Below are 115,343 nucleotides of genomic sequence, written 5' to 3'. Positions count from 1 at the left end.
CTTAGCCTGTTTAGCACCTTCAACTTTAAAAGCACAATGTGTCAGCGCGGCGATTATTTGCGTTACCAACTCTTTGCCTTGCTGTTCAGTTGTATTTGGCATCAACACCATAAAACAGTCACCTGCATAGCGACACACAACATCACTCAAGCGACAGTTCATTAACACCAGCTCGCTTACTTCGCTCAATAAGCGATCGCCTTCCATAAAGCCAAATTCAGCGTTAAAGTTTGAAAAGTCTCGAATATCAATTGCCGCCAACTGCAAGGGTTGTGGCACGGTTAATTGATCTTTCAGTACGCTTTGCAAATAATTGGCTTTGTAAAGCCCTGTTATCGAGCACACTAACTCATGCTCGCGATGCATTGCTTCACGACGTTTTAGTTGGCGATTTAATACATATTGCTCTTTGTGCCATTGATAGAGACCAATGCTTGTAAAAATCATCCCTACAGGGGCAGGTAAAGATTCGATCCAAGTAAGCCAAGTATTAGTGGGCTGATGCAGCCATTCATCAAATAAATCGAGAGAAGCTGAAAACATAAAAAGCCCAAGCCCCAAAACTAAAAAACTGGTGACTTTACTGGGAGGCCTTGAAATAAGCAGTGCTGCAATCCATGTCAGTGTCATCAACACAATGCCACCTTCACCTAAAATATCTAACCATGCAATGTCGGCAAGTGGTTTTAACTCCCCTGCTTGTGCGCTTAGCAAAAATGCAATTACAAACAGGGCAATCACAACATTGGTTAACAATCGATGATGAGTAAAAGGGTTAAATCGCATTTTCTATACCTAACAATAAATCACACTGCCATGCTAACCCGTTAGCATTTAAAGCAGCAGGGTCATATTAGCTCAATGATGTGACAGCAAAACGACAGTGCTCCCTTTTTAAATCCTTTCAGCGCTGTATTTACTTTAATTTAGTAGGGTGATTGCAGCTCAAAATGCTTTTAAAACACCTCCAATTGCTTGTTTTTACTGGTTGTTAGCGGTTTTTTGTCACATTTGCGTCATTTAAGCTGGGTAGTTTGCTCTCCAAACCAAGGACAATCAGGAGCAACCCCATGAAACAATTTAAAACGAAGGCGTTAGTCAGCGCTCTCGCCTTATGCCAATTCGGTGCCTATGCACAAGATGCACAAACGGCAGATGAAAAAAAAGTAAAAGTCTCAGAAGAGCTTGTTGTGTATGGTGAAATTGGTTATCGCAACCGTTCACAAGAACTTGCCCCCACACTTGAGTATTCGCAAGAATACTTCCAGCGTTTTGAGCCACTTACCGCAGGTGACGCATTGAAGCGTGTACCAAGTGTGACGTTTTTGTCTGACGTTTTAGAATCAGATGGAGCACGTATGCGAGGCTTGAGCCCTGCTTATACTAAGGTGCTTATTAATGGCGAAGAAGTGCCAGGCGCAGGTGCAGACCGCTCATTTTTTGTTGACCGCATTCCTGCAGAGCTCATTGAGCGTGTAGAAATTATTCGTGCATCAAGTGCAAACCGCTCAGCCGATGCCATTGCAGGTACACTAAACATCGTTCTTCGTGATGGCTACAGTTTAGATGGTGGTTATTTGCGTGCGGGTGGCCTACGTTATGATGATGGCGAATTAAAAGAAAGCTTTGCAGGCGTTTACGGTACTGAATTTGCAGGTGGTCGCTTATTACTTGGCGCAAACTTACAAGGCCGTTATAACCCAAAACAAAAATCAAGCCGACGCTATGGCGACAGCCCTGAAAATAACGCCAATTATCAAACGGAAGAGTTTGATAACCGCGAAGATCAAACCGACACCCGCGACGGTGACGATACCTCACTCAATGCCAGCTACGAAATCGCCTTTGATAATGGCAGTAAATTCGATATAAGCGCTATTTGGGTTGATACAGACCGAACAGAAGATGAACGTTCATTTGAATACGACGACCCAACCGCCACCAGCAATTCGATTGTTGAAGGGGGGAATCTTGAAACCGACAATGCCAATGTATCTTACATTGATCAAACCAACTACAACATTAACTCAGGCTATGAGCTACCACTTTTTGGTGGCACCAGTAAATTCAAATTAGGGTTTGCACGCTTTGAAGAGTCTGTGTACGAACAAGAAGTAGAAATTGATACCTCTGAACTTCCTATGGTATTCGAAGAAGAGGAAGAAACCGTTGATATCGACGATAAAGAGTGGTCATTGCAATGGCAACACAGCCTATTTGCGGGTGAAAATAAAACCATTCAATTTGGTGCGTTTTTACAAGGTAAAGAACGTGATACGGCGGTTTATCAAGCCGAAGGGGAAAGCGAACAAAACTTTGCAAGCTGGGATCAGTTCAGCAAAACCCCACTGTCGCTGGCAGGCTTTAACAACGAGTTTGAAGCAGCCGCTGGCGGTGTAAATACACTTGAAGAAGACCGCCTAGATGTGTTTGCACTGGTAAAACACGAAGATCAAGATTTCTCGTGGGAAATGGGTGTGCGTTATGAGTCAACCGACTCAAACATTACCGATAAAACTGAAGGTGTAACAGCAGACAATGACTACGACTTTTTCTTACCGTCAGCCCATTTACGCTACAACGTTTCTGAAAACGGCCGTGTAAGTGCCTCAGTTGCACGCAGCCTGCGCCGCCCAGATTTTGATTACATCACCCCAGCTCTACTTGAAAAAGAATTAGGTGATAACGACTTTTTAGGTAACCCAGACCTTCAGCCAGAATCATCGTGGGGTATGGACCTTGGTTATGAGTATCGCTTAGGCAAAAGCGGCGTAGTAGGTATCAATGTATTCTACCGTGATGTTTCTGACCTGATTGAAATTGCTAATACTGGCGTAGAAGGTTCAGAAGGCGAAGGCACCTATATATTGCAACCACGTAACACAGGTGATGGTACTGTGAAAGGGGTTGAACTTGACTTATCAACGCCTCTTTCGGCCCTTAGCATGCCAAACACAGGGGTGTTTTTTAACTACTCATGGCTTGATTCAGAAGTAGATGACGCCTTTGGTAGCCGTAAATTTAACGACCAATCTGACTATGTTTTTAACGTTGGTTTTATTCAAGATCTACCTGATTTAGGCGCTTCATTCGGTGCAACTTACCGTAAACAAGGAGATGCTTATGGCCGTATTGTGGGTGAAGAAGTGACTACACACTACGGTGCAGACCTTGAAGTATTCGTAGAAAAACGCTGGCAAGACGTCACGCTTCGTTTAGTGGGTTCAAACCTACTAGATGCAAGCAAAGACGAGAGCTTTAACAAGTTCGACACTGTTGATGATCAAATCAACCGCGACTTTGACGAATACGAACTGGAATCTGAAGAAGCAGGCCCAGTCATTCAGTTAATGCTGCGCTACGCGTTTTAATACACAAAGAGTGATTAAGGCAGCTCACTGCTGCCTTATTTTATAGTTGGGGATCCCATGAATTTTACAAAACCACTAAACCTTGTTGCCAGTGCAATATTACTAAGCACCCTCGCAGCCTGTAGCCAAACAACAGCAACCGAGGCACCAAGTAAAAACCAATTAACTGCCTTTGGCGCAACCGAAAATATGCAAGGCTCACAAGCAGCAGCCCTTGCTGATGACGCTTGGCTATTAAGTTCACAAAGCCAAGGCTTACAACTGATAGATGCGAAAGGCGCTACGCATATTCTTAAAAAAGGGAATTTTGAAGCCTTATCTGTTAAATCAATCAATAATAATAACTACCTCGTTGCAAGTATTGATAACGAAGCCGACCAAGCGGTTATTTTTAGCTTACAAAAAACACCGAAATGGCAGTTAACTGAAATTAGCCGTATTACACCACCAAAAGCAAAACCAGAGGCAGTGTGCTTATTTGCAAACCCAACGACTCAAGCTGTGTCGGCGTTTGTAGCAGATGCTCGCGGACTTATTCGCGAAACCTTAGTGTTTGATATTGAAAATAAGCGCTCATTAAATATTGAATTGCGCGAATTTGCAGGGGTTAGTGAAACATCAGGCTGTGCAGTTGATGATAACAGTAAAACCCTTTATGTAAGTGAAGGCGAAGTAGGTATTTGGCAAATTAACGCTGATGCCGAATCTCGTGCCGATAAAAAACCCCTTGCTATGATGGCACCATTTGGCACTTTAGCCCCAGAGGTCGGCGGTTTAACAACAACAAGTGACGGTAGCTTATGGTTCACGACCTCAGAAAATAACCAATTGCACCGTCTTGAGAGCAAAACAAAGCGCTTTAACAGTTGGCAATTTGCAGATGAATTTGCAATCGAATCTGCTGCAATACGCTTTAACAGCAATCAAGCCGATATCGTGCTTTACGATGATGAATCTGGTCATTACCTTAAAGGGCAAATCGACGCCCTGCCTGAGCAGCAAAATAAGGCTAAAACAACGGCTATTAGTTATATTCATGCACAGGCACAAACCGATGCAGTGCGTGCTTTTGGTGATGCCGCCGATGATCCTGCAATTTGGGTTAACCCTAATAATGCAGAAAAAAGTCTGATCTTAGGCACCGATAAACGTCGTGGCTTGATGGTATACGACCTTGCAGGCAAAGAACTACAAGCATTGGAAACAGGCCGATTAAATAATGTAGATGTACGCCAACATTCAAGTATTGATAACTCTACAAATACGTGGATAGCAGGCAGTAATCGTACTTATAACAGCATTAGTGTGTATACCGTCGATACCAACAATCGGGTGCAACACCTTGCTGAACTGCCTACCTCACTCACTGAAATCTACGGTATGTGTATGTATTCATCAAACACAGGCAACTATGTGTTTATGAATGATAAATCGGGGCTTTTTCAACAATATAAACTAACTGGTAATAATGAGGGTGTATCAGCACAACTAGTACGTGAATTTAGTGTTCCAAGCCAACCTGAGGGTTGTAGTGCTGATGATAAAACCGCACAGTTATTTTTAGGCGAAGAAGACGAAGGTATTTGGTTTATTGGTGCTGAGCCAACAGCAGGAAATAAACCTGTCATGCTACAAACTGTGAACGATATGCTGGTGGATGATATCGAAGGAATGGAAATTTACCACGCTAAAGATGCACGTTATTTAGTGGTTTCTAGCCAAGGCGACTATACATATGTGCTTTATAAAATAATTGATGGCAATACACCAAGCCTTGAATTTTCAGGTAAATTTGCAATAAGCAATAACCTTGCACAAGCCATTGACGGTGTATCAGAAACTGATGGCTTAACCGTTACATCTGCCTCTTTACCTGGTTACCCTGAAGGTGTACTCATAGTGCAAGATGGGTATAACCGAATGCCACAAGCGCCGCAAAACTTTAAAATTATTGACTGGCGTGAAGTAAAAAAAGCACTTAAATAATGAAGTTGCAGAACTTAGGAAGGTGCTGAGGTAACTCAGCACCTTTTTTATTTCTATAATTTACAGCAAATCAAGCGGTAGGGATTAAATCAGTGTACTTAACCACCAAAGCAACAAGACCAGAATAGAGATACCTACCAACGCTTTGGTTTTATGCTTTTGAATAATACGTTCAGCTTGATTACCCGCATAATATACTACGACAGCTAAAGCAAAATACCGTATTGAGCGGGCAATAACCGTCGCTAATAAAAACAATACAATGGAGTATTTCGTGGCGCCAGCAGCGAGCATCGCAATCTGAAACGGAATGGGCACAATACCTAACGTTAAAACAAACCAAAAACCTTGTGACTGCATTTTTTGCTTCACTTGTTCGAACTGCTCTGGATTCGAAAAGGTATTTATGACCCAATCGCCAACAATATCAAACAAATAATAACCCAAGGCATAGCCAAATACTGCACCAATAATACAACCAACAGTCGCCATTAGCGCAATAAGCCAGAGTTTTTCACGGCGCGCTTGCATTAAAGGAACAAGCACCGCTTCTAACGGGATGGGCACTATGGTTGACTCTAAAAAGGATGCCACCGTAATCGATTTAAGCATATGTTTAGAATCAACAAACTGCCGTGTTTTTTGCTTAAGCTTTTTTCCTATTGCCATCATCTATCCTTAAGAGTCGTGTTCGTTTTAGCGTACAGCAAAAATCCTTAACCGTCCCTTACAAAGAGTGGCTATAGCGTCCTCGCCCTGCATTTTTAGCCTTATACAACGCTTGGTCGGCACGCTTCATCGTACAGCCAAAAGTCTCTGCATGACGCTTTGTCGCGGAGCCTACACTCACGCTTAATACTTTATTAGACGTAACCATTACATTATTTGCTAAGCACACTAATTGTTCACATATTTGCTTTAGCTGTAACACATCATCTGTAGGTATAAAAAGGGCAAACTCCTCACCTCCGATACGGGCAAATAAAATCGCAGGGTCTAGCTTCTGCTGGCATCTATCAACAAAATCAATTAACACTTGATCGCCCACGTCATGCCCATATTGATCGTTGATTGCTTTAAAGTGGTCAATGTCCACTATTGCCAGACTATGCTTTTTTATTTGGTTTTGCTGCATGAAATGATAGAAATAGCGGCGGTTATAAGCCTTGGTTAGTACATCTGTTTTGAGTTCGTCAGCTAACTTTTTATATGCTTTAGAGAGATCTGATAGCGCCAAAAAAAGCCCTGCTCCCGTAATAAGCATACCGATTGTTCTAAACATGTCTTCAACGTAAATGCCTATCCACTTAGGCTGATAAACAAACTCATCTAAAAAATCAAACGTTAAGCCGATACTCCATAGAAATATACCACTACTGAGAAATAGATAACTGACTTTGACAACTGCCGAGGTTTGCACAAACGAAAAGATAAAAATCAGAATTAGTAAGTTGATAACATCAGAGAGTACACCATTTATGTAAATGTCTGCTTCGAGGTGATGGTAAATCGACAAATAACCAACAACAATACCCAACAGAGTAATAATGAATAGGCTAATAAAGCATTGTTTTAATCGTTTTGAAGCCGGTGGTGAATTAACACCGCCCTCTACTGGTATCATTGTTTTTTTCATCAAGCACAACCACCATGACGGCAAGTGAGTAAAACAGTAACAAAGAGCAAAAATAAGTACAGAAAATTGCAATAATCTTCAGATAAAAACAGTATTTGGAATGGAGTAATTAATCTAAAAGCAATCCTTCAGGATGATTTAAATTACCTAAAGTAGAACCAATGAGCTTAAAGGGATCTGCTTAGCGCTTGTAGGATATTACTTGTGGCACAGTTGTCTTGAATGCTCGGTTTCTAACGAACATAATCTCATTGTTATTGATAAACAATGCTGCTAATTTGTTTAAGCGGGTAAATAAAGTAAGTGCTAGTTTTTGTCATCCATCCAATCGAATTTTGCTCTAGCGGGAGTTGGCACTTTTAAGCTTCATGGATACAGGAAGATCTATATGAGAACAATGGAAAACATTATAATTGAGCGTGGTGATCTTGAGAAAATATACCGCTCGGATCATGACCTTACACTCTGGCGCGGATTACATATTGATGAGGTTAACATCAAGACAAACCCACTGTATCCAGACCTTGCTCGAAAAAGACTTCAAAATGGTAAGATTCGAGAGCCTGATGTTGAGGTTTACAACTCAGAGGTTAATGGAAAACAGTATGTCAAATCTGAGGAAGGTAAAGGTACTTCAGTTGTAAATACTGATGGTATGTTTGGCTACAAAAAATGGGAGTATTTTATAATCCCCGCAGGAACCCCTATCAGAAATAGGCTTATCATCACAAAAGACCATGTTATCCCCAGAAAAAAGACAAAGGATAATGGACCTGTATGGCATTATTCAATTTCCCCAAATTACGATATGCCAGTAACAGAGTTTTTAGACGCGCTAGATGAATTAGCGAGAGATGCCGGAATTAGAATACAGGTTAGAAAACATGCAAACTCCTGATCACCGAATGATGTCTGTGTGCATTCAAGCATTACAAGATGCTATCAAATACTATGAATTTTTATCGCAATCAGAAACTGTCGATCTTGATGATTATCAAGAATGTATTTTTATGTATGAAAGGCAACTATGTCAATTGGTTAAACTATACAAAAAAGCAGAAGCAGAAGGAAACGTCAATATCCCTTTAGAAGAACTACTATCCCCACCCTACGATGAGTTAAAAAGCTAGTCAAAATGAATGCGTTAACAGCTCTTTCCCCCGCACCAGTGTCTGTATCAGAGTTTTGTCTTCGTCCTGAAAACATTGATCTAAAGGGGCTTTGTAAATGAAGGTTTTTTTTCAAAATACATTAAAAGTGTTTTACGCATTTGTAGAGCAATTTGTATTTTATATTGCGGCTATAATTGCATTCCTATGTTGGGTATCTTTTGAAAATATATACTTAGCAATTTCACTTTTTATTTTAATTTGTTTACTTTTTTGGGCAATCCCGTCTGTTGTGAAGCGAAATAAGTAGAGCTTAAATGTTTATCATCAGGACATTTTTCGCTTTACTCTGGTTTGCGGTTAGTTCACCACTTTACCGCAAACGTCATTAAGTGAAAAACACCTGTAAAAACAATTTTAAGCATTTTTTTTAACATAATTATAGATAGTCTATAGTTATTGTAACTCACAGCACATACCTAGCTTTCAGACTCCAACAGCCCAAGTTAAGCCTTATTCTGTTTAAAATATCGCATTTACGTGATTATTTTTTTATGATGCCAAGCATATTTAATAACACGCTATTTAGTAATGACGAACGCTCGCTTTATTCCTTTTCGTAAATACGACATCATCACCCTGTGCCAAGCCTACCTAAATGAAGAGGATCATCAGTCATTCGCTGAATTTTCGACTATTTTGCAAAGTGTTATTCATTACCAATACCATGACTTATTAGAGTCATTAAAAAATAACTATGCCCCGTTTGATCCCAATGCAGACACACGTTTGTTAAACCCGATTGACGATAAAACACGTAAAGCACACCAAGCTAAATTCGCGCAACAGTTTGCCACAGTGCTTAACGCAGCAAATTATGAAACCATCACCAACCAAGACTTACAAGAAGCACTTAATGAAGAATCGCTTTTTAAAGTACGTTTAGCTGTGGAGTTTGCTGACTTTGCCGAAGTGGTGTTCTATCGCCGTGGAGAATCTCAAAAAACAGAAACGCTACGTACTTGGTGGGGCTTAAGAAAAAAGCAAGTTAAATTTACTAATTACGATCGTGTTGCCATATTCATTCGCTTTAAAGATGAACAATATTTTTTAGAGAAAGGCAAAAAGCCTATGGGTTTTGAGCCTAGCTCAACCATTGTTAAGCTATTTCAGAATGTTCCAAAAGCTGACTTAGAAATGCTATTTCCAAATAGCGAAGTGAAAATGCGCCCTATCGATAAACTTATTATTGGCTCTTCAGCTTTGGTAGGCGGAACTGTGGTATTGGTTACTAAATTAGGTGCATCTATTTTACTGTTAATTGCCATGATTGCTTTTTGGGGAGGCTGGCGCAGCGAAGAAGTGCACATGAGCCAACAGCACTTTATTACTTTTGCCATTGGTATGGGTGTATTTGGCAGCTTTATTTTTAAGGAATGGAGCAAGTTTAAAAACCGTAAAATTCGCTTTATGAAAGCCTTGGCAGATAACTTATATTTTAAAAATCTCGATAACAATGCGGGCGTTTTTCATACCTTAGTAGATGCAGCCGAAGAGGAAGATGTAAAAGAAGCCCTGCTCGCTTATACGTTTTTACTCAAAGCAGATGAAGCAATTAGCTCAGTCCAATTAGATCAGCGCATTGAAGCATGGTTTTACAGCACTCAGCAATGCCAACTCGACTTTGAAATTGACGATGCACTTAGCAAACTCGTCAAGCTCAACCTTGTTGAAGAAACTCACGGTTTATATCAAGCGGTTGATTTAAAAACAGCAAAGCAACGTTTAGATGCGCGCTGGGATGGATTTTTCACCTTTGCTTAATGCTACTTTATCTCATTGAGCTTGCGTGAATAAAGGTCTACTTCTAGGATGAAATTTTCCAAATAAAAAAGACCATACCATGCAATTTAAAAAAACAATGATAATCGGGGTCAGCTTGCTATGTGCTGCGAATACGGCCCATGTTTATGCAAACGACAAGTTTGTTTCTGAGGATATCTTTCAATTAGAGTACGCTGGCGACCCACAAATTAGTCCTGACGGGAAAAAAATTGTCTACGTACGCAGCGGCTACGACATCATGAAAGATGGTAATAAACGTAGCTTTTGGCTATACGATCTAAAATCAGGTCAGCACACTCCTCTTTTCGCTGATGAACACAGTTACAGCCAACCGACTTGGTCACCGGATAGCAAAAAAATTGCTTTTACCAGCAATGTAAGTGGTTCTAATCAATTACATGTTTATTGGTTAGCGCAAGACAAACAAGCTCTCTTAACTCAGCTTCCAAAATCAGTTGGCAATTTAACTTGGTCTCATGACTCAGAGCAAATCGCCTTTACGATGAACATCCCTGAAGGCAAAACAGCCTTTGCTAAATCGGTCAAACTCCCTAAAAAACCAAAAGGCGCAGACTGGTCAAAACCTGTAAAAGTAATCGAGAAAGCACGTTATCAAGCGGATGGTGCAGGTATGCTTGAGCCTGCCTACCGTCATGTATTTGTTATCCCTGTATCGGGCGGCACACCTCGTCAATTAACCTCTGGCGACTATCAACATCGAGGTCCACTCGCATGGAGCCCTGATAATACAAAACTCGCGTTTTCTGCAGATCGAAATAGTGAATGGGAATACCGCACCACCGAGTCTGATCTTTACGAAATTAATATCAAAACAGCTGAACTAACTCAGCTAACCGACCAACCAGGGCGAGAAACCAATCCTCATTATAGTGAAGATGGCGACGAGCTTGCATTTATCGCTCGCGACAATGCCCCTGTGCCTTACATTAACTCAACCCTTTCAATGCTTGATTTAGACGATAAGTCTGTTAATCATATTACCAAAGAGCTAGACCGCTCAGTTGCAGACTATAAGTGGTCTGGAGATGGCGATTTTGTCATTCAGTATGATGACTTTGGTAAGCGTAAATTGGCTAAGGTTTCTACTCGCGGCAAAGTCACTGACTTAACAGACACGCTCTCGGGTACATCAATTGGCCGCCCATATATTAGTGGTAGTTTTAGCATGGCAAATAATGGGGCCGTTGCTTTTACAACAGGCAGTGAATACCGCCCTGCTGATCTAGGTTACCTTTACAAAGGTAAAAGCAAAACTCTTACGTCATTAAATGAAGATGTATTAGGCCATAAAAAGCTCGGTAAAGTACACGAGTTGAATGTTAAGTCTCAGTTCGATGGCCAAGCAATCCAAGGTTGGTATATCACCCCTCCTGATTTTGATGAAAACAAACAATACCCACTAATGGTTGAAATTCACGGCGGCCCACACCTTGCGTATGGCCCAAGTTTTACTGCTGAGTTACAACGCTATGCCGCAGAAGGTTACGTAGTTGTGTATGTAAACTACCGTGGCTCAACAAGTTATGGTAAAGACTTTGCGCTATTACTTGATGGTAAATACAGCTCAGAGGAAGACTTTGCCGATCATAACTCAGCGGTTGATGCGATGATTGAAAAGGGCTTTATTGATAAAAATAACCTGTTTATTGCTGGTGGTTCAGCGGGTGGTATTGCAACGGCTTATGCAGTTGGTTTAACAAACCGCTTTAATGCTGCGGCGATTACTAAACCGGTGATCAACTGGTTAAGTAAAACCCTGACTGCCGACAGCTATATTGGCCAAATTCGCAACCAATTTCCGGGTATGCCTTGGGACAATGTTGAGCACTATTGGAAACGTTCACCGCTTTCATTAGTGGGTAACGTGACCACGCCATCACTTATCATGACAGGTGAAGAAGACCGCCGCACACCTATTTCAGAATCAGAGCAATTCTATCAAGCACTAAAACTGCAAAAAGTAGATACCGTGCTTATTCGTGTACCTGGTTCACCTCACGGGATTGCAGGTCGCCCTTCACGTATGATCTCAAAAATTGAATACACACTTGCGTGGTTCAAGCAGTATCAGAAGTAATTTCTTAAGAGCAGGCGCGTTGCTCTCGCGCCTGCTTAAAAATAATTACGACTAAGCGCAAGTTGAACGCTGCCAATCGACTGCGCTTTTTCGCATTGTACTTTATGAGTAGAAAATGTGAAAATTAGCTCCTTTATAACTACCTAAAAGTAAGTATGAAACCGCTCAAGCCGCACTTTCGACATTCCTCTAAACTTTATATTCATACCCTGTCCTCTCATTTTAGTTTTTTTTTAGTTAAGTATATTTGTTTCTTTTGTGGCTGCTTTTTAAGCTTTATATTGCACGACAAGTTTAACGTACCGATTGTTGTTGCAGCGGCGGGGACTGGTTTACTAGGTACCTTTATTCCTTTTCCAAGGTATTTTAAGTCACACCCTTACTCAGCTATTTATGCGGGTAGTTTCGCGGGTATGTGCTCTTCAAGCTTAATTGCGAATTATTGGGAGCTTGGGCTTATTTCATTTTTAGGTGCATGCTTATACATTTTAACCATGAACCTATTTGCTGGCTTTGGTGGGCGATTAGGCAGTATCGCGTTTGCCAGTGTTGCACTTTACATGTTAGCTAAAGGGGTTGTTGCATGAACTCAGTCATCATATCACTTGTTGTGCTGGCAGCATTTGCAACCTACTTGTTAGCTCATCATAATCGCTTTGACGGTATTAGAGCGTCTGCATCATTATCAATTATTGCATATTGTGTACTGTACTTTATTACGCCAGATGTTGAGCTGTACAGCGTTGCCTTTTTTGGCGGTACGTTTATTGGTATGAGTGCCCCAAAACGCTTTGGAATTTTTACACTCGCTATCTCGGCATTGCTTTTTTCAATATTATTTGAGTATTTAGTGCCGCTATTAAATGGCTATGGCGGCGCATTAGGGTTAAGTGCATTTTTGTCCGTATGTATTTGTCACATTGGAATTTTACTTGGCGCACCGCGCAGCAAAGCCTCAGCGGAAGAGTAGTGTTTAATACCCGACACTAAATGACTGCCGACCAAGGTCGCATATTATTTAATCAAAAAGCGCCCTATATTTTTAACATGTTGTAAACATCTCTCACTAAAAATATAGGAGCCTCATCATGGCGGGCGAATATAAACAACACTATACACAATTTCAGCGCGACCCAGGTCAGTTTTGGCTTGAGCAAAGTAAACGGATCCCATGGTTTAATGCACCCACTGAACCGTATCAATATGACAAAAACGATTTTTATCACTGGTTTGCCGATGGCAAGTTGAATACCTGCTACTTAGCCCTAGACCAGCACGTCGAGGCAGGATTTGCTGAGCAAACTGCGCTTATTTACGACTCCCCAGTTACCAACACTAAACAACAATACAGTTATGGCGAGCTACAAACTCAAGTGGCTCAATTTGCGGGGCTCATGCAATCCCTTGGTGTGACAAAAGGCGATCGAGTCGTTATTTATATGCCCATGATCCCACAGGCAGTGATTGGTATGCTAGCGTGTGCACGCCTTGGTGCAATACATTCCGTGGTGTTTGGCGGCTTTGCTCCACATGAACTTGCTGTACGTATTGACGACGCGAAGCCAAAGCTGGTGCTGACTGCCTCTTGCGGCGTTGAAATTAATCACGTTATTGAATACAAACCTCTGCTCGATGAAGCATTAGACAATGCAAAACACCCAGTCGAACACTGCATTGTGTTTCAACGTGAACAAGCTATTGCGACAATGCAAGATGGCCGTGATATTGATTGGCAATCGGCAAGTGAAAATGCACCACAAGCGCAGCCTGTTGCAGTGAATGGGGACGATCCCCTTTATATTCTTTATACCTCTGGCACAACAGGTACACCCAAAGGCGTTGTTAGAGAAAATGGCGGTCATGCGGTAGCTATGCATTACAGCATGGAAACTGTGTATGGCATGAAGCCTGGTGAGGTTTTTTGGGCTGCATCAGATATCGGCTGGGTAGTCGGTCATTCATATATAGTCTATGCCCCATTAATTTATCGCTGTACAACCGTGTTGTACGAAGGTAAACCCATTAGAACACCTGACGCCAGTGCCTTTTGGCGAGTTGTTGCCGAATATAATGTCACAGCACTTTTTAGTGCCCCAACAGCATTTAGAGCAATAAAAAAAGAAGATCCTAACGCAGAAGGCTTTAAAAAGTACGACACGTCGTCATTGAAGCGTTTATTTCTAGCGGGTGAACGGCTAGATCCACCCACCTACGAATGGCTTCAAGAACACACCGGATTACCAGTACTTGATCACTGGTGGCAAACTGAAACGGGCTGGGCTATTGCTTGCAACCCTATTGGTATAGAACAGCTTACTACAAAGCCTGGGAGCTCGACGGTGCCTACCCCAGGCTTTGATGTACAAATTTTAGATATGAATGGCGAGCGTTGTGCACCAAACGAAAACGGAGCTGTGGTAGTGAAACTGCCTTTGCCGCCAGGTTGCTTACCCACTATTTGGCAAAATAATGAGCGCTTTAAAGCGGGTTATTTAAGTGAGTACCCAGGCTTTTACTTATCTGGTGATGGCGGCTACATTGATGATGACGGTTACTTATTCATTATGGGACGCACAGACGATGTTATTAACGTGGCAGGACATCGCTTATCCACCGGCGAAATGGAAGAGATTGTTGCAGCTCACCCTGCTGTAGCTGAGTGTGCCGTTTTTGGCGTTAACGATACATTAAAAGGCCAACTGCCAATGGCAATGATTGTGCTAAAAGATGACTACCTTGGCGACAGTAAAGAGGTGGAGCAAGCGCTTATTCATTCGGTTAGGCATCAAATAGGAGCGATTGCTTGTTTAAAGAATATTTTGCACGTTGAACGCCTACCGAAAACCCGCTCAGGTAAAATACTTAGAAAGAACTTGCGCCAATTGGTCGATGGTGAAGAGTTGCAAATTCCCTCAACCATCGATGATGCAAGCATTTTTGATGAAATCAACCAACAACTACACAATCGCTGATTTGCTTTTGTAATGTTACCCAAAGGCCTTGTTGTGAAAGGCCTTTCTTCCTTGTGCTATTCTAAACATATTATACTTTATGTTGCTGTTTCATTTTATACATCATCGTATCTGCATGCTGAAGCAAAGTTTTAATACTATTACCATTAATTGGATATAGCGAAATACCATAACTTACACTCACAGGGTAAGACGTGTGATATTTTTTAGCTGCGCGTTTAACGGCCTCTGTGCAGCGCATAGCGACTTCATTACATGGCTTCAAAGATGAGAGTGATGGCAGTAAAACCACAAACTCATCTCCGCCAATACGGGCTAAAATATCCTGTTCTCGCAGCTGAAGTAATAGCTGCTCACTAATTGTAATTAGTAAATTGTCGCCTTGTTCGTGACCATACGTATCATTAATCAGTTTAAAATTATCCAAATCAATATAGATAATTGCAAAGTGCTGTGTGCCTTGCTTATCTTGCATAAAAGCATGTAACTGAATATCTAAGCCTCGCCGGTTCAACAATTTTGTCAGTGGATCTTGATTTACAAGTTCTGTCAAAAACTGACGTTTTTCGACGACCGAAGAAATATCATCAAACGCACCAATATAATGACTAACACAGCCCGCTTCATCGTATAGTGCATCAATCGACAACATTTCAGGAAACACCTCGCCCGATTTACGCTTGTTCCATACTTCTCCTTGCCAACGGCCTGACAATAGCAACTCTTTCCACATAGCTGCATAAAACTCTGCGGGTTGTTGTTTTGCTGAAAGAATTGCGGGGCTTTTACCAATAACATCTTCTTTTTTATAACCCGTTATACGCTCAAATGCAGGGTTTACATCAACAATTTTAGGCGCGGGAGTGGTAATTAAAATACCCCGACTCGTGGTCGAAAAAACCGCCGTAAGTAACTTTATTTTTTCATAATCATCACTGAATGTCATAGCATGCCTTGTTATCTGGCTAGCACGAAAAAGCAAGCCTTATTTATTATTTTAGATAACAAAGGTTAAAAACTCTAAAAATGAAGATTGAATGTTTGATTTAGCGCAAATCAAGGGTTAAATAGGCCAATCAACCACATCGGTATTATCAATAGTCGGTGTAGTTTGCCTTTCTCCGTCCCATTTACGAATGTAACGTCCCGTCGGGTCATATAAGGCTGTTTGCTTATTTATGTGGAAATGGCGACCGCCCCGAGGGTCAACACCCACACCTGCAATATATTGCCAATTCCCCCAATTCGCAGCTACATCGTAATCAATAAGCTGTTGCTCAAAATAGGCAGCCCCATACCGCCAGTCCACTGCAAACTCATTAACTAAGCAACTAGCTGCAATTTGCCGTGCACGATTAGAAATATAGCCTGTTGCATTGAGTTCGTTCATGATTGCATTCACTAGTGGAAATGGCGTCCTGCCTTGGCACCAAGCTAAAAATCGGTGACTGTTAAATGTATGTAAGGGAGGTGACTTTTTTTGCCCTTTAAAACGAAACAGCTTTGCACCAAACAACTTCGCATACCATTTAAAATACTCACGCCAAAGTAGCTCAAACTTAATCCAATAGGTTGACTCATTAGCACCATTTTCTTGTTCGTATTTGGCAACCTCGTGGTAAAGTTGCTTAACACTTATTGTACCGCTGGCAAGCCAAACACTGAATTTTGTACTATTACTAAAGCCGTCTAACTCGTTACGTGTTTCTTTATAACTACTGGGTGCTTTAGATGAGAAGTAGTCATTGCAATGCTGCTGGGCTGCAACTAAACCACCATCAAAACGCCCCGATTGAGCTGAACTTTCAGGGATCACATCTTCTGGACATAGCTGTACAGGATGTGGCAGTTGAGATACTGCCTCAAGCGGAGCCGCAACGAATGTTGGCTCAGACTCTACTTTTTTGCGAAAGGCGGTAAAGTTTTTAGGCAAATTATGAAGCTGAAATGGTAAGTCTCGTTCTGTAAATAAGGTATCTTGCTGATAGGTTTTTACGGTAACATCTGGGCATAACTCGCTGATTTTACTTAGCTGCTTTTGCTCGTAGTAACCGACTTGCTCTGTACAAACTAATTTGCTGATAGCGTATTGTTTTAACCGCTGACTAATAATGGTTTCTGGCTCACCAGTAATAACATGTAAGGTTTGCCCTATTGTTTCCAGTGCATCCGCAAAAGCATGCAGACTCTCAAGTAAAAACCGATACTTTTGCTCGCCATAGGGTTTTAATTGATAATTACTCTGCTTGAACCAACGCGGCTCGACAACAAACACTAAATCAAGTTCGCCTTGAAACGCCGCTAAGTCAGACAAGATGACATTATCAATCAGCCGTAAATCATTTTGTAGCCAGTATAAAACACGCTCTTTCATGGTTTCGCTCACATTATTTTAATAATGATACGCGTAAATGAGCTATTTAGTTTTATCTGCCAGAAAGTTTAAGCATCTTGCTCTTTACTCATCAACTCACTCATGCGTTGCATAAGCTCTTGCTCAGTAAGATCTTCTTTGTGTGTGCCTATAGTCCAAATATGACCGAACGGGTCTTCTAACGTCCCTGATCTGTCGCCATAGAATTGGTCGTGCACAGGGCGCAGCTCTTTTGCGCCTAGCGACAAGGCTTTTGCGAATACCGCATCAACATCTTCAACATACAGCATAAGACTCACTGGAGAGCCCCCTAATTGCTGTGGAGACTTAAATTCTATATCAGGGCAGTTATCAGATAGCATGATATGAGAATCAGCAATTTTTATTTCGCCGTGAGCGACTCCGCCATCTGGTAAAGGCATTTGCATTATAAGTTCGGCATCAAATGCTTGTTTGTAAAACTCTATCGCCTTAGTGGCACCGTCTATAACCAGATACGGGGTTACCGCATGGAAACCTTTAGGAATTGCAGAAACAGCCATGTTACACCTCAACGTTAAATGTGTGACTTATAAAGGTAGCAGCTGTTGTGCAATTTCACGTTATAAATTTACTTTGCTAATGGCTTTGCAAAATTGGGCCTCGGCAGCTTTTCGAGTATGGCGTATAAATATAGGCTAGACACCGCCATTATCTGTAATCATTTCATTTGATTTTAAGCTCATACAAACGAATTAAGTATTATTAACAAGCTTTAATTTAAATCATAACTACTCTAAAAAACACCAATCTAAATAAAAATTATTATTGATTGTATTCGCCATTTCTGTACCATACGCACGTCCAACAAATGGATAACTTATAAAAAGAACTGGAACCTACAATGAAATCAATCAAACCAAGCTTATTAACACTGGCTATTGCAGCTCAGTTTTCAGCGTTTGCTGACGATGCTAAGCCTAAGCAAGATATGGAACACTTAGTCATCACTGCAACGGGCTTCGAACAGAAAGTAACTGAAGCGCCCGCAAGTATCTCTATCATCACTAACGAAGATATAAAATCTCATGCATTTACATCAGTGCTAGATGCTGTGCAGTACTTAGAAGGTATCGACATTGGCACGACACGAGATAAAACGGGCCAAGGCAGTGTGAGTATGCGTGGTTTAACAGGCGAGTACACCCTGTTATTGATTGATGGTAAACGCCAAAATAACCATGGTGATATTTACCCAAACAATTTTGGTGGCAACGCGTTTAACCACGTACCACCGGTCGATGCCATTGAACGTGTTGAAGTTATTCGCGGGCCTGCATCAACGCTTTATGGTGCTGATGCACTTGGCGGTGTAATTAATATCATCACTAAAAAGCACACTGATAGCTGGAGCGGTGCTGTTTCATTTAGCCGTTCATTACAGCAAAACGATGATTTTGGTGATGACATTACCACTGACTTTAGTGTGATGGGTCCGCTTATCAAAGACGTATTAAGCTTAGGTGTGCGCGGCAGTGTATATGAACAACAAGCATCATCGCCAACATTCGAACCAGCAACGGATCCGAATGGTGTTGTACATGTTCGCTCACTTGGCTTTGGTAGTGGTGGTCGTACAGTCGATAACACAAACGAGCAGTATGGTTTTACTTTAACTTATACCCCGTTTGAGTCTCATCATCTACGTTTTGATTATGATAACTCAAGCCAAGTGTATGACAACACGCCTAGCTACGACATTGAATCGGGCACGATTACTTACCCACTTGGTACAAAAGACAATATTGAATCAATTTGGCAAGACCGCCGTGGTCAAGTTAACCCGCGCGCTGGTTATGCAGCTGATCAAGAGTTTGATCGTGAATGGTGGTCACTCAGTTACGATGGCGAGCTTGAATGGGCGACCGTTAAGGCCTCTGTTTCTTATGTTGATACACAAAATAACGGCCGTACTTTACCACTTAGTGTAAGCGAGCGTTTAGAGCTGCAAGCTATGTACGATGGTACTGGCGAATACGAAGGGTTAGATGAGCAGGCACGTAAAGACTTAGCAGAAGAAACCTTCTTACCACGCCCTGCCCGTCCACTGGAAAGCAGTCAATACACCTATGACTTACGTTTTGATATTCCTATCACAGGTAGCTTTGGTAGCCATAACCTAGCGATGGGTGGCCAACTTATCGACGGCGAGTTAAAAGACGGCGTATTTGGCCTTGAAAGTGACCAAGCAGGTCAAGTACAAGAGCAAAACATGTACTCGGTATTTGCCGAAGATAACTGGATGGCAACAGACAACTTTACCTTCACATTAGGTGCTCGTTACGATGACCATGATGTATTTGGCAGCCAAGTATCACCTCGCGTTTACGGTGTGTACAACTTATCAGATACTTGGACGTTAAAAGGGGGTGTGAGTACAGGTTATAAAACACCACAAACAACCGATCTTTACGACGGTATCACCGGGTTTGGTGGCCAAGGTACAAGCCCATTTGCGGGTAACCCAGATCTAGAGCCAGAAACCAGTGTGAACTCAGAAATCGCACTTTACTGGAACTCTTTAGACGGCGATCACAATATCAATGTGACTTACTACAACACCAAGTTTGAAGACAAAATAGCCCGCGGCGATACTATTTTAAGCTGTGAGCAAACGAACAATGTTCGCCCTTGTGTAAACTTAGGTCAGTACGATCAACTTGGCTACGATAGCTACAGCCAAAAAATCAATATCGATGAAGTAGACCTACAAGGTGTTGAAATTGCAGGCCAATATACTATCACTAAAACGGTATCGATTAACGGTAACTATACGTGGACTGATAGCGAGCAAAAAAGCGGTCCAGAAGAAGGTCAGCCATTAACTAACTCAGCTGAGCACATGGCAAACCTTACCCTAAACTGGGAAGCCACTGACTTTATGAACCTGTACCTTCAAGGTGTATATCGTTCAGATCGTTACCGCGGTTGGGATAACGTACACGACAAAGCTCTTTACTATAAAAACTACAATCTACTTAACTTAGGTGCGCAGTTCTATGTAAATGAGTACGTGCAAATTAATGCCCGTGTAAACAACCTATTAGACGAAGACTTCACGTCTTATAGCACAAGCTATACCGACTTAAATGGTGATGGTGAATATGAGTACCTAACAGGTCGCGGTGTAGTTAGTGAAGTAACATTCACAGACGACTACAACGTGAAAGATAAAGGTCGTAACTTCTGGATTGGCGTTACCGCTTACTTCTAAGTTTTAACTCTCTGAAAATAGACAGCATGCAGTCATGTGCTGTCTATTTCTCTTACTGACTCTATTCTTATCACTGTCACTAAACTGCCAACTTCACACACTAAGCTAATGATACCTGCGTAAGCTTATTTGTCAGTCTATGGAACATATCCTTACAGCCAGCGGCATATCTATTAGTTATCAAGATGAAGGCAATAAACATGCGCCTGTTATTATCTTGATCATTGGTTTAGGGGCGCAATACACGGTGTGGCCAGACAGTCTTTATTATGGACTCGTTGAAAAAGGTTTTAGGGTCATCCGTTTTGATAATCGTGATGCGGGGTTGTCATCAAAACTAGATGAGTTTGGTAACCCGAGCTTGCTAAAACATTGGCTAAGTCGACGCTTTCCTATTCGCGCTAATTTACCTTACTCGTTAGATGACATGGCTCGCGATGTAAAACAATTCATGAACGCTTTAGGCATAAAAAAAGCCCATTTAGTGGGGGCTTCTATGGGTGGTATGATTGCACAAATAGCTGCGGCAAAATATAAAAAACGCGTGCTGAGCTTAACCTCTATTATGTCGAGCAGCTCGCCTTTGTCGTTTTCAAGTTCCAATATCAACCTACTAGTAAAGCTTGCCAAAATAAGACCTCGCAGCAGCAATAAACAAGCCGCTATTGAATATAATGTTCGGCTAAATCAACTCATTGGCAGCCCTGCTTACCCGCAAGATGAACACATTTTGTATGCCAACGCCGAACGCTATATTACACGCGCTGACAATAACCAAAAGGGGTTTAAACGTCAGCTTGCGGCCATTGCCGCAACGCCGTATCGGGAGCAACTTTTAAAGAAAATTAAAGCCCCTACTTTAGTGATCCATGGCAGTGCAGATCCTGTTATGCCACTGTCTGCGGGTATCAACACCGCACTGTTAATAAAGCGCAGCAAATTAAGAGTCGTGCCCGGTATGGGTCACGATTTTCCGCCTGCTTTAATGAAAAAGATAACCAAATGGATTAGCAAACACGCCTATAAAGCGTCACAAAAAAGTATACCTAAAGCAAAGCATGCCCATAGCCACTTTAAAAAATGACTATGAGAGCGAATAACTTAAGCACTAAATTGATGCCAAGGACCTCTAATAGCGAGTGTTTTTGAAGGTGAGTAAACATTCACAAACAAAGTACTACCATCTGGTGAAAAACAGGCACCAGCAAGCTCTGTTTGTGCAACTAAGCGGGCAAAATTATAAACTTGACCTTGTGGTGTTACACCACGCAAGTGATTATCAACCACATCGGTATATTGGTCTTCACACACAATTAAATGGCCATTAGGTGACACAGTTAAGTTATCGCCAAAGTTATAAAGGGTTTTGCTGCTACTTTCGACAAACAAGGAGATTTTACCAGGTCGCTCACCTTCTTTATCCGTGCCTTCAAACTCTGATGGCTGATATTTCATAACCTGACCCAGTTGTTTTTTACCGCCGTTGGTACAACAAAAGTACAGCTCTTTATCGCCCCAATGAATACCTTCACCACGGGCAAATAATGCTGCTCCTTGTTTATATCCACGCAGGCGTAAGTCGTCTTTTGGGCTTTCAGGGTTATCCAGATTTACCCACTCAACCTCAAATTCTTGATGTAACCCCATGGCTTTTTTATTCCAATTACGGCTATCGAATTGTGGTTTATTCTTCACAACCATGGCTTGTAATTGCCCGCCTTTATGCAGCTTGCCATATTCATTCGGAATAAAACGATAAAATACACTGTCGCCTTTGTCTTCCGTTAAATAAACAATGCCCGTACGCGGGTCAACTGCGGCAGCTTCATGGTTGAATCGCCCCATTGCTGTTAATGGCTCTGGTTTAATTAGGCCTTTACTATTTGCTGGTACTTCAAAAATATAACCATGATCTTGATTGAATCCATCAGCTTTAGTATCGGTGGTTTCTTCGCAGGTTAGCCATGTGCCCCATGGGGTAATTCCTCCAGAACAATTCCGAATAGTTCCCACTAACGACAAATACTCTTGCTCTTTTTGGTGTGTTTTTAAGTTATAAATGATGTGGCTAGTTCCACCTGGTAATGCAACACCGTCACTGTTGGTATCGAATGCGAGGGGGGTTTTATGGTTTGCAATACTTACTTCAGCTTTTGCTAAATCTTTTGGCTTTAGCTCATGATTACGCACTAAAGCAACGTGGTCATTACCAAGTGCGATGCAGCCCATACCATCGGCTTTATCAGGGACCGTAAATCCATCAGACATTTTTTCACCTAGGCTTGAAATAACTTGATAACTGAACCCTGCGGGTAAATCTAATAATTTGTTAGGATCTGGAAGTAATGGACCAAAACCACTAATTGTTGCTTTAAGATCACTGAATGAAACATTCCCCATGGCACTTTTAGACAACCCTAAAAAAGCTAAAGTACCTGCCCCGACTAAAAACTCTCGACGTGAAACCATGTTAACTCCAAGCTGAAAGCAGCTTTATCATACAAATAAAAAAAGCATTATAAAGCAATAAAGCAGCAAAAAGTTACATTATCACAATATTCACAAAAATGTCATGAACCACTGTCGTAGCTACTCTTCAATAATCGCAAGCGACTGATTAGGAAGAACTAAAACTAAATAACCACGACTCTCTAAACTGCAAAAGTCATACTCATACCCAATAATTTGCAAATCAGTGCCACAATCAGTAATAGGCAAGTAGCTCGTAGCAATTTCCTCTAAGAGTAAGCTCGTACCACGCTTGTAGGTATAATTCATATCACCTGCAAAGCTTACAAGTCGAACCATGGGATCACCGGTAATATCAATAGCGTTCGTTCGGGCTAAAAAGCCAAGTTTTAGCTGTGAATTTGCCTCATATACTATTAAATAATTTTCTGTATCATTGGCAATCCATTTCTGTCTTTGCGCTTTGATTTCATCATCATAAAAAGCTGCAAAACCAACATTACCAAGGGTTGAGCGTTTAAAGCTGAGCTTGGTAAAACCATTATATGCATCCACAGATTGTTGATAATTATGCTGTTTATAAATTGCGTCAGCTGAGGTGCTATTTCTTAGATTCATCATATAAAAATCAATTGGGTACTCGCTGAAGTTATACACATAATAATCACTCGAGAAAAAAGGCTCATATAAATCATCTTCATTGAATACCTCATCCTCTGCGCTATTACAGCCAGCAAGCAAACAAAAGATAAGAATTGTACTTAACAGTTTCATTTATATCCCTTACTTTTCAAAACGATAATTTACAAAAACGGCCAACTGCTGCTTAGCACTGTCTGCAACTAATGGGCTTTTTTTAATTGTTGAGTCTAACGTTTCAATTCGGTAAGTCGCTTGGATGGACCAATGTTCGTTATAAATATAAGCAAGATTCAAGGCAGTAAATGGATTAATAGCAGAGCGAGTTTGATAAGCATATCGACCGTATTCTGGGGCAATGTTCTTCTTAGAGATGCCATAGAGGTATTGGGTGTACTTTTCATCTTGCCAGTAGAGACCAAGATCAGCACTAAGCTGTAAACCCAAACCTTTACCGTAAATAGGTAGACGATACTGCGCAAGTAAGGTAAGTCCCTGTGAGTGGTTAGAAACATCTTGCGCTAAACGTAAAAACAACTGTTTATACTGTAACTGAGTTCTAAAAGTAAGCTCGCCCTTGCCATCTTTATAATTTGTAAATACCTCATCGTCTGACAACTCATCACTAAAAATTAAGCTACTATCATAGGTCTCATCACGAAAACTAAGCCCCATGGTAGCTTCAAATTCTGCACCATATAAAAAAGCATATTGCACTAAGCCGTATTTAGGACCAATACGCCACGCACCTTTACGCGCATTAAAGTATGGAAGCGACATCGTTTGTATATCATAGCCATGCCAAGGAGTATCGATTGCAAGCTGCCCTGCTCCCACATCCATTTGCCATTTATCTGTTTGCTCTTTTGCTTGAGCACCATTGATAAATAATGATGCAAAGCAATAAGCAAGGATGAACGGATAAGAAAATAGACTATTTCGCAGAATTTCATGTTTGGTCATGATAATGTCCCTATATTGATGTTTAATAACAATATAACGCTCATCTGATGGGCAAACATGCTGCAAATGTCACAACTTTAAACGTGACATTTGTCATATACATAAACAGATAAATGCGGATTAGAATAAAGACATGAACAAATTTTTACGTCTTTTTGTACAGCGCAGCGACTTTCTGCTTTCAACAGTCACTTGGCTATTTGTGTTTATTTACACCTTGCATGCATGGTCGCTCAGCACGCCTCCACCACTTGATTACACACCGATGCATGTTGTATTGATCAGCTGTTTATTTACTAGCTTTTTCGCATTTTTAATTTACTTTGAGTTTTTTAGACGCCACTTTAAGGTTTATCAAACTGTTATTTTAAACGTCACTGTCACCAATGTATTACTATTAATGTGGTTATTTAATATTGGCTTTGTCGCTATTTTATTGATCATTTTTTTAGTTAAGTTCAGTGATTACGAGCCAAGAAAATCAATACTTTATCTCCTTATATGCTTGCCCTTTTGTATGGCGTTAGTTCTTCATTATGGTTTCAATAGAGAGTTTGTTTTGTTAAATGGCCTAGCATTTACCTTGTACAATAGCTTTGCATATCGTTTTGCAACACGGCTTATTTCTGAACGCAAAGCAAAAGAGCAAGCTGCGCATTTATTACGTGAATTAAAAGCAACGCAATCACTTTTAAACGACACTGCCACTCGCGATGAGCGTATTCGCATAGCCCGTGATTTACATGACACCCTTGGTCACCATTTAACAGGGCTGAGTATTCATTTAGAAGTAGCGAGTCACTGCGCAAGCGTCCAAGCACCTAAGCATATTGCTAAAGCCCAGCAGATAACGCGCTTATTACTCAGTGATGTGCGTGATTCAGTGTCATCTATGCGTGAAAACCAAACTATCGACTTATACGCATCACTGCACTCTTTATGCAGTGATGTTGCAGGCTTAAATGTTATGCTTGAATATGATCCGGCGATCAAAATAAGCGATGCACTCTTAGCACAAACCCTATTTCATGCAATTCAAGAAGCGATAACAAATAGTATAAAGCATAGTGATGCCGATGAGCTTAACGTTACTTTACGGCTCGAAAATCAAACTGTGCAATTACATATAAAAGATAATGGCAATAAAAGTACTGAACTTAATTTAGGTAACGGTTTAAAAGGTATGCAAGAGCGACTGGCTCTAGTCAAAGGAGCCATTGAGTTCAAGCACTGTGATAACGGCTTTGCTATTAATGCAACCCTTCCCCATAAACTTAACCCACATACATTGGCGTAACATTATGATTAATGTGCTATTAGTTGATGACCAAACTTTACTAAGAGAAGGGCTCAAAAGCTTATTGGCGTTAAAAGACAACATCCACGTTGTCGCTGAAGCAGATAATGGTCGCACTGCTTTAGAAATACTTAATCGATGTGCTGTGGATGTTGTGCTTTTAGATATTCGCATGCCTATTTTAGATGGTATTGGCGTACTCAAAACAATGCAGAAACAGGGATTCACTCACCCAGTATTAGTGCTTACAACTTTCGATGATAGTGAGCAAGTACTTGAATGTATTCGCTATGGTGCAAAAGGTTATGCATTAAAGGATATTAATTTAGAACGACTAGTGTCTGCCATCGAAACACTGGCTAGTGGCGGCTCTGCACTTTCACCGGCAATTACGCAGAGAATACTTAACAATCCAATTAAGTCTCACAGTGAGCCAACCTTATTGCCTGATAAGTTAAGCAACAGTGAGCTGAGGGTACTTAATTTAATTGCTGCGGGCTACTCGAATTCAGAAATAGCCCAAGCATTATATAAATCAGAAGGTACAATACGTAATCAAGTATCGTTTATTTTACGAAAGCTAGATGTGCGCGATAGAACACGAGCCGCTCTAAAAGCGATTGATTTAGGTTTAATTTAAAGCGAGTTACCTAGTGCTAAGCCTCGGCCAAATCACCATAGCTCGTTACTAAATTACGGCCATCATGCTTAGAGCGGTAAAGGGCATCATCCGCACGCTTTAAAACATCCTCCCAAGAGGTTTCTTGATTTTTTGATATCGCAACACCCACACTAATGGTTAAGTGCACTGCTTCACCTTCAATATTTAAAGGTGTTCTTGCGACTTTTTTACGAATACGTTGTGCAAGCAATTCAACATCTTGAGGCTTTAAGTGGCTGACCAAAACAGCAAACTCTTCGCCGCCTAAGCGAAAATTATGATCATACCCCCTTAACTGTTGCTTTGCTATCTTGGTGACATGTTTCAAGGCTTTATCACCTTGTATATGACCAAACCTATCATTCACTGATTTAAAATAATCAATATCAAACACGATGAATGCGAGGCGAAAATTATTTCTGGAGCAGCGTTTAATTTCATTACTAGCGACCTTTTCAAGCGCTTTTCTGTTATACCAACCTGTTAAATGGTCAGTAAAAGAGTATTCTCTAAGGGCTAGCTCTTTTCGCCATGTTACGACGACTGAAAATGAAATGGTTAATAAAAATACAAATGCGATAACAGCCAAACTACCAATATCTAATAAAAGACCTTTATCTAACCACGGATAATTTTCTACACCCGCCAATAAAAAATAACCTCGTATTAAAAGTTGAGCAGCGAATATAAATAAAATACCTATTAATAAATAATATCCCCTGCCGACTTCTTCTTTGCGGTGTTTCCAAAGTGCCATAGTTGCTGAAATATCAAGCGCCGCAATTACTGGATACAAGGCTACGATTCTTAACTCAACAGACTCAACCAAAGGAGGAACCAGATTAAGCAAGTAAATACCCACAAATACTATAACGACCAACCCCCAAGTGGAGCGACCATATAAGCAACGTGATACACCACTAAATAAGGCTGCATGTGCACCAAGGTAACAAGCATTAGCAAAAGAAGGATGGAAAATCCAGGAAAGAGAAACTTGAGTCGCAACAATTCCGACTAAGTTAGATACAAAAAATAACACTCCACAAACAAGCCAATCAAGCAAGTATTTTTCATTACGACTAACGATGAAAAGCGCTGCCATTGTAAGCATCATAATAAAGCTTACTAGGGCGGTGCAAATGAGCAATGTGTGAAGATCCATTCTTATTATTGTCCCTGCATGTGAAATTTTAGGCGTGGATAATAAACCAACAAAAATTATTAGTCCAACTACCAACATCAGAACATAAGCACCATAAATATTATTATATTTAATGGTATACGTCTTTAATCGGGACATTCTGTCAACACAAGAATTAACTTTAGCTTAACAGAGGTAATTTTATTATTTGTATTTCTGTTATTTATATTAATTTGAGATTCATTTTTTATTTATATGAAAAAACTAAAACTAAATAACTTTATAAAATAACAATAGTAATCATTTTAACCTATTAAGCTCGTTCATCTTTTGGCGAATCCATAACCACATGTGAAGTAATTGTTCTCACCTGAGGGATTGAGCCCAGTACATCAGCGTGAAACGATTTATAGGCTTTAAGGTCTGTTGTTTCGACTCTTAGCAAGTATTCGTACGAGCCTGTCACATTATGGCACTCTTTAACCTCAGCAATAAATTCAAGGGCTTGCTCAAATGCTAGCTGCGATCGTGTTGAGTGCTCATTCAGGCCAACCCCCACATAGGCTATAAACCCTAGACCCACTGCTTGGTTATTAATAACAGCTCGATAACCTGAAATAACGCCTGAGCGTTCAAGTTCCTGTACTCTGCGTAGGCAGGCTGATGGTGATAATCCAACTTTCTCTGCAAGCTCAGCATTAGCCATACGGCCATTGCGGTTTAGCTCATGCAATATTCTGTTATTTATATTGTCTTTTTTCATTCATTATTGCTTTAAATTAACCATGCAAACAACATTAAGCGATAAAATTGCATCAACATCAAGCTATAATTGCATTTCTAAAAATATGGAGAAGTGATAATGACTTTTGAGATCCTTACTGCACTGGCGCTATTTGCCTTAGTTTCATCAATTACACCTGGTCCTAATAATTTGATGTTAATGAGCTCTGGCGCGAATTTTGGTTTTCGTAGAACAATGCCACACTTACTTGGCGTAACACTTGGATTCATGTTAATGCTAATACTTGTTGGACTAGGTGTTATGCAAGTGTTTGACTTATTTCCATCAAGCTACCTGATTCTCAAAGTATTTTGTGTTGCTTACCTGTTCTATCTTGCGTTTAAGATTGCCACTAGCAATGGGCAACAAGCCTCTAATAACAAGAGTGAGCCCTTTACTTTTACCCAAGCTGCATTATTTCAATGGGTTAATCCAAAAGCGTGGGCAATGGCACTAAGTGCTATTGGTCTTTACGCACCTGATAAAAATCTACTCTCTGTTTTTATTGTTAGTATCGTTTTTGGCGTCGTTAACTTACCATGCGTGTGCTCTTGGACCTTGCTCGGACAAAAGCTTCAACACTACCTCAGAAATCCAGTACGATTAAAAGGATTTAATTACATTATGGCAGGGCTATTAATCGTTTCTGTATTGTTTAGCTTATTTTGAACTTGTCGCAGCACAAAAAGGCCAGCACAACAACAGAGTAGATTTTAGTGTAAAAATCTTTCTATGCTAAGCTTTTAACTATTGCTCGTTTTTCTATGTGAGTTATGGCTATAAACCTCGAAAGTTATTTTTATCACGGCTTCTTTGTTTTTTTGCTGATCACTGTAATAACCTGCTCGGTCATTGCAACCGGATTAATGATTAGCCGTTTTAAAAGTAAGTCAATTGTCTTCTTTAACTTATTTTTCTATCTAGGTGTTGCTGGCTTTGCTTGGCTGTGGATACAAAATATTTTCGGGCTTCCCAGTGATTTTCGGCCCAGTGTTATTATTTATATTCTGTCAATGGTACTACTTCAGCTCTCGATTTATAACCACGATGAAAAGTGCCGCTTTAATCGATTAATGATTGGCCACGGTGCTATTTTTTCAGTTTGCGTATTATTCACAAACAGTATTAACCAACTTGCTTTAGTAGAGGCATGTTTTACTCTAACCGTGTTACCTGCCCTTATTTACTTTACTTTTACCCGAGCACTATACAAGAGCAATATAGGTAATACTGTGCTCTTAGCAGCACAATGTATTTTACTTTTAGTGCCTATTACTCAGTTAACTATTATCACTCATTCACATAACCTACTGACACTTTACTCATTAACCGTGGTTGCTCATGCCACGGTATTTGTCATGACAGGGCTTGGGCTTATCACCACCCTTCTAATCGATGAAAAACGGCGCTATGCTGAACTATCACTCAAGGATCCACTCACAAATTTATATAACCGTCGAGGTCTTCAGTATGTTTTAGACAAACGGCAGTTATTGACTAATCAGCATGCGACTTTCCTTTATGCAAGCGCTTTAGACATCGACTTTTTTAAAAGCATAAATGATAACTACGGGCATGAAGCAGGAGACCTAGTGCTGGAAGTGTTAGCAGAGCTTTTACAACGTCACCTACACCGAGAAGATCTATGCTGCCGTTTAGGGGGCGAGGAATTTCTCATTCTCAGTATCGAAAAATCCCCAGAGCAAGCCTACCAAAAACTTGAAAAGCTTCGCCAGACCATAGAAACAAGTCAAATTGAATATAAACAACAAATCATTTCACTCACAGCCAGCTTTGGCCTTACTCATTGGCAACAAGCAGACACATTTGACGACTTAATTAACCGAGCAGATAAAGCCCTCTATTCGGCTAAAAACAATGGTCGAAACCGAATTGAAACCACATTTTAATCATTTGAACAGTTTAATTTTAATTCCTTATCATTAAAAAAATTAAGTAATTAATCATAAACTTTGATCTAGGTGAAGTGCACTCAATCATATTCAGGCTACACTGATACCAACATGATTAAATTACTAGGACTTTACCATGACACACCTTGTTTCAGACTTGATGACGCCCGATCCGCTGGCTATCACCGCAGCAAACTCATTGCATGATGCTCATAACTTAATGAAAGAAAAAAATATTCGACACATTCCTGTCATTAATGAGCATGGTGGTTTAGTTGGCATGCTGACTCAAAAGATCATGATCGCTCAAGTAATGAGTATTATGGCGAACTTCAGTGCCAGTGCACTTGAACGCAAAGAAAAGCAAACTAAAGTGCAAGATATTATGGCCACTGATTTCACAAGTATTTCACCTAATCAACCATTGCATGAAGTAGCAAAGTTTTTTGTTGAAAACCGTCACGGCTGTATGCCCGTTGTCGATGATGATAATAACTTAGTTGGCATTTTAACCTCTTCTGACTTTGTTCGTTTAGCAGCGGCCCTGCTCTCTTAACGATTTATGTTCCTAGCTTCTGCACACTGAATTTTTTACATAGAGTGTGCAGACTTTTCATATTCATTCAGTATCTTGTTGAGCACCCTCAAAATAAAAATAAAAATAAAACATTAAAAATCATAAACTTAAAAAATTTCAGATATCGGCATAACGATTGCTTCTACTCTAATAACTTCGCTTTTTAAGTAACGACTAGGTAACTTAAAAGCTTTATGGAAATACAATTTTAGAGAATCTCGGAGGAGTAATGAGTAATACATCATCAAAAGTCGCTGAATTCACGGCCCCAGGCGTTAATAACGAATCAGCAGCCGATACAATTGCTATTTTAGACAAGCGCATGGTCGCTTTAATCGATTTACATCTTACTCTTAAGCATATCCACTGGAATGTTGTCGGTCCAAACTTTATCGGTGTGCATGAAATGCTTGATCCACAAGTAAGTGCCGTTCAAGAAATGACCGACACTATTGCCGAGCGTATTGCAACTATGGGCGGTGTTCCTGTTGGCACACCACAGTCAATCGTTGATCGCCGCGAGTGGAAAGATTACTCACTAGGCAAAGGGCTAGTATCTGATCACTTAACTGCTCTTGATAAAGTTTATAACGGCGTCAATAAAGATCACCGTAAGGCGCTTGAGCAACTTGCTGAATTAGACCCTGTTTCTGAGGATATGATCACAGGCCAACTTGCAGAGCTTGAACAGTTCCAATGGTTTGTTCGTGCACATATCGAATCGTCTACAGGCGAATTAAAAGGTTAACACTTCTATCCGAAGACCCCTTGCCCAGCTAGCGCTGGGCTTTTTTATGCCTTTACAGCCAACCTTTATGTTTAAAAAATAAATAAGGCGCGAAGCCGGACAGTAGCATAATGGCAATAGCAAATGGGTAGCCCCAAGCCCACTCAAGCTCTGGCATGCTATTAAAATTCATACCGTAAATACTTGCAACCACTGTGGGAGGCAAAAAAACCACCGATGCAATCGAGAAAGTTTTAATGATTTGGTTTTGCTCAATATTGATAAAACCCTGAGTTGAATCCATCAAGAAATTAACTTTATCAAACAAAAAAGTACAGTGAGACATCAGGGTATCGATATCAAGTACAATCTCGCGAAGTGACTCACGGTCTTCAGTAGGTGCGCCAAGGTAACGCAGTAAAAACGAAATATTGCGGCGAGTATCCATCAAGCATAAGCGTACTTTACCGTTGTTGTCCTCAAGCCGTGCAATCCGACTTACCGCTTGCTCTAAGTCTGAGCCATCCTCTTCAAGTACATAAGCACTGAGATTTTCTAGCTGATGGTGCATGTCTTCAAGCATATCCGCATGATTTTCGACCTTTTGATCAAATAAAGTTACGAGTAATTGTTTAGGGTTATCACACGCCACCTGCCCTTTACGAGCACGGAGTCTTAATAAACGAAAATCAGCTAATTCATCATCACGAATCGTCAATAAACAATTATCTTGCAGTAAACACGCAACTGTCACCGTATTAAAACGTCCTTCATTTGGCGACATAAACAGAGCATGTACATGAAGCCCTTCATGATCAATAAAGCAACGCGACGACGCTTCAATTTCTTCAACATCATCAGCCGCAGGCAAAGTAATATTTAGGGTACTCGCGAGGGCGCGACGCTCTTCGCCTGTTGGGTTAATCGTGTCAATCCAATGGGCATTTTTAATGGATGTGGCTAATGGCGTGTCGGGGGCTGGTTCGATTTGTGTTATTACACCTTGGTCAATTGAAAAAAATCTTAACATATGCCCCACTCTTTTTTACCTAAGTGACAAAATAGTACCAGCAACTATCAAGCTAAATACACCTTTTTAGCAAAATAAATGCATTGCTCTTTCTCCAAAGCTTGATAACTATCAGCAGTACGAATTGTACTTATTCAACTCACCAAAAAACGAGAAGTACTGTTTAACCTTTCTAATGCCAACTACAAACCTAGCAGAAGTTTATAAAGGCACAAAACTAACCACAGGCTTACTTTTATTTGAATTGGCTAGATCGGAAAATGCCAACAAAATGCGCTCTATCATGCTTGGTAACATAATACTTATTTAATTTTGTTTCTAAAAACTCTACTCTCAGTAGTAGATGATAAGGAGATAATAATGAAAGACTTGCAAAAACTAGTAGGTAATTTAAATAAATCGGGTGCGCTCAGTGGCTTGCTAGGTGGTGTGGCTGGTAGTGGACTGACAAGCTTAATGGGAAGCAAAAGCAAGAAAACGGGGAAAAAAGTAGTAAAGTATGGTGCGCTTGCTGCCATTGGTGGCCTTGCTTGGAAAGCATATAAGCAATATTCAGAGCAAAAACCAACAACAGCTCAAGCTACTTCTTCTCGCACTTTTGACTTTACTCCAGCAGCAATGCCAGAGCAGTCATTTAATGAAGTCATTGATGATAACCACACCGACGGGCAACTCTTATTAATGCGAGCAATGATCGCTGCCGCCTATGCAGATGGCCATATTGACGACACAGAGAGACAAAAGATTTTTGCACAAGTCGATACCCTAGAACTGAGTGCACAAGAAAAAGCGATGTTATTCGATGAGCTAAGAAAACCCATGCAACTATCAGCGCTTATTAATGCTGTACCTAACGCTCAAATGGGTATTGAAGTGTATGTTGCAAGTGCCAGTGCCATCGACTTAAACCAGAGTATCTCTAAACATTATTTAGAAGCGTTAGCAAATCAGTTATGTATTCCAAATGAACTGGTTGATAACATCCACCAACAACTCTCTCAGTAAGGCTTTGACAATCGACTGTGCTCCTTAGTAACTGGAGCACGCTAAGCAATCCTAAAATAGCCAGGTACTCTCCATCAACTCGAAGTCGGCAGTATTGCTCACACACCAACCGACAACGATGGCACAGCAGTGCATTGGCAATTTGACAACTTTAAAGCGTCAGTTGATTAGCCACACAACAAGCCTAAACTAAGGCGCAGTATTGCGATGAGTATCCACGCAAAGATATAAACAAAACAGCCGCACTTTTAATGAGTGCGGCCATTTTTATAATGTAAAGTCGTTTAGTACTTGTACTAATTCATTCTTACTGTATTTGTACTGTTTCGCTGGATATCACGAATACCTTCTTTACTTTCCTTTTCCATCGCAGCAATTTGCTCAGGAGTACGGCATACACGTGTTGGTATGTTACTGCCGGTTGGTTTTTCCCTTTTACAAATTAAGCCATCATTGCTTGCTTGCTCGTCGCTTGAACTTGCACAGCCACTCATTAAAACGGCTAATAAAATAACACTTAAAAATTTCATAGACTTCCCTTTTTTTATATTGATTCAGTGTTTATTAAGAACATACTATTATATTGCAGCCCTAAAATAAAATTTTTTAGGTACAAAATAGTACTTAATGCGGTTTTTTAGTGCCGTATCTCACCATATCTTTACCATTTTCATAAACGTCACTACTCACATAACGTCCTAATAAAAGCTGATGATTATCATCCAGCACAGCGACAAATGGACGACCATCACTGTTATTTGTAGCAAGCGCAACACCCGCAACATTTTCTAGCCCCAAGCCACCATTTTCAACAAGGCGCAAAAACGTTTCTAATTCGTCTAAAGTTTCGATTACATCATTATCGTTAATCATCTTAAATACTCAGTGATTGCTAATCGGCCTAGCATAACAGGATTAAAATTTTGGTGCGAACTAGGTAAACCGAATTTCCCCATATAAACGTCGTTTTTTTGCAATCCTCGACTTTGCAATCGGCCTAAACTGAATACTCATTTAATTTTAAAAGGCTAACTTACGATGAAACGTGGTGACTATTACAACCTTCAACCTGCATTAATCAAACACCTTGTTGAGCAAGAACAATTAATTAAAAAAGCGGTTGAAACAAGTTTTGGTCTAACAATATGGGAGCTGATTAAACTAAGAGTATCACAAATAAATCAATGTGCTTTTTGCATTGCAATGCATACCAAACAAGCAAGGGAATACGGTGAAACGACCAACCGTATTATTGGTTTAAGTGCATGGCAAGACATGCCAATTTATACAAAACAAGAACGTATGGCTTTAAAATTATGCGAAAAGTTGACACTTGCCCAACCTATTGATGATACTTTCTATCAATCTCTTAGTGATACATTTTCTGAACAGGGGTTAGTTACACTGACGATTGCTATTAACGCAATCAACAGCTGGAACCGCATTGTGAAAATGTTTAAACCTGACGTTGAGTTTAATGAGTAACCATTTAACTTTAGAACTAAAAACACCTGAGGGTGATATAGCTAATTATATTCAAGCTATCTGGTATGCGACGGCGCATTCACACGGTGAGCAATGGCTTGCTTGCGATGGTGCGACTGGGGTTATTTTTCCTCTTGCAGGGGCGCTTTTACTTGATGATAAAGCGCTTTCTCCACCTTATGCATTTCAAGAAACGTCTACTCACGCAGCAAAGATCACATTTTCAGAAAATGCACAATTTTGTGGTATTCGCTTTAACCCAACTGTTTTAGCTGAGTTCAAACACCACAACCACCCACTTATTTGTGAGCAATCATTAATGGCTATTGCCAAAGGCCTTCAAAAAAACGCCAATCTGCAGGCTTTTGAGGCGCTCATAAGCACGCATTTTAACTACCAACCTAGTATTGGTCACACATATGCAAAGCAATTAATTAGTAAACTGATTGAGTTAACGCCACTGCAAACCGCTTATCAACTGGCTCCATTAAGTAAGAGGCAGCTTGAACGGCAAATAAAAAGCCAGTGTGGCGTTACACCTAAGTATTTTGAACGAATTTACCGCGTAAAAATGGCCAAACAAACAATAAAAGATAACCCGACGATGGGCTTTGCAGATATTGCTCAACAGTGTGGCTTTACTGACCAGCCGCATTTCATTAAAGAATTCAAAGCGATAATGCATATTACACCAGCAAGATACCGGAAACTATTGAATAACACGCATACTAAAAAAACCAAACTCATTATGCGTTGAAATCGGTATATTAAATTCATCAAATAAAAGTTCTATATCGATTATCAAACTCACTTAAATAGCATGAACTTACTTGCCAACGGGCGATTTTATTTGCGATCAGCTTTTATCCATAGGATAGTTAACAAAAGCCTAAAAACTTGCTGTTACACAATAGGATAATCATGAAAAAAGTTTTACTTGCCACCAGCTTAATCGCTTTCTCATTTACGGCATTTGCAGCCAATTTAACCGTTGAAGAACTGCGTATTGAAAAAGCGACAAAGGCAATGCCAAAGGTCTTAAACGCTTACAGTGATGACATAAGTCATTTTAAAAATGCTTGGCAAGCAACCACAAGCTACCAGCAAGCAAGTGATCTTATTGATGACTACTCAAAACAATTATGGCGTGATGCAAAAGCACGGATCAAAAAAACCAACAGCTACGACGACCGTGAACTTTATTGGGCACGCTTACTTTCAAGTAAAGTTATTCGTACCAGCAAGCCCCAGTTTGCAATCACTGACAGCGAGCAAGCTGCGCTGTTAACTATGCTAGAAAATGGTAGCCGTGGTCGTACCGACCTTGATTTCAGTAAAAAAACCGACAAACGTATATTAATTACCGGCTTTGATCCTTTTTTACTTGATAGAAATATCAACCAAAGTAATCCATCTGGCGTGGCCGCATTATTACTCGACGGGCAAGTAATTAGCTATCAGGGTATTACTGCGGAGATCAACACAGTGATGGTGCCTGTGCGCTATGAAGACTTTGATCAAGGTATTATTGAATCATTACTTGCACCGTATTATGCACTAAACAACGTAGATATGATTGCTACCATCAGTATGGGTAGTAAAGACTTTGACTTAGAACGCTTCCCTGGTAAACGTCGCAGCGTAACGGCACCCGATAACGCCAATATTGTTTATGGTGGAACAGAAACTAACCCAAAAATATCAAGCTTGCACAACCGTCCCTTACCAGGTAATGAGTTTGTGACGTTTAGCCTACCCGTAGAGCAAATGCAAAAAGCGAAAGGCCCCTTCCCAATTAACGATAACCACAAGGTCGTTACACTTGAAAAGGCTTTTGAGCCAACATCACTCAAAGAACTTGAAGGTGCCATCGCAGTAAAAGGTGGTGGCGGTGGTTACTTATCAAACGAAATTTCGTACCGTAGTATTCGCCTGCGTGATGAACTTAACTCAGATATTCCAACAGGGCATATTCATACCCCTCGTATTGCGCAATTTGAGCCAGAGACAGAAGCAAAAATCGTTAAACAAATCAAAGCTATGCTCGAACACAGCCTTGTAGCACTCTAGTTAACTAGCTCAGCGAGTGTTTAATGCATTCGCTGAGCAATAAAACCTACAACCTATTGCGGGCCCGTTCCTCCATCTACTTGGCTCCCCAAAGTATTTGCACTCTCTAATCTATACGGGTAAAGCTGCACATCACTAAACACTGTTGCACCATTATCACGGTATTGATCTGTCGCTGAGCGCCCTGTGTAAATGTTTCCTGATGCACTGAAGTAACCCGAGCCTTGATTCCAATGTGGCTTTGCTGAGTTTTCAAAATAGTTATTCTCGACTAATACTTCTGCACCATCACTGGCACTAATTGCAAAATAAGTAATGTTTTTCCAGTAATTATTAAACATATGAACCCGTGAGTTGTAACCATCTATTTTTGGATTACGCCCTGCTGCAGTATCCCAAAAGTTATGATGTGCTGTTACTTGCGAGTTTTTGAATAAATGCGTGTACCAATGCTGATTAGCGCAAACTTGGGTGTTATAACCATAGAAACGATTCCAACTGAGGGTCACATTCTGACTATTATCAATATCGATATAACCGTCACTTATCTTATTAAAGGCCATATGATCGACCCAAATATGGCTACTATCATCAATTGAAATGCCATCGCCCGCTTCGACGAGTGCAGGGTTAATATTTTCCAGCATGACATTTTTAATAATAATATTACGTTGCTTGCTAATAACTAAGCTAGCACCAACAATTTTTGAGTTTTTACCTAAGCCTAGTAACGTTTTGTTGGACTTTACAATAATACGGCGCTCATTACGTGTTACATTAACTGGTGAATTGGAAGAGCTGCCCAGCTCACTACAGCTTTGATTCCCTACAGGCACTCGGTACCATGTTTTACCGTAATCATTCCATTGGCCACAATCTAAAGGACATGCTTGCACCGTTCTATTGTTAGTGAGACAGTTAATCGTCGTATTATCAGGTATGTGGATCACTTTAGCAGAAGGCGAGCTTAAAGCGTCACTTAAAGCACTGCAGCTTGTAACCCTAACAGGTGTTGCATTACCGCCACCGATTGTTGTCGTTAGGCCATCTTGACCTGGTTGTGCAGCAAAACCAACTAAATCACTTGGTGTTGGCTGAGTGCCTCCGTCACTACCACACGTTGTATCGACAGGGTTTATAAACCACCTTTGAGAGCTTATACCTGCGTCATCATTTTGATACACATTAGCCGCATTGTTTGAGCCTGCAACAGTCAATGATTTATTGGTTAACTTATTCGTTATATTAAAACCACCTGATGACGATGCTTTAAGTTGCCAACGTTGATTGGCTCCTTGCCAATCATCATAAACGATAATATTAGCACCATTTGACTGCGATGAATCAAGTACATCTAACACCTTATTATTGTACTTAGATCGGATAATCCAATATCCATCGCTTTCTTTAATAAACTGAAACTTTTGATTATTTCCTCCCCAATAGTCATAAGTTATGACATTAGGCGCTGCACTTGTATCACTTGTATTAATATCTAACGCTAAGCCAGACCCACGGTTAATAACAAAATACAACTGACCTGATTCAGGCATTGCAGTGCAATTTTCCGCTTGTACTGGTAAACAGCTCAGAAATAGACTAGCCAAGCCAATTTGTTTAATGACGTTTATTGTTTTCAAAACTATCCCTCTCAAATTTGTAATATAAAAATACTTAAGAGGTAAAGTCTAAACCATTCGTTCCCAAAATAAAGTGTTTTGTTTATTTTATGTAAACAAATTTAACTTTAAGAAAACAAAACAGGATACAGAAATAAAAAAGCCACCTAGAGGTGGCCTGAATTGAAGCTAACATTAATTAATACAATTCGAATAATGGTCGGCCATTTTCGTCATATTTTATTTCCATTATGCGGGCATGTCGGTTTGGATCGTAAAGCGGATCTTTTACAATTTCCTCAAGTGGACGTGTATCCGTTTTTGGCACCACACTTGGCTCACCGACGGCATGCTCATAGTCACGGGCATGGTAAATACATAATGGTGTTTCGCCATCTTCAGCAACGGTAAAACAGTTATGACCAGGGCCGAAAATTTTCTTTTCAACACTTGTTTCAAGCACTGGCATGCGTGTTTTAGTCCACGAATTTCGATCAAGTAAATCGCTGTTTTCATCTGCTTCCATATAGCCCATGCAGTAACATGCACCTGTTGCGCTGGCAGAAAAAGCGATAAAGATTTTGCCGTTATTTTTAAGTACCGCAGGGCCTTCGTTTACCCAAAAGTCCACACGCTCCCAATCGTAATCAGGCGTAGTTAGCATAAATTGTGCTGTTTTTAACTTAATTGGTGATTCCATCTCAGCTAAATACAGGTTTGATGCAGCAAATTGGCCGCCGGTTTTCTCTGCCCAACAGAAATAACGTTTGCCATAGTTCTCAAAAATCGTCGCATCCAGTGAGAAGTCTGTGAACGACTTTTCATCACCCTCAGCCGCTTGCATCATACCCAGCTCAACCCATTCATCATTTAATGGATCTTGGCCTTTACATTCCAATACATACGGGCGTAATGCCCATATATCGTCTTCTTGGCTGGCTGCAAAGTAGATGTACCATTTACCATCCAGATAATGAATTTCAGGTGCCCAAATATGGCGACTCATTGGGCCATTGTCATGCTTAAACCAAATATCAAAGGTCTCAGCGTCTTTTAAGCCTTCTAATGTCGCAGATTTACGCAGTTCAATGCGATCATACGTTGGTACAGAACCTGTAAAATAATAAAAACCATCGCTGTGCTTATGCACAAACGGGTCGGCCCGCTGTTCGACTAACGGGCTGTTTGTTTGTAATGTCATGTTTAAACCTGATCGTAAATTTAATTTGTATTATTTTATTACTTATAGCTAAGAACACAAATATAACATCATTTTTATCAGACAGTGAGCATAAATGTAAATCGAGTGGTTGATCTAATCGTCATCAATTAGACAGCTGTTACTGTGCTAAAAAAAGTAGTAAGCCACGTTCATATCGGCTCAAGTATTTTGTTTTTCTGGGTAACTTAAGTTGTTGTCTTGTACGTACCTGTGTGGCTTCACTTTCTTTACATAAATCAATCAGCGCAGGATGAACATAAGAATTACGGGCTATCGTTGGTGTGTTACCCAAATGGCTCGATACCGTTTCTAGCATATCGCACAAAGGGAGCTTTTTCTTAGCATTATAAAAAGCTTCGAATGCTAAAACACTGGCGCGCCATGTTCTAAAGTGTTTAGCACTAAACTCCTCTCCCATCACTTGCTGAATAAACTGATTAACCTCACGGGAGGTCACGGGAATACATTCCCCACCTTCTTTATATTGAAATAGATTTTGCCCTGGTAAATCTTGCAACTCTTTAATAATGCTGCTTAAAACACGATCTGTAAGATTAACCTCTCTCACTTTGCCAGATTTAGCTTTATATTCTAAGCGAATATTTTTACCCGTTAATTTGGCATGGCGATTACGTAACGTTGTTGCACCAAAACTGTTATTTTTTTTCGCGTTTCGTTTAGAGCCTACACGTAATGAACCTAAGTCCATTAACCGGACAACCGCAGCTAATGTTCGTTGATAATCCAGCTCATGACCTTGTAAGTATTCAGATAATTTAGCTCGCAATAAAGGAAGTTTGGTGCCAAAAAGCTCACAGGCCTCGAACTTTTTTAGCTCCTGCTGCTCTCTAAAATCTGGATGATAAAGATATTGTTTTCTGCCTTTTGTATCATACCCTGTTGCTAAAATATGCCCATTTTCTTCAGGACAAAGCCAAACATCTTTGTATGCAGGGGGGAATGCCAGCGCATTTAAACGCTTAATTTCTTTTTTTGCTGTAATTCGTTTGCCAGCGGGGTCGTAGTAAAACCAGCATTTTGAATGTCGTTTTCGAGTAATTCCTGGCAAATTATCATCAACATAAATCAGTTTCATTACATTTCCTCACTACCTTAAGTAATACAGCCTTTCGAGGCGAGCTAAGCCCGCCTTGAGGTGTGCTTCTATCGTTTCCAATAGCGAAGATTTTTTAATCTATTCAAAAACTCATCTACCTGACAGGTGCCTAAATCAATGACGCCATCATCTTGGTTTTCAGCAAGCCCAACCGCTTTTAGCAGCTCAACTGAATCCTTGCTATAACCAATAAATTTGTTATGCGAAAACGCATCTGAAACAAAGTCTTTTGCCTCAGGAATATGACTCAGTTTTTCGGCCCCTTCTTTTGTTGTCAGTAGCGCCACCGCATCATATAAAACCGAAGGGCCACCATTAATAACTTGATCGGCACTTAGATGCTCACCAGTCGAGCTTTTCGCGCCACCCACTTGAGCAGCAATAACTTCAAAATTTGCACCTTGCTCTTTAAGCGCACAACGCAATGAATCAAATAGCTGAGCATCAAAGCCATCACTCACAAGAATACCCAGCTTACGGCCTTTGAATGTATTTAGCGCACTCTTTTGAATGCTCAGGGCATCAGACACTGGAAGGTCTTGGCGTGTTTCGAGTGCAGCTTCGGCAGGTTCTGGCATTGTTTGTAAGCCCAAACCAGAGGCCACTAATTTAGCTAATTCGCTATCAATATTAAGTAAATGAGACACGACACGCTCCCTTATCGCTAAATGCTCAACTTTTGAAAGCTCAAAAACCAGCGCATCTTGAATATGTGATTGTTCTACTTGAGTTTGGCTTAAATAAAACTGCCTTGCTTGACTGTAATGGTCGCTAAAGGTTTCTGAGCGGTATCTCAGCTTGCCACCTTGTGTGTCTTCGTCTGTACTTTTGAAACCATGTGCAGGGCATGCGCGAGGGTTGTTTTCATCACCTTGCCACGAGTTGGGTTCGTAATTTACTCGCCCTTTAGGATTATGCATCGCCATATGACCATCTTGATGAAAGTGGTGCATTGGGCATTTAGGTGCATTAACAGGAATATGAGTAAAGTTTGGCCCGCCTAACCGTTTAGTTTGCGTATCCAAGTAGGAAAAGTTACGACCTTGCAATAGTGGATCAGGGGTAAAATCAATGCCTGGCACTATGTTTTGAGTACAAAAAGCAACTTGCTCTGTCTCTGCAAAAAAGTTATCGACAACTCTATCGAGCACCATGCGGCCAATAATTTTTACTGGCACCTGTTCTTCAGGTATAAGTTTTGTAGCATCAAAAACATCAAATTCAAACTCATCTGCAAAAGCTTGGTCAAATACTTGTACACCGAGCTCCCATTCTGGAAAGTCGCCATTTTGAATTGATTCCCACATATCGCGACGATGAAAATCAGGATCTGCACCATTAAGTTTTAATGCTTCATTCCACACCACAGACTGCATTCCTGCTTTTGGCTTCCAGTGAAATTTAACGTACTTCTGCTCACCCTTTGCATTAACAAACTTAAATGTATGCACACCAAAGCCTTCCATAAAACGTAATGACCGTGGAATGGCTCTGTCTGACATTGCCCACATAACCATGTGCATAGACTCAGGCGATAAACTAATAAAATCCCAAAAGTTATCATGCGCCGTTTGTGCTTGCGGAAAACCACGATCAGGCTCGGCTTTGGCGCTGTGGATCAAATCTGGAAATTTCATTGCGTCTTGAATAAAAAAAACAGGGATATTATTGCCGACTAAATCCCAATTACCTTCTTTGGTATAAAATTTTACTGCAAATCCACGCACATCTCGTGCTAAATCGGGTGAACCTTTGCTACCTGCCACAGTCGAAAAACGTGTGAAAACAGGTGTTTTTTCTCCCTTGCGCTGAAAAATATCCGCGCACGTAAGATCCTCAAGTGTATCGTATGTTTCAAAGTAACCATGTGCACCATAGCCTCTTGCGTGCACAACTCGCTCTGGAATACGTTCATGATCAAAATGAAACATCTTTTCACGAAAGACGTGATCTTCCATTAATGTTGGGCCGCGCTTGCCTGCTGTTAAGGAGTTTTGATTATCACTAACAGGACAACCTTGTGCTGTTGTCATGGTAGGATGTTGATTGTTCGCAGTTTGGTGAAGCTCGCCACCATGCCCTTTTTGACCTGAATATTTAAATGACTCTGCCATGAGTTTCCCTTTCTTATTTACTGGTTTATATAACATCACGTGGGTACACGTGAAAAACTAGTGAGCAAAAAAGAGACCAATAAAAAATAGCCTTACAAACAATAAGTTAATAAAAAGCGTTACAACATAAAGTAAATAGGTTACATAACGTTTGTAATCTTTTCTGATTTGGTTTTAATGTGTTAAAACCAAATCAGAATCTTACATTTTTGTATTAGCGCTTATTTAATAGCTCATGCGCAGATGTTAGTTCATTAGTTGTTTGTGATAATCCGACAGCCTTTGCGCCGCCTATTAGCCAAATTTGATTATTTAAAGTAACAGCACCCAATCCATGGCGAGGGGCTAACCACGTGGTCACTTTATGCCATTGCTTTTTAAGTACATCATATTTAAAGATTTCACTATCAACAGCTTGATTATGCTCCCCTCCAAAAATGTAGATCATGTTGTCGATTGCTGCCGCAGCGTGCCCTGCCCTACCTTTTGGCAGGGCCGGATGAGTTAGCCACTGATCTTGCTCTGGCACGTATTCAAGTACATCTTTTAAAGGTTCACCACCAACGGTTCTGCCGCCAAGCACAACCCAGCGGCCATTCACCTGCACACTTGCCGCACTATTACGTGCAAAGGGTAACGGTGCTGCTTTAGCAAACTCATAGTTATTTGGGTTGAACACAAGGTGTTCTGCTTTATCTAAACTATGTTGCCACTGCCCATTTTGTTCATTACTTGGACTGCGGCCACCGACTAAATGCACCTTTCCATTAAGCACTGCACCTACTGTTTCACTTAACGCAAAAGGTAAACGCGCCACCTTTTGCCATGCTTTGGCGCCCTTACCTAGCATTAATACATCACGGCTATTGGTCCACTGACCTTGGGTATTAACAAAACCACCAAAGGCAAATAATTTGTTTTCTACTGCAATTAAATAGGTGTGGTGGCGTCCTTCAGGCAAGCTTGGAGCTGATTGCCAAGTTGCATAATCAGGTGACCAAAAGTGCACTTTTTCCGTCATTTTACCCGTTGATGCTGGCAGCTCAGTAGAGATACCGCCAGCAACCCAAATTTGCTTATTCATTACTGTGGGGTAAATTTCTTGTATAGCCTCAGGAAGCTCAGGTGCGAACTCCTCACTTGCCGATAAAGTGTAAGGCAAACAAGTAATAAAAAGCGGTAAAAACAGTTTGGTTAAGCGCATACAAATCCTTATTAAGCAGTCGATTATAAAGCTTAAGTGAGCTGTACCTATAAGTACACTGCCAAATAGTCTAACGAGATCAGGTATAGCTATTTCTAAATGACACAAAGTTGATATATTATAACAAAACATTTAGTGTTATTTTATTTAATCTACTTAAGGGTCACTAACATGAGCAAACTCCCCGTCACCGTGCTCTCTGGTTTTTTGGGTGCAGGTAAAACCACCGTACTCAGCCATATTTTGAATAACCGTCAAGACAAAAAAGTAGCTGTCATCGTCAATGATATGAGCGAAATAAACATCGATGCGGCGACAGTTAAAAACGATGTGTCACTTAATCGCGGCGAAGAAAAACTGGTTGAAATGAGTAATGGCTGCATCTGTTGCACTCTGCGTGAAGACCTACTCATAGAAGTACGCGCTTTAGCAGAGACGGGGCAATTTGATTATCTGGTTATCGAGTCAACCGGTATTTCAGAACCCCTTCCGGTCGCCGAAACATTTACCTTTGCCGATGAAGACGGCGTATCACTTTCAGATGTTGCTAGGCTTGATACCATGGTCACAGTAGTTGATGCTGTAAACTTTCTAAAAGACTTTAACGAAGCCAAGTTTTTGCAAGAAACCGGTGAACACTTAGGTGACGAAGATGAGCGCAGCGTTGCCGACTTACTGATCGATCAAGTTGAATTTGCTGATGTGATTTTAATTAGTAAAACCAATTTAATTAACGCAGATGAGCTTGAAAGTTTAAAAGCCATTTTAAGCTCATTAAATACCTCCGCAGAGCTTATTGCCATTGAAAATGGTCAAATTGATATCAATAAAATTTTAGGCACAGGCTTGTTTAACTTTGAAAAAGCGCAACAAGCACCAGGCTGGTTAAAAGAGCTGCGCGGTGAGCATATCCCAGAAACCGAAGAATACGGTATTAGTAGCTTTACCTATGAGGCTAGGCGTCCTTTTCACCCCGAGAAATTTTATAACTTTATCCATAATAATCAACGCGAAGGCAAACTACTCCGCTCAAAAGGCTATTTCTGGCTAGCCTCTCGACCACAGTTTGCTTGTCAATGGAACCAAGCTGGCGGTATTGCACGTTATGGTTTTGGCGGGATATTTTGGAAGGCCTTACCAAAAGATCAGTGGCCAACCGATAACGATTACTTAAATTCAATTAACCAAGTTTGGCAAGAACCCTTTGGCGATATGCGTCAAGAGCTGGTTTTTATTGGTCAAAACCTCAATCAAGCAGAAATCACACGCGCACTCGACAACTGCTTACTTAGCGATGATGAACTGCTAGCAGGAAAAGAGCTTTGGCAAACACTACCCGATCCATTTCCAATTTGGGAGGAAGCATAAATGACAGCCCACGCATTTGAACATGATACTGATAACCTACCAGCAGAGGCAGCAATAGCATTAAGCCCAGTGGTATTTTCACAAATCTATAAACCCGAGCATAACATCGCAATTTGGCAGCGTAGCTTATCAGAGCAGCTGCAAACTGAAGTAACCGAGACTGTTGCAGCCTTTGCAGATCTCAGTATTAACGCTGTGATCAATCAAAACGCGATTGCGGCAGACATTGATAAAGCACTCGAAAAACGACCTCAAGCAAAAGCGCTTAAAGCCGATCTTGCTCAGCTTGTTGATATGTTTTGCTATTTATTTGAGCTTAAGCGTGTGGGTTTAAGACTAAAAGTACTTGAGCGGGCTATGTGCCCACGCTTTCATGTTGATCGTGTTCCTTGTCGATTAGTGAGCACCTATAGCGGTAGTGGCTCTGAATGGCTACAGAATAGCGGACTCGACCGCAATAAACTGGGTGCAGGAAACCAAGGTTTAAGTGATCAGGAATCTGGTTTAATTGCCCCACACACTAAAGTGCAGTCATTAACTGTCGGTGATGTTGCCTTATTAAAAGGAGAAACATGGCAAGGCAATGAAGGTTTAGGCCTTGTACATCGCTCACCACAGGTTGCAACTGGGGAAAAGCGCTTACTACTCACATTAGATTTTATTGCCTAATTAAACCTCAAACTAAACACAATAATGCGCCTGTATTTATATGGGCGCCAAAAATAGTGACTTTAACTCCAAACATAAAAAGTTAATTAAACGCTTTTCAAGCCGCTTACCATTCACATTAAATTCACATCAACACATATAACTTAACGCTGAACTTTGTACCTAATAATGGTTCAAAGTTCAGTTTAATCAACTAAACGCACGTATGCTTTTAGTAGGAAAGTAACTTTTTATGAAAGGAATTAAACAACATGATTAGAATAACCCAAAACCTGTTTACAATGACTGCAATAAGCGTATCTGTACTCTCAATACTTCCAGCAAATGCAAATGATGGTAACCTAATGGTCAATCAACAAAGTGGCGTTATTGTAGGCTACTGGCATAATTGGTGTGATGGTGCAGGCTATAAAGGCGGGAAGGCACCTTGTGTTAGTTTAAAACAAGTTAATAGCCAATATAACGTGGTTAATGTCTCATTTATGAAAGTATTTGATGTAGCAGAAGGCCGCATTCCCACTTTTCGCTTAGATCCAAACATAGGTTTATCAGAACAAGCGTTTATCAACGAAATTAGTGAACTAAACCGCCAAGGGCGTAGCGTATTACTCGCTTTAGGGGGTGCCGATGCCCATATAGAGTTACAACAGGGCGATGAACACGCTTTTGCCGACGAAATAATTCGCCTTACCGATAAATTTGGCTTTGATGGACTCGATATTGATCTTGAACAAGCAGCCGTGACAGCAGCTGATAATCAAACCGTGATACCTGCCGCACTTCGTTTGGTAAAAGATCATTACAAAGCGCAAGGTAAAAACTTTTTAATTACCATGGCTCCAGAATTTCCTTACCTTAGACAAGGTGGTAAGTACATTCCTTATATTACCGCACTTGCAGGGTATTATGATTGGATAAACCCGCAGTTTTATAATCAGGGTGGTGACGGTGTTTTTGTTGATGGTGTAGGTTGGGTTGCCCAAACAAATGAATCTCTAAAGCAAGAGTTCATCTACTATATGGCTGACTCTTTAGCAAATGGTACTCGCGGCTTTCATAAAATCCCGAATGATAAACTCGTGTTTGGTATTCCTGCCAATATGGATGCAGCGGCATCTGGGTTTATTCAAAATCCTGAAACGCTTTACAGTGCCTTTAATCAATTAACTCAGCAAGGACAGCCTCTTAAAGGCGTGATGACTTGGTCTATCAATTGGGACATGGGGACGAATGCCGCAGGTGCAATGTATAACAACACTTTTATAAAAAACTATGGTCCCTTTATTCATGGTCAAATTATTGAACCTCCAAAAAATGCACCTGTACTAAGTGGTATAACTGACGCAAGAGTTCGCCAAGGAGCCTCATTTGACGAGCTAGCAAATGTAAGCGCCATCGATAAAGAAGACAATAACCTCACCAGTAGTATTATCGTCACGGGCCGTGTCGATACATCAACTCTCGGACAATATATTCTCGTTTATACTGTTAAAGACTCTGCTGGTAACGAAAGTAAAGAAAGCCGCAAAGTCGAGGTGTTTAGTGATAAGCCTTTATTCAGCGGGGTTAATAACGTGAAGCTTGCCCTAGGTAGTACTTTTGAACCAATGGCAGGTGTCACAGCAAATGACACTGAGGACGGTGATTTAACAGCTAACGTCTCGGTTTCAGGTCGTGTTGATAACTCAAGAGTTGGTCAATACACCCTAACCTATTCAGTATCTGACAGTGCTTCACAAACCTCAACAGTGGTTAGAACTATTACAATTTCAGACAGCACACTATGTGCAAGCCAATGGGATAAAGACACAGTCTACCTAGCAAACCAACTAGTAAACTATGAAGGAAATATTTATAGAGCCGGTTGGTGGACTAAAGGTGAACAACCGACTACCTCAGACCAATGGGGCGTTTGGAAACTTGCTAATGATGCTTGCCAATTAACAAACTAATACGATTATTAAAGCTCACAGAACGTCTGTAATGTGAGCTTTAACATACACCCTATTTCAAATTAAAAAAAAGCATACTAAGTGAACTCGCAATTGCCGAAAGAGCAAACATGCGAAGCAGTAAAATTGAAACATTGCCTGCCCCACCGGCTAGAGTCCCTCTAAAACTCAGCGGGTAATCATGGAATACCATTAAGTATAAAACGTTAAATAGCCCTACCCGCATCCCGTCAATTTCAAGCGTATCGCCATTTTTTAAGTGGATTTCACAAACATGCAAACTTGGTAGCCTCCTATGTGCTTCACCAAACTTCCGCCTGTACTTAAGATCCATTGTATAATTAAATATCACCTCTGCAATGTCGTCTCTAGCAATTGTAACTGTACGATTTGTGTGCTTTTTAAACGTCAATTTATCAATTTTAAGCTCATTCTTACTTATGCTCATTGCCCATTTAAAGCCAAAGCCATACTTTTTGTAAGTCATGATACGTTTTGTGATAAACACAGCTAAAAAACTGCCAAGACAAATCAAAAAAGCCAACCAAGGGAGCACTGCATCTTTTAAATAAAAGGCCGAAAGAGAAATAGCGAATACCATAAATGCAAACAGAACTTCTGCCTTGCCAGATAAAACCGCAAGGCTTGGTAATGTCTCTAACTCAGTTATTGAATCCTCGGTTAATGACGACTTCCCTTTAAAAGCGGCGTATCGAAACCAGTTCTTGTCATTTAAATCTAATTCAAGTGAATGCTTGGCCATCGACCCCATAAAAATTCCTTTTTATATTAAAATTTGTAATAAGTAACTTATTGCTATTTAAAGATTTTATACCTGAACCAGCACTATGAGTAAATATAAAACGAACCTCGCTCAAAACTAAAATGCCATCAAATAAAAAATCTATGGTAAATTGCACGCAATCATTAGAAGTGGCTACTTTTAATGATTTAAATTTTGTTGATGAATACAAGGCACCCAATGAAAACACTCTCGAAAGTACAACAAAAGCAACAGGCACTGGTTCTTAACGTTGCCGACGCCCTTGAAGAGCAAGGCCGCGCTGAGCTCGAAGGTATGCTGCAATGCTGGTTTGATGTTGAATATCACTTATTCCCAGGCTCTTTACTTTTGTGCTTTCAGTTTGAAAACCAGCAAACATTAGATGCAGCAAACCCTGAGCTGTTGAAATGGCAGAAACGCTTGAGTGCAGCAATGCTGAAAAAAGGCGTGATTCTAAAAGACATGCGCAGGCACTTAGTGTTTACCTTAAAAGGCCCTGATGATTAACTTTGTCTATCGACAAGTAGCGGTTTTAATACCATAAATGGTATAACTTGAGCCTATAATTAAAAAGGTGTGAACTTAAGTAAAGTTCACACCTTTAAATAAACGATTTAACCACACCAGTTGATAAAATTTTATTTTTAATACGCCATTTCATTTATCAACAGTGTTAAACCCTTTTTATTACAACATCAGCTAGTTAAAACTAGCTTAGAAATAAAATTCCTTGTTAAATATATTACGAAAAAACAATACTAAATAAGACTTAAGGCTTCACCTGTATTAATTTGAATCGCACATAAAATATATAGAATAAAATAATTATCAAACACAAAACCGAACGAAAGAATAAAACAAGTAAAAAACAAACTTAACTAAAAATATACTATAAATAGTACAAAGAAAAACACAGCGCATTAATTATTCTATTTTTATAAATAAACTACCAATACTTGCTTAGTTAAACAGTAAAGACATAACACTGTTTAGTACAACCTATCATCTTTCAAGATTGTGTATCTTCACGTGCTCAACTAGCTCTGGAAAAAATGCTAAAAAAACGGCATCTAACTCATGGTAGTGACGGGTAATATCCTCAGCAGCCCCTGAAAAGTTATTACTAAAACGAATACGCCTTGCGATATTATCAAGCGCAAGCCCTACTCCAGCCACTGTTTCATATTCTTTGAACCAGTCATTATTGGTCATACTCGTGACAACTTGTTGCATACGTGAGGGCATCAAGGCTTGGCGTGTATTTAACAGCCCATAACTTTGGTGTTTAAAATCTGCTAATGGCTGGTCGTTAAAACGATGCCAATGCTGAATTAAGAAGTGATCAAATACCACATCAATTGCAACACTGGCAAAACGCTTACGCTGTGGAGAAAAGAAGTGTTTAGCTTCTTTTACTAAAGGATGTGCATCGGTAAATCGGTCTACTAAATAGTGATTCTCAAGCGCATTTTTGACTGTAACAGGCAAGCCGTTTACATGCCTACGCCCGCCAAAATCCCCTAGCAAATTACCAAAATGTGAATCAGCTGTCGGTTTTGCACAATAAAGGTGAGCTAAGTAGTTCAACACATACTCTAAATTAAGTCGTTTTATAGATTGTAATAGAAATTGGCTGTTAATGAAAAACAGAGCAAAGCGTACTTTAGGAGGAAAGGTGTCCCCTTTCCTCTATTACTGGATTAAGATTGTCAGAAGCTATATTTTAAGCTCAACTTATAATTAACCGGCTCACCTGGTTGTGTCCAAATTGCAGAATAAGAATTAGCGTAGTAAGTTTTATTTAGTAAGTTATTTACATTAAACTGTATAGTGACATCATTATTAACAGCGTAATTTGCAAACAAGTTTACCAAGGTGTAAGAAGGTAAGTAATAGTCTAGATCTATCGTTTCGCCCAAACGCTCACCAACATACTGCACCGCAACGCCAACTGTTGCATCGAAGTCCACTAAGCCGTTTAAGTCTCTTTTGATTTGAGCATTAGCGCTATGTTTAGGGATATTCAACAAAGGACTGCCTTTGGGTAACTTGACCCACCAATCAGTATTAACTGTATCATTGGCTGTTTTTGCATCTGTATAAGTATAGGCAAAATCAAAAGATGTACTGTCTGAGATGTAACCATGTAAATCAAGCTCGACCCCTTCACTGCTTACCTCTCCAAGCGCCGTTGATATACCTGCTTGCAAATCAGTAGTCAGCATATTAGTCTTTTTTGCACTAAATACTGTGACGCTACCATTGACACTATTTGAACTGAATTTAACACCCACTTCGAAAGAGCTTGTTTCTTCAGGTTCAAATGCATCACCATTTTTATCGTAGCCGCTATTTGGTCTAAAGCCTTCAGAGTAACTAGTATAATATTGAATCTCATCAGAGTATGCGTACACAATACCCACACGAGGACTGAACGTAGTTTGGTCGCTCTTTAAGCTTTGTTTGTTCATGTGATTATCTATTTGTTGATCAAACCAATCAAATCGACCACCTACCTGCACTTTCCATTGTTCAGTCAGATCAATTTGATCTTGAATGTAAACCCCATAACTATGCTGAACCTCCGAACTGTCAAATAACAGAGCTCCCTCTGGGGCTGTTTTTCCATACTCAGGTTCGTACATATTGATTGCATATCGAGTGTCATCAATCGTTGGACGGTATCGGTGCCATCGTTTATCAAAATCAAATTTACTGGCATCAGCACCTATTAGTAAATGATGAGTGAAACCCACAGTATCAATGCTACCACTGAGCTCTAGTCGAGTAGAGAAGTACTTGGTTTGAAAGTCACGTTGGTTATGTTGTCTGCTTAATGTTACACCATCCATAAAATAGATTTGCCTAGCAGGTGCTAGTTCGGCATCGCTCGACTCACTAATAAACTTCGAATCACTATAACTAAAACCATTTAAAAGTGACCACTGCCCAAGTTGATGCTCAAATGTAAGCTGATGAGAAATCGTATCAACTTCTGTCGGCTTATCGTTTGGCTCACCTAAAAATGATTCAATAGGTAATGCATCAATATCACCATCAATTGCAACAATACCGCGGTCAAAGGTTGTGCTTTGATCAACATATTCAAGTTCATAATTTAACTTCGTGTGTTCTGAAATAAGCCAAAGAATTGAAGGGGTTACAACTGTTTTTTGAGCTTCATGATAATCTCTAAAACTTTCACTATCTTCCACCGCCCCATTAACTCTAAAAGCAATCTGCTCTGAAAGTGCATTGGTGTAATCTACCTCAGCACGGTAGTTTTGCCAGCTCCCCGCAGTTACTTTTACATAGCCTTGCTCTTCAAACTGTGGTTTTTTCGTCATGATGTTAATCGTTCCACCAGGTTCTGAGCGCCCATAAAGTGCAGAACCTGGCCCCTTCATAACTTCAACATAATCAATATTGCTTGCATCGCGGATACCACTAAAGCTTCTGCCCGATGAATAGCCATTAATTAAAAAGCCTGATGGAATATTCTCATCACCCACTAAGCCACGAATCGCGAAACTCTCCCATAGACCACCAAAATCATTTTGCTCTGTGATACTTGGCGTTAGATCAAAAATGTCGTTTAGCTCAGTTACACCAGCATATTCAAGACTATTGGCTGAAATAAATTCAATACTTTGAGGCTGCTGATTCATAGGTACATCACCGCGAAAAGCCTGTCTTACTCCAGATACAGATATCTTCTCTATATCTGATGATGTTACAGCGACTACCGGTGGTGAAAAAAGTGCACTAATAGCAAGCGAAAGAACTGACACGTTAAATAGGTTTGATTTATTCATTTTAACTCTTAAGTAAAACTTAATCGATTAAGTTTTCACTCACATAACTCCCTTCTACTGGCAAGGTGAAAACTCAATCGCTAACAAAAATTATTATCATTTGTAATATTATAAATAAATAGAAATAAAAGAGCTAGATGTCGATTGAAAAATCTTGCACTATTATGATCGTGCTAATGGGTATTCATCCCCAATAAAAAAGCTCTTGTAGAGCGCTTTAATTGTGGTTATCTAGCGCTAGGCTCAGTAGCCAATTTGTGAAAATGTAAGGTAATCTTGTTCTGTAAATTTTAAACACTGAGAACTCACCTATTTGAAATTACTCAAAAGGCCTACGTTAAAACGATGCCAAGACTAAAAAACAGTATTGGAAATACTTATAACAAGGTGGCCAAAAATGGTTAACCACTACAGTGACTTCTTTCAAGTATCTGCCAAAGCGGATGTAACACTTTTTACAAGCAAAACTTGTATGATCTATGCCGATATCTACTGTTAATCTCACTATTAACGCCAAGTTTTATGTTATAAATTACCAGCAAACTGACTTTTAAAAATGGTATTTAATCTTGAACCTTCAAAACATCCTTTCTTATTACCGAGATTGCTATAAAGAAGATAGCGCGGATCTTAATTTATGGAATCTCAATAAGTTAAAAAAGGAAGATAGTTTCGTTCTCGAAGGAAAAGATGAGCTGGGCTCAGGCTTTTTACCTCGGCTTCCATTGCCTAGCGAATTTGCCGAGCAAATGGTTAAACGTGTTGAAATATATCAACGCGAGCGGGTTTTGCTTTATGTCAGGTTTATTCTCGTTGGTAAATTAGACATAAAAGGTGAAATGAAATCGGTTGTTTCCCCTATTTTATTCAACGAAGCAAGCATAGAAAAAGACGGTGAAGATTATTACTTTTCAACTAATAACCCAGTACCTGAAGTCAATGAACCGTTGATTCAACTACTGATGCCTGAGGAAGACTCAGTTCATCACATTACAAACTCTGTAGATATTCAATCACCTCATTATTGGACTTCACGACTCAAAGGCAGCCCTGTTGAGCTTAACCTACTTGAGTTACTTAACTATCCCGAGCTTACAGATGCAAGCGCCATTCAGCGTGCTCTAAAAAGAAAAACAGCCTCGTTATTACCGGTATCTATGCTTACCTTTGTTGAGCGCTCAAGAAGCTCTCGCGGTATACTCCATGAGTTAGAAGAAATTACAGCTTCAAACACATTGCCTGCCCCACTGGCTAGTCTGTTTAGCCATACAAATACAACTGGTAACGCAGCACAACTAAAATTTAATTACTTGCCAGGATTGCTCTCCTCTTCGCAGAAAAAGGTGATTGAAATTGCTGCTAATAGCTCATTAGGGTGTGTATCTGGCCCGCCAGGAACAGGTAAAAGCTACACTATAGCCGCTGTTGCTGCTGAGCACATAGCAAGGGGTCAGTCAGTGCTTGTTGTCGCAAATAATGATGCGGCTTTAGACGTCATTGCCAGTAAACTCGATGAAAACTTCAACTTAAGTGATATCTCTATAAGAGCGGGTCAAAACGCATTTTTATCGAAGCTAAAAGATTATTTAGAATCTTTACTAGCAGGCTATTTTTCAAATGAATTAAATAAAGAGCCCAATGAATGTGAGCAAGAGCTTACACTGCTCAACAGCCAATTAAATACGCTAGAGCTACGCTTCCTAAAGTTTTGTGAAAAAGCGATTATTAGAGGACAACGGTTAAAAAATATTGAAGACAAATCGCCTCAATGGCTAAAGCGCCTTTACTTAACTTTAGTGAAAAGCAAAATTCAACAACTAACAAAGCAGTGGTCAGCCTTAGATAAAATAAACACGCAACATATGCAAAGAGAGTTACTCGCGAGTAACTATTTAAATGCACTGAAACTCAAAAACCTTAAAACACTTGTAGAAACACAGCGCCAGTCTCTGCAAGCCTTTAATAAAGCAATACGTAGCCGCACATCAAAACGACAGTTCGAGTTATTTGATAATATTGAGTACAGTGCGCTTTTGTCTGCATTTCCAGTGTGGTTAGTGAGCTTAAATACCTTACACCGTGTTCTGCCACTAAAAGCAGAAATGTTTGATCTTGTTATTATTGATGAAGCAACTCAATGTAATATTAGTAGTTGTGTTCCTGCCCTTTATCGCGCTAAAAGAGCACTCATCGTAGGCGATACTAAACAATTAAGACACTACTCTTTTTTGGCAAAACATAAAGAAGCACATTTTAAAACACAACATAACTTATCCCATAATAGCCAAGGTGTAGTAAGTTATCGTGATAACTCAATTTTAGATTTAGCACTGAACTCAATTAATAGCCAAGCAGACATTGCATTTCTTGATGAACACTTTAGAAGTAAGCCAGAGCTTATTCACTTTAGTAACCAGCACTTTTATCAAAATAAATTAAAAGTAATGCAACATAAGCCCTGTACCAGCAGTGGCTATTTACATGTAAAACGCATTAACGGCATAAGAAATAAAACAGGGGTAAATCATCGAGAAACCTTGAGTGTTATAGAGTTTATAAAAACACAAATACAGGAAGATGAAAAAACGGGGGTTAACCATAGCATAGGGGTAATTTCACCGTTTAGGCAACAAGCCGACGACATAGCTAAAGAAATAGCCACAACCTTTAGTGAATCGGAGATAACAAAACATAAAATACGTGCCGCTACCCCGTTTGGCTTTCAGGGCGAAGAAAGAGATATAATGTTGATCTCTTTTTCACTCGACAATGAATCTAAACGAGCCGCAGCCTATTTAAATAAAGCGGATGTTTTTAACGTCACAATCACCCGAGCACGCCAACTACAAGTGCTATTTTTATCGGTTGATGTAACCCAACTTCCCAAACAAAACCTATTACAAAAGTACCTTACAAGCATCAGTGAATTTGAAGCTAAACACTCTGTTCAAAACCAACTTGATCAATTTCAGCATGAGGTAATCAATGAACTGAATAAACGAGCTATTGAAACATGGCCAGGTTACACAATTGCTGGCACAGAAGTTGATATTTTATGTCGTTACAATGGCCGCTACTTAGCAGTTGATCTGATTGGTTTTCCTGGCCCTTGGGCCACTTTTTTTGAGCTAAACACCTACAAACGATTCAAACGTGCTGGCATTGAAATGCTACCCATAAGTTACGGACTGTGGGTTGTAGACAAACACGCATGTATTGAAAAAATAGTAACCACAATGACAGAAATACCCGTTTTGGCGAATAACGAATAAATCCATTACCAGCGTATTCATACTCGCTAAATAATTCCCTAAAGCGGCTATCAATAATCCCTAAAAAGTAGGAGGTTGCACTACAACCTCCAACCCATTGCATATTGCTTGACCTTTATTCTCCTGCAAACTTTAACATTCGTGTTTGATCGGTAAGTTCAATATCCACCAACTCAAATGGTGCTTTGGCAGCTTTAGTCACAGAAAACGGCATCATAAAGTTATCTTGACCATTAATCTGCTTTGCGACCTCAACCGTTGCAAGCTTTACACGTTTACCTTTATCGCCCATGCCTGTTAACGTTGCACGAATCGCGTAGCGGCCAGCATCGGTTACTTGCACAGGTACCTGAGCTTGGTATTGATTATTACCAAGTGCTGTCACTTTCGCGTTATCCATAGTGATGGTTTGCGAACTGTGCACAAACGGCATTTTTATAGAGCGTTTAACTATTTGCCCATTTACCACCGCTTTAACACTTGCCTCAAGTTCATAGTAACCATTTACGGCACCTAGGGTTTCAAGTGGGTATTTAAGCACCGCTTCACCATTTTCATAACGCACATCAAGCTGCTCGCCTTTAGGGCTGTATAAACTTAGTTTTACCTGCTTATCTTTAAAGCGCTTTTGACCCATACTTAACTGTATGCCTAAACGTTGCTGCTGATCTTCCACTTTAAACTGTGTTTTAGCATGTAAGGCATTACGTGAGCCTTTTTCAATTACATGTACTAAATAAGTATCGCTGTCGTTTAGGGCTTGGCTTGTTTTCAACATTGCCTTAGCACCTACCTGACCAAGCCTAAGCCCTACACTACCATCATTAAATCCAGCATTTTGCATTTTTTGTTGTGACGCAACAGCTTGTACTGATAACAGCTGCGAGTTTGCATCTCTGATTGATAACTTATCGAGCTGTAAATCATCAGGCTTAAACACTTCACCACTATCAAAACGTGCTTTTGGCGCGATACGAATAAAATTATCTACTTGGTTTACATACAGTGGCACACCGCGCTTAAGCTCTTTGCCCGAAACCTTCTGCCAATATTCAACGCTATCTTTTTCAAGCATGTGTAACTGCACCGCAGATGAAGATTGCACCTGAGGAAATTGATAAACCGTTTGCTCATTAGCATACGTCGCCGTGCTTACAAGCATCATTGCAGCACAAAGTGTGGTTAACTTATTAATCATGGCTTAGCTCCTAAATTCGATTTTTAAGTATGTTTGGTAAGCCAAAACAATTGCGACGACTTTGCTGATGGCTCAAAGGTTCGCTACCTTGAGTTCGTGATTTATCGGTAAACCACACCACCCCAGCTAACGACTGAGAACTGCAATTTAAAAAACCATCTGAGCAGCTGTCTAACCAGTTTTGTGTTACTTCAAGACCCACTTGATTTTGATAGCCGCCACAATAACTGTCGCTGTCCCATACAGCTGATTCAACGTCACTACCTACCACAGTTTCAAATCGAGACGGTAAGCTCGGGCGGTTCGGTGTGCCGTATAGCCACTGTGCGTTATACGACGCCATCCAAGACACCTGTTGTTGCTTAACCGCATCGTTGCCATAACCTAACAGCCAACCCAAGCTTTGCTCAAACGAATTACCTGCAATAACCGCATCAGCCAAAGGCGTACCACCACTTGAAGGAGCCAGGGCAATAGTACGCGTGACTTTGCTAATAATATTTGGATAACGGCTATCCCATGTTGGGTTAGATAAAATCCAACGCACCACATTACCGCCGTTAGAATGAGTGATCAGGGTTAAATCGGTGATGTTTTTATTATTGATAAATGTAGTAAGCTGCCCCGCTAAACAACCAGATGCCGCATCTGCCCACATATACTGCTCAAAATCACAATTAATGACGGTGTAATTACTGCTATTGGGTAAACCTTGACGAACCGTGTCGACAAAGCTACCAGTCCAATAGTCATTATACGCATCGCTTTGCTGGCCTGTACCGTGCACAAATGCGACTCCTTGCGCAGCAAAAGCACTGTGGCTGATACCCGCTGCCAACACTAAAGCTGGCACTAGTGAGAGTGTTTTTATTTTCATGTGTGTTCCTGTTGATTGTAATTTTATCTATCAGGTTGGAGGAGTGACCTCCGACCAAAAACATAGACCAAACAGGTACGAAAGCAAGAAAAATTTACATAAATTTAACTTTAATGTTTTTTTTAAGTACAAATTATTAGGTTTTTCATTGCTAAAAACTGCCAAATGAATATGAGAGACTTGCCTGCTTGGTAGGTTTTAAAGCTAATCATTAGGCGAAAGCCCTCAGATTTAACTTTTATCTATAAACCTTCTTAATCCATATCTCTAAATTGACACACAGGATCTTTTACTGATTTATTTGTAAGGGTAATTTGGCAATCTAAGTAATAGCTAAATAGATCTAAAGTCACTGTGAAAGCACTTTCAGAAAAGACTGGCGATAAATAGTCAACTCCAGCAACATCAGCTCTTACATCAACAATATTCCCTTGTTGATCGGTAAAAATACATAGCTGCTTTTGTTTATCCACACTATCCAATTTTAGTGTAATACAAGGTTGTACCTCAGTGTTATAGCGCAAATAAGTAACAGCTTCGTTATTCAACTGACCCTTAATTACCTGAATCGGTTGATTATTACCAATTTTCTCTAAACTCGACTCCTGAGAACAAGCTAAACAGCTAAAAATAGCAAGGGATAGTGCCAATGTTTTAGAATTCATGGAGAAACCTTCATTATCGATTTTTTGGCGATAAAGTACTTGCGAACTTACTTCTCATAGCAGACTTTTTATAAGGCACTGAACTTTAATCAGCTGCTAGTTTGTTTAAGTAAAAATAAAAGCCCCAAAAAGATAGGGCTTTATTAAAAACAAATTGTCTTTTTAAATTAACATATTAAGAGTCACTAATTTTTTAATTTCTTTCAAAAATTCATGATCTTCTCGTAGCATGAAGCATCTAGCTAAGTGCAAATCTACCTCATGTTTTGTTTTTATTTTTGGAGTGTAACCTTTGACCAATAGCGCAACCTGTTGGAATTTGTCAGCAGAATAACGACTCTTTTCTACGATTCCACCAGATATTGTTTGAATATCTTTAGTTGGAATTTCATTTGCTTTGAAATACCAAAACAAGCAATTTGCGATAGCAAACTCCAGCAACGCATCACTTTCCTTTTTAGTTGTGGCAACACTAGAGCAACTAACCAAAACAACGAGAGAAATAAAAATTGCTTTTATTTTCAACATAACGGTGCTTCCCAAAATAAAACTTTGTTTGATTGGCTATTTTTAAAGCTCACATAATGATACATCACTTTTAGGTTTGGCCACTTTTCTGCTTTGTAGGGTTTCCCCTGTTTCGAGATCAATAGAAACTACACTCCAACTTTTGTTATTTGTTATTAATACTTTTAAGTTTCCATCGCACAGTTTTGGTGGAATACCTATATGAGTCCAAGATAAATCAATATCCCAAACCCCATCTAACCTGTAACAACTACCGGTATTCACAGAGCTAAGCTTGGCCCATCCTCTGGGATGACAAGCAATTAAATAAGGTTCCTCAACGATTAAAGTCGATTTTGGTTTCACCTTGTAACTAGTTGCAACAAGCCTGTCTTTCTCTATTTTTAAAGCCTCACCGGCAGAACTTAGAACATAAAAGCTATCATTAACCTTAAAAAACTGAGAAACATATCCTGTGTCCAAAGACCAGTATTTTATTGCACTTTCATCGTTAGGAACAAAAACTACAACAGCTGCATTACTCTCATCTATTATTTTATAACCGCCAATAAACCAGCCATCATTTGACTCAAAAGTTGTGTTAATACTATCGAGATCATTAGGTACTTTAATGTCATTCGGTAACAAATGCGAAGCCGAGGCAAAAAGGTAAGAGCTAAAAAAGCAAGTACTCAAAAATATTAATAAAGTGCAGATATTTCTACTAATTAGGTTTATAACGTTCATGATATTTATGTACCGTAAAAGATGTGCCTCGTTTAAAAGCGCCTAGGGTGAACAAGCGATCTCTATCGTTGGGTTTTAGATGAATACAACCGTGTGATGGTACTAACCGAATTGTTGAACCTGTCGCTTCCTCTGCTTCATTTTCTGGCGTTGTATGAAACATCTGCCCTGAAAGACGCTCGTTCCCATCAAGTACTTTATTACCATTAAAATCTTTAAACCAACGAATAGCTGTGGGGCCAAAATCATTAAAAACCCAACTTTCAGGTACAATAGCTTTACCATATAGCTCTTTATGCATTTCCATTATGGCGCTTCGAACAGGCGTATTATATAACTGATTTAAACTTCCCCACTTACCGCTAGGTAAGGCGTACCAGATGTCTCCTTTTGAAGGCATATCTCTGAGCTTTGTCCCCCACGATAATTTTGACATAGGCCACGTAGGCGTTCGATAGGCTTCAGTTTTATCGATAATAAAATGCCCAGCAGTAGTTGGCTCTTCGGCCATATAAGGGTCATTACCAACTTTTGAAGGACCCCCCATTGCTTCGAATTCGGCAAATTTAATGCCACTCTTCTTAACAATTAAAAGGTGTTGACCAGGATAGAAATGAACTTCCATATAAAATAAACTCCATTTAATTATAATTGTATTTTCCTGAACTAAATTAAAATAGACCTGAAAAAACTTGGTATTTAAAATTTATATAAACACAGGTAATGAGTGATAGCAACTTAATTGTCGTGTTGAAAGAGTTCTAAGTTATATCAATTACTATAAATCAGTTGAGTTTTTCCTATTAGCTGCCCTGCCAGTAATACAGTTAATTTCACCAACAATAAAGCGACCAACTCATTGCTTAAAGTTAAAAGTACATATTGAACCTAAGAGCAGACAATGATGAAATAAAAGGAATTGTAATTGGTATACATGAGAGCTTAGAAAGTGAAGGCTGAAGATCTCCCCTTAAGTGACTCCGTCCCAAAGTTAAAATACATCTTAACTTGCGCTATCTCTATAGTTGCTAGCGTTGTTAGCTACTCATCAGTTGCGTTTTTAATATTAATGGTTCTTTGGCCTTATGAACCTATTAAGGATTTGACTCCTAGAGTAATAGTTTTCTTCACTGGAACATTTGCATGTATAACACTGGGTGTACTTTTATCTATCGGCAAAACATGAGTCATAAAAGTTTTTAAAGCGCTGGTTATTACAGCAATCTCAATCTCACTTTATACATTATTTAAGATTTCATTCACTGACATTTATGCCCAATCTATTAATGGCTTGAAAGTATCAAGCTTTTTTCTTTTGTTTAATTTATTACTAGCGGTGTTATTTTTTAGTAAGCAACTTAAAACAAGTGCGCTTGTTATAAAAAGGCATAAAAGACGACACAAAAAGCAATTACAGTATATTAAGAAACAGTTGCAGAAATAACTATAATATAGGATGAAACCACTACGCACTCTATGGCGTTAAAATGCGTCCTAGACTTCGAACCCATTTTCGCACCTTGTTACTTTTGTTCATTCAAAAAAGCTGTTGCATTACTAGGACAGCTTATTGGGTATTTGAATTTAATTATATCCAGAGTTATTGACATTTGGGGGTGACAAACAAAACAAGCCTTCCGTTCCTGTATCTAGATCTAATATTAGTCAAACTCTCGAAGTATAAATTTGGCTACTCTATCACTTCGAATGTGTGTAGTTGCTCTTTTCTAAAGTAATGAACACCAAAAAGTAGAGCACCTGCATTTCCGGCGACACTAGGGTCTCCACTATGTCTAAATATGACATAATCATTCCCCTCTTCAATTAACTGACCATCTGATAGATGCATTACAGACGGAGTAATTAAACCACCCAAATTACTGCCATAAATATAGTAGCTACCAAAATCTACACTTTTATTCGTCGAATTAAGCTGCCCCCTTATATCTCGCTCAATTAATTCAGTAAGCTTTTGCATGCCCTCATTTAGCTCGAAACTAAGCGTTTCAACTTCTAATTGAGTTGGGTTTTTAACATCACTGACTGGAATATGAGTTGGAATATGATATAAATATCGACCCACCCAATTATCTGAGTCAACTTCTATTGCTAAAGATATTCTAAATACATCATCGAAGCATTCCTGAACATAAGCAACTGGAAAAAGCTTAGTTGCTTGTGGCTGTTCACTATAAAATTCACTACGACTAAAAGCCTCTTTAGCAAATTTTAAAATATCAATACCAACATAATGCTCTTTATAAGACTCACTTTTACTTGAGTTTATGGCCCCTGTAACAGCCTCACCAACAAAAGGAACTGGAACTAGTAACGTTGCAGCGCTGTCAGCAAATATGACTGAAAAATGAGTGCCAGGGATCAACCGTGAACCCGAGGGTAAAGTTGGAAGTTCCTCACTTATTGAGAACTTTTTTATCGTATGTTGAGGAGGTGGCTTACTTTCTTGCATTGCCACGCAACCAGTTAGGAGCGCCATAAATAGAGTCAACAATAAACGCATAAATAGTCCTTGTTCTAAATTAATCTAAACTGATGGTTTAAACACGCACCACGACAACTACATTTCTGAGTCGTAAATCACCCTGTTTTTTCAACTTTAGTGCTTGTTTCAACTAAGATTTATTTTTATAGTTTTGAAGAGCTTCAATCCGTTCTTTATATTTACTTATTGAGCAAGTAAGTTTTGCGCCAATTTCTTTCCAGCACTCATTTCGCTCTTTAATCCACCCAATTTGTTTTTGCTTTAAATCACTGAGCACATTTTCTGAGCCTTTAGTCATTGCTTTGGCCTTTGAAATTGCATTTTGGTAAACAGACGCTAACTCATTATCTAATAAAATAAGTTCAGTATTGCCGCAGATTAATATCTCAATCTCATGGGGGTGAGCCGCATTACAATTAAAAGAAGGGGTTTCTTCTATACGGTTGCCTTCGGATAAATACTTACTAAGTACCCAGCCAGTTTTACCTTGCACACCCACATTACACCATGCATTATTTTTAGACGTCTCTCTTTGTTGCTCTGTCATTTTTTGCCATGCTTGTAATGAAGTGCCCCCTGTGCAGCCTAAATTTTTAATACCATTTGTATCTGGAGGAACAAGTAAAACCAACTTGCTGTTGGCTTGCATTTTTTCAAACATTTGTATTGAGTTTTCACTCGATACGCGAAAAAAATCAGGTCCATCAGCGTTCGCTATTGATACAGACGTATAGAAAGACAAACCTAATAGAAGTAACCGTTTTTTCATCACAATTCCGTTTTAATATTAGCTGTGGGTTAAAAGAGTGGTTTTGCGTTAGGGTCAACTTTTTCACACTCACCAGAAAATTCATTGAGCCCACTTGCAAAAACAATTGTACCTGTTGTCCGATCAATCCGAAGGTTTGGTTTATTTAAAAAATTGATTTTGACCTCACCCGTTACCTCAGTATTCGTGATTTTATATTCACGAATAGGAAACCAATCTGAGGCTTCATCTTTTTGAAAAGGAGGTAGCATACCAACAGGTATTTTTACTTGGCCTTTATCTGAGTGAATTTCAACAAGCATAACCCCTTCAAAAGGTCGTTTTATCATGGCTTGCTCAGTACCAAACTCTTTCGAATGCTCACTTTTATTGCGACTATTCTTAAATGTTGTCTCCGTATCACTCACCGTGCCAGAACCTTTACACTTTAAACTTAAGTTTAATTCTTCAGCCTGTGAAGTAGACGAAAGACAAAGAAGCGATAAACAAAAAAGGAGTGATTCGATTGGTTTGATTGAAAAAAAACGACTATCCATACTAACATCCTAACTGTTAAACAAAGTCAGATAAAATAGTAGCATAGTACGATATTTAAGCTAGCCAGTTTCATAACAGTCAGGGAAAATGATTACACAAACTAATCTACTTTTTTATCAGAAAAACACTCCGTAATAACCCCATAATTTGCCAAATTAAAAGGCCAGTTCTCTCTTTTTGACTATACAGCACAGTCACTTTGTTCACCCAAGATAGCTTGTTTCTTATCTTGATACCGCATAAAAGTAATTAATAAACCATCTTCCCAACAGTGAATTAAACCATGAAAAAACGAAGCAACATCCATTCAATTTTAGCGTAACTTTTATAACAATTTATTGATGTAGCTGTTGACGTAAACTGCAAATCACACTACTCTTTTCTGGAAGCGCTTTCATAAGGGCGGTTTTCAACCTCTTTATGGTAGCGCTTCCAGATATGATATAAAATCTATTTTGACAACAATATCATGCTCTAACAGCATGAATAACAATGATAAAAACGAGGGAAACCTGATGCCAAGCCATAACTTTAAAAGAACAAAGTTAGCTTCCAGCTTATCTTTGCTTTTGGGTGCTAGCACCTGCTTATCTGCTTACGCAGAGCAATCTGAACACAACGACAACATTGAAGTTATTCAAGTAACCGGGTTTAAAGGCAGTATTAAAGAATCAACCCAACTAAAACGCTACTCTTCAGGTGTGGTTGATGCTATTTCATCAGAAGATATAGGTAAATTCCCCGATACAAACCTAGCAGAATCTTTACAACGCATTACAGGTGTATCGATAGACCGCAGTAATGGTGAAGGCTCAAAAGTAACTGTACGTGGGTTTGGTCCAGATTATAATATGGTGACTTTAAATGGCCGTACCATGCCAGCAGCTTCGCTTCCTGCAGGCGGAGGATCGCCAAATTCTCGTGCCTATGATTTTGCTAATTTGGCATCAGAAAGTGTTAAATCTGTCGAAGTTTATAAAACAGGAAAAGCAAATATCGCATCAGGGGGTATTGGCGCCACAATCAATATTAATACAGCTCGCCCTTTAGACAATCCTGGTTTAATTACTAATATCGGTGTTAAAGCCATGCACGACACAACAAACCGTGTAGGCGATGATATCACACCTGAAATTTCGGGCATTTTTAGTTGGACGGACGAAGACGCTAAATTTGGTGTATCACTTACTGCAAGTGTTCAAGAGCGTGATAGTTCTGCTGCAGGGGCTTTTGTTAACGAATGGAGAACGACCGCTTACGATGGCACAATTCCTCAATCTGCGGATGACATCATTATCGAAAATGCACCTGCAATGGGGCAATATTATTCGATGCCTTCTGATCTTCGTTATACTATCGCAGATCGCGAACGAACTCGAACAAATGCGCAATTAACTCTACAATATAGCCCCGTAGAGTCACTAACAGCAACACTTGATTATACATACTCACAGCAAGAGTTATTTGAGTCGCGGGCTGAACAGTCAATCTGGATGGATAACTATAAAACCCATTTAATTTTTGATGACAATACCGTTAAAACCCCCATTTACTACAAAGAAGAGCGTAGAGATCTATCAACGCGTGATCTAGGCCTCGCGTTACAAGAACTAAATCAGCTTAATAAAAATGACTCTATCGGTCTTAACCTTGAATACTTTGTAAATGATCGACTTAGATTTGTATTTGATGCACATAGCTCAAAAGCAACGAGTGAACCAGATGCACCTTATGGCAGTTGGGTGAATGCGGGGTTAGGAGCAAATATCGTCGCCTCTCAAGAAGTCGATTTTAGTCGCAAGTTACCCTCAATGGTAATTGGTTTTGATGATTGCAGCCGAGCTAATCTAAACTGTAATGGCGTATTAGACCAAGATGACGTAGGTACTTCTATTCTCGATTCTAACTTTGCGCGCCAAGAGTCAACCGTTGATGAATTCCGATTACTTGGCAAATATGAAATAGAGTCAGGTGTAATTGATTTTGGTATTGAGTCACGCTCTATGGAAAGCCATTCATTACAATCCCTTACACGTAATACAATGGGCAACTGGGGGATTGAAAACCCTGGAGAGTTGCCAGACGGTTACCTTGATCCTACAAACTTCTTAAGTGAATTAGATGGCTACAACACCTCTGGCTCGTTTGCTCAAGGTTTTACAGGTAGCGCATCTGAAATTGGTTATTGGGCAGCAAGCCAGTACGGCTTTAATTTTGCTGCTGATGGTGCATTTGCAACAAACCGCACCATTAAAGAAGAGATTCAAGCTGCATTTGTGCAATATAACTATCAAGGTGAAATTGGCGATATGCCATTTAACCTACTAGTTGGGGCTCGATACGAAACCACAGATATCACCTCAACAGCAAATATTGATTTACCAAATGCAGTAGCTTGGGAAGGTAACAACGATTTTAATGTGCGATATGGCACTGACAAACAAGATTACTCGCTAAGCGCTGACTATGATCACTTTCTGCCTAGCGTAGATTTTGACATAAATGTGGTCGATGATGTAAAACTTCGTGCTTCATATAGCACAACAATCGCACGGCCTACTTATGATAATTTAAGCTCTGCAGCAACAGTTGGGGTACCCACTGGACCTAGTTTAATTCCAGGCACAACCAATGCGCCTGCATCGACGGGTAATCCTGGTTTAGTACCACTCGAATCAGATAATATCGATGTTTCCGCTGAGTGGTATTACAGCGATGTTAGCTATGTTTCTGTCGGTTATTACAATAAAAAAGTTGATAATTTTATTGGCCTAACACCGATGACTCAAAATTACTATGACTTACGAGATGTTTCTGCTGGCCCTCGTGCCCAAGCAGCAAAAGCTGAACTAGAAGCAAGAGGTCTGGCAATCACTGACTCAAACCTATTCCAAATGGTTGCTGCCATGGAAAATGGGGTGGCTTTTGATTCAATGACTTACGAAGAGTTTGAAGCCGCTTACGATATCTTACCTAACAGCGATGACCCTTTGATGGAGTTCACAGCTCAAGTTCCAACCAATAACAAAAATGCAAAAATTGATGGCTATGAGTTTGCTATTCAGCATTTCTTTGGTGACTCAGGCTTTGGTATTCAAGCAAACTACACGATCGTAAATGGCGATGTTGACTTTAATGTTGCCGCAGATCCAACGACAACACAGTTTGCATTAGTTGGTTTAAGTGACACAGCTAACTTCATTGCGATGTATGAGAATGATAAATTTCAAGCGCGTGTAGCGTATAACTGGCGTGATAAATTCTTAAATAATGCTGCTCGCTATGTAAACGAGCCCGCATTTACAGAAGAGTATTATCAAATCGATTTTAATGTGGCTTATAACTACAGTGAACAACTGTCTTTCTTCTTAGAAGGAATTAACATTACTGAGCAAGACAATCGCCAACATGGTCGATATAAAGCACAGTTGTGGAACTTAGACAAAAATGGGGCTCGCTACAATTTAGGCTTGCGTTATAACTTCTAAACGATAGCTGTAAAAATGTATACAGTTTGATACCTATTTACTTAATGAAGTGAGCTTGTAAGGATTAAACGACGTTGTTATTTAGTTGTTCTAAATTAGACATTTTTAACGCAAATAGTATCACGCTATATTCTCTAAAAGGCTCACGGTTAATGTAAATTGCTACAAAGCCGCTTCTTAATTGAAGCGGCTTTACTATTTAAAGTAAGTATATGAGCAAAAAAATAAATAATATTGTGATCATTGGCGGTGGCGCGGCTGGTTGGCTTACAGCTGGGTTACTAGCCAAAGAACACCCAGATAAAAGTATCATCTTAATTGAGTCTGCTGATATTGGTATTTCGGGTGTTGGTGAAGGCACATGGCCATCAATGCGCAACACACTGCAGCGGATTGGAGTAAAAGAAAGTGACTTTTTACAGCAATGTGACGCCTCTTTTAAGCAAGGTTCAAAGTTCATAAACTGGCGGGGAAAAGAACAGGCAGATAACTATTATCATCCTTTCATGATACCTGAAGGCTACTATAAATATGATGTTCATACTGCATGGCAGCAATTATTCCCTGAACAAAAATACGCCGATGCTATGAATATGCAAAGCTTTATTTGCCAAGCAGCTCTTGCCCCCAAACAACTTAATACACCTGAATATGCAGGTGTTACGAATTACGGTTACCACCTAGATGCCCATAAATTCGCACAATTTCTAGCAAGACATTGTGTAAATACGCTTAACGTAAAACACATCACCGATAATGTTCTTCACGCCAATAATAATGCTCAAGGCTACATTGAAAGTGTCACTACACAGAATAATGGTGAGATTTACGGTGATTTGTTTATTGATTGTTCTGGTAGCCAGGGGCTGTTAATCGCCAAGCACTACCGGATCCCGTTTTTAGATCAAAGTCACATTCTTTTTAATAATACTGCTGTGGCCGCACAGTTGCCCTACGAAAGCCCATCTCAGAATATTGCATCAGCGACTTTATCCACCGCACAATCCGCTGGCTGGATTTGGGATATAGGATTACCAACTAGACGCGGTATTGGCTATACATTTAGTGATAAATATTGTGACGTTACAACGGCTATTGAAACACTAAAAAGCTATGCTGCACAATCTGTTGGCATTCAACAAGCTAGCAAGATTGAAACACGAGCACTACGTTTTACGCCTGGTTACAGAGAAGTATTTTGGCATAAAAACTGTGTTGCGATCGGAATGTCGCAAGGGTTTATAGAGCCACTAGAGGCTTCAGCGTTAGCCATGGTTGAATTAAGCATCAGTATGCTAAGTGAGCAAATGCCAGTAAACCAAGTGCACATGCAGCTGTTGAGTGATCGGTTTAATAAACGCTTTAGGTACCGCTGGGAGCAAGTCATCAATTTTCTAAAACTGCATTATGTATTGAGTAGTCGTGATGATAATAGCTATTGGTGCGATAACCACCACCCTAAAAGTATCCCAATTGAATTACAGAACTTACTAACATTGTGGCAATATCAGGCTCCCAGTCGATTCGATTTTATAGAAAATGAAGAGATTTTTTCTTCTCCAAGTTATCAATACGTGCTGTATGGCATGGGCTTCAAAACCAAACAAACAACAAAACTTGATAACCATACATACCAGATGGCACAACAACTCTACCAACTCAATCGCAAGAAGATTGCGCAATACTTACAAAAACTACCCACTAATCGACTGTTATTAAAGCAATTACAAAAGGAATAAGGTGGCAACATGAAACAACAACAAATTAAACAGGTGGTCATAGCTGGCGGTGGTACCGCAGGCTGGATGGCCGCAGCCGCGTTAGCTAAATTACTAAATAAAGATATTGAAATCTGCTTAATTGAATCAGACGATATCGGCACTGTCGGTGTTGGCGAAGCAACCATTCCACCTATTCGTACCTTTCATAAATTGCTAGGTATCGATGAGCAAGAATTTATGAGGGCAACACAAGCAACATTCAAACTGGGAATTCGCTTTGAGAATTGGCATCAGCCAAACAGTGATTACATTCACTCTTTCGGTATGACAGGTAAAGAATGCTGGGCTGGTGAGTTCCACCATTTTTGGTTGCATTGGCAAAAAATGGGCAATACCGATGATTTCGCAGATTACTGCTATGAACTACAGGCAGCTAAGCAAGGTAAATTTGGGTTTAGCCCTCAAAACCCAATTAATTACGCATTTCATATGGATGCCAGCCGTTATGCTGCATTTTTACGAGCATTTTCAGAAAACCTCGGTGTAAAACGTATAGAGGGTAAAATTGAACGGGTAAATAAACATGTTGATAATGGCTTTATTAAAAGCTTATCGCTGGATAATAACACTGAAATAGCGGGTGATTTTTTTATTGATTGCACTGGTTTCAAAGGCATACTTATCGAGCAAGCCTTACATACAGGGTTTGAAGATTGGTCTCATTTATTACCTTGCGACAGTGCCGTTGCGGTACAAACAAAAGGAACACCAGACCCTCTCCCTTACACCCGCTCTATTGCGCATCAATCAGGATGGCAGTGGCAGATTCCTTTGCAAAACAGAGTTGGCAATGGCTTAGTTTATTGCAGCCGCTATTTAAATGACCATAATGCAACTAAATTACTATTAGATAACCTTATTGGAGACACCCTAACCGAACCAAAAATCATTAAATTTAAAACTGGTCGTAGGCGTAAAGGGTGGAACAAAAACTGTTTAGCGCTAGGTCTTGCCAGTGGCTTTTTAGAACCTCTTGAATCAACAAGTATCCACTTGATTATGACCGGTATCATTCGGTTTATGCGACTGTTCCCTTTTACAGGTGTAACGCCACAAGCGATCGATGAATACAATAAGCAATTACAGTCAGAGCTCGAAAGTATTCGTGACTTTATTGTTTTGCATTATAAGGTTACGGATAGACAAGACAGTGAATTTTGGCGCCATTGCCAAGCTATGGAAATACCTGAATCCCTTGCTCATAAAATCGCATTATTTAAAGAAACTGGGCGGGTTTTCTTAGATGACGGCGATATTTTTCGTGTCGACTCTTGGGTTCAAGTCATGCTTGGGCAAGGTGTTAAACCAGCGCAATATCATCATGTCGCTTCTTTAATGAATAACCAAGAGTTAAGTCGCTTTATGCAAGGCATTAAACAACAAATTGCCCATAGGTTAGCGCAATTACCAACTCATAAAGAGTTTATTAACGAGTACTGTCGAATAGATGATTAAGCCCACAGTAAAGCCGATAATATTATTGTTAAAATATTGATAATAAAATTTACTGTAAAGCCACTTCTAAGCGCTCGCTTTACAGTAATAATACACTAAATTACATCTTTCTTAATGAGAGTTTTTAGTGTTAAGTATGAGTGGTAACTAAAACTACTTAGCGTACGATTGCTAAAAAATAAAACCATGACTCAACATAGAAAATAACTGAATCATTCACCTATTCACTCTTGATTTATTACTAATAACCCTAAAAACAACCTGCATCTAACTCATTAATTATTAAATAATAAAATGAATTAATTACGTTGTTTTAAGACTAAATTAAATAAACGGTTGACCGTTCGGACAATAGCCTCTAACCTAAATATGGAAGCGCTACCATAAACAACCCAATAACTTTGACTCAAGTGAAACACAAAAAAATGGAAGCGCTACCATAATAATTTAAATTTAGTCGCAAGATTTACTTGCATTTGTTTACCAAAGGTTTCTTTACATGACTCAGTTCACGTTACCAAAAAACTCAACAATGCTTAGCAAAGATTTTATCTATGGCGTTGCAACAGCCTCATTTCAAATAGAAGGAGCAGCCGATCAGCGTCTCCCTTGTATTTGGGATACTTTCTGCGCGACGCCTGGAAAAATAGCTGATAACTCAAACGGCGATTCCGCCTGTGAGCATGTAAAAAATTGGCAAGACGATGTTGAACTAATCGACTCTTTAGGTGTAGATGCCTATCGCCTATCAATTTCTTGGCCAAGAGTCATAAAGTTAGACGGTACTTTAAATCAAGAAGGTATTAACTTTTACATTACTATTTTAGACGAACTAATGCGTCGAAATATTAAAGCATTTGTTACATTATATCACTGGGATTTACCACAGCATTTAGAGGATAAAGGAGGCTGGTTAAATCGCGAAACAGCGTATGAGTTTGCTCGCTATGTAGATCTAGTAAGTAAAGCACTATCAGGAAAAGTATATTCATATGCAACGTTGAATGAACCTTTCTGCAGCTCGTATTTGGGCTATGAAATAGGCGTTCACGCACCGGGTATCAAAGGCCGTGAATTTGGCAGAAAAGCCGCTCATCATTTATTACTTGCCCATGGTTTAGCGATGAAAGTGCTAACTAAAAATAGCCCTGAGTCATTAAACGGTATCGTGCTCAACTTTACTCCTTGTTACTCTGTATCATCGAGCGAAGCAGACATTGCAGCAACAGCTTTTGCAGATGACTATATAAACCAATGGTATATGAAACCTGTGATGCAAGGAGCATATCCTGACATCATAGAACAGTTGCCACCCGCTCACAGACCTGACATTCTAGCTGGCGATATGGATATTATTTGCCAACCATTAGATTTCTTAGGCGTAAATTTCTATACCAGGCTGCGCTATGAAGCAAGTGATACAGATTATTACCATGAACTGCCTCACCAAGCGCCAATGACAGATATTGGGTGGGAAATTTATCCATCTGCATTAACAGAATTATTAGTTTCTTTGCATCAAAAATATGATTTGCCGCCAATTTATATTACAGAGAATGGCGCTGCTATGGCCGACAAAATGGTGGATGGTGAGGTGAACGATCAAGATCGTATCGCCTATTATAATGCCCATTTAAATGCAGTGAATGATGCCATATTACAAGGTGTTAATGTAGCTGGCTACTTCGCATGGAGCTTAATGGATAATTTTGAGTGGGCTGAAGGTTATTCAAAACGCTTTGGTATTGTTCATGTTGATTACAACACACAAATACGAACAGTAAAGCTAAGTGGTAAAGCATATAGCCAGTTAATTACTCGCCGATAAAAAAAGACAACAACAATGATAAAACACACTCTTCCCATCTACGAAAAAATTGGCTACGCGATGGGCGATGCCGGTGCTAATTTAGTTTGGCGTGGAGCTTTAGCTTACTTAGCCGTATTTTATACTGATACTTTTGGTATTTCTGCCGCCGCTGCCGCTTTACTTTTTTTAGTCGTACGCCTATCAGATGGGGTCACTGATATAATAATGGGCATGATTGCAGATCGGACGCAAACACGGTTAGGTAAGTTTCGCCCATGGATATTATGGTCAACGCCATTTTTGGCACTCTTCATGGTGCTGTGCTTTACGACACCTGATATTAGCCCAACGGCAAAACTAATTTATGCCTACTTCACCTATATTGGTCTCACTTTAGCGTATACCGTAAGTAATGTGCCCTACTCTGCATTAATGGGGGTTATGACAGGTGATGATCTAGAACGAACTAAGTTATCAGGTTTCCGTTTTGCTGGGGCGTTTGCAGGTGGTTTATTAGTAATGGGCTTTTTACCAGACCTAGTCGCTTACTTTGGACAAGGGGATAGTGCGCAAGGTTACCAATACACCATGTATGTATTTGCCGCCTTACTCACCGTACTCATGTTAGTCACGTTTGCAAGTACCAAGGAGCGTGTTCAACCTGCTACAAATAAGCAAATCTCACTAAAAACAGAGTTAGCGGATTTAAGTTCAAGCTTACCTTTTATCATCCTTCCCTTATTAGCAATCACATTATTTTTCTATTATCGCGAGCTCTACTCAGGCTTATTTTTTGCGGCGACAATGATATTTATGACAGTCCTTATCCGTCGCTTACTGGCAAGTGATCACAGTAAACTGAGTGGCTCACAACGAGATATGGTTGATTTACTTACAAATAAACCATGGCTGATATTGTTAGGTATGGGCTTTTTAACAATGATGTTTAATGGCATTAAATATGGTGTCATTGCCTACTACTTTAAATACTATGTTGGTAACGAGCTTTTAACAGGCCAGTACTTTATTGCTTTATTAGTTGTCTCAATTTTCGGTGCGCTTAGTACAGGGAAGTTAGCGGAAATACTCGGCAAACGCACGTTGTTTATTGCTTCCTTATTATTAAGTGCCCTCTTTACCATTTGTTTCTTTTGGCTGCCTAATGATAACCTCGGCCTGATTTTTGTAATGGGCTGTCTTTCCGAATTCTTCGCCGCCATGATGCCTACCCTATTTTTTACTATGTTAGGAGATAGTGCTGACTATTCTGAATGGAAAAATAAGCGCCGTGCCACTGGCCTTATATATTCAGCAGGGACTTTTGTGCAAAAAACAGGTGGAGGCTTTGCAGGAGCCTTAGTGCTCGTTGTACTTGCAAGCTATGGCTATGATGGAATGGACGAAACGACCGTTGCACACTCACTCGATGGCATGATTCTACTAATGAGCTGGCTACCAGCCGCTTTTGCTCTTATCGCCGCGGCACTGATGGCCTTTTATCCATTAACATCTGACATGACGGAAAAAATTACAGAAGACTTGGCAATTAGACGCGCAAGTCTGTAAATTAAAAAGCTAAGGTTTATATTTAATAATAATTATGGCAACTATTTATCAAGTATCAGAGCTCGCAGGCGTTTCTTTATCGACCGTTTCTCGCGTTTTGAATGAGAATGACTACGTCAGTAAAAAAACGAAACAAAAAGTACTCGATGCAATGGAGCAGCTTGGTTATACACCAAACTCGATAGCTCGCTCCCTTGCTTCAAATTGCACTAATAGTGTGGGTATTTTAGTCTCTGAATTAGATGGCGCGTTTTTTGGTGAGATGATGTCTGCTATTGAAGCGCAATTAAGGGCCGCTGGGAAACATGTCATTATTACTCCCGGACACAGTGAAGAAGACAAAGAAAAAAATGGCTTAGAATTTTTAATTTCACGTAATTGTGATGCAATCATTGCCCATGTTGAAGCTGTTAGTGATGAGTATCTAGTAAAGTTAAACAAAGGTAAAACCCCTATTTATTTGATCAGCCGCTATGTAGATAAAATGAAAGAAAACTGCATTAGCCTTGATAACGTGATGGGAGGCTACTTAGCAACCAAACACTTACTTAATCAAGGCCATACAGACATAACATACATTGCGGGTCCGTTATTTAAACCCGATGCATTCGATCGATTAGAAGGTCACAAAAAAGCCTTAAAAGAACATGGTATTGCTTTTGATGAGCAAACTCTATTTGTCGGTGACTTTAAAGAAACCGGCGGGTATAACGGCTTAGAGTATTTCTTTAGCAACAATATAAAATTTACCGCTGTTGTTTGTGCAAATGATGAAATGGCTTCCGGTGTAATGAAATGTGCAAGAGAGCATAAACTTGACCTTCCAAAAGACTTAGCAATTGTCGGCTTTGACAATGTTCATTTTACAAATTACTTGTACCCAACTTTGACGACGATTGATAACCCAGTTGAAAAAATGGGCATTATGGCTGCCAACCTTGTGTTAAAACAAGTGTATAAACAAAATCGCTCTAATATAGAGCATATTTTTACACCTGATCTACTGGTACGCGATTCGACAACGCATTTAGTCTAAGCTTAACAAAGGCGACACTAACCGCTTATTTTATATAACGAATAATATCGATTTACTAATGGAGTAACAGGTGTTTATCGGTGAAGTAGCAAAAAAAACCAATTTATCTGTTAAAGCTATTCGGTTTTACGAAGAGAAAGAGCTCATTACCCCACCAAAACGTCAAGGAAAGTACCGTGTTTACACCGATGAGCACATAGAAGTATTGAGGTTAATCAAAGAAGCGAAACTGTTGGGTGTTACATTAGCTGAACTGAAAGGGTTCATAAAATATGAAAACGGAGAAGCTAACTGGGCTGAGATAAGTGAGTTTCTATTGCACTTAAAAAGCCGTTTGCAAGATCAGATTGAGCAAACAAAACAGAAAATCACCAAAATCGATTCATGTGTTGCGATTATTAACGCTAACTCGTTAGTTGACTCTCCCCCTTAGTGGAAGGTTTATAATCGTTGAAGATTATTAAAATAGTCAAACGTCATAGCACGTACATTGTGTTTAATTATAATAATTTCAAAAAATTAAGCCTTTCTGATAACTTTGATTCTTATTCGGAAATAATATGGAAAAGTTGGCAAACGAGATTTGGGTTGTTGATGGTAAAACAGTAAATTTTTTCTTTTTACCTTTTACAACGAGGATGACAGTCATTAAACTCGCTAATGGCGACCTATGGGTACACAGCCCTATCTATCTGAGCGATGCTCTAAAGAACCAAATAGACCGCTTAGGTCCAGTTAAACACCTCATCGCACCTAATCACTTACATCACTTATTTTTACCTCAATGGATTACAGCATATCCAGATGCTAAAACCTATGGCACAGATGAAGTCATCAAAAAGCGTAGCGATATCTCATTTGATGCGTCCCTCAATGACGATTTAGCGTGGCAGTGGCATGCCGATATTTCTCAAGAGTTATTTACAGGCTCGCCCTTGATGGAAGAATGCCTGTTTTTTCATAAACGTTCAAAAACATTGATCGTGACGGATTTGGTCGAGAACTTTTCTGGTGATGACTTTAACAGTTGGCAGAAATGGCTAGCAAAAGGTGCTGGGATCTTAGCTCCCGTAGGACAAACACCGATAGATTGGCGTTTAAGTTTCATGTTTAAAAAGTCCCAAGCCAGACAGCACTTCAGAAAAATACTGGCTTGGGAGCCTGAGATGTTAGTTATGGCTCATGGTGAATTAATTAAACACCAAGCCGTTGAGTTTTTACGTAAGTCTTTTCGCTGGCTCGCTAACAGCTAAACTAAAACTAACCAGTTTTGTTTGTGGGTCACAGACCTAATAAAGTATAAAAATTATACCAAACTGTTCTTTAGATAATGATTGACTCTCCCGTTAAGGGCAGGCTTTAGACTTGCAATTACGTGCTAAAACAAAGCTCTTCATTTTTAAACCGCCATGACGAAACTACAAACCATACTTTCTAATAGGGTGATTTCGATGCACCAGAAGGGCGTTAGTCAGCTTAGTTCTCAGTATGACTAAAGGCTTATGGTTGCTTAAAATATAATATATTATTATTTCTATTAGGCATTGCTGCGGCTCTAAGGATATGCCAAATAGAAAATTGATTGGATAGCGAGCAAATGGATTATATTAAAGTAAATAGAGATACGTGGAATAAAAGAACTGCCCTTCATACCCAATCTACTTTTTACAACCTACCCATGTTTAAAAGTGGAACAAACTCTCTTAACCCGATTGAACTGGCCCTACTCGCTGATGTGAAAAATAAATCACTCCTACATTTACAATGCCATTTTGGTCAAGACACACTCTCTTGGGCGCGACTTGGCGCACGTGTAACCGGCGTTGATTTATCGCCTACAGCAATTGAGTACGCAAATAAGCTCAAACAAAGCTTAAATATAGAAGCAACATTCATAGCAAGTGATGTATATAGTTTTAGCACTATCAACACGCATCTGTTTGATATTGTTTATACCTCTTATGGTGTCCTAAACTGGTTACCCAATTTAAGTAAGTGGGCTAACGTAATCGCTAACTCTTTACAAAAAGGTGGAGAGTTTTACCTAATAGAATTTCATTCTTTCAATGAATTATTAAATGGTTATTCTTATTTTCATGACACTGCCCCAACGATTGAAGAAGAAGGCACCTATACCGAGAATTGTGACGGCACTCTGTCGAAAACAGTGACATGGAGCCACTCAATTAGTGACATTATAAACGCGCTCATTCAGGCAGGTTTAACGATAGAGTCATTCAACGAGTACCCATTTAGCCCATATGACTGTTTTGAAGGCTTAGAGTACGTGTCTGATAAGGGGTATCAATTACTTCATAGAGGGCATCAAGTCCCTCTTATTTTTTCAATTAAAGCGAGGAAGCACCTTTAAAATGAGCCATTCTTCGCGTTTCACCATTCTCAGGGGAATTTATGGATATTAGCTTAATCAGTATATTTGTCTCAGTTGCAGCTGCACATTTTCTTGCATTACTTAGTCCTGGGCCTGATTTTGTCTTGGTTGTAAAAAGTGCATTAAAAGGCAATCAAAAGAACGCCATAGGCGTAGCACTTGGTATAGCAACAGCTAACGCAGTGTATATTGCCCTGTGCCTTATTGGCGTTGGTGCCATATTATCTGCATCTATTGGCTTGATGATGACACTCAAAGTTATTGGTGGCTTATTTTTGATGTATATAGCCTATCACGCATTAAAAGCACCTAAAAATGCCTATGCTAATTTCTCCACAAACACGAAGACATCAACTGAGTTTTCGTTGTCATGCTTTTGCAAGGAATTTGTGACTGGGTTTCTTTCAGGCATATTAAACCCTAAAAACTTATTATTTTATTTGAGCCTATTCACTGTTGCACTGACACCTGAGGTCAGTATTAGCTTTAAAGTGCTTTTAGGCGTGTGGATGACCTTAGTGGTCTTCTTATGGGATGTGACAATTATTTATATGCTGTCAAAAAATACTATCAGACAAAAGTTCATTAGAGCGGCATTTTATATTGATAAAGTAACGGGTGTCTTACTCGGTGCCATAGGGTTTAACATTTTAAAATCAGTTTGGTCTAAACAGTAATACTAAAATTAGCCACAGTAAGGTGCTGTTTATAACCCTTAATTGTAAAGCAGCACCCGTCTCCTTATATGAGCTTTTTTAATTGCTTACTATAAGTTCGGCTTACTTTTAATGTTTTACCTGTTGTTAACGTTGCCATATATTCAGAGTTACGAAGTGGCTCAAGCTGTCTTACGTAAGTTAAATTGACAATGGTCGACTTATGGATCCGCAAAAATGCCTCTGGTAGCATATTGCTTTCAAGCTCTTTCAACCTTGCTCTCATAACATGGGTTTCGGTTGCAGTATGCACACACATATAGTCACCGGCTGCATCAATCCAAAGAATATCAGTGAATGAAATTATTTGAATCGGATTTTTAGCGTCTCGGATCACCAAGTGATCACTATCAAAATTATACTCTGACTGATTGACAGAATGTTTGTGATGCTCAGCTTTGTTACTCACTGCTTGCTCGAGCGCTATCAACTCACTTTTTTGAAATAGCCTTACGTTACTGACCACTCTTTCTATAGCTTCTGCAAGCCTGTCTAGTTTCACTGGTTTTAATAAATAATCAATAGCTCTAACTTCAAAAGCTTGTACTGCATGTTGGTGAAAAGCAGTGACAAAGATGACCGCTGGACATGCTTCGGGTTGAAAATACTTTATCAATTCAAAGCCTGATTTAGTGGGCATTTCGATGTCTAAAAAAATCAAGTCAATTTCATTATTGTTTATGAGTTCAATAGCATCGTCAACACTGCATGCACTCCCAACAATATTGATTTCAGGAAATTGTTCGAGCCGAATACGTAACCCTTCGACAGCACTGTATTCATCATCAACCAGTATCGTGTTTAGTTTTATCATTTATTGTGACCACTTATTGGTAAGATTATACATACCCAAGCACCACCTTCGCTTAAGTTGCCCTTTTCTAATCGGTGTGACTTTCCATACATTAACTTTAGACGTTGCTCACAATTTGCTAATCCAATCCCTCTTTTGTTGGTGCTTTCATCACCAAATCCCTTGCCAGTATCAGACACTTTTATATTTAAATAGCTCTTTGTTTTTTCTATCGCAATGGTGATACACATTGACTGGTTTGAACGCATGCCATGTTTTAATGCATTTTCTACAAGAGGTTGAATCAACATGGATGGGATTAGCAACTCGTTACAATCATCTGCCACAGAAATATCAACAACCAGCTTGTCTGTAAACCGGCACTTTTCTATGTCTAGATAATTGCTAAGAATGCCGATTTCTTCTTTAATTGTTACTTTTTCCAGTGGATCTGTATATAAACTGTGCCGTAAAAGGTCACACAGTTTTTCAAGCATTTTTACAGCCTCTAAACTTTCTTTCTTCAAAATCAATGTACAAATTGCATTGATACTATTGAACATGAAATGGGGGTTTAGCTGGTAGCGCAGCATTTTTAATTGTGACTCTTTAGCTAAATGTGTGGCTTCTGCTGCTTTTTGCGTTTGCTCTAAATTATCTAAATAAATCTTAATCCCATAATAAAACGCGGTCCACGTTGAAAGAACCGTTAATGACGCCGATGTCCATGTGCCAAAATCAAACCATGTCATTGGTTGCCATAAGTTTCCATAAAACCACTGAAGTGTTATCCACTTTATTTGCGTCCAAATTAACGTCGCGATTATGACAACGAAAATATGAAGCGCAATCTTCAGCTTTAGCTCAATAAAATTGATAGAGGCGAATAGTTTTCTAAGGATAAGAGTAATTAGAAACCCGCAAGCTGTGTCAATAATCAAATGCGGGATATGGATAGTCCAAGGCTCATCACTTGGTACTTTAATCATTAACTCGGTTAGCATTGCGTAAACAACCCAACCACATATCTGAAACAGCCAAAATAAGTGGCCGCGGGGGTTACTAGTATTCAAATTATTCAATCCATAAGGTAAAGCTGATAAGCATTACTTGCCCATCAGCTTTACTAAGATTTAGTCAGAGCATGAGAGTAAATAAGCATCTGCATTTGGTTTACTAGTCAGTGCTATATCCGCAACAGCTAAGCTGGCAGCCTTTGCTGAAACATTTAACACCTCTGTCACCTTGGTTATATTATTTAACGCAGATGGACAATTTAACGGTATCGCTAACGTATGCCATTTCTTATCATTCATCAAGGCTTCTATTGATGCAAACTTAATGTTGCGCAAGCAATTTCCTTCATTACACATTACTTGCAATTGAGCCTGATTACTTGGCGCAGTATTAATTCTCATTTTAAGTTCAAGAATAGCTGACTTACTTGCATCACTGAGCACTTCAGGCTGCTGGTAGCTTAAGCTCAAAGTGGCTTTCTTTGCCCCTGCTCGCCAAATGAACTGCCTTGCATCTTCCTGATAAGACAAGTTAACTGATTGCATTAACAAACTAGCACCATCACCACTGGTTGCAGAAGAGCCTGTGGTTTCAATGGCTGCTGTTTTTGCATCTTTAAGTTCCCACACTAAGTGCTCTGAAAGTCCTCTTACAAATAAAGGCTTAGCGTCATCACTTGCCACCTTTTTAGGTGTTGTATCTTCACTTAATAAAGGCACATTAACCGTATCTTGATAAGTTAATCCATAATCATAAGCAAACAATGGTTCATACGTTTTGTCACCTAGGTTTAATGTGTATTGCGTATCATACTTTGGCCATGAAAAGCTTAATTTACCAGAGAAATCGAACTGAGTGTTACCCTTCGCATCTGTCAATAAAACATCTGCCACGCCCTCACCTTCAGAGCCGGGTAACCATGCAGCAACAAATGCATCAGATGCATTGAGTTCTTTATTTATCCAAAGTGGCCTACCGCTCAAAAATACAGTAACAACCGCAATACCATCAGCTTTTAATTTTTTCAATAATGCTAGATCTGCTTTTGTTTTATGCTGATATTCAAGATATTCGATATCACCAAACCACTCTGCATAAGGCTCTTCACCTATAACTACAATCGCTACATCAGGTTTGACCGAGTAGTTTCCGGCTTCATTTAGTTCAATTTGCCCACCAGCTTTTTCAACTTGCTTCTTCAAACCGTTATAAATTGACGTTGCATTAGGGAAATCATCATTGGTATTGTCTGTACCTTGCCATGAAACGCTCCAACCACCCGCTTGCTTTGCAATATTATCGGCACCCTCGCCTGCAACCAATATCTTGCTTGTTGTTTTAATAGGGAGTATTTGGTCATTATTTTTTAGTAACACTAATGATTTACGAACCGCTTCTCTAGCGAGCTCACGGTGCTCAGCAGCACCTAACCATTCAGGATGCTGAGATTCAGATCGGCTTGATGGTTTACCTCTTGAGAAAGCTCCCCATCGAATTTTCGCTCTCAAAAAGCGTCGAACAGCATCATTAATTCTTTCTTCAGAGATAATCCCCTCTTTCACTTGCGCAACCGTATTATGATAAAAGGCCTCAAAGTGCTCTGGGACCATAATAACATCGACACCGGCATTAATAGCAGCGGCACATTGCTCTAAGTCACAGCCTTCAACGAATTTATGGGCATTCCAGTCGCTAACAACAAAGCCATCAAAGCCCATTTGCTTTTTAAGTACCTCGGTCAGTAAATACTTATCACCGTGCACACGTTGACCATTCCAACTATTAAAGGACGCCATAACTGACTGAACCCCTTCATTGATCGCTGAAAAATAGCCCGGGCTATGAATGTCTCTCAATCCCTTTTCATCAATAATGGTGTTACCACGGTCTATACCACGCTCAGTTCCACCATCACCAACAAAGTGCTTTGCTGTTGCAATCCGATTTGTTCCTGTTAAGAAATTATTGTTGATGTTTCCCTGAATACCCACAACCATTTCGCCTGCGTAATCTTTAACTAAATCAGGGTTCTCAGAGTAGCTTTCATATGTTCTACCCCACCGATCGTCCCTGACTACTGCGACAGTAGGCGCAAAACTCCATTCTATTCCGGTTGCAGCAACTTCTTTTGCTGTCGCTTGACCGATGCGTTTAATGAGCTCTTTATCTCTGGTTGCACCTAAACCGATATTATGTGGAAATAACGTAGCTCCATACACATTGCTGTGTCCATGCATCGCATCTGTGCCCCAAATAGTCGGGATTGCAGCCCCATCTAATGATGCATCTACAGACGCCTGATACATTTCGTCTGCGTATTGAAGCCACTGTTTCATCGAGGCTCGTTTATTACCATAAGGCGCGGTATTACCACCATTCAAGTACGATCCAAAGCCATACTTGCGCATCTGTTCGACACTTAAATAGCCTATTTCAGGTTGAATCATTTGCGCTACTTTTTGCTCAATTGTCATTGTTTCAATGAGCTCATCAATTTGCGTTTCAACAGCAGGGTCTTGCTTGAGTTTAGTATTTACATCGGGCCAGTTTACCTGTTCACTGCCGATGGCATGTGAAAGATGACTATAGACAAGCCCAACAAGAACGAATGGGCTTAATAATAACGCTGAAAATTTAAATCTAGACATTTAAAACCTATAATACAACACGTTGAAAAATAAATAGTTAGTTAGGTATGTATTCAATAAAATCATAATATACCCAAGATGAAGCACCATAATATTGCCCAGGAAAGTAATTGGCTTCTTGTGAGTTATCGCCGTGCCAGTGATTAATCATGATTTTGGTGTTATCAACAGGCCAAGCGTACGCAGGTATCTCATTATGTGTGAGCACACCATCACCATTATCTTTATACACGGTACGAATAGTTTGCTCTTGGCCATTGGCATCATAAAGATACCAACGAATAACACTGCTAGACCAATCAAAGCCTATCATGAGCAGGTTTTCACGGTAATCGAGACCATATTGACTTAAATCGATGTCCTTTTCCCAGCTCTGATATACTCCGCCTTGCGGCTGATAGATAATATTTGTATGCACAACATTACCAAGTGAGGGGAGCAGCTCAATATCGATTTCTTGCCATGCTCGACCAGGGCTATCCCACCATGATGTGTAAGTGAATATAGATGAAACCGTACCCGCAATATTTCCTGACTTTAAACGTCCTTGTACTTTGCCATAACTATAAAACTGATTAGTTTGTAACTCTGAGCATCTGCCCTGCGATAACGACAGTGTTAAACCATATTCACTGGGGCTTAGCATATTAGGCTGAAAAGTACACCCAAATGGCGTGCCATTATCCCCTTGTCGTGCCGTCCAAATACTAGTGTTATAACCCCAAGCGAAGTTATCTTTAAAGTAGTTAGCACTTAAACTGGGGGATAAAAATGCAATACAGAAAATTGATATATGTAGCCAATTTTTTTTCATTTTTTTGCCTCATATCTGGTTCGCCCCCAAATTGCTAAGCAAAATGAGGGCATCTAGTGGTAGGGTTAAAATGAGAAACCGGCTCTAACACCATAGTATCTTGGCATGCCAAAACTTCCTTTTGGTACACCTTTACTTGTGTTGTTCCAGTATTGAATGGTCTCATCAGAAGCGTTATTAATGAACAGCTCCGCATACCATGTTTGACTTTGCGGCTCATACTTCAAAGAAGCATTATATACCGCGAAGGCATCTCGGCTGTCATCGATATACTTTGTCGCTTCATCAGAAACGGCAAAATCCATATCATCTAAATGCTTATCTAGGTTCCATACCGTTGAATAGGATTTGTCTTTCCAACTTGCGTTAAACCAGCCATGAATAAAGCCATATTCACCTAAATTAAACGTATGCGTATAACTAATATTCGCAGTGTATTTAGGTGTCATTGCTAGATTGTTACCCTTGAGGTTAGTGGCTAACAACGTGTTTTCTGGGTCTTTTGATTCTTCATAAGAGATATCGAATAAATATTCTGAGTCATAGTCCCACTTGGTATTCCAATCTTCCGTAATTTTAGCATCAGTCCAAGTTACGTAACCTGTAATACGACCATTTGGATATGGCTTCCAATCAAACTCGAATTCAATACCTTTAATCGTCGACGCGGGAACGTTCTGCGTGTAATACGCTATAACGGGTTGATTTTGATAATCAAGAAGAGGCTCGCCATTATCATCTAAAATCGGTGTTCCGTTGTCATCTTCCACAACTGATAAGCGTTCAACATTACCAATCGAACCAACTGATGCATACTGCATATCGGTATAGTCTGTGTAGAAAAAAGCAGCTTTTAAGTTCAGCGAGTTATCAAAAAAGCTTGATTTAGCACCTAGCTCCCAAGTCAGTACTTCTTCTGGGTCAAACTTCGTTTCGAATCGTGTAACATCACCGGTTCTATCGTTAACCACTTCGTACACATCACCAATACCACCCGCTTTAAAGCCACTCGCTAAGTATGCATAGAGCATGGTTTCTGATGAAATGTCATAGTCTAAACCAATACGGAAATCATGGTGCTGCCAGCTTCCTTTATTGTCGTTTTCAAAATAAGACGCATATATAGATGGATCTTCATAATAGTCGACTGGAAGGTTATTTAACTCTGTTCTATTTAACCAACCAACAGTACAGCCATCTGCATTTGAGCAACGATAAGTTCTACCGCCTTTATCTTGCTTTGTTTCATCACTAAAACGATAGCCCAAAGTTGCATGCAATTTTTCTGTTAATTTATAAGTTCCTTGGCCAAAGATGGCAAATGCATCCGTTGAGCGATCGGGTTGATCCCAAAATGCTTTATCATCCATCGGGTTATCGTAATAACCCACCGTTGTGGTTTTTTCGTGGAAGTAATTAGCACCTACAATCCATATAAAGTCACCGTACTCATCGGATTGAAGTTGAAGCTCTGTTGAAAACGATTCAGCCCCTGTGCCGTCTAGGAAGTAGGTAGCACCATCCCAAGGATCAAGGCCCACTTCACTGTCTTGTGCTGACTCTCTTTCCATGTCTTCATAACCCATCAACCACACAATATTGTATTCATCATTTAGGTTATAATTTAACGTGTTGCGAAGATATGTGATGTCCAAATCTAATTGTCCAGGAACATTCACAACCGCCTGATAAGTGTTATCACTTGGCAAGAAGTTTGCGCAATCGCCTCCCATTTCAACTGGGCGTCCTCTTAACTTATCACAATTAACTAAATCAAGATTATTGCTGCTGTTGTTTATGTATTTTTGGAAAACCGTATGGTTTGAGAAATTACCATTTAATGGCTCCCAAAGTGTACTGATACGAAATGAATACTCATCGGCATTATTATAAAAATCACTTTTATCGGCAGGTGTTAACGCACGAACTTTTTGTGCTTCAGGGTCTGTACCCGCGCCGTCAATCCACCAGTTTTCTCTTTGAGTAACCGTTTGGCCCACACCTTGATAAGAGTCTTCAGATATTACAGGGGCATTCAATACATCATCAGAGAGCCTGCGAGTATCGTATTGGTTAGGGTCATAGTAGCCTTCTAAGTAGGAGTCACGTTTTAAACCTTTAGCGGCAAAACGGACTGCAAATTCCTCATTAATAGGAATATTAATCATGCCATCAATGTTTTTACTGTTGTACTTACCAGCTTCAACATTGACGTTACCAAAGACGTTTTCAAATTGCGGCTTTGCAGATATAACGTTGATACTACCGACCGTAGAGTTTCGGCCAAATAAAGTCCCTTGCGGACCACGTAATGCTTCAACACGGTCAATATCGTACATAAGTGCAAGCGCACCTTGCATTCTAGGTGAATACACACCGTCTAAATGCACACCAACCGCAGGGTCACCAAGCTCTGTGAGATTGGTAGAGCGTACCCCACGCATTGAAATAACAGGTGCAGACTGGTCTGTTGCTGTTGAAATATCAAGGCTAGGAACAAGGTTAGCAATATCCTTAATATTATTAACCCCATTTTTTTTAAGCTCAGCTTCTGTTAGTGCCGTAATCGCTACGGGAGTTTCCATTAATTTAGTTTTACGTTTTGTTGCCGTAACAGAAATGATCTCTAAGCCACTTTGCGGTTCTTTTGCTGTTTTGCTATCAGTATCCTGCTGATTTTCGTTTTGTGCATATACAGGGAATGAGCAAGCTAAAGCGACAGCAACTGCTAATGCCTTTTTATTTATTGTGTGCATATTCAACCTTTAGATGTGTGTTCAAATTTAAAAGTATTTACTTTAATTTAACAGTATCTGCAGGTTCATTTTTCATTGCTAGTCAAATTCGGCAAGACGAGTTTCAAATAATACAAAGCGAATTTAAGCTGCTTTTGAGTTCAGTGCTAAAAACTTTTAGGCGCAAGCGACCTTAGAATGTGCTGAGTAAATCTAAAGCCGCAATCGTAATAATGACTGGCTATTTTAGACGTTCTGTTATTAACTTTTCCGTATGTGAGAGCAAGTCATACCCGCCAACGCGACCATGACCGGGTACAACAATCGCTGCACTTTTAAATTTCCTTTTTAATTGCTTTGTTATTTTAAGCCAAGAATGTACATCGCCATGTACTACATTACCAACAGACGATGATTGAAGTGCTCGAACAGCGCAGCCACCAAATAAAATTCTTTTATCAGGTAACCATGCCATAACATTGTCCATTGCATGCCCTGCCCCTGGAAAAAATAGCTCAAGTGAGCCAAATTTAACAACTGAGCCCGCTTCTTCAAGTTCACTGATGATATTGTTTGGAACCGCTACCCCTTGCTCTGTCGTTAGCTGAACAGTTAAAGGATGGGCAAAAACCTTGATTCCCTTCGACTCAAGCACATCTACTCCAGCAGCTCTATCGCCATGGGCATGGGTGACAAATGCTTTACTTACTGGCAATTTTATTTCTGAGTTAATAGCCTCAAGTAGCTCTAAGGTGAGTAATTCACCCCACGCTGTATCGATAAGAGTTAAACTATCCCCTTCTTTCACAATTAAGCCATTTGAAGGGAATCGAGTACCATCTGGGTAGGTATAATAAGTTGTATGCAGCCACACACCATCTGCTAATTGTGTGATGCTGATTTGGTTAACACTATTACTATGCGCGAAACCAGCATAACAATTGACGAATAACATTAAAAAGAAAAAAACACTGACGACGCGCCTAACTCCCGTGACCATTCCTGATTGTCCTTATAAAGATACTAAAAATAAATTATACGTAAAACTTTTAAAAAATAGGAATAATAATTATAAAAAACGACTTTCCCTTTTCTAGCCCGCTAGTTTTTGTTGTTAATCTGTGTCTGTCAACTAAAAGGTGATAACCCCTATTAGTGGGGTTTCGCTCTGCTATAACTAAGCTCGTTGCTAACAAAATATAACGTTCTACATTGCACAATACTAAATAGTATTGCTGCACGAAAGTACTATATCCAGCCTTGTTTAAATTTCATACTTTGTAAATCAAATGTTAAACAGGAGAACACACAATGAAACGCCTATTGACGATGATTGCGCTATGCGCAGGTATGAGCACAAGTGCTTTTGCAGCATGTAGAGATAACGTTGTACTGGTACACGGTAATACCGCCTCCCCTTCAAGTTGGAATAACACAATCAACGAATTAAAACGAAAAGGGTATGTCGACAGTGAAATTTTCACTCCAGATTGGGGCTCTAAATCTTGCGCGAGTTGCAACGATCATAACGGCAGTGAAGAAACGCCCGTACGTAACGCCATTCTTACTGCAATCAACCAATCTTGCACAGGTAAAATTGATATTATAAGCCATTCAATGGGTGTCACACTCGCAGCCCAGCAAATTTATAAGCTAGGCATGGCATCAGATGTTGATACCTTTGTTGGTGTTGCAGGTGCCGCGCGCGGCCTGCTTAGTTGTGGTGTTTACCCATATAATGTGTGGAATAACACATGTGGTTACTATGGCTTATCGGTTGGCAGCCCATTATTAAATAGTATTTATGGAGAAGCATTAGGCGACAAAGTGTATTCCATAAAGAGCTACTCTGATCAAATCGTCTGCTCGACTGGCACTTGCTACGTGTACGGCATTCACAGCAGCCGATTATGGAATGAAAATGCCACCTACACCTACGTTCTCGGCCACTTTGGTTTGCAAACCGATACTTATGTAAAACAAGTGAGTTTAATTCAGTAGGTGCGCGTTAGCGAGATTTGGGAAGTCCACTCTATCAAACACCTCTCTCTGGATTTGTGCGCGATCCCTTTTCCCTGTTTTTTCATTTCTTTCTAAAACGAACACATTCTTTCCCTGCTAACTTTACGTTAAATCTAATTTTTCCAGTCTATCAACACTCTTGATCTGATCCAATAGTTATAGACAGGTCTTGCCTTTTGACTTTACTCTAACTTCTTCGCGCGAAATAAATTTCACGCCTACGGTATCGTATTTAGCCGTAACAATGTACAGTCACAATCAACTAAAACCTTATAGCTTAAAGCTCCTTTACTCTTTCCCCTTGTAACTTGCTAACTTTCTCCAACAAAAAAGCCGTTGCATTGCTGCAACGGCTTTTTGGTATTTGAATTTAATTGTCGTACTCGAATAAAGTCTGTAAGTCGGGTGTCTAATTTCTAAGGATTTTTTCAGGCCAAAAATCGAATAGAGTTTGTGAGTGCTTTGATAATTCTACTGAATTTAGCCTAGTCAAATTTAATTAAGTTTGTGAGTAAAAATTTGATGGGTTTGATAGTAATTCAGTCTCCTATTAGCTGTTTCAAAACAAGTAAGATACCTACCGCTCCCAACATATAGAAAAACTGGACTTCCCAGCTTTTACTAGACAGTTTCTAACTCAGAAAAATACGCTTCTTCAAACTTAGCAGGTGAAACACCGCCTGTATGTGAGTGGCGCTTTTTTGGATTGTAAAACATTTCTATAAAATTGAATATCTCAGCTTTCGCATCTTCGCGTGTCGAGTATATCTTACGCTTAATTATTCGCTTTTTAATTGTCGCAAAAAAGCTTTCAGCAGCCGCATTATCATGACAGTTCCCAGCGCGGCTCATTGAAGGCACAAGATTATGTTCTTTCATAAATGCGAGATAATCAGCGCTACCGTATTGACTACCTTGATCACTATGAACCATTACCTCAGCCTTCGGTTGACGTTGGTATACAGCCATCAACAGTGCGTTTATAACAAGGTGCTTATCCATATTTTTATCCATCGACCAACCCACAATACGCCGAGAGAATAAATCCATCACTGTTGCCACATATAAAAAACCTTCATAGGTTCTTATGTAAGTTATGTCGCTTACCCACGATTGATTCGGCGCAGGTGGGTTAAATTGACGCGCTAATAAGTTATCTGCAATCCGTGATGTCTTATCGCCTTTAATATGGCGGCGCTTATACCCAATTTGCGCTTTAAGCTTATGTTGTCGCATGATCTTAGCTACACGATTTACGCTGCATTGCTCACCAGCTTCACGTAAGTCAGCATGTATCCAAGGGCTACCATACGTGCCGCCGCTGGCTACGTAGAATTCTTTGATGAGTTTCAACAAACGATTATCTTCAAGCGCTCTATCGCTTATAGGCTTTTTTAACCATGCATAAAAACCACTACGATGCAGCTTAAAAAGGCGGCACATCGTAGTGATGGAAAACTCATTTTGATGTTCTCGAATGAAGCCGTACTTTACTCTGGGTTGCTGGCAAAGTACCTTGCGGCCTTTTTTAAAATGTCCCGTTCCTCCGTGACTCGTTTCAATTGCGCCTCTAATTTAGCGATCTTTAACTTTTCATCGGATGATTGAACGGATTTAGGTTTATCTGATAACTGGCTCCGCCAGTGATATAACGTTTTAGTACAAATATCTAATCGTTCAGCGACTTCTGCGACTGAATATCCGCGCTCAGTAATTTGTTTAACAGCTGCTTCTTTAAACTCTTGGGTATAACGTTTGCCTTTGCTCATAAAACACCTCTTATTAGAAGTTACAATGTAACTCATTGGGTGTCTAGCAAACTATGGGAAGTCCAAAAATACCAAAGAAATGAATCTACATTGACTGCGTAGAAGTTACCAAATGATTCAACTAAATCAAAAAGGTCATCCCCATATACCCCAAACTCTTCAAACAAATCTGACTTAGGGTGTAGCTGATTAGTTTTTATCCCTGTTTCTTTTTCAATAAACTGGTAGATGTCATTTAATTTGGTCATATCAACAAACCTTTACGACAGCCCTGTAGGTAATGTTCCCTTACTTGCTCTAGTATTTCAATAACATCACTCATGTTCGTCCTTAAATTTCCTAGCATCTTGCTCTGTCACTTGAGTTAACAGCGGTTTCCCACCACCATGCTCGTATGAAGCTGGATAAGTCAAAATCCAATACTCAGCCGTTAACTTATTTGAATACAACTTTTCCCAGCCTGAAGAATCAACCGCTAGCTCGGTTAGGTGTTTATTTATGAAACTATTGATTTCATCTATTCCAACCAATTTCCGCATTAATTTTCCCTATCGCCAAAATAACGCTTAAACAATCTAGGACACAAAAACTGATTAGCGGCATCATCAAACAACCAATTTGAAGAATGTTGTATATGACAGAACACTTGATCAATAAAGTAAGCCATTTCCTTCAAATATACTTTTGATTCTTTGTTTTTAAGCCCCTTAGAAATTCGAACTTGAATTAAGTCTTTGCGTACATTTTCATTCACTCTGAAATAAACTCTAACCCCTTCTTCAGAGTAATAATCGGTGCCAAATGCATCTCCTTCAATTTCCCATTCAGCTTTATGCATTTGCTTTTTAGTTGCCACCCCATTTATAAAACTTTTGGCAACTTTCATGTTTCTACTAAAGCTTTCCCCAGATCTAAAACGAGACAACTTTGCGCAACTTTCTAATAAGTATTTTTTTATTAAGTATTCTTTATTTTTATCTTTTTTAATTACTTCTAATTGTTTTAATACGTTCATATAAAAGGCATCTATTCGATGCGAGTTTGTTGTGTTGTATTGTGTTGTTCTACTTGTTCAGAATTAACTTCTAACCACTTTTGGCATTCATCCAGCAAATAACTAAGAAACTTCTGTTCAGCTTCATCTCTAGGAAGATCTTCATGGCAAATCAGCCTTGAACCGTCACGACAATCCCAAACTTCTCTCAACCAACAAAATACTTGCTCAAGTTTTAGGTTACTACCCAAATATTTGCCATCAGGTAGTTCCGTATCAATCTCATGATGAACATCCCAATATATGAAGTTCACACCTTCCATTAGGTCGATGGTTCTTGATGAAATTCGCTCCATTATATCTTCAGTTACTAACCATGCAGCAGCTACTCTAGTTGGAACATTGACGTCCATTTCTTCCATAGCCTCGAGAAACAACTCTGACGCTTCCGACATGATTGGATCTTTATCCATCTGTAAAAAGTTTATGCTATCTGTGTATATTCCTTGATTGAGCCAAGTATCTGCCAGTGTTACCAAGTCAGTTGAAGAGAGCAAACCTAGCTGAAAATAAGCAATTGCAATATCAGGAGGTAAAGGAAATATATTATTTGCATTCATTTAATTAATATCCATTTAATTAAACCTAGGTGTCTAGTTGCCACGGATAAGTAACTGGACTTCCCATAGTTCACCATTCCGCTCCCATAACTTAGTTCCATCGAGAAGCTTTGACACACAGTCTCTACCTAAAGGTTCTGTAGTAAGTGATGAGTGCATTAGAAATGTTGCTAAATCTTCAGCTTCTTTCTGCTGCTCTAAACTGTAGAATTCCTGCGAACCAGTTGAGGCTCGTATGGATAGCTCCAAAAGAGATTTAATCTTCGACCAATCCCTTGAATGCTCGACATAATTTGGAGCCATAATGCTTTCCTTGACTTAAATAAATAGATTGAAATTCATATGATTTCATATAACTAATAAAATATACATGTATTTGAAACACATAAAAATAAATAATAAGACAACAAAAAAGGCGAACCATTTCTGGTTCGCCTTCTATACTTAGTTAGTTTCCAACTTCAATTGTCGTTATCACAAATTGTGATTAAGTATTTTAAAAATAGACATTTAAAAAATTAACCAACTGATTTTTATATATTTTTTAAAAGCCTATTCTAAGCGAGATAGTATTTAAATTTTAGACATTTTAACTAATTGAAAAATAAGAAAATTATTTCTTGGATTTTCTAGGCCAATAAATGGCTTTTACTCGTTCAGGAAGTAGCTGGTACAACAACTCTTTTTCATGCTTATACAGCCAATAATAGCTCGATTTGACTTTTTTTCTAATATCATTACGAGTAGCGTCTGGGTGTTCATCTATAAAATCCGAGATTCGTTTCGCATGAAACTTTTGCTTTTCAAAATACCAGATGCGCTTTCTTAGCTCTGGAAGCCAAACATGTTTAGTTAAAACTTTCTCAACTGCTCCTACTGACACATTGAACTCATCGGCTATATCCTGTGTTTTTACACCAACAACTAACTTGCGCCAAATGGCTCTCTCAATGAGTTCAGTGATTTTTGATGGCCTTAAATCAATGGCTAAGTTATTCTGCTGAGCTTTTATCTTTATGGTGCTTACTGTTGTTCCTAGAAAAAGGGCAGTAGTTCTTAAACTTTTTCCTTCTGAAATCATTTTTAGCCCTTCGTACCAATTAACACTTTGTAGATGGTGTTGTTGTTCGGTAACTGGAGAGTCTTCTTTAATTTCTTCAATATTTGCACTTTGCTTAAAGTCATCCCAAGAATCAAAAAGTGCAGAGATAAAAACAAAGTGTTTTATTGGTTGATGGTTGCAAGCTGTTCTGTAGAACATACTTTCAGACAGTTTTCCATCCAATGCAGCATCGAAAACCTGAGGGTATGGATAGTCAAATTCAGACATACCATCCAAGTGTTGTATTAAATATTCCTTCAGTTGCTTTTGCTTTATTCTCCCTGATTGAGTTAATAATTCCATCTCACCGAGTCTATTAAAATAAGCTTGGTAAGTATCAACTTTGGACCACTGTGCATCATTATCAAATATCTCGCTTTTTATTAACTTGCATAGCCTTATTTCAAGCAAGGAGGATGGATGAATGCATCCAGATAAAGGCGGCAATTGTGGTGTTTTAGTATTACGTTTAACACTTAGTAAATGTATACCGTGTGTTTCACATGCGGTAACACCCACAAGCTGATGACTTCTGTGCCAGTATGAAGTCCCAAACTGTTGAGCATCTTTTTCGGCACAAAGTGGACAATATTTTAGTAATTGACCGGGAGTTATTCTGTTGGCAACAGCGCCAATGAGGCACTGTAAACTTGAAGTATCGCCTCTCTTAAGCTTTTCACAAATCTCACCGTACATGATTTGATCCATGAATGGTTGAAAATAATGAGCGTTAGTGAAACAAAAAATAAGTTGATCCAAACTCACCCCAGATAGCTCGGATAACTTTTTTAAGTAAGGGGGAAATTCGTTAGCTGGGCGATTGTCCCTGATACCTAATTTTCTTAATGTATCTCTTTTAAAGTCAGCATGGGCTGCAAAAAAATGGAAGCGACAAACCCAGCTATAAACAGTCTCATCTGGAAATGGAGCAGGAAATAGCTGGTTCGTCATTTGAGGTTACGCCTGTTAAGTTGTTAGTTCATCAGGAAAAAGCCAATAACCAAGCAATATCCAGTGTATCGGAGATCTAATTTTGTATGGATTGTTGATCCCTCTATACAAGTTTCCTATTACCTTGGGAGTGCCTTTGTTTGAAGCTCTCGTATAATCGGTAAACAAATAGGCCAGCAATTCCATATTTAACTCACGTTCAAACTTAAGAGTTAATTCATCAGTGTGTTTACTACATTGATGATTCGAAATGCTATCCATGCCCAAAGCAGTCGTAATTCGATTTTTAATTTCAATAAAAGGTAACGAGTTTTCCATCAATTTTTCTTGAACGGAATATAAAAAGTTTTGCCATTTACCTAGCTCTGGTGTTTCCGCCTCTAGCAACTTACACCACTTTTTCACTTGGTGCGGCAGAACCCCTGTTTTCAAATCTACAACTGGATACTTTGCCTTTTCTAACATTGTGTTGTGCTTGTAACACGAATACACGCTTGGGATTTGATGCTGTGTATGCCAATAACTAGTACCAAAACTATCTATATCCTCCTTTCTACATGTCGGACAACTATGCCAACTTCGGTCAAACTGAAATAACGTTTTTTCTCCGTTACTGTGGTGTAAATCAAGAAACCTATTTTTAAGTAGCACTTTATGATCAAGCTCATGAGCAACAGATATTTGCCATAAAGGAAATAAAGTATGCTCTCTTAACAGGCTATCGCTTTGACCAAAACACTGTAAAAAATGGTTAACCGAAGGATGGATAACTTCATAAGCTTTAAATGTTTCAGAGTTTATCTGATTGCTAGTTAAGTAATGCTTAAATTCAGGGTAAGCACGAAATTGTGAATTCCTTACAAACCATGACATATAGTGTTCATTTGGGAAGATATTTAACGAGGCCAAACTCATATTGGCACCCTCAAATATCCATCTTCTTCGATTAAATCAGTTGCTTCTAACTCAGCCTTCTTGAATAGCTTATCCAGAATTTTTTCTTCTGCCTTGGTAGGTTTATATTCAGGCAAGTACTTTTCTACGTGTTCATAAAGAGACTTTGCTTCAGCCTTACTTAAATTTATGTTGTCGCCAATTTTAATAAGCTTTTTAACCAGTTTTTCTACTTCTTTATCAATATATTGACCTGCACTCATCAAATCATCGAATGCGGCAACATTCCCATGCCTCAACGCTATTATTCCTGTTTTCATAATTGAAAAGCGCTTTTCAAACACGATATCTAAAAGGTCCAATGAAAATTTAGCTTCACCACTTCTCAATCCTAAAACATTAGCCTGTTCAATGAGGAAAAATAAACAATGTGGTATCCCTCTCGTCAATTCATAAATTTTCTTTTCATATCTTACTGTTAACTTCTCAAACTCAGGCAAAAGTTGATAACTCCACGCATATTTCACTAATGTATTCCAGTCAGTATCGTCTATTGAATAATTTTTCCAATCGTATGGAATACCTAAACGTCTAGCATTTGAAAACTCGCTGTCAGTAAGTTTATTTGCTTTTGAAGTACCAATTTTTAACGTAGGAACTTTGGCTTCGTTAGTCAGCTTGTCGAAAAACTTAAAAATTAGGTTTTTCTCATTTGCAACGGCGGTACATATATTTTGCATTTCATCAAAAATGATCATCCCAACCAAAAGCGTTGTACAAACTGTTACCAACCCTTTAATACATGTGCTTCTAGTTTTGTCACGATACATTGAGTGATAGCTATCCTCCCCTTCCAACCCTAGAATCCCATCAATTTGCTCAAACAAATCCAGACAAATATCTTTGGTATTAGAATCACCGGGAATATTAACCTTAAGATATACAATCTGAACTCTTTGTTCATTCATTGGACCATCAGAAGGATGGATTAGAACTGGCTCGATTAAACCTAAAACTGAATCAACTAGAGTCGTTTTACCTAAGCCTGAATAACCAGTGAATTTGAGAGATGGTGCGGTAGTGCGAGTCCTTTTATAACTGACTGTCGCAATTTTTTGTTGCCACTTTTTAACATCATCATTTAAAGGGTTTCTGTTTTTATAACCAACCTTAATGGTCAACAGTAAATCACAGTAAACGTCATAATATATGGAAGTAGTACAAACGGAATCCATGATATTTGACGCCATCCCTTCTAAGGTCTCTGTACTAAATTTAGATAAATCTTCAGGTGCATAAGCTTCGTCTTGCACTCTTTCCCAAAAATCATCAGGATTAAGCCTTAACGGCAAACACTCAATAAATGGGTTGCCTATGTAGTCTTGATTGTCCGACGGTGTATATTTTGCAATCTTGTATGCCATATCTTTATCCTCTTCTCCGCTTACTCATTTTTGTTTTGTTAGCAAATAGATTTGCCGTTTTATTCGTTAAACTTTCATTGTTCTGAACTTGCTTCGAAGAAGATTTGTCGTCTATGTCTTTATCCTCATGATAGTTCTGGTTAGTAAACTTATTTAACTGTTCTTGCGATCCTACAATCTCTCTGTCAATTGCCTGTGAACGATTAGATGACACGTCTTGGCTATTTGCCGCATTAACAGTTATTTGGGCTTGCTCTTTTTTTGCATCTTTAACTTTGGCCTTTGCATTTACCACTGTTTTACTCTGCTCTTGATGGTACTGATCCATTTGCACTTCTTTTTCTATCGCTTCTTCGATCTTTTTGTCTTGAATACACTCAGCACTCCACCATTCAAAACTCGCATCATTGGGGTGTAAAACGGCTTCCTGAAAACCAAAGTCAGTAACAATCCATATCCGACTCATTGAATAACGCATAAGCTTACAGTCGTATGTCTTACCTACTTCCTTCTCATATAAGAAGTTCTTCAAGGCCCAGTCGCAGGAGTATTGCAACCCCTGAGATGTTCTGCGCTTTTTAAAGGTTCTGATGTATCGCCCCTGTAGGAATAGACCGTCTCGCTTAACCGTTACTTGAGCACTTTCAAGTAATTGCATAAATAGTTCATCTTCATCCACTGATTGTAAGTCACCAGCCCTATGAACTAAGCCCCAAAGCCATTTTTCATTAGGGATATTCTTTACCCCGTCTTCTTTCATCTCTTTACTTAGAGGCAACGTACTTAGCGGGTAAAATTTATTAAAGCGCGTTATAAAATCGATTAGTATTTGATATAGCTCTCTTATGTTGAGAACAGCGTTGCGTCTGACTCTTCTTGCTAGATAATTCTTTACATACTTTTTACTAATCGCCCCCGGAATTCGCCCAAATAAAAACTCTTCCAAGGTTTTGTGTCTGCGCTCTACTAGCCCTTTTTCCTGTGAATTACCTTCTTTGTTAAACAACACTTCGATATTTGCATCTGCGCTAAAAGCATCAGTTAAAGAAGAAGCAAACTCGGCATTATCTACTATGATCCTTGCAGGCTTGCCCTCAGGCAACCAAGGTTCATTTAGCTTTACACCAATTTCTTTGCAGAATACTTCTTTGTTTCTACAAGATATGAAAATTATTTCTCTTGCAGTGTGAGCCGATGGCTTCGCAAATGTCAGTAACAAACCCACCCACGCCCTAGAGAACATATCAATTACAGAGTAACAAGTAGGCCTACCTAACCTTCTATTTCTGTCAAACTCATCAACAAGCTCTATAGCTAAAGGAGTTTCATCAACCTGATAATCCCCCGGCGCATCACCAAATATTTCGTGAATTTCACCACTCAGTCCTTTAATATTTTTGTTATATTCATCAAAAAGACCTTGTGCTTTCATTACTCGGTGACGATTATCACTGGTCAAACTATATGCATATTCAAGGAACTGAAATTTACCTATAAATAGCTCACCTTTTCTTTCCTCATATTTCAAAAACTCCCCCGTAAACTGGTCATATACGGGGTCACATTGATACTTATTGTGATATTCAGTCCAACATTCGGTGATAGGAATGGGTGAATCACATTCGTAAAATTCTCGGATAATAGACTTGATGTGTTTATTGTCTAGTTCCTCTCTCATCCTGCCGTTACAGACATTCCCCTCTTCACGCTTAGGCCCTGTTTTTTTCGAGTACTTTTTATCCTTACCTTTTCCTGTTCCCGGTTTTCTAAGAAAACAGTTTTTATTACTTCTGCACTTTAAATAACGATAGAGCCACTGATATACTTGATATCTAGTCGTTTGTTTTAAACCATTTTCTTTCGCAAACTCCAGACAATTGTTGACCAAACCTTTTCCATAACTCCCCTTACGTAAAAACAAGTCTAAGTTTTCAACCAACGGTTTGATCACCTCAAATTTTAAATCTCTCTTGGTACGAGCTTTATCATCAAGTGACTCCTCAACTTTTTTCCAATACTCTGTTTTTTCAAAAGATCCCTTTCTAATCGTCCCTTGAATTAGCTCTTCTAACAGCAGTCTATAAGGCATTGCTTTTGGTTTAGTATTGTCACTTAGGCCAATGACAAATACTTTATCTTCCTTGGAATCAATCAAGATAACGATAGAAGCATCTGTTAATTCAGAACCTTGCTCAGGCACAAGCAAATCTTTAACCATTATATTTTGAGTAAGTTCAGTCATGAGCAACCACCTGAATGTCAAAGTCAGACACCAAGTTCTCAAATCTAAGCGGGATATTTAAATTTGCTTTTATCAATTTATGCCAAAGACAATGATTGAATAACGAAACACTTTGATGGTACTCAATCCCCATAGATTCTGAGGTTGCGTTGAGCAAAAAGCTTAGTCGTCTTTCACGAGTATTTCTTAGGTTAATTGAAAATGATTTCAACCAGCGTTTTCGAATTAGCTCTAGCTCAAATGAAATTTTTAAACTCTTGGCAAGCTTCACCAAATTTCTTGCAAAGATCGACTTTTTGTAAGTTGAGCTGTGAATTAAGTGATATTTAATCCCTAACGATTCCCAGAAAGCTCTCTGGATCTTTTCTTTATTTTCTAGATTCTTTTTTTGGCGGTCAGTTAATGATTTAATTTTCTCATCATCTTTAATCGAGTAAACAACTTCATTGCCATCAAATTTTCCACAGTAAAAATCGGATGTCATAACGGCATCTACGTTTGTACCGGGATATTTGGGATGTCTGATCTTCAGCCGCTTAGCAATCGCTATGGATCTTTCAATAGGTAAAAGCGGGTATTGCTCTTTCGACCATAGGATTCGGTCATCAAACATTAAAATATAAGCATACAATCTCTCATTGTTTGAGAGAACACGTTTGTCTTGACCATTATTTTCATAGTCAGGGACTCGGCCTTTACTCCCTTCCGACTTAATATCTCTGGGATCAATAAAGGGGATGTACTTTGAACCTTTTGCGTTAGCCGCTTCCCATTGTTCAATTCTTCTATTGCGTTTTGCAACAGTAATGTTTTTGGTGGATTTTCCTCTTGCCATATTAATTAACCATATAAATGAAAACTGCGTAAAGTTTTCGCCTATTGACACCTCTCACCCCCACAGTGAGTTAATGCAAGATCAATTCTTGATCAATTTTAATGATTTGTCAAATTCTCACTGCAAAAGTGAGTTTATGGTGATAAGATATAGATATTAATCAAAGGTGCGTGTCGATGACTGAAGAAAAATCAATAATAAAAGTTAGGACGGGTTGGACTTTTAGTAAGGCAATAGAAAGCAGTGACAAGGGTGAATATCAAGTCATACAGCTTAGAGATGTTCAAGATCTCTCGCTTGCGGGATTAGACTGGGCGAATATTACTAGAACCAATATCGATTCAACTCGCACAATAAAAACATTGCAAGATAATGAGGTTTTACTCGTTGCCAAAGGACACACTAAAACCGCACTTCTGTTGAAAAACTTACCCGACAATGTTGTAGCTAATCAGCACTTTTTGATTATCACAGTTAATGACACTTCAAAACTATTGCCTGAGTATTTAGAAGTATTTTTAAACAGTACGTCTGTTCAAAATTGGTTTACGATCAATAGCAGCGGCAGCTATCAGAGTACGCTTACCAAAAAAATGCTTCTCGAACTAAAATTGCCAACTGAATTGCCAATTGAACACCAGCAGATGCTAGTTGATTTAGACACCAGTATTAAGAAAGAAAAGCATTTACAAAAGTTACTTATAAAACAAAGAGAACAAGAGCTGGAGAAATTTTCAGAAGCTATCTGGAGTTCACTAAAATGAATAATGATATAATCGAAAGCCTTGTATCTGTAGTCGTTCAGTCCTACAAGTTTGTTGGGTTTGCCAAAAATACAATTCATGAACGCGATCAGTATCTTACTCTTCTTACTTGTGTATTAGTAAAGTCCCCAGACTTTGATAACTTAATAACTGAATGTGAACATAAAAAGTCGAACCAAGATTTTTTGGCAACTGTTAGAAAGTATTCAACCAATAAGGTGCTACCCCCTGCTCTAAAAGTCTTGTTAAATGAACTTGAAGAGTTAACTGACAGTAATTCTCAAAAGCTCGTATTTAGTGAAGTTTTTCAATTGAGAGATAACTCAAACATTCAAAAATTATCGAGGAAAGAAAGAGTCACACTTTACGATAGAGTTCTTCAACGACTTCAAGCAATGAACTTACCAGATCATTTTGCAGCGGACTTTTCATATCAAGCACTGCCTTTTAATTTCGCCAAGTTATATACAAAACTATTGCAACCAAAACCCAAGAGCCGTGTTTATGATCCATACGCAATAGCGGGAGAATCCATAGTTGATTTTGCTCTACAAAACCAGAATTTATCTATAACCACTGAAAGCGTGAATCAATCTTCACGTTATATCAGGCATCAACTACTTATAGCGGGAGTTCCAGAACTAAACACCATGAACTCGTTTGCTCTTGATCCAGCAACTAATGTCAAAAAAGGTGAATTTCATTATGCAATTACGTTGCTTCAGCCAAGCATTTATTCCGAAATAGAAGATATTAGGGGTGATAACAGCAAAGCCCTAAAAGGAAACTATGAAGAAAACCGAATTCCTAAAGCTGTTTTGAAGTCTCGCTTTTGGGAGCACGCGTTAATTCATCACATGCTTTATTCGCTAAATGACTCTGGTAAGGCCGTTATTATCACAGGCAAAGGACCACTAAGCAGGCATTCTGACTTTCATTCTAGAAAACAATTAGTCGATAACAATCAAATTGATGCTATTATTCAACTTCCACCTAAACTGCTTGATGCTCGAACAGTTCCTTTATTCGCTATTATTCTTAATAAGAAAAGGTCTAACTCAAACAAAATTACCTTCATTGACGCTAGAAATTGCTATACCCCAGATGCTGGAATACACACTTTGACATCCATTGATGATATCGCCGCAGCCTATCGAAACCAAAGTAGTCAATCAATAAAACTTGAATTAGTAACACAAGATATAGTTATCAAGAATGGATATTCTCTTAACGTTGATACCTATGTAGCTCATGAGAAACAACATTATGACGATATTGATGTTGACGCTGTGCAGCGGGCGCTGTTGAAACAACAGCGACATACTGATCTGATCATCCGAAAACTAAACTCTACTTTTTCATTTAAGTAAAATTTCAGCTAGTTTTCTTTTCCATTTAGGGTGTTTTCCAAGAGATGCATATCTCATGTCAAACTCCCTCTCCTGCCTAATATGAAATGGCGTGCGTTCTTCAAGGATTTCCTGAGCCTTACGTTTGTTCGACTCTAGCTCAAGCCCATCTGACCATTTAGTTTTATCATATGTCACCGAGTCAGTTGGCAAACTAACGATCCCATTTGCTGACCGATTGATTACCACCCACTCACCACTTTCCATGAATATACGGTCTTTTTCACCACTGTGGAGAAGGCTACTACAATACAGAACGTCTGAGGCATCAAATTCATGATAGATTTGAACATCCGATAAATGACCATATGCTCCATCCTCACAGGAAAAGGAGTTTAATATATCCATTTCAAATTCTATGTCGTTTTTACCTAGTAATTCTGCGCAACTTCTGATTCCCATAATTGTTTGAGCATAGTTGTTGTCTTTAGCTGCAATATGGCGAACAAGTTTTACTTTACTCAAACCCACTTTACTTAATTCAGCTTGAGTATGTTCATAAATCGTTTTTATCTCGCTCACCAACTGTTCAATTGTGTTCGGATCGAGTTGCTTTAAAATCTCATAGATATATTTTTCTTCATTGTATATTCCTCTACGGTAATTCCTATCTTGGCACCACGGTAATCTCCTAAAACCTAGAGCCAATTCCGTTAAGTACGTTAAGAGTTGATATCCGTTATCTTTTCCATAGTTAAAGCCTACTATCGGTCTTTCTTTAGATCGTGAACTACCAGCTCCAATACCAATACAATCCGCTAATATTTGATTTTGAATTACATAACTTTGCTCTTTATGCTTAAACCGATCATAGTGATAACCCCAAATTTTAGACTGTCTTGTCAGTTCCATAAATAATCCTTATTTTGTGTTATCAAGCTATCCAGAGCACCAAACTTGCAGTTCTGCCATAGTTGTCTTTTTAATAAATAGTTCCGTAGTGCCCAGTAACTTCAACATTTCTTCAGTTACTGATGATTTAAGTACGCCGGGCTGCACAATAGTCACCTGAAACTCAACGGGTGTTGTTCTTGATCTATTTTTCAGGTTTTCTAATGCTGCAATGTTACCTTTTAAAAACCTACTGTTTCCTTTCCCTCTCCAAGCAGATTCCCGCTTTTTAATATGCTTATAAACGTAAGGTAATCCAACATGCTTCCAACGGACTGAGCGCTGAGCCTGTCCACATACTTCATATAAATCACTCAAACGCCTTCCGGGGGTTGCTCCGTGCGAATATTTACAGTGATACAAACTTAAAATGATTTTGTCTGGTAGAGATCTAAGGGCAACTAAATCAGCAGCCTCACCACTATCATCGTCATTGATGATGATATCGAATTCATCCTCAATTGTTTTCCAAGTTTGATACTGCACACTGTCTGCTTTTTGACTTGCCCCCATCGATTCATTTGTAATATCTACTGTCCACTTAACGGGAGTTAGATGTTCTCTATCAAACTCACCAATGTTATTTTTTACCTCTACCCAATAGCAATTATATGAAAACGATCCATCTGCGTAATAAATAAATATTGGGTCTTTCAACATTTCTTCCATCAGAGGCATTTCTTCTGAATTGCCAATTTGGATCTTTATTTCATCGCCTTCAATTAACTTATATTCGTAGCCTTTCGGTAAATCTCCATCAATTATCAATTCGTAAACAGAGCAATATAGTTCAGATTGGAAAACTAGTTTTGGATTATTGTTTGATTCGTCCCAATCTACCTTTAAATCAATCTCATACAAATATTGGAATACAGTACCAAAATAGATCCTAACTCCATCCTCAAACCTCTGCTGAAGTTGTTCACCCCACTGAATAGAAATAGGTTTAGAGTTATGAGGCTTTTCTATCTTAGTCGGACGCAAGAAGTCTCGTGTAATGTTCGCTTCATCGGTACTTCCATTAGCTACTTTATCCCAAGCATCTTTTACCCAATCTAACCAATCAGCAATCGTTCCTGCTTGCGGAGACCATACTTTTCCTTTTCTCTCCGAGCATCCCCACAAAACTTTGTCTCCATTCTCATATCCCAAAGCCGCTATGTTACTTAAAGTAGAAGCAGACTTTTCAACTGCACTCAGCCCCTCTGTTACGTTTGGACCGAAAAACTGTGTGAAGCTAATAGCTCCATTCTGTGCAGAGCCAAGATTGGTAACCAAAGGGTATTCAATATTATTGAGAACATTAAATATCTGCTTTCCAGACATAACGAATGATGATTCGCCACAAAGCTTTTCAACTAATTTTTCAACCTTAAAGCTCTTGTAGTCATTAGAATAAACGAACAGCGCATCTCTACCACTATCCCAATGAGCGATTAATATTTTGTAGTTAATGTCATTGATGTCTTTGAAATGCCCCCACTTTACTGCCGTACTTTTGACAGCGAGGAGCACCAATATATTTTCTTCTACTGAGATTGAATGCCAATGTTCATTACAAGCAAAATCTATCTCTTTAAATTTCTCTGGCTGCCAGTTGTCGCAATCGGTTTTAAATAGCATAGCTGAATGAGATGGTCGTAAATTCCAAAGTGATAACTGATCATGTAAATCACCTTCACCTTTTAACGAGTCAACTACTTCCTGTAAGCGGACTTCCCTCTCTATTTGATTTTCCGATAATCGCCTAAGTACTACATCCCAATCAGCACCTAAAGCATAAAGTTTTTGAAGTGCGCCCTCTACACCGGGATCAGCGATGTTAACGACGACCTTTGCAACGTCTAATTTTTCCTTGCTCGACACTCGCGTAAAGCGACCTATAAACTGTAATGTGATAGCAAGACTTTTATGGTGATCATGAATTGCAGCTACTTTTAAATTAGGAAGGTCATAACCTTCCCCAAGCATATCAACACATACTACAAGCTTTGAGGTTTTAGCCTTTAACAAGTCTAAACGTTTGTTTTGTTCTGTTTTTGTCAAGTCAGAGTGAACAAGTATGGGGGTCAATTCGGGAGCAAGGCGTTTATAAAGTTTATATACTTCCTCCGCTCGTGATTTAGTGCGAACCCTAGCCATCATCAAATGATCAAAACCGTCACCAATATCCTTCTTAAGCAAAGCTAAAGCTTTATCAGCAATAGATTCATCCATCTGCTCCTGAAAGTACTCTTCTACAGGTTCTAATTGGACACTTGTAAAATAGCCAGCTTTCTGCGCTTCTCCCATTGTGTAGTTATAAATAATCTTGGCACCAAGGCTTTCAGTATCATTTCGAAATGGCGTAGCTGTAAATTGCAATACACGTTTACCAGCAAACTTTTCTTTAATTTCATTCCATTTTTTAGCTGAGATGTGATGAGCCTCATCGACAAACAAATAATCACAGCCTTCACATAAAGTATCCAAAACACCAGCTTTAGAGAATTTGGAATTAAGAATTTGAGGTGTAGCGATAATGACATTCGAATTTTCTAAAATATTTTTCGCGTCATCGCTAGACTTGATACCATGCTTAATCTTTGTCACTGCTGGATAAAGGGTATCCTTCTCGATGACTCCCAGCTCTTTTAGGCATCCAAGCGTTTTAAACTTTTCACCTATTTGATCCCTGAGTGAATTTGACGGAACCAATACCAATACCTTTCTACACCTATGATAAATAGCTGTAGATAGCATTGTTTCGGTTTTGCCCGTACCTGTTGGCAAAACTACAGTGCTTGGCTCAATGTTACTCTTTGAAAACTCAGCAGAAATTGCATGAAGCGCTCCCACTTGGGGCGTTCTGAGGCCATGTATTTGTAACTCTTGATCTTCTTCTTTGAAACTGAATTTATTAATCCATGACTTAGCGATATCAGCCGTAGTTATTTCTTGCGTAAAATATGCTGGAGATCTTAACCAACTCAACGGCGTATTAGATGAGATAGAGTTAAAATCGGCTGATTTCTTAACCTTTAAAACTGATAAGTCAGGATAGGCACTAACATCACATTTGTTGCTTTTCACCAGCAAAAAACGCTTAAGATAAGTACCTACATTAGTAGTAACAATCAACACACCAGCAGTATCTGTTCTAGCTAGGTCAACCTCAGTTTTGATCTCTGGGTAAAGCAACCTTTCGACTTTATTCCCATCAACTTTGATTTCACTATTCCAAACAGTAGGGATTTTCAAACTAACTTTTTGTATTTCAGGCATTTACTTCACTTCTTTATAATTTGAATATACCTATACAATGCACAGTATGTTCCAAGATTAATTTTAAATATTATCAATAACTTAAAAACTCAATCGACAATTCATGGTAATATCACACCCACTAATGTAAATTTATTTACTTTTATATTCTTCAAAACTAATAACATTCGTTTTAGAGCCATCACCTAAAACCAGTCTCTGGCAATAGGCCAAGAGCTTTTCCACCGGGATCATCTTTTCTTTACGCTTAGTTTCTTTGTTTGTTATACGTTTTACCGTAGTGTTTAGGTAAATTGCTAATTCAGTCGCTTGCTGAATTGATAACTCAGATACACCTTGCTTCCTTAAAACTTGTTCAATCCAAAGTCCGGCATCGCTGATGTGCCCATTTATACTTAAATCAGTGTTTTTAACCCACTCAACGTTAAATACTATATCTGATAACTCACTCAATAACATGGCTATTTCAGTTTTAGGGGTAAGTTGGTAGCTTTCGAATGTTTCCGCCAACATTACCTGTCATTCAATGATAAGTACCTTAGTTAACTCATCATGAGTTAAGCGTGAAATAACAGTTATAAAAAATGAATCGACTATTAGCTGTACAAACAATGATAGTCTTTTCATAGGACTTATATTGGTTATTAATACCATCAGCTTCCCAGCACATAAATGTGCTATCTGACTTAACTACATTGACGCCAGATTGTTTACCTGCAAGTGTAGGCAATCTCAGCAAGTCTTCTTTTAGCCACTTTACCAAGGCGTTTGTTGGTGAGTACAATAATTTCACTTGCTTGTTACTCTTCAAATAATCCTGCTGCTAAAGGATAGATACCATCAGGATGCAAAAGATTATTCGATTTTAATTTAAGCAAATCAGCACTTACTTTCTCGTTGTGGGCAAAAAGAGTTTTAGTATCAAAGGTTGTGTTTAAATCAAATTGATGTGTTTCCGACTTCAGCCAGTCACAAAATGCTTGGGTGTTAATTTCAGATTTTTGATTTGCCTGAACCTGAACTGCCACTAATTCTTGTCGCTGTCTTACACCAGTTGAGTTTTGCCACCTTAAATATGAGCAAACAACCGCCCCTTCCAGATCATTGACACTAATAACTGATGTTGAAAGCCCACCAAAATCATATGACTTAGCCTTGTCTAGCAAGAACTTAAATATGAAATTATCAAGATCCATCATTTCACAATTGCCACGATGAGCGTGTAATTTTCGGTCAAACGTTACTTCCCAACGTGTTTTTCTTACCCCTAGTTCAGTAGCTATTTCTTCAGGCAATTTAATATGCCAAATTAATCCTTTATGTGTTTCATCTGTAATTTCTACGCCCAAATAACGAAACATTCCTAAAGCAAACGACTGGACATGCTCAGATGTAATATTTAATTCTTCTTTAATTTCAGAAGGGTTAAATCCCGCGGCATAATCAAAAAGTTCTCGTTGTTTACTCGCTGCGTTTTTAGCCTTGGTAAGCGCTTCTTCAATCCTTTTTGTTGTGCGAGTAATACCTTCTCCAATAGCCTCCGACAATATTGTTTCTACATCTATCAAGTCGGCTACTTCACCCATAATGTCTTCGCCTAGTCTTTCGTTGAATTCACCGCTCACTGAGGATAAATCACCCACGACTTGCTCTATGCGCTCCTGCATAAGTTCCATAATCTGATCATCCATAGATTCAGGAGAATACAAGTTAAAAACGACAACGCGATGTTTCTGTCCATAACGGTATAGACGACCTATCCGTTGCACTAGTCTCATCGGGTTCCAAGGTAGATCGTAGTTAACCATGATGTGACACTTATCTTGAAGGTTGATACCTTCGCCACCAGCTTCAGTTGAAATTAAAAACTGTCCATCACTTTCAAAATTTCTAATAGCTTCTCTTCGTTCGTGGTGCTTCATCGAGCCATTAATTAAGTCAACACAACCAATTCCAAACTGCTGCTCTAGCGCTAATTTAATATACTCCTGCGTAGATTTATACTCGGTAAAAATTAATACCTTTTCATTCTTATTGCTCGCTAATATTTTGGGGATCAGTGTATCTATAAATTCTTTTAGCTTAGGGTCGTCTTTAAGCACTTCTTCACTTTCAGCAATCAAAGTATCTAATTGCTCTAGCTCACCATCAAAAAACTCTTTTGTTTGTGTACCTGCTAATACCTGCTCCTCTGATTCCCCAATGAAACGCGCATCTTCAATAGTTAAATTGTCAGATTCATAAATCGAATCAGACTCCTGAATAAGACGCAGTTTTCGGTTGTGTAGCGCTCTATGAATGGCCTTGGCACTCGATGCTGCTAATTTACGATACACTGTCATAACAAAGCCGATTGCATTGCCTGTTTGCCCCATTTCACTTGCCGTTAAATATCCCTTTCTTAGATAAGATTGAAGAGATTCATCAAAAGCTTTCATTGAATCATCGTGAGGAACTCGTATCGCCTTTGTTGTCTTTCCTTTAAATATAAAGTTTCCTTCTAAGTCGGTAACATCAGATTTGTTATTGCGGATCATCATTTCGGACAATATTTCAGGGTTTAATGCTAGTGTTTCGATCTCAGCCTTTCTTTCCGGGTTTAGTAGCATCAATAAGCTTTGGAACTTGTCAGGTTTACCTTGGTGTGGCGTCGCACTTAACAGCACCATTGACTTTGTTTTAGTTCTCAAAAGGTTGGCTAATTGAAAACGATGAGACACATCATACTTCAGGCCATATTGCCTTCGACTTAAACGGTGAGCTTCATCAAATATTACTAAATCCCAATGCTCAGCTCTTAGCAGCTTTTCTAAATGACTTTCTTCTTTGAACTTATCAATAGAGCCAATAACATGTTTATACATTCCCCATTCGCGCTCTTCTTCAATATTAAAGTTGTCGCCATAAACTCTAAATTCACTTAAACCGAACTTGTTATGGAGTTCTTCTTTCCATTGAGCAGTCAATCCTGCTGGGGTTATCAGCAAGACCCTATCCGCTTGCCCTCGTTGTTCAAGAGCCTTAAGCAGCATTCCTGTTTCAATTGTTTTACCAAGTCCTACATCATCAGCAATAAGCCAATTAAGGTGACCTGACGCTAGAATATGATGAACCAAATGAACTTGATGTGGTAATGGGTCTATGTCTAATCGAGACAAAGAACCAGTATTTTCATTCCAATTTTCAATAGCATGCGCAAGCACTTTTAAGCGAAACTTTTCTGGTGATGTTTCATCACCAAAATCTTTGGTGCAAAAACGATGTTTTACGCCCTTAATCCACGTTAACCTTTCAAAAGGTAACCAACGAGACTCACCTATATCAGAAAAGTAGACGAGTACTTGGTCAAACCCAGCAACATTCCGTGTTTTTAGCACTAATCCTTCACCTAGCGACTTATCAGCCTTTGATATTGGAGTGTGTTGCACCTCCATCCCGACCATAAAGCCTGAACAAACAGATTCGAAAGGAATTAGCGTTTGTCCTAATTGGGTATTTTTCCAATGTACTTTCAGCGTAATGCCATCCATACCTTCCAACACATTTAAAACAAGCCCTTCACCATTGTCTTTGTGAGCGACCCAGCAACCTTTAACAGGCTTAATTCCATTATTATTTCTCATTATATTTCCCTCTTTCGCTTTCAGGGGTCGTTGAACGCCAATACTCTAATAAATAGTCAAATGTATACTTATCTGATAAGAATTGATTTTTAGGTGCATTGCTTGAAGCTAAATCAATACCCAACTCTCTTAGTTTTGTCACCTCGTCAGAGTGGGTATAGTGTGACCATAGAGAATACTCATTCTCATATTCAGTAGGTACGCTAAAACCATCCACAAAGCGTGTTACGTTTCTCTCGTGTAATCGGTAGTTAAATAGATATTTAGTAAATGCAGGAAAGCACTTTCTAAGAACGGTGTGGTTGAACCAAGCTTCAAATTCATACTCTAAGAAGTCATATATTTCTTCATATGACGGGGTAGCCTCAAAAACCCTAATTAACCTTAATGCTTGACTCCAACTGCAATGACGATATGCGGCATCAGTTGACTCACCTGCGCCGTAGGCTTTGCTAAATGTGATCCAATACCTCGAAGAGTCTTGCCATAAATTTTTAATATCATAAGCTAATTCAAGCTCAACAAAACTCGCACCAGCGGCTACTTCTCGTTCAAGTGCTTTTCTAATATTGGTCCAACCTCTTGATGTAAACACCTCGACAAGAAACGGTAAAGTACTTGTATCCCAGTTAAACTCCAATACACATTCAACGGCAATTAACCTTGCTCGTTCTGCTAATGTTAGGGTGTTTTCTAAAGCGCCAAACTCTTCTTCACCTTCTTCATCATACTGTTCTTCAAGGGCATCATCCCAGTAATCGTATAGGCTTAGTTCTTCATTATTTTCACTTTCAGTAAACGAAGTCAGTTCGATACTATCAAGCAAATCTAATTCAGCTTCTTGGTCAGCGAAAGAGGTTAGTTCATGAGTAACCCATTCTAAACCATCGGATTCAGAGGCGTCTTCAAAGTGCTCGTTGGCCAAACCATCCATTGCTTCATCAGGCAACGCATCAACAAAATCTATAAGATCGCTGTTACTTTCAGTTGTCGCAGTAACGTCAGAAGCCCCTGCATTTTCTAGAGTAGACTCATGAGTGGTTTCAACTTCTTCTTTCTCTTCTATTGGTGTATCTATTGAGTTTAATAATGACTCGTCAGTGATATGATTAGGTGGTGTATAGTTAGTATCAGTCTCTACGTTTACGTTGGTATTTAAAGGTTCCTCAACACCATCTTTTGGTTTTTGATCATCCAGTAATAGTCTAAATTTATTCTTAACTATTATCTTGGACTTTTGGACAGTTGTATTAGTTCTAGATTGCTTTTGACCAACTAAACTTAGTGTTTTCGTTGGTGAGGCTGGTTTACTATCAGGTAAATCAAAAGAATATTCTGATTCACTAATTTCTACCGATTGCGTTTCTAAGAAATCAATATCATGTTCACTGGGTAATTCAACATTCGTTGATTGTGTTCGTGCCGCTTGCGTGCCTAATAATCTTTCATTGACTGTTTGAGCAATATCAAGCTGCCCAACCTGTTGATAAAGGCTGCTCAAGCTAGTTAATATTACTTCTGAGTCAGAATAATCTTTCAATGCTTCCTGTAATAGTGCGATAGCTAGCTGGACTTCTTCTTTATCTACTAGCTCTGCTACTCGCTTAAGTAGCTCACTCCCCACCCTTGATTTATCGATTGTAAAATCAGACATTTTTCCTCCTAACAGCTTCGTCATGAGGAATAAAATTTCGATTTCTAGTTCTCGATAAATCTTGCATTAAGCATCCTTTCTAGTGTATGTGTGCAGTCTTTTTATTTGCTGAGTTAACTTTCTTGTTCTTCGGGATAATCCAGAGGAGTAACCGCCGACCAACCTTCGCGAGCTGGTGCGTTCTTCTGTGTTCTAATACATCCATCTTCCGTTGAAATAACTTTCCCTTTTCTATGTATCATGCCTCTAACTACTGTTTTTCGGGGGTGATGCTCATCTTCCTTTGATGCGCTAACAATAGCAGTAAAAGTAGTGTCGTCTGGAGAAGGTTGAAATAATGGCTTTTCACCAAGCCATCGATCTAACAGCTCGGTGGAAACATTTCGTCTTGAACCATGATGTGGAACCTGAAATCGGTCAATTCCGGGTAAAGTTAATCCAACGTATGGTGCATAATCAGCAGCTTCAGTTAAAGCATCTCGCCCCGCATCACCAGTGAGCAATATCTTGTTGTCACATAAGTTCGCATATTGAACAATGCTCATTTCATTTTCAGCGGAAGTTGGCTCTGATGAAAAGTTTTCATCTCCCCAAAGCACTGCCACTAATGCACGGGCAGCTTCATTTATCAGTCCAAACAATCCAGTGAATATGTCTTCTGATTTTTCATGATGCTCTGGTGTTTTATCTGACTCTACTACTAAATCTAAATAGCGATACTTTGACGGTGCCAATACATTAAAGGAACCAATTACAGCTCCTTGGAATGGCTCCCTTATTGGAATACCTTTTTGATTTGCTATTTCTTCCAAAGCAACCAAATTTGGATATAACTCTTTAAGTCTTCTCTTTAGGTTTTCGACTGAAGTAAACCGCTTAAACCTATCGATAAGCTCATCTGCATAAAGCCAAGGTCTTAACATCCATAGTTCGCCAACATTATACTGCTCTAATACCGTTCTCAGCCCCCCAGCGTGATCACCATCAGGATGAGTAACAACAACAGCATCAATAAAAGTTGGTGCGTTGTAATATTGATTAATATGGGCGACAACTTTGTCACCCGTTGCTTGAAAGCCGCCATCAACGACATGGATCTTTTGTTGACCGTTAACCTGATAACGAATACAAATCGCATCACCACTTTTCTTTGACTCAACATTTAAAAAATCAATTTCGTAAAAGTCATCCATTACTTATCTTCCTTATTATCATCACTCAACTTTGCATTTCTAGTTTTTTCTATACCAAATAATGACTTACCAATTTCTTCAATCTTTGCCACGAATTTATCAACATTCAATCCGGCAAAGAAAGCAAAAGCATAATAACCGAAGTTACCCGCATCCGTGTTTTGAGATGCATCTAAAACAACAAGCCCTGCTTTTAAAAAGATGTAAGCGACAATCCCGCAAATAAAACTGGTAATAGGTCTTAAGTAGTACCAAATCTCCCATGATTTGGTCCAACGATCATGAACGCATCTATTTAAATACACTGAGCGAAGGCAATACAAAATGCCTCCTAGCATTGATATTAAGGCGCATCGCAATGCTAATTCACTACTAGTTAGTGAATTAGGCAAGCCGCATTGTTCTAAACCTAAAAATGCTGATGCAATGATTAAAAGCATCGCTACCAAATATGTAATCACCAATTTCATTTACGTTCCTTGTTTATAATTCACCAGCGAAAGATTTTTGGCTTAACGAGTTGAAAGCATTTGATGCTTCCACTGCTGATTTTTGCATTGCTAATTTAGACTTTCGTACTTTAACTACTGCGTCGTGATATTTTTCCACGAGCTTTTCATCAGGCACTAGTACATTAAAGTTTTTCAATTCCACAGGCGAAATATGTGGCACGGTTGTTTCCGTCGGGCAACAGTGTTTTTCAAAAGCCTTAGACAATATGCTAGCATACAAAAAGTCAGTGTATTTTGGGTTTTTGGGTCTTATTCTCGCTACACGCTGGACAAGATACGTATCCCTTTCATTTTCTGGGAATACACAAACTTTCAACCCACTAGAAATCCACGGACGATCCATTGCCAAAATGACATCTCCAGACTTTATTTTATAATTTTGAATTCCAGCTAATTTTTCTTTATTCCAGTAGACCGTATCTTTCCAATCGAAATACCCAGTCAAGGTATTGGCTCCACGACAAAGCCTTACCGAATCTTCACCATCGTCAATATATTCAGCGCTTTTAAATGCATATCCAGAAATTACGTCTGAGAGTTCAGTTAACTTAACTTGAGGTAACCCCTTCGGATTTAAAACAGGATCGCCGAACATATCGAGGAAGACACTGCGGAGGAAGTCGTCAGCGAGGTCGATGGCTTGTTGGCGTTTGCGGCGCACACTGTCGGCTTTATCTAAAATCGCGGCGATGCGTTTTTGTTCTTCGAGTGGTGGAAGTGGGATTTCTAAATCTTTAACAATATCTTTATTTAGGTTTTTTACTACTGCTCCAGCAGCTTTGGATGCAAGTTTGTTTTTAACTTCTGTAGAACCTAAATAATGGTAGAAATAATCAGTAAAAATTTGATCAGTTTTGGGACTAAGTACCAACCATCCATCGTGAATGCAGCCAGAAGTTCTAAGAATATATGGTCTTCCAAAGCTCATAGAGTTAGTAAGTAAAAAGTCCCCCTTCTTTACCTCTCTCGACTTCTTGACTCCTTCCGGCTTTATCTTTTTGGCTGTTTTATCAATATATTTACTATCCCCTTTAGTATCACCAATCATTATCCAGTTTACCCCATCAGGAGCATCAGTGATGAATTGATCAATTGGTCGTGGAGACCCACCACGAGCAATATCAAAAATTTCACTCATTTTTACAACAGGCCAACTCACAGCATTGCCTCCAGCTCTTTTAAATCAGCCAATATCTCATTTTCCAACTTCACTAACTTGCCTAAGATTTCCTTTGGCGGATCGTATTGCTCTTCTTCATACACCACTTCTTTGTAGCGATTAATAGAAAGGTCATACTTATTTGAAGTAATTTCTTCTTTACTAACCCAAAACGCCTTTTGGGTTTTGTCATTTGCTTCGGTTTCAGCTACAGCTTTGTCACGGGCTTTAAACTGAGCGACTAAATCTGGTAAGTCGTTATCTTTGATTGGTGTGCGTTTATCGTCGAGCGAGTAACCATCGGCTTGTACGTCATAAAACCAAACGTGATCGGTGCTGCCGCCTTTGGTGAAAATTAAAATCGCGGTTGATACACCTGCATAGGGTTTAAATACCCCGCTTGGCAGTGAAATCACCGCCTCAAGCTGGTTATTATCCACTAACAGTTTACGCAATTGTTGGTGCGCGTTAGATGAGCCAAATAATACGCCATCGGGCACGATGGTCGCGCTGCGGCCACCCACACGTAACATACGCTCAATTAGCGCAACAAACAGAAGTTCGGTTTTTTTTGTTTTTACTTTACGCAGTAACTCTGGGCAAACGTCTTCTTCATCTAGTGAGCCTTTGAACGGCGGATTGGCGAGAATAATTTCCATGCCGGACTTTGCTTCATTTGGAAACTTCTCTAAGAATGATTGGCTTAAGGTATCTTGGTAGTGAATATCAGGCTGTTTAATGCCGTGCATCACTAAGTTCATTGCCGCAACACGTAACATGGTGGCATCAAAATCAAAGCCGTGGAACATATCGGTATCGATGTGCTTGCGAGCGTCTTCGCCAATTAAATCGCCTGAATACAAGACGTTTTCAAGCTGTTTACCGTTGATGTCGAGCATCGGCTTGCCATCGATATCAAATAGCGGCTCGCGTTCTATACCTTCTTGTGAGGTGTATTTTTCAAGTAAATATTCGTAAGACACTGATAAGAAGCCACCTGTGCCCGTTGATGGGTCGCAAATACGGCTGTTTTTGTCTGGGTCCATCATTTCCACCATTGCACGAATAATGTGACGTGGCGTTCTAAACTGGCCGTTAATACCTGCCGTGGTTAACTTACTTAATAGATATTCGTATAAGTCACCTTTGGTATCAGAGTTTTCTAATGGTAAGTCGTTCACCATCTCTACCGCTTTCACTAATAACGATTGCTTTTGGATCATCAACTGCGCGTCTTTCATAAACTCGTTGAAAATAGCGCCCTCGGTTGATTCATCATCATTGGCTTTAGAGAAATACGGGAATAGCTCGTCTTTAACCACTTTATAAAGTTCTTCCGCGCCTAAATGACGCAGGTTTTGCCAACGCAAGTGCTGTTCGTTGTCATTAAAGCGGCGTGTAAATGGCTTTTTCGTTCTGGCGAAAC

96 protein-coding genes (2 of these 96 running past the window's edge) are annotated in these 115,343 nt (G+C 39.4%); 39 read left to right on the top strand and 57 right to left on the bottom strand.

Annotated elements, in window-relative coordinates; translation table 11 throughout:
• Positions 1 to 786, bottom strand: partial view of a GGDEF domain-containing protein gene (locus tag L3Q70_RS05100; protein WP_062570445.1) — the 5' portion only. Its footprint begins 132 nt before the window's first position; only the first 786 of its 918 coding nucleotides appear in the window; the start codon lies at positions 784 to 786; its stop codon lies off the left edge, out of view.
• 284 nt (positions 787 to 1,070) lie between these two features.
• Here L3Q70_RS05100 and L3Q70_RS05095 point away from each other — a divergent pair, with 284 nt between their 5' ends.
• A complete protein-coding gene (locus tag L3Q70_RS05095; RefSeq protein ID WP_237114999.1) occupies positions 1,071 to 3,371 on the top strand; it encodes a TonB-dependent receptor in 2,301 nt (766 codons plus the stop codon).
• 57 nt (positions 3,372 to 3,428) lie between these two features.
• Positions 3,429 to 5,357: a phytase gene (locus L3Q70_RS05090; protein ID WP_237114998.1), complete on the top strand. Its 1,929-nt coding sequence runs from the start codon at positions 3,429 to 3,431 to the stop codon at positions 5,355 to 5,357.
• An 84-nt stretch (positions 5,358 to 5,441) separates the two neighbouring features.
• On the opposite strand, the gene L3Q70_RS05085 is transcribed toward L3Q70_RS05090, so the two are convergent.
• Positions 5,442 to 6,026: a VTT domain-containing protein gene (locus L3Q70_RS05085; protein WP_062570442.1), complete on the bottom strand. Its 585-nt coding sequence runs from the start codon at positions 6,024 to 6,026 to the stop codon at positions 5,442 to 5,444.
• Positions 6,027 to 6,084: 58 nt separating this feature from the next.
• On the bottom strand, positions 6,085 to 6,993 hold the full coding sequence (locus tag L3Q70_RS05080) for a GGDEF domain-containing protein (protein ID WP_062570441.1): 909 nt from the start codon (positions 6,991 to 6,993) through the stop codon (positions 6,085 to 6,087).
• 388 nt (positions 6,994 to 7,381) lie between these two features.
• On the opposite strand from L3Q70_RS05080, the gene L3Q70_RS05075 reads away from it, so the two are divergent.
• The 7 genes from L3Q70_RS05075 (at position 7,382) to L3Q70_RS05045 (ending at position 15,017) form a co-directional block, all read left to right on the top strand.
• Entirely contained in the window at positions 7,382 to 7,891 is a 510-nt protein-coding gene (locus tag L3Q70_RS05075) for a hypothetical protein (protein ID WP_193988523.1), read from the top strand.
• The gene (locus L3Q70_RS05070; protein ID WP_193988522.1) at positions 7,878 to 8,123 is read left to right on the top strand and encodes a hypothetical protein; all 246 of its coding nucleotides are present in this window, start codon (positions 7,878 to 7,880) and stop codon (positions 8,121 to 8,123) included. Before L3Q70_RS05075 ends, L3Q70_RS05070 begins: the two co-directional genes overlap by 14 nt.
• A 570-nt stretch (positions 8,124 to 8,693) precedes the next feature.
• A complete protein-coding gene (locus L3Q70_RS05065; RefSeq protein ID WP_237114997.1) occupies positions 8,694 to 9,926 on the top strand; it encodes a TMEM143 family protein in 1,233 nt (410 codons plus the stop codon).
• A gap of 79 nt (positions 9,927 to 10,005) precedes the next feature.
• Positions 10,006 to 12,045 (top strand): S9 family peptidase, encoded by a 2,040-nt coding sequence (locus tag L3Q70_RS05060; protein WP_237114996.1) that lies wholly within the window; start codon positions 10,006 to 10,008, stop codon positions 12,043 to 12,045.
• A gap of 281 nt (positions 12,046 to 12,326) precedes the next feature.
• Positions 12,327 to 12,632, top strand: coding sequence for a hypothetical protein (locus L3Q70_RS05055; protein WP_062570436.1), 306 nt, complete (start codon positions 12,327 to 12,329; stop codon positions 12,630 to 12,632).
• Positions 12,629 to 13,015, top strand: a complete 387-nt coding sequence (locus L3Q70_RS05050; protein ID WP_237114995.1) for a hypothetical protein — start codon at positions 12,629 to 12,631, stop codon at positions 13,013 to 13,015. Before L3Q70_RS05055 ends, L3Q70_RS05050 begins: the two co-directional genes overlap by 4 nt.
• A 118-nt stretch (positions 13,016 to 13,133) precedes the next feature.
• Positions 13,134 to 15,017 carry a propionyl-CoA synthetase gene (locus tag L3Q70_RS05045; protein ID WP_062570434.1) on the top strand — a complete coding sequence of 628 codons (1,884 nt, stop codon included), beginning with the start codon at positions 13,134 to 13,136 and terminating at the stop codon, positions 15,015 to 15,017.
• 70 nt (positions 15,018 to 15,087) lie between these two features.
• On the opposite strand, the gene L3Q70_RS05040 is transcribed toward L3Q70_RS05045, so the two are convergent.
• The 3 genes from L3Q70_RS05040 to L3Q70_RS05030 all read right to left on the bottom strand — a co-directional run bounded on the left by L3Q70_RS05040 (position 15,088) and on the right by L3Q70_RS05030 (position 17,933).
• Positions 15,088 to 15,963 carry a diguanylate cyclase gene (locus tag L3Q70_RS05040; protein WP_062570433.1) on the bottom strand — a complete coding sequence of 292 codons (876 nt, stop codon included), beginning with the start codon at positions 15,961 to 15,963 and terminating at the stop codon, positions 15,088 to 15,090.
• Between the two features lie 117 nt (positions 15,964 to 16,080).
• The gene (locus L3Q70_RS05035; protein ID WP_193988518.1) at positions 16,081 to 17,391 is read right to left on the bottom strand and encodes a DASH family cryptochrome; all 1,311 of its coding nucleotides are present in this window, start codon (positions 17,389 to 17,391) and stop codon (positions 16,081 to 16,083) included.
• 68 nt (positions 17,392 to 17,459) lie between these two features.
• Positions 17,460 to 17,933: a VOC family protein gene (locus L3Q70_RS05030; RefSeq protein ID WP_062570431.1), complete on the bottom strand. Its 474-nt coding sequence runs from the start codon at positions 17,931 to 17,933 to the stop codon at positions 17,460 to 17,462.
• A gap of 341 nt (positions 17,934 to 18,274) precedes the next feature.
• On the opposite strand from L3Q70_RS05030, the gene L3Q70_RS05025 reads away from it, so the two are divergent.
• Positions 18,275 to 20,644, top strand: coding sequence for a TonB-dependent receptor (locus L3Q70_RS05025; protein ID WP_237114994.1), 2,370 nt, complete (start codon positions 18,275 to 18,277; stop codon positions 20,642 to 20,644).
• Between the two features lie 139 nt (positions 20,645 to 20,783).
• A complete protein-coding gene (locus L3Q70_RS05020) occupies positions 20,784 to 21,728 on the top strand; it encodes an alpha/beta hydrolase (protein WP_237114993.1) in 945 nt (314 codons plus the stop codon).
• 17 nt (positions 21,729 to 21,745) lie between these two features.
• On the opposite strand, the gene L3Q70_RS05015 is transcribed toward L3Q70_RS05020, so the two are convergent.
• The 3 genes from L3Q70_RS05015 to L3Q70_RS05005 all read right to left on the bottom strand — a co-directional run bounded on the left by L3Q70_RS05015 (position 21,746) and on the right by L3Q70_RS05005 (position 24,715).
• Positions 21,746 to 23,113: an alkaline phosphatase PhoX gene (locus L3Q70_RS05015; protein ID WP_062570427.1), complete on the bottom strand. Its 1,368-nt coding sequence runs from the start codon at positions 23,111 to 23,113 to the stop codon at positions 21,746 to 21,748.
• A 120-nt stretch (positions 23,114 to 23,233) separates the two neighbouring features.
• Positions 23,234 to 23,887, bottom strand: a complete 654-nt coding sequence (locus L3Q70_RS05010; protein WP_237114992.1) for a hypothetical protein — start codon at positions 23,885 to 23,887, stop codon at positions 23,234 to 23,236.
• Between the two features lie 9 nt (positions 23,888 to 23,896).
• Positions 23,897 to 24,715, bottom strand: a complete 819-nt coding sequence (locus L3Q70_RS05005) for a MipA/OmpV family protein (RefSeq protein WP_062570425.1) — start codon at positions 24,713 to 24,715, stop codon at positions 23,897 to 23,899.
• Between the two features lie 133 nt (positions 24,716 to 24,848).
• Here L3Q70_RS05005 and L3Q70_RS05000 point away from each other — a divergent pair, with 133 nt between their 5' ends.
• Positions 24,849 to 26,012 carry a histidine kinase gene (locus L3Q70_RS05000; RefSeq protein ID WP_237114991.1) on the top strand — a complete coding sequence of 388 codons (1,164 nt, stop codon included), beginning with the start codon at positions 24,849 to 24,851 and terminating at the stop codon, positions 26,010 to 26,012.
• A 4-nt stretch (positions 26,013 to 26,016) separates the two neighbouring features.
• Positions 26,017 to 26,652 (top strand): response regulator transcription factor, encoded by a 636-nt coding sequence (locus tag L3Q70_RS04995; protein WP_237114990.1) that lies wholly within the window; start codon positions 26,017 to 26,019, stop codon positions 26,650 to 26,652.
• 16 nt (positions 26,653 to 26,668) lie between these two features.
• Here the strand turns inward: L3Q70_RS04995 and L3Q70_RS04990 are convergent, their stop codons facing one another.
• The gene (locus tag L3Q70_RS04990; protein ID WP_083515354.1) at positions 26,669 to 27,973 is read right to left on the bottom strand and encodes a GGDEF domain-containing protein; all 1,305 of its coding nucleotides are present in this window, start codon (positions 27,971 to 27,973) and stop codon (positions 26,669 to 26,671) included.
• A gap of 154 nt (positions 27,974 to 28,127) precedes the next feature.
• A complete protein-coding gene (locus L3Q70_RS04985) occupies positions 28,128 to 28,577 on the bottom strand; it encodes an Lrp/AsnC family transcriptional regulator (protein WP_237114989.1) in 450 nt (149 codons plus the stop codon).
• A gap of 99 nt (positions 28,578 to 28,676) precedes the next feature.
• Here L3Q70_RS04985 and L3Q70_RS04980 point away from each other — a divergent pair, with 99 nt between their 5' ends.
• The 4 genes from L3Q70_RS04980 (at position 28,677) to dps (ending at position 31,836) form a co-directional block, all read left to right on the top strand.
• A complete protein-coding gene (locus L3Q70_RS04980) occupies positions 28,677 to 29,267 on the top strand; it encodes a LysE family translocator (protein ID WP_062570420.1) in 591 nt (196 codons plus the stop codon).
• Positions 29,268 to 29,371: 104 nt separating this feature from the next.
• Positions 29,372 to 30,508, top strand: a complete 1,137-nt coding sequence (locus L3Q70_RS04975; RefSeq protein ID WP_062570419.1) for a GGDEF domain-containing protein — start codon at positions 29,372 to 29,374, stop codon at positions 30,506 to 30,508.
• Positions 30,509 to 30,647: 139 nt separating this feature from the next.
• The gene (locus L3Q70_RS04970) at positions 30,648 to 31,067 is read left to right on the top strand and encodes a CBS domain-containing protein (RefSeq protein WP_062570418.1); all 420 of its coding nucleotides are present in this window, start codon (positions 30,648 to 30,650) and stop codon (positions 31,065 to 31,067) included.
• A gap of 250 nt (positions 31,068 to 31,317) precedes the next feature.
• Complete coding sequence (dps, locus tag L3Q70_RS04965; RefSeq protein WP_062570417.1) at positions 31,318 to 31,836, top strand: DNA starvation/stationary phase protection protein Dps; 519 nt, start codon at positions 31,318 to 31,320, stop codon at positions 31,834 to 31,836.
• A gap of 52 nt (positions 31,837 to 31,888) precedes the next feature.
• On the opposite strand, the gene corA is transcribed toward dps, so the two are convergent.
• Entirely contained in the window at positions 31,889 to 32,845 is a 957-nt protein-coding gene (corA, locus tag L3Q70_RS04960; protein WP_193988509.1) for a magnesium/cobalt transporter CorA, read from the bottom strand.
• A gap of 360 nt (positions 32,846 to 33,205) precedes the next feature.
• Here corA and L3Q70_RS04955 point away from each other — a divergent pair, with 360 nt between their 5' ends.
• Positions 33,206 to 33,850: a tellurite resistance TerB family protein gene (locus L3Q70_RS04955; protein ID WP_062570415.1), complete on the top strand. Its 645-nt coding sequence runs from the start codon at positions 33,206 to 33,208 to the stop codon at positions 33,848 to 33,850.
• 296 nt (positions 33,851 to 34,146) lie between these two features.
• Here L3Q70_RS04955 and L3Q70_RS04950 read toward each other — a convergent pair whose 3' ends face one another.
• Both L3Q70_RS04950 and L3Q70_RS04945 read right to left on the bottom strand, forming a co-directional pair.
• Positions 34,147 to 34,380, bottom strand: coding sequence for a hypothetical protein (locus L3Q70_RS04950; protein WP_193988508.1), 234 nt, complete (start codon positions 34,378 to 34,380; stop codon positions 34,147 to 34,149).
• A gap of 94 nt (positions 34,381 to 34,474) precedes the next feature.
• Complete coding sequence (locus L3Q70_RS04945; protein ID WP_237114988.1) at positions 34,475 to 34,723, bottom strand: hypothetical protein; 249 nt, start codon at positions 34,721 to 34,723, stop codon at positions 34,475 to 34,477.
• A gap of 165 nt (positions 34,724 to 34,888) precedes the next feature.
• Between L3Q70_RS04945 and L3Q70_RS04940 the strand changes: the two genes are divergently transcribed.
• The 3 genes from L3Q70_RS04940 (at position 34,889) to L3Q70_RS04930 (ending at position 37,405) form a co-directional block, all read left to right on the top strand.
• Positions 34,889 to 35,335: a carboxymuconolactone decarboxylase family protein gene (locus tag L3Q70_RS04940; RefSeq protein ID WP_237114987.1), complete on the top strand. Its 447-nt coding sequence runs from the start codon at positions 34,889 to 34,891 to the stop codon at positions 35,333 to 35,335.
• Positions 35,328 to 36,092, top strand: a complete 765-nt coding sequence (locus L3Q70_RS04935) for a helix-turn-helix domain-containing protein (RefSeq protein ID WP_193988505.1) — start codon at positions 35,328 to 35,330, stop codon at positions 36,090 to 36,092. The genes L3Q70_RS04940 and L3Q70_RS04935 overlap by 8 nt, the downstream gene beginning before the upstream one ends.
• A gap of 164 nt (positions 36,093 to 36,256) precedes the next feature.
• Positions 36,257 to 37,405, top strand: a complete 1,149-nt coding sequence (locus L3Q70_RS04930) for a hypothetical protein (protein WP_237114986.1) — start codon at positions 36,257 to 36,259, stop codon at positions 37,403 to 37,405.
• 53 nt (positions 37,406 to 37,458) lie between these two features.
• Here the strand turns inward: L3Q70_RS04930 and L3Q70_RS04925 are convergent, their stop codons facing one another.
• The 5 genes from L3Q70_RS04925 to L3Q70_RS04905 all read right to left on the bottom strand — a co-directional run bounded on the left by L3Q70_RS04925 (position 37,459) and on the right by L3Q70_RS04905 (position 44,681).
• On the bottom strand, positions 37,459 to 39,045 hold the full coding sequence (locus tag L3Q70_RS04925) for an RICIN domain-containing protein (RefSeq protein WP_237114985.1): 1,587 nt from the start codon (positions 39,043 to 39,045) through the stop codon (positions 37,459 to 37,461).
• Between the two features lie 178 nt (positions 39,046 to 39,223).
• The gene (locus L3Q70_RS04920) at positions 39,224 to 40,225 is read right to left on the bottom strand and encodes a family 43 glycosylhydrolase (RefSeq protein WP_237114984.1); all 1,002 of its coding nucleotides are present in this window, start codon (positions 40,223 to 40,225) and stop codon (positions 39,224 to 39,226) included.
• 139 nt (positions 40,226 to 40,364) lie between these two features.
• Positions 40,365 to 41,342, bottom strand: coding sequence for a DNA topoisomerase IB (locus L3Q70_RS04915; protein WP_237114983.1), 978 nt, complete (start codon positions 41,340 to 41,342; stop codon positions 40,365 to 40,367).
• Between the two features lie 68 nt (positions 41,343 to 41,410).
• The gene (locus L3Q70_RS04910) at positions 41,411 to 43,477 is read right to left on the bottom strand and encodes a catalase (protein ID WP_062570406.1); all 2,067 of its coding nucleotides are present in this window, start codon (positions 43,475 to 43,477) and stop codon (positions 41,411 to 41,413) included.
• A 214-nt stretch (positions 43,478 to 43,691) separates the two neighbouring features.
• Positions 43,692 to 44,681, bottom strand: coding sequence for a kelch repeat-containing protein (locus L3Q70_RS04905; RefSeq protein WP_237114982.1), 990 nt, complete (start codon positions 44,679 to 44,681; stop codon positions 43,692 to 43,694).
• A 171-nt stretch (positions 44,682 to 44,852) separates the two neighbouring features.
• On the opposite strand from L3Q70_RS04905, the gene zigA reads away from it, so the two are divergent.
• From zigA to L3Q70_RS04890, 3 genes are all read left to right on the top strand, one after another.
• On the top strand, positions 44,853 to 46,049 hold the full coding sequence (gene zigA / locus L3Q70_RS04900; protein WP_237114981.1) for a zinc metallochaperone GTPase ZigA: 1,197 nt from the start codon (positions 44,853 to 44,855) through the stop codon (positions 46,047 to 46,049).
• The gene (locus L3Q70_RS04895) at positions 46,050 to 46,718 is read left to right on the top strand and encodes a DUF1826 domain-containing protein (protein ID WP_062570403.1); all 669 of its coding nucleotides are present in this window, start codon (positions 46,050 to 46,052) and stop codon (positions 46,716 to 46,718) included.
• A 251-nt stretch (positions 46,719 to 46,969) separates the two neighbouring features.
• The gene (locus L3Q70_RS04890; protein WP_237114980.1) at positions 46,970 to 48,670 is read left to right on the top strand and encodes an immunoglobulin-like domain-containing protein; all 1,701 of its coding nucleotides are present in this window, start codon (positions 46,970 to 46,972) and stop codon (positions 48,668 to 48,670) included.
• Between the two features lie 52 nt (positions 48,671 to 48,722).
• Here the strand turns inward: L3Q70_RS04890 and L3Q70_RS04885 are convergent, their stop codons facing one another.
• Positions 48,723 to 49,442, bottom strand: coding sequence for a hypothetical protein (locus L3Q70_RS04885; RefSeq protein WP_237114979.1), 720 nt, complete (start codon positions 49,440 to 49,442; stop codon positions 48,723 to 48,725).
• A gap of 210 nt (positions 49,443 to 49,652) precedes the next feature.
• On the opposite strand from L3Q70_RS04885, the gene L3Q70_RS04880 reads away from it, so the two are divergent.
• Positions 49,653 to 49,961, top strand: a complete 309-nt coding sequence (locus tag L3Q70_RS04880; protein WP_062570400.1) for a hypothetical protein — start codon at positions 49,653 to 49,655, stop codon at positions 49,959 to 49,961.
• 495 nt (positions 49,962 to 50,456) lie between these two features.
• On the opposite strand, the gene L3Q70_RS04875 is transcribed toward L3Q70_RS04880, so the two are convergent.
• Positions 50,457 to 51,041 carry an acyl carrier protein phosphodiesterase gene (locus L3Q70_RS04875; RefSeq protein WP_237114978.1) on the bottom strand — a complete coding sequence of 195 codons (585 nt, stop codon included), beginning with the start codon at positions 51,039 to 51,041 and terminating at the stop codon, positions 50,457 to 50,459.
• A 122-nt stretch (positions 51,042 to 51,163) separates the two neighbouring features.
• A complete protein-coding gene (locus L3Q70_RS04870) occupies positions 51,164 to 53,269 on the bottom strand; it encodes a TonB-dependent siderophore receptor (RefSeq protein ID WP_237114977.1) in 2,106 nt (701 codons plus the stop codon).
• 569 nt (positions 53,270 to 53,838) lie between these two features.
• Between L3Q70_RS04870 and L3Q70_RS04865 the strand changes: the two genes are divergently transcribed.
• Positions 53,839 to 56,541, top strand: a complete 2,703-nt coding sequence (locus tag L3Q70_RS04865) for an ATP-binding protein (protein WP_237114976.1) — start codon at positions 53,839 to 53,841, stop codon at positions 56,539 to 56,541.
• Positions 56,542 to 56,656: 115 nt separating this feature from the next.
• Here the strand turns inward: L3Q70_RS04865 and L3Q70_RS04860 are convergent, their stop codons facing one another.
• The 9 genes from L3Q70_RS04860 to L3Q70_RS04820 all read right to left on the bottom strand — a co-directional run bounded on the left by L3Q70_RS04860 (position 56,657) and on the right by L3Q70_RS04820 (position 64,343).
• Positions 56,657 to 57,739 carry a DUF4785 family protein gene (locus L3Q70_RS04860; protein ID WP_237114975.1) on the bottom strand — a complete coding sequence of 361 codons (1,083 nt, stop codon included), beginning with the start codon at positions 57,737 to 57,739 and terminating at the stop codon, positions 56,657 to 56,659.
• 10 nt (positions 57,740 to 57,749) lie between these two features.
• Positions 57,750 to 58,616 carry a hypothetical protein gene (locus L3Q70_RS04855; RefSeq protein ID WP_062570395.1) on the bottom strand — a complete coding sequence of 289 codons (867 nt, stop codon included), beginning with the start codon at positions 58,614 to 58,616 and terminating at the stop codon, positions 57,750 to 57,752.
• Positions 58,617 to 58,870: 254 nt separating this feature from the next.
• A complete protein-coding gene (locus L3Q70_RS04850; RefSeq protein WP_237114974.1) occupies positions 58,871 to 59,281 on the bottom strand; it encodes a hypothetical protein in 411 nt (136 codons plus the stop codon).
• A 162-nt stretch (positions 59,282 to 59,443) separates the two neighbouring features.
• Positions 59,444 to 59,809, bottom strand: a complete 366-nt coding sequence (locus tag L3Q70_RS04845; RefSeq protein ID WP_237114973.1) for a hypothetical protein — start codon at positions 59,807 to 59,809, stop codon at positions 59,444 to 59,446.
• A gap of 42 nt (positions 59,810 to 59,851) precedes the next feature.
• Positions 59,852 to 60,535, bottom strand: a complete 684-nt coding sequence (locus L3Q70_RS04840) for a hypothetical protein (protein ID WP_237114972.1) — start codon at positions 60,533 to 60,535, stop codon at positions 59,852 to 59,854.
• Positions 60,513 to 61,160 (bottom strand): L,D-transpeptidase family protein, encoded by a 648-nt coding sequence (locus L3Q70_RS04835; protein ID WP_237114971.1) that lies wholly within the window; start codon positions 61,158 to 61,160, stop codon positions 60,513 to 60,515. The genes L3Q70_RS04840 and L3Q70_RS04835 overlap by 23 nt, the downstream gene beginning before the upstream one ends.
• Before the next feature lie 1,065 nt (positions 61,161 to 62,225).
• The gene (locus L3Q70_RS04830) at positions 62,226 to 63,056 is read right to left on the bottom strand and encodes a hypothetical protein (RefSeq protein ID WP_237114970.1); all 831 of its coding nucleotides are present in this window, start codon (positions 63,054 to 63,056) and stop codon (positions 62,226 to 62,228) included.
• Between the two features lie 112 nt (positions 63,057 to 63,168).
• Positions 63,169 to 63,807: a lysozyme inhibitor LprI family protein gene (locus L3Q70_RS04825; RefSeq protein WP_237114969.1), complete on the bottom strand. Its 639-nt coding sequence runs from the start codon at positions 63,805 to 63,807 to the stop codon at positions 63,169 to 63,171.
• A 29-nt stretch (positions 63,808 to 63,836) separates the two neighbouring features.
• Entirely contained in the window at positions 63,837 to 64,343 is a 507-nt protein-coding gene (locus L3Q70_RS04820; RefSeq protein ID WP_062570391.1) for a hypothetical protein, read from the bottom strand.
• A 516-nt stretch (positions 64,344 to 64,859) separates the two neighbouring features.
• Here L3Q70_RS04820 and L3Q70_RS04815 point away from each other — a divergent pair.
• The 10 genes from L3Q70_RS04815 (at position 64,860) to L3Q70_RS04770 (ending at position 78,549) form a co-directional block, all read left to right on the top strand.
• Positions 64,860 to 67,832, top strand: a complete 2,973-nt coding sequence (locus L3Q70_RS04815) for a TonB-dependent receptor (RefSeq protein WP_237114968.1) — start codon at positions 64,860 to 64,862, stop codon at positions 67,830 to 67,832.
• A gap of 212 nt (positions 67,833 to 68,044) precedes the next feature.
• Complete coding sequence (locus L3Q70_RS04810) at positions 68,045 to 69,571, top strand: tryptophan halogenase family protein (RefSeq protein WP_237114967.1); 1,527 nt, start codon at positions 68,045 to 68,047, stop codon at positions 69,569 to 69,571.
• A gap of 9 nt (positions 69,572 to 69,580) precedes the next feature.
• Positions 69,581 to 71,068 (top strand): tryptophan 7-halogenase, encoded by a 1,488-nt coding sequence (locus L3Q70_RS04805; RefSeq protein ID WP_237114966.1) that lies wholly within the window; start codon positions 69,581 to 69,583, stop codon positions 71,066 to 71,068.
• Between the two features lie 499 nt (positions 71,069 to 71,567).
• Positions 71,568 to 72,896: a GH1 family beta-glucosidase gene (locus tag L3Q70_RS04800; protein WP_237114965.1), complete on the top strand. Its 1,329-nt coding sequence runs from the start codon at positions 71,568 to 71,570 to the stop codon at positions 72,894 to 72,896.
• A 15-nt stretch (positions 72,897 to 72,911) separates the two neighbouring features.
• Positions 72,912 to 74,444: an MFS transporter gene (locus L3Q70_RS04795; RefSeq protein ID WP_237114964.1), complete on the top strand. Its 1,533-nt coding sequence runs from the start codon at positions 72,912 to 72,914 to the stop codon at positions 74,442 to 74,444.
• A gap of 34 nt (positions 74,445 to 74,478) precedes the next feature.
• On the top strand, positions 74,479 to 75,480 hold the full coding sequence (locus L3Q70_RS04790; protein WP_193988485.1) for a LacI family DNA-binding transcriptional regulator: 1,002 nt from the start codon (positions 74,479 to 74,481) through the stop codon (positions 75,478 to 75,480).
• 70 nt (positions 75,481 to 75,550) lie between these two features.
• Entirely contained in the window at positions 75,551 to 75,913 is a 363-nt protein-coding gene (locus L3Q70_RS04785) for a MerR family transcriptional regulator (RefSeq protein WP_062570384.1), read from the top strand.
• Positions 75,914 to 76,040: 127 nt separating this feature from the next.
• Positions 76,041 to 76,733 carry a DUF4336 domain-containing protein gene (locus L3Q70_RS04780; RefSeq protein WP_193988484.1) on the top strand — a complete coding sequence of 231 codons (693 nt, stop codon included), beginning with the start codon at positions 76,041 to 76,043 and terminating at the stop codon, positions 76,731 to 76,733.
• Between the two features lie 344 nt (positions 76,734 to 77,077).
• Entirely contained in the window at positions 77,078 to 77,851 is a 774-nt protein-coding gene (locus L3Q70_RS04775; protein WP_062570382.1) for a methyltransferase domain-containing protein, read from the top strand.
• 41 nt (positions 77,852 to 77,892) lie between these two features.
• Positions 77,893 to 78,549, top strand: coding sequence for a LysE family transporter (locus tag L3Q70_RS04770; RefSeq protein ID WP_237114963.1), 657 nt, complete (start codon positions 77,893 to 77,895; stop codon positions 78,547 to 78,549).
• 64 nt (positions 78,550 to 78,613) lie between these two features.
• Here the strand turns inward: L3Q70_RS04770 and L3Q70_RS04765 are convergent, their stop codons facing one another.
• The 6 genes from L3Q70_RS04765 to bla form a co-directional block, all read right to left on the bottom strand.
• Positions 78,614 to 79,402: a LytTR family DNA-binding domain-containing protein gene (locus L3Q70_RS04765; protein WP_237114962.1), complete on the bottom strand. Its 789-nt coding sequence runs from the start codon at positions 79,400 to 79,402 to the stop codon at positions 78,614 to 78,616.
• Positions 79,399 to 80,385, bottom strand: coding sequence for a histidine kinase (locus L3Q70_RS04760; RefSeq protein WP_193988481.1), 987 nt, complete (start codon positions 80,383 to 80,385; stop codon positions 79,399 to 79,401). The genes L3Q70_RS04765 and L3Q70_RS04760 overlap by 4 nt, the downstream gene beginning before the upstream one ends.
• A gap of 129 nt (positions 80,386 to 80,514) precedes the next feature.
• Positions 80,515 to 83,046 carry a glycoside hydrolase family 3 protein gene (locus L3Q70_RS04755; RefSeq protein WP_237114961.1) on the bottom strand — a complete coding sequence of 844 codons (2,532 nt, stop codon included), beginning with the start codon at positions 83,044 to 83,046 and terminating at the stop codon, positions 80,515 to 80,517.
• Between the two features lie 37 nt (positions 83,047 to 83,083).
• Positions 83,084 to 83,860, bottom strand: coding sequence for a family 16 glycosylhydrolase (locus L3Q70_RS04750; RefSeq protein ID WP_237114960.1), 777 nt, complete (start codon positions 83,858 to 83,860; stop codon positions 83,084 to 83,086).
• A gap of 65 nt (positions 83,861 to 83,925) precedes the next feature.
• Positions 83,926 to 86,616 (bottom strand): TonB-dependent receptor, encoded by a 2,691-nt coding sequence (locus L3Q70_RS04745; protein ID WP_237114959.1) that lies wholly within the window; start codon positions 86,614 to 86,616, stop codon positions 83,926 to 83,928.
• Between the two features lie 220 nt (positions 86,617 to 86,836).
• The gene (bla, locus tag L3Q70_RS04740; protein WP_237114958.1) at positions 86,837 to 87,595 is read right to left on the bottom strand and encodes a subclass B1 metallo-beta-lactamase; all 759 of its coding nucleotides are present in this window, start codon (positions 87,593 to 87,595) and stop codon (positions 86,837 to 86,839) included.
• A gap of 311 nt (positions 87,596 to 87,906) precedes the next feature.
• Between bla and L3Q70_RS04735 the strand changes: the two genes are divergently transcribed.
• Positions 87,907 to 88,596 (top strand): alpha/beta fold hydrolase, encoded by a 690-nt coding sequence (locus tag L3Q70_RS04735; protein WP_237114957.1) that lies wholly within the window; start codon positions 87,907 to 87,909, stop codon positions 88,594 to 88,596.
• Positions 88,597 to 89,238: 642 nt separating this feature from the next.
• On the opposite strand, the gene L3Q70_RS04730 is transcribed toward L3Q70_RS04735, so the two are convergent.
• The 10 genes from L3Q70_RS04730 to L3Q70_RS04685 all read right to left on the bottom strand — a co-directional run bounded on the left by L3Q70_RS04730 (position 89,239) and on the right by L3Q70_RS04685 (position 99,448).
• Positions 89,239 to 90,386, bottom strand: a protein-coding gene (locus tag L3Q70_RS04730; RefSeq protein ID WP_237114956.1) for an IS3 family transposase whose coding sequence is annotated in 2 segments (ribosomal slippage) — positions 89,239 to 90,149 and positions 90,149 to 90,386 — 1,149 coding nt in all. Because the reading frame shifts where the segments join, the coding sequence is not laid out codon by codon here.
• Between the two features lie 32 nt (positions 90,387 to 90,418).
• Positions 90,419 to 90,634 carry a DUF1493 family protein gene (locus tag L3Q70_RS04725; protein ID WP_237114955.1) on the bottom strand — a complete coding sequence of 72 codons (216 nt, stop codon included), beginning with the start codon at positions 90,632 to 90,634 and terminating at the stop codon, positions 90,419 to 90,421.
• Between the two features lie 66 nt (positions 90,635 to 90,700).
• Positions 90,701 to 90,925 carry an Imm27 family immunity protein gene (locus tag L3Q70_RS04720; RefSeq protein WP_193988474.1) on the bottom strand — a complete coding sequence of 75 codons (225 nt, stop codon included), beginning with the start codon at positions 90,923 to 90,925 and terminating at the stop codon, positions 90,701 to 90,703.
• Positions 90,925 to 91,401 carry a hypothetical protein gene (locus tag L3Q70_RS04715; protein ID WP_193988473.1) on the bottom strand — a complete coding sequence of 159 codons (477 nt, stop codon included), beginning with the start codon at positions 91,399 to 91,401 and terminating at the stop codon, positions 90,925 to 90,927. The genes L3Q70_RS04720 and L3Q70_RS04715 overlap by 1 nt, the downstream gene beginning before the upstream one ends.
• Positions 91,402 to 91,412: 11 nt before the next feature.
• Entirely contained in the window at positions 91,413 to 92,000 is a 588-nt protein-coding gene (locus L3Q70_RS04710) for a hypothetical protein (RefSeq protein ID WP_193988472.1), read from the bottom strand.
• Between the two features lie 613 nt (positions 92,001 to 92,613).
• Positions 92,614 to 94,053 carry a TnsD family Tn7-like transposition protein gene (locus L3Q70_RS04705; RefSeq protein WP_237114954.1) on the bottom strand — a complete coding sequence of 480 codons (1,440 nt, stop codon included), beginning with the start codon at positions 94,051 to 94,053 and terminating at the stop codon, positions 92,614 to 92,616.
• Positions 94,054 to 94,068: 15 nt separating this feature from the next.
• Positions 94,069 to 94,968: a TniQ family protein gene (locus tag L3Q70_RS04700; protein ID WP_237114953.1), complete on the bottom strand. Its 900-nt coding sequence runs from the start codon at positions 94,966 to 94,968 to the stop codon at positions 94,069 to 94,071.
• A complete protein-coding gene (locus tag L3Q70_RS04695; protein ID WP_237114952.1) occupies positions 94,965 to 96,371 on the bottom strand; it encodes an ATP-binding protein in 1,407 nt (468 codons plus the stop codon). The genes L3Q70_RS04700 and L3Q70_RS04695 overlap by 4 nt, the downstream gene beginning before the upstream one ends.
• Before the next feature lie 4 nt (positions 96,372 to 96,375).
• Positions 96,376 to 98,613, bottom strand: coding sequence for a transposase (locus tag L3Q70_RS04690; protein ID WP_237114951.1), 2,238 nt, complete (start codon positions 98,611 to 98,613; stop codon positions 96,376 to 96,378).
• Positions 98,606 to 99,448, bottom strand: coding sequence for a TnsA endonuclease N-terminal domain-containing protein (locus tag L3Q70_RS04685; protein WP_237114950.1), 843 nt, complete (start codon positions 99,446 to 99,448; stop codon positions 98,606 to 98,608). Before L3Q70_RS04685 ends, L3Q70_RS04690 begins: the two co-directional genes overlap by 8 nt.
• 176 nt (positions 99,449 to 99,624) lie before the next feature.
• On the opposite strand from L3Q70_RS04685, the gene L3Q70_RS04680 reads away from it, so the two are divergent.
• On the top strand, positions 99,625 to 100,212 hold the full coding sequence (locus L3Q70_RS04680) for a restriction endonuclease subunit S (RefSeq protein WP_237114949.1): 588 nt from the start codon (positions 99,625 to 99,627) through the stop codon (positions 100,210 to 100,212).
• Positions 100,209 to 101,582, top strand: coding sequence for an N-6 DNA methylase (locus L3Q70_RS04675; protein ID WP_237114948.1), 1,374 nt, complete (start codon positions 100,209 to 100,211; stop codon positions 101,580 to 101,582). The genes L3Q70_RS04680 and L3Q70_RS04675 overlap by 4 nt, the downstream gene beginning before the upstream one ends.
• Here the strand turns inward: L3Q70_RS04675 and L3Q70_RS04670 are convergent.
• The 10 genes from L3Q70_RS04670 to L3Q70_RS04625 form a co-directional block, all read right to left on the bottom strand.
• Entirely contained in the window at positions 101,571 to 102,473 is a 903-nt protein-coding gene (locus L3Q70_RS04670; protein WP_237114947.1) for a hypothetical protein, read from the bottom strand. The genes L3Q70_RS04675 and L3Q70_RS04670 overlap by 12 nt on opposite strands.
• 27 nt (positions 102,474 to 102,500) lie before the next feature.
• Positions 102,501 to 105,776, bottom strand: a complete 3,276-nt coding sequence (locus L3Q70_RS04665; RefSeq protein ID WP_237114946.1) for a DEAD/DEAH box helicase family protein — start codon at positions 105,774 to 105,776, stop codon at positions 102,501 to 102,503.
• A gap of 132 nt (positions 105,777 to 105,908) precedes the next feature.
• Positions 105,909 to 106,289: a hypothetical protein gene (locus L3Q70_RS04660; RefSeq protein ID WP_237114945.1), complete on the bottom strand. Its 381-nt coding sequence runs from the start codon at positions 106,287 to 106,289 to the stop codon at positions 105,909 to 105,911.
• 37 nt (positions 106,290 to 106,326) lie between these two features.
• A complete protein-coding gene (locus L3Q70_RS04655; protein ID WP_237114944.1) occupies positions 106,327 to 106,569 on the bottom strand; it encodes a hypothetical protein in 243 nt (80 codons plus the stop codon).
• 7 nt (positions 106,570 to 106,576) lie between these two features.
• Complete coding sequence (locus L3Q70_RS04650; protein WP_237114943.1) at positions 106,577 to 109,399, bottom strand: helicase-related protein; 2,823 nt, start codon at positions 109,397 to 109,399, stop codon at positions 106,577 to 106,579.
• Positions 109,389 to 111,053, bottom strand: coding sequence for a hypothetical protein (locus L3Q70_RS04645; protein WP_237114942.1), 1,665 nt, complete (start codon positions 111,051 to 111,053; stop codon positions 109,389 to 109,391). The genes L3Q70_RS04650 and L3Q70_RS04645 overlap by 11 nt, the downstream gene beginning before the upstream one ends.
• 113 nt (positions 111,054 to 111,166) lie before the next feature.
• Positions 111,167 to 112,246: an MBL fold metallo-hydrolase gene (locus L3Q70_RS04640; RefSeq protein WP_237114941.1), complete on the bottom strand. Its 1,080-nt coding sequence runs from the start codon at positions 112,244 to 112,246 to the stop codon at positions 111,167 to 111,169.
• Complete coding sequence (locus L3Q70_RS04635; protein WP_237114940.1) at positions 112,246 to 112,716, bottom strand: hypothetical protein; 471 nt, start codon at positions 112,714 to 112,716, stop codon at positions 112,246 to 112,248. Before L3Q70_RS04635 ends, L3Q70_RS04640 begins: the two co-directional genes overlap by 1 nt.
• 13 nt (positions 112,717 to 112,729) lie before the next feature.
• A complete protein-coding gene (locus tag L3Q70_RS04630) occupies positions 112,730 to 113,917 on the bottom strand; it encodes a restriction endonuclease subunit S (protein WP_237114939.1) in 1,188 nt (395 codons plus the stop codon).
• A protein-coding gene (locus L3Q70_RS04625) for a class I SAM-dependent DNA methyltransferase (RefSeq protein ID WP_237114938.1) crosses the window boundary here: on the bottom strand, positions 113,914 to 115,343 show its 3' portion. The gene runs 151 nt beyond the window's last position; 1,430 of the gene's 1,581 nt are visible here — the last part of the coding sequence; its start codon lies beyond the right edge, outside the window — the gene reads right to left on this strand; it ends in the stop codon at positions 113,914 to 113,916. Before L3Q70_RS04625 ends, L3Q70_RS04630 begins: the two co-directional genes overlap by 4 nt.

The organism is Pseudoalteromonas sp. CF6-2, assembly GCF_021729425.1.
In the GTDB taxonomy this organism is placed as follows: Bacteria; Pseudomonadota; Gammaproteobacteria; order Enterobacterales; family Alteromonadaceae; genus Pseudoalteromonas; species Pseudoalteromonas arabiensis.
The sequence above is the reverse complement of the archived record's forward strand: the minus strand, read 5'-3'. Positions and strand labels throughout refer to the sequence as shown.

Coding starts and splice junctions, on each gene's coding strand:
- L3Q70_RS05095 (WP_237114999.1), top strand. CDS start 1,071: ATGAAACAATTTAAAACGAAGGCGTTAGTCAGCGCTCTCGCCTTATGC.
- L3Q70_RS05090 (WP_237114998.1), top strand. CDS start 3,429: ATGAATTTTACAAAACCACTAAACCTTGTTGCCAGTGCAATATTACTA.
- L3Q70_RS05085 (WP_062570442.1), bottom strand. CDS start 6,026: ATGGCAATAGGAAAAAAGCTTAAGCAAAAAACACGGCAGTTTGTTGAT.
- L3Q70_RS05080 (WP_062570441.1), bottom strand. CDS start 6,993: ATGAAAAAAACAATGATACCAGTAGAGGGCGGTGTTAATTCACCACCG.
- L3Q70_RS05075 (WP_193988523.1), top strand. CDS start 7,382: ATGAGAACAATGGAAAACATTATAATTGAGCGTGGTGATCTTGAGAAA.
- L3Q70_RS05070 (WP_193988522.1), top strand. CDS start 7,878: ATGCAAACTCCTGATCACCGAATGATGTCTGTGTGCATTCAAGCATTA.
- L3Q70_RS05065 (WP_237114997.1), top strand. CDS start 8,694: ATGACGAACGCTCGCTTTATTCCTTTTCGTAAATACGACATCATCACC.
- L3Q70_RS05060 (WP_237114996.1), top strand. CDS start 10,006: ATGCAATTTAAAAAAACAATGATAATCGGGGTCAGCTTGCTATGTGCT.
- L3Q70_RS05050 (WP_237114995.1), top strand. CDS start 12,629: ATGAACTCAGTCATCATATCACTTGTTGTGCTGGCAGCATTTGCAACC.
- L3Q70_RS05045 (WP_062570434.1), top strand. CDS start 13,134: ATGGCGGGCGAATATAAACAACACTATACACAATTTCAGCGCGACCCA.
- L3Q70_RS05040 (WP_062570433.1), bottom strand. CDS start 15,963: ATGACATTCAGTGATGATTATGAAAAAATAAAGTTACTTACGGCGGTT.
- L3Q70_RS05035 (WP_193988518.1), bottom strand. CDS start 17,391: ATGAAAGAGCGTGTTTTATACTGGCTACAAAATGATTTACGGCTGATT.
- L3Q70_RS05030 (WP_062570431.1), bottom strand. CDS start 17,933: ATGGCTGTTTCTGCAATTCCTAAAGGTTTCCATGCGGTAACCCCGTAT.
- L3Q70_RS05025 (WP_237114994.1), top strand. CDS start 18,275: ATGAAATCAATCAAACCAAGCTTATTAACACTGGCTATTGCAGCTCAG.
- L3Q70_RS05020 (WP_237114993.1), top strand. CDS start 20,784: ATGGAACATATCCTTACAGCCAGCGGCATATCTATTAGTTATCAAGAT.
- L3Q70_RS05015 (WP_062570427.1), bottom strand. CDS start 23,113: ATGGTTTCACGTCGAGAGTTTTTAGTCGGGGCAGGTACTTTAGCTTTT.
- L3Q70_RS05010 (WP_237114992.1), bottom strand. CDS start 23,887: ATGAAACTGTTAAGTACAATTCTTATCTTTTGTTTGCTTGCTGGCTGT.
- L3Q70_RS05005 (WP_062570425.1), bottom strand. CDS start 24,715: ATGACCAAACATGAAATTCTGCGAAATAGTCTATTTTCTTATCCGTTC.
- L3Q70_RS05000 (WP_237114991.1), top strand. CDS start 24,849: ATGAACAAATTTTTACGTCTTTTTGTACAGCGCAGCGACTTTCTGCTT.
- L3Q70_RS04995 (WP_237114990.1), top strand. CDS start 26,017: ATGATTAATGTGCTATTAGTTGATGACCAAACTTTACTAAGAGAAGGG.
- L3Q70_RS04990 (WP_083515354.1), bottom strand. CDS start 27,973: ATGTCCCGATTAAAGACGTATACCATTAAATATAATAATATTTATGGT.
- L3Q70_RS04985 (WP_237114989.1), bottom strand. CDS start 28,577: ATGAAAAAAGACAATATAAATAACAGAATATTGCATGAGCTAAACCGC.
- L3Q70_RS04980 (WP_062570420.1), top strand. CDS start 28,677: ATGACTTTTGAGATCCTTACTGCACTGGCGCTATTTGCCTTAGTTTCA.
- L3Q70_RS04975 (WP_062570419.1), top strand. CDS start 29,372: ATGGCTATAAACCTCGAAAGTTATTTTTATCACGGCTTCTTTGTTTTT.
- L3Q70_RS04970 (WP_062570418.1), top strand. CDS start 30,648: ATGACACACCTTGTTTCAGACTTGATGACGCCCGATCCGCTGGCTATC.
- dps (WP_062570417.1), top strand. CDS start 31,318: ATGAGTAATACATCATCAAAAGTCGCTGAATTCACGGCCCCAGGCGTT.
- corA (WP_193988509.1), bottom strand. CDS start 32,845: ATGTTAAGATTTTTTTCAATTGACCAAGGTGTAATAACACAAATCGAA.
- L3Q70_RS04955 (WP_062570415.1), top strand. CDS start 33,206: ATGAAAGACTTGCAAAAACTAGTAGGTAATTTAAATAAATCGGGTGCG.
- L3Q70_RS04950 (WP_193988508.1), bottom strand. CDS start 34,380: ATGAAATTTTTAAGTGTTATTTTATTAGCCGTTTTAATGAGTGGCTGT.
- L3Q70_RS04945 (WP_237114988.1), bottom strand. CDS start 34,723: ATGATTAACGATAATGATGTAATCGAAACTTTAGACGAATTAGAAACG.
- L3Q70_RS04940 (WP_237114987.1), top strand. CDS start 34,889: ATGAAACGTGGTGACTATTACAACCTTCAACCTGCATTAATCAAACAC.
- L3Q70_RS04935 (WP_193988505.1), top strand. CDS start 35,328: ATGAGTAACCATTTAACTTTAGAACTAAAAACACCTGAGGGTGATATA.
- L3Q70_RS04930 (WP_237114986.1), top strand. CDS start 36,257: ATGAAAAAAGTTTTACTTGCCACCAGCTTAATCGCTTTCTCATTTACG.
- L3Q70_RS04920 (WP_237114984.1), bottom strand. CDS start 40,225: ATGACATTACAAACAAACAGCCCGTTAGTCGAACAGCGGGCCGACCCG.
- L3Q70_RS04915 (WP_237114983.1), bottom strand. CDS start 41,342: ATGAAACTGATTTATGTTGATGATAATTTGCCAGGAATTACTCGAAAA.
- L3Q70_RS04910 (WP_062570406.1), bottom strand. CDS start 43,477: ATGGCAGAGTCATTTAAATATTCAGGTCAAAAAGGGCATGGTGGCGAG.
- L3Q70_RS04905 (WP_237114982.1), bottom strand. CDS start 44,681: ATGCGCTTAACCAAACTGTTTTTACCGCTTTTTATTACTTGTTTGCCT.
- zigA (WP_237114981.1), top strand. CDS start 44,853: ATGAGCAAACTCCCCGTCACCGTGCTCTCTGGTTTTTTGGGTGCAGGT.
- L3Q70_RS04895 (WP_062570403.1), top strand. CDS start 46,050: ATGACAGCCCACGCATTTGAACATGATACTGATAACCTACCAGCAGAG.
- L3Q70_RS04890 (WP_237114980.1), top strand. CDS start 46,970: ATGATTAGAATAACCCAAAACCTGTTTACAATGACTGCAATAAGCGTA.
- L3Q70_RS04885 (WP_237114979.1), bottom strand. CDS start 49,442: ATGGGGTCGATGGCCAAGCATTCACTTGAATTAGATTTAAATGACAAG.
- L3Q70_RS04880 (WP_062570400.1), top strand. CDS start 49,653: ATGAAAACACTCTCGAAAGTACAACAAAAGCAACAGGCACTGGTTCTT.
- L3Q70_RS04870 (WP_237114977.1), bottom strand. CDS start 53,269: ATGAATAAATCAAACCTATTTAACGTGTCAGTTCTTTCGCTTGCTATT.
- L3Q70_RS04860 (WP_237114975.1), bottom strand. CDS start 57,739: ATGATTAATAAGTTAACCACACTTTGTGCTGCAATGATGCTTGTAAGC.
- L3Q70_RS04855 (WP_062570395.1), bottom strand. CDS start 58,616: ATGAAAATAAAAACACTCTCACTAGTGCCAGCTTTAGTGTTGGCAGCG.
- L3Q70_RS04850 (WP_237114974.1), bottom strand. CDS start 59,281: ATGAATTCTAAAACATTGGCACTATCCCTTGCTATTTTTAGCTGTTTA.
- L3Q70_RS04845 (WP_237114973.1), bottom strand. CDS start 59,809: ATGTTGAAAATAAAAGCAATTTTTATTTCTCTCGTTGTTTTGGTTAGT.
- L3Q70_RS04840 (WP_237114972.1), bottom strand. CDS start 60,535: ATGAACGTTATAAACCTAATTAGTAGAAATATCTGCACTTTATTAATA.
- L3Q70_RS04835 (WP_237114971.1), bottom strand. CDS start 61,160: ATGGAAGTTCATTTCTATCCTGGTCAACACCTTTTAATTGTTAAGAAG.
- L3Q70_RS04830 (WP_237114970.1), bottom strand. CDS start 63,056: ATGCGTTTATTGTTGACTCTATTTATGGCGCTCCTAACTGGTTGCGTG.
- L3Q70_RS04825 (WP_237114969.1), bottom strand. CDS start 63,807: ATGAAAAAACGGTTACTTCTATTAGGTTTGTCTTTCTATACGTCTGTA.
- L3Q70_RS04820 (WP_062570391.1), bottom strand. CDS start 64,343: ATGGATAGTCGTTTTTTTTCAATCAAACCAATCGAATCACTCCTTTTT.
- L3Q70_RS04815 (WP_237114968.1), top strand. CDS start 64,860: ATGCCAAGCCATAACTTTAAAAGAACAAAGTTAGCTTCCAGCTTATCT.
- L3Q70_RS04810 (WP_237114967.1), top strand. CDS start 68,045: ATGAGCAAAAAAATAAATAATATTGTGATCATTGGCGGTGGCGCGGCT.
- L3Q70_RS04805 (WP_237114966.1), top strand. CDS start 69,581: ATGAAACAACAACAAATTAAACAGGTGGTCATAGCTGGCGGTGGTACC.
- L3Q70_RS04800 (WP_237114965.1), top strand. CDS start 71,568: ATGACTCAGTTCACGTTACCAAAAAACTCAACAATGCTTAGCAAAGAT.
- L3Q70_RS04795 (WP_237114964.1), top strand. CDS start 72,912: ATGATAAAACACACTCTTCCCATCTACGAAAAAATTGGCTACGCGATG.
- L3Q70_RS04790 (WP_193988485.1), top strand. CDS start 74,479: ATGGCAACTATTTATCAAGTATCAGAGCTCGCAGGCGTTTCTTTATCG.
- L3Q70_RS04780 (WP_193988484.1), top strand. CDS start 76,041: ATGGAAAAGTTGGCAAACGAGATTTGGGTTGTTGATGGTAAAACAGTA.
- L3Q70_RS04775 (WP_062570382.1), top strand. CDS start 77,078: ATGGATTATATTAAAGTAAATAGAGATACGTGGAATAAAAGAACTGCC.
- L3Q70_RS04770 (WP_237114963.1), top strand. CDS start 77,893: ATGGATATTAGCTTAATCAGTATATTTGTCTCAGTTGCAGCTGCACAT.
- L3Q70_RS04765 (WP_237114962.1), bottom strand. CDS start 79,402: ATGATAAAACTAAACACGATACTGGTTGATGATGAATACAGTGCTGTC.
- L3Q70_RS04760 (WP_193988481.1), bottom strand. CDS start 80,385: ATGCTAACCGAGTTAATGATTAAAGTACCAAGTGATGAGCCTTGGACT.
- L3Q70_RS04755 (WP_237114961.1), bottom strand. CDS start 83,046: ATGTCTAGATTTAAATTTTCAGCGTTATTATTAAGCCCATTCGTTCTT.
- L3Q70_RS04750 (WP_237114960.1), bottom strand. CDS start 83,860: ATGAAAAAAAATTGGCTACATATATCAATTTTCTGTATTGCATTTTTA.
- L3Q70_RS04745 (WP_237114959.1), bottom strand. CDS start 86,616: ATGCACACAATAAATAAAAAGGCATTAGCAGTTGCTGTCGCTTTAGCT.
- bla (WP_237114958.1), bottom strand. CDS start 87,595: ATGGTCACGGGAGTTAGGCGCGTCGTCAGTGTTTTTTTCTTTTTAATG.
- L3Q70_RS04735 (WP_237114957.1), top strand. CDS start 87,907: ATGAAACGCCTATTGACGATGATTGCGCTATGCGCAGGTATGAGCACA.
- L3Q70_RS04725 (WP_237114955.1), bottom strand. CDS start 90,634: ATGACCAAATTAAATGACATCTACCAGTTTATTGAAAAAGAAACAGGG.
- L3Q70_RS04720 (WP_193988474.1), bottom strand. CDS start 90,925: ATGCGGAAATTGGTTGGAATAGATGAAATCAATAGTTTCATAAATAAA.
- L3Q70_RS04715 (WP_193988473.1), bottom strand. CDS start 91,401: ATGAACGTATTAAAACAATTAGAAGTAATTAAAAAAGATAAAAATAAA.
- L3Q70_RS04710 (WP_193988472.1), bottom strand. CDS start 92,000: ATGAATGCAAATAATATATTTCCTTTACCTCCTGATATTGCAATTGCT.
- L3Q70_RS04705 (WP_237114954.1), bottom strand. CDS start 94,053: ATGACGAACCAGCTATTTCCTGCTCCATTTCCAGATGAGACTGTTTAT.
- L3Q70_RS04700 (WP_237114953.1), bottom strand. CDS start 94,968: ATGAGTTTGGCCTCGTTAAATATCTTCCCAAATGAACACTATATGTCA.
- L3Q70_RS04695 (WP_237114952.1), bottom strand. CDS start 96,371: ATGGCATACAAGATTGCAAAATATACACCGTCGGACAATCAAGACTAC.
- L3Q70_RS04690 (WP_237114951.1), bottom strand. CDS start 98,613: ATGACTGAACTTACTCAAAATATAATGGTTAAAGATTTGCTTGTGCCT.
- L3Q70_RS04685 (WP_237114950.1), bottom strand. CDS start 99,448: ATGGCAAGAGGAAAATCCACCAAAAACATTACTGTTGCAAAACGCAAT.
- L3Q70_RS04680 (WP_237114949.1), top strand. CDS start 99,625: ATGACTGAAGAAAAATCAATAATAAAAGTTAGGACGGGTTGGACTTTT.
- L3Q70_RS04675 (WP_237114948.1), top strand. CDS start 100,209: ATGAATAATGATATAATCGAAAGCCTTGTATCTGTAGTCGTTCAGTCC.
- L3Q70_RS04670 (WP_237114947.1), bottom strand. CDS start 102,473: ATGGAACTGACAAGACAGTCTAAAATTTGGGGTTATCACTATGATCGG.
- L3Q70_RS04665 (WP_237114946.1), bottom strand. CDS start 105,776: ATGCCTGAAATACAAAAAGTTAGTTTGAAAATCCCTACTGTTTGGAAT.
- L3Q70_RS04660 (WP_237114945.1), bottom strand. CDS start 106,289: ATGTTGGCGGAAACATTCGAAAGCTACCAACTTACCCCTAAAACTGAA.
- L3Q70_RS04650 (WP_237114943.1), bottom strand. CDS start 109,399: ATGAGAAATAATAATGGAATTAAGCCTGTTAAAGGTTGCTGGGTCGCT.
- L3Q70_RS04645 (WP_237114942.1), bottom strand. CDS start 111,053: ATGTCTGATTTTACAATCGATAAATCAAGGGTGGGGAGTGAGCTACTT.
- L3Q70_RS04640 (WP_237114941.1), bottom strand. CDS start 112,246: ATGGATGACTTTTACGAAATTGATTTTTTAAATGTTGAGTCAAAGAAA.
- L3Q70_RS04635 (WP_237114940.1), bottom strand. CDS start 112,716: ATGAAATTGGTGATTACATATTTGGTAGCGATGCTTTTAATCATTGCA.